The organism is Scandinavium sp. NPDC088450 (genome assembly GCF_044900545.1).
Taxonomy (GTDB): Bacteria; Pseudomonadota; Gammaproteobacteria; order Enterobacterales; family Enterobacteriaceae; genus Scandinavium.
In genome coordinates this window covers 57,672-158,917 of record NZ_JBJDNI010000003.1, presented here as the reverse complement: position 1 = coordinate 158,917, position 101,246 = coordinate 57,672, and the positions used below count along the sequence as shown (strand labels likewise).

Below are 101,246 nucleotides of genomic sequence, written 5' to 3'. Positions count from 1 at the left end.
ACACCCCTGGCGGGGTTCCCGAGCGGCCAAAGGGAGCAGACTGTAAATCTGCCGTCATCGACTTCGAAGGTTCGAATCCTTCCCCCGCCACCATCAAAAAGTATTTCGCTCAAGCATTTCATACCCCTGGCGGGGTTCCCGAGCGGCCAAAGGGAGCAGACTGTAAATCTGCCGTCATCGACTTCGAAGGTTCGAATCCTTCCCCCGCCACCATCTTCCAGATTCTCTGAAACATTCAAATCAGCACAATATTTCATACTTCCACTGGGGAAGGATGAGAAGCTTCGACCCGAAGGTTCGACTCGAACGCAGGTGAGAGAACGCGGCGACAGCAGCGGTAATCCTTCCCCCGCCACCATCACCTTATAAAGCACCTCAGCTCACCCCACCTCCAGAATCATTTATTATTCCGTCATGGGAAGGATTCTTCGCGCGCCTGTTTCCCCGGTGGCGCTTCGCTTACCAGGGCTACAAAAACCAAAGCCACAAAATCTGGCAAGTCGTTGTAGGCCAGGTGCCACCTGGCAATCTGCCACAGCACAATCAAACCCCAGGCAAACGTCGCCCAACAGGCGAACTCTTCACAATTGACGTATTGCATTGGGCCAGCTCAGCCAGCCCATCGAGCAACGTATCCAGTTGCCCTATGTCCGTCACCACCAGGCGGGCGATAAAACAGTCCTCGCCGGTGACTTTGTCACACTCAATACATTGCGCCATCGCCTGCAGATATTTTTCAACCTTCTGCAACAGCCCCGGTAACGGTTTTATTCTCACCAGCGCCTGCAACGTATAACCCAGTGCCGCCAGATTCACTTTTGCGCTGTAGCCCTGAATCACGCCCCGCTCTTCCAGCCGTTTTAAACGTTCTGCGGTGCTCGGGGATGTCAGCCCGACTTCTGCACTTAATACTTTTAGCGACACACGGGCATCTTTGGTCAGACAGGTGATGATTGCCTTATCGATAGCATCAATGAAGAGTTCCATGCTTTTGGCCTTATTAAAAAAGGATAAATCGTTACTTCTCCTTATAACACATCTGTAACATGCCCGATAAATTTCACAGAATATCCTCTCTGACTGAGGAGGTTCCTGTGCGTAACTTTACATCTGGTATCGGGCAAATGAGCCTGGCGATGCTTATTTCTGGCTCCATCGGGGCATTTGTTCTGCTCTCCGGCTTACCGGTGATTGATGTGGTGTTCTGGCGCTGCGTCATCGGGGCGCTGGCTTTGTTTGTTTTCATTCGTCTCAGCAAACAGCCTTTTAGCCCGCTGACACGCGTGACCTTATTACTGGCAATCGCAGGCGGCGTGGCGCTGGTCGTTAACTGGCTATTGCTGTTTGCCGCCTATGAACGCATCTCCATCGGCATGTCGACGGTGGTCTATAACACGCAACCGTTTATGCTGGTGCTGATGGGCATGGCGATGGGGGAACGTGTTTCACTAGTGAAATGGGGCTGGCTGGTTCTGGCATTTCTGGGCGTGGTCACGCTGCTGTCCAGTGAGCTCAACGGGCACAATGGCAGTTTGTTCACTGGCGTCGTCCTGGCTCTGGGAGCCGCCTTCTTCTATGCCCTTACCGCTATTATCACGCGAAAACTCCAGTCCATTGCGCCGCAACATATTGCGTTCATTCAGGTGATCACCGGTGCGGTCATGTTATTGCCCCTGGCTCACTTCACTGCCTTGTCCGGCCCTTTCCCGTGGGGAATTCTTCTGACATTAGGCATCGTGCATACCGGCATCATGTATCAGCTGCTTTATAGCGCGATTCAGAAGCTGCCCACGCCGATCATCGGGTCGCTGTCGTTCATTTACCCGCTAGTGGCGATCATTGTCGATAACGTGGTTTTCGGGCATACCCTCAATGCGTGGCAGATCTTTGGCGGTGCGCTGATTCTGCTGGCGGCGGCGGGAAATAATTTGGGCTGGGGCACAAAGAAAAAAGCCCCGCATCAGCAGGGCCTTGAACAGAAAGCGCGTTAATCAGCGACGAGCGCGAACAATCTGGTATTTGCGTGTCAGGTACTCGACCGGCACGCTCCAGATATGCACCAGGCGCGAGAACGGGAACAGCACAAACAGCGTCATCCCGAGCACCAGGTGCAGACGGAAGATAAACGCAACGCCGTCCAGGTGCGCAGAAGCACCGCCGTGGAAGGTCACCACAGACTGTGCCCAGCCGACCAGTTTCATCATTTCGCTGCCGTCCATATGTTGGGCAGAGAAAGGAATGGTCAGCAGACCCAGCAGACATTGCAGCACCAGCACTGACATCACCAGGATATCGGCTTTGGTGGTGGTCGCGCGAATGCGTGGGCTGGTCAGGCGGCGTTTCAGCAGCAGAATGCCGCCCACCAGGCACATCACCCCGGCAGCACCGCCGCCAAACATCGCCATTTTCTGTTTCACTTCCAGCGGCAGCCAGGATTCATACATCCAGTGCGGCGTGAGCATCCCGAAGGCATGACCGGCGATCACGCCAAGAATGCCGAGGTGGAACAGATTCGATGCCAGGTTCATACCTTTGCGATCCAGCATCTGGCTGGATCCAGCACGCCAGGAGTACTGACCGTAGTCGTAACGCAGCCAGCTCCCTACCAGGAAGACGGTTCCCGCGATATACGGATAGATATCAAAGAAGAACATATTCAGGAAATGCATTAGCGCTCTCCTCCAGTCGAGATATTCAGATACTGCGGCGCAACTGCGCCGGAAAAACGACGCTGATGGGCGGTGATGTCTGAATCCGCGCATCCCTGATCGGCGAAGAATTTAACCTGCTCTTCTTCCCAAACGGCGTCCAGTGCCTGCGGCGTGTCGTCGCGAGCTTCATCAGCAATTTTCTCAGCCACTTTCACACCGTCGATTTCAGTGCTGGCAAGCTTCAGCAGCACCTCAAACAACACGGCATAACGGCTTTCACGCTGCTGTAAACGGGCGCTAAGCAGCGCCAGAATCGGTGCAACATCCTGCAAGCCACCCAGCGCTTCTTCACGAGGCAACTGCGCCAGATATTCCAGATATAGCGGCAGGTGATCCGGCAACTCGCGGCTGTCCAGTTCCAGACCGTGCTGCGCGTACTGCGCCATCAGGTCAACCATCGCCTGGCCACGGTCACGGGATTCGCCATGAACGTGTTCGAACAGCAGCAGTGAGGTCGCACGGCCACGGTCAAACAGCTCGCTATACGCCGCCTGAACGTCCAACAAATCTTGCTGAGTCAGGTCACGCAGGAACACACAAAGCTTCTGCGCTTCCTCCATTTCCAGCACGTCAGAGTCTGCCAGCGCGTCATGCACTTCCTGCTGATGCTGCCATAAGGCAGCATCCGGGTACTCCAGCAGGCGGGAGATGATCATCAGTTCTTTCATGACTGACGCTCCGTTTTGCTGGTGACGTCGATGGCATCGATACGACGGCTGTTAAACAGGTTGAACGAGCTGTCAGAACCGTGGCAACCGTCGCCAAAGCTGAAGCCGCAACCGTTCTTCTCAGGGAAGGCGTCACGCGCCAGTTCGCGGTGGCTGCTTGGGACCACGAAACGGTCTTCGTAGTTAGCAATCGCCAGGTAGCGATACATTTCCTGCGCTTGCGCTTCCGTCAGACCGACTTCTTCCAGCGCACTGGTGTCGTTCACACCGTCAACGCTTTCAGCACGCTTGTAGTGACGCATCGCCAGCATACGTTTCAGCGCACGCAGTATTGGTGCGGTATCACCGGCAGTCAGCATGTTCGCCAGATATTGCACAGGAATACGCAGGCTATCGACATCCGGCAAAATACCGTTGCTGCCAATCTCGCCAGCGTCAGCCGCAGACTGAATCGGAGACAACGGCGGCACGTACCAGACCATCGGTAGCGTGCGGTATTCCGGGTGCAGTGGCAGCGCCAGCCTCCAGTCCATCGCCATTTTGTACACCGGCGACTGCTGAGCCGCGTCAATCACACTCTGTGGAATGCCATCTTTCAGCGCCTGCTCAATCACTTTCGGATCGTTCGGGTCGAGGAACACGTCCAGCTGACGCTGGTACAAGTCTTTCTCGCTCTCAGTGCTTGCCGCCTGCTCAATCATGTCCGCGTCATACAGCAGCACGCCGAGGTAGCGGATACGGCCCACGCAGGTTTCGGAACACACGGTCGGCTGACCGGCTTCGATACGCGGGTAGCAGAAGATGCACTTCTCGGACTTGCCGCTCTTCCAGTTGAAGTAGATTTTCTTGTACGGGCAACCGGTGATACACATGCGCCAGCCACGACATTTGTCCTGGTCGATCAGCACGATACCGTCTTCTTCACGCTTGTAGATGGCACCGCTTGGGCAAGTCGCCACACACGCCGGATTCAGGCAGTGCTCGCACAGACGCGGCATGTACATCATGAAGGTATTTTCGAATTGACCGTACATCGCCTTCTGCACGTTCTCGAAGTTCTGATCGCGCGAGAGTTTTGAGAACTCGCCGCCCAGATCATCTTCCCAGTTCGGGCCAGAGGTGATTTTGTCCATCCGCTGACCGGTGATCAGCGAGCGAGGACGAGCAATCGGCTGGTGCTTGCTTTCGCCAGCTCTGTGCAGCGTCTGATAGTCGAAATCAAAGGGCTCATAGTAATCTTCGATCCCCGGCAGATGCGGGTTAGCGAAGATTTTGCCCAGCAGCATGGCTTTGTTACCCATGCGAGGTACCAGCTTGCCGTTGATTTTACGTATCCAACCGCCCTTCCATTTTTCCTGGTTTTCCCAGTCGTTAGGGAAGCCGACGCCCGGCTTCGTTTCCACGTTGTTAAACCACGCGTACTCCATCCCTTCACGGCTGGTCCAGACGTTTTTACAGGTTACTGAGCAGGTATGACAGCCGATGCATTTATCGAGATTCAGCACCATGCCGACTTGTGAACGAATTTTCATTTTACGCTCTCCTGTACCTGGTCATTGCCTTCGCCGTCTAACCAGTCAATGTTCTTCATCTTACGTACCACCACGAACTCATCGCGGTTTGACCCCACGGTGCCGTAGTAGTTAAAGCTGTACGACAACTGCGCGTAACCGCCAATCATGTGGGTCGGTTTCGGGCTGATACGGGTGACCGAGTTGTGGATGCCGCCGCGCTGACCAGTTATCTCAGAACCCGGCAGGTTCACGATACGCTCCTGCGCGTGATACATCATGGTCATGCCCGCTGGCACACGCTGGCTCACTACGGCACGAGCCGTCAGGGAACCGTTGCTGTTGAAGGCTTCAATCCAGTCGTTGTCTTCAATGCCCAGCTCTTTAGCGTCGGTTTCACTCATCCACACAATCGGGCCACCGCGTGACAGCGTCAGCATCAGCAGGTTATCGCTGTATGTGGAGTGAATGCCCCACTTCTGGTGTGGCGTCAGGAAGTTCAGCGCCTTCTCAGGGTTGCCGTTGGACTTCTGGCCCATCACCGCTTTCACCGAACGGGTGTCGATTGGCGGACGGTAGACCAGCAGGCTTTCGCCGAAGTCACGCATCCACTGGTGGTCCTGATACAGCTGCTGGCGACCAGAAAGCGTACGCCATGGGATCAGCTCGTGAACGTTGGTGTAACCCGCGTTATAGGAAACGTGTTCATCTTCAAGGCCAGACCAGGTCGGGCTGGAGATAATTTTGCGCGGCTGAGCCTGAATGTCGCGGAAGCGAATTTTCTCGTCTTCTTTATTCAGTGCCAGATGCGTGTGGTCACGCCCGGTGATTTCACTCAACGCAGCCCACGCTTTCACGGCAACCTGACCGTTAGTTTCTGGTGCCAGCGTCAGGATCATTTCTGCCGCATCAATCGCGGTATTGATCATCGGCTGTCCTTTCGCCGGGCCTTCTGCTTTGGTGTAATTCAGCTTACGCAACAGGTCGACTTCGCTCTGGGTATTCCACGCGATGCCTTTCCCGCCGTTGCCGATTTTTTCCATCAGCGGGCCGACAGAAGTAAAGCGCTCGTAGGTCGCAGGGTAATCGCGCTCTACGGTCATAATGTGCGGCGCGGTTTTGCCTGGGATCAGGTCGCATTCGCCTTTCTTCCAGTCTTTCACGTCCAGCGGCTGAGCCATTTCGGCCGGGGAGTCATGCTGGATTGGCAGCGTGACCACGTCGGTTTCCACACCCAAATGCCCGACGCACACTTCGGAGAATTTCTTCGCGATGTCTTTGTAGATATCCCAGTCGCTCTTCGATTCCCATGCCGGGTCGACGGCGGCAGAAAGCGGATGAATAAACGGATGCATATCCGAGGTATTCATGTCGTCTTTCTCATACCAGGTCGCGGTTGGCAGCACGATATCGGAGAACAAGCAGGTGCTCGACAGACGGAAGTCCAGCGTCACCACCAGATCCAGCTTGCCGTCGAGGCCGTTATCACGCCATTCCACTTCTTCTGGCTTCAGACCGCCCTGCTCGCCCAGATCTTTACCCTGAATGCCGTGCTCAGTACCCAGCAGGTACTTCAGCATGTATTCGTGGCCTTTACCGGAGGAGCCCAACAGGTTGGAACGCCAGATAAACAGGTTACGCGGGTGGTTTTTACCGTTTTCAGGACGCTCAGCCGCAAAGTGCATAGAGCCATCTTTCAGGGATTTCACAGTGTAATCCACCGCAGACATCCCGGCTTTTTCTGCTTCAGCTGCAATGGTCAGCGGGTTAGTGCCCAACTGAGGTGCAGACGGCAACCAGCCCATGCGCTCTGCGCGGACGTTGAAGTCCAGCAGATGCCCGGTGTAGCGGGATTTATCCGCCATCGGGGACAGCAACTCTTGCGCGGTCAGCGTCTCGTAACGCCACTGGCTGGAGTGGTTATAGAAGTAAGAAGTACTGTTCATGTGACGCGGTGGACGGTTCCAGTCCAGCGCGAACGCCAGCGGAGTCCAGCCGGTTTGCGGACGCAGTTTTTCCTGGCCCACATAGTGCGCCCAACCGCCGCCGCTCTGACCGACACAGCCGCAGAAGATCAGCATATTAATCAGACCACGATAGTTCATATCGAGGTGATACCAGTGGTTCAGACCGGCACCGACGATGATCATTGAGCGACCGTGCGTTTTATCGGCGTTATCGGCAAACTCACGCGCGGTACGGATAATCTGCGAACGTGGCACGCCAGTAATCTGCTCTGCCCACGCCGGAGTGTACGCTTTCACGTCGTCGTAGCTGTTGGCGCAGTTGGCATCACCCAGACCGCGGTCCAGGCCGTAGTTGGCCATGGTCAGGTCATAAACGGTGGTCACGAGGCAGGTTGAACCGTCGGCCATCTGCAGGCGTTTCACCGGCAGTTTGTGCAGCAGGATGTTTTCCAGCTCCACTTTGTTGAAGTGCTCGGTGCCATCGCCGCCGAAGTACGGGAAGCCGACTTCCGCGATGTCGTCATGGCCGCCAAGCATCGAGAGGCGCAGCTGAACTTCTTCGCCACTCTGACCGTCGCGCTGTTCGAGGTTCCATTTACCTTTGTCACCCCAACGGAAACCGATAGAACCGTTCGGAACGGTCATCTCGCCGTTCTCATCGAAGGCAACGGTTTTCCATTCCGGGTTCTTTTCCTGACCCAGAGCATCGACCAGATCGGAGGCGCGCAGCATACGGCCTGCGGCATAGTATCCATCACGCTCTTCCAGCGTCACCAGCATCGGCATGTCGGTGTAACGACGCACGTAATCGGTGAAGTACTGGCTTGGCTTGTCGAGGTGGAACTCGCGCAGCATAACGTGGCCCATCGCCATCGCCATTGCGGCATCGGTGCCTTGCTTCGGTGCCAGCCACAGGTCACAGAGTTTGGCGATTTCCGCGTAATCTGGCGTGATAGCAACAGTCTTGGTGCCCTTATAACGGACTTCCGTAAAGAAGTGGGCATCCGGAGTACGGGTCTGTGGAACGTTAGAACCCCAGGCCAGAATGTAGGAAGAGTTATACCAGTCGGCAGATTCCGGCACGTCGGTCTGCTCACCCCAGGTCTGCGGAGACGCAGGCGGCAGGTCGCAATACCAGTCGTAGAAGCTCAGGCAGGTTCCGCCCAGCAGGGAGATATAACGCGCACCTGCGGCGTAGGAAACCATAGACATCGCCGGAATGGGCGAGAAGCCCGCCACACGGTCAGGCCCGTAGGTTTTGACGGTATAGACGTTAGACGCCGCAATCAGCTCATTCACTTCCTGCCAGGAGGAACGGACGAAGCCACCGCGACCACGCGCCTGCTTGAAGCTTTTGGCTTTGTCAGCATCTTCAATAATGGACGCCCAGGCATCAACCGGGTCCGGATGCTGCACTTTCGCTTCGCGCCACATCTTCATCAGACGTTTACGCATCAGCGGATATTTCAGGCGGTTGGCGCTGTAGAGATACCAGGAGTAGCTCGCCCCACGCGGGCAGCCACGCGGCTCATGGTTTGGCAGGTCTGGTCGAGTACGCGGATAGTCAGTTTGCTGGGTTTCCCAGGTCACCAGACCGTTTTTCACGTAGATTTTCCAGCTGCATGACCCGGTGCAGTTTACACCGTGGGTGGAACGCACCACTTTGTCATGCTGCCAGCGTTGGCGGTATCCGTCTTCCCAGTCCCGGTTGGTTTCCATAAGCTGACCGTGCCCATCGGCAAAGGTTTCGCCCTTCTGTTTGAAGTAGCGAAACCGGTCCAGAAATTTGCTCATCGGGTTTCTCCTGATATGGAGCCTGTCGGCTCTCTGATAAATCGACATTGCAACAATTGCAGCGAAAGTAACTGCCTGAAAGAAGATGGGAATTGATGGCGATCAAGGCGGGTTTTGTTAACAATTGGGGCGAAAAGAGCGAATACCACCAAAGTGTTAGTGAGTTTTATTTTCTATCACACTGTTTTTAAATAACTTTGCTCCAGTTCGACGCACAGCCAACCGGCCAGGTATCATCACTAGTTATTAAGTGGTATCAGCAGAGTAAGCGGTCAGGAAAAAGAATGGCGCAACAATTTGTTAGCATCTTCTACAGTTGAGGGAATGACCCTGAAAGCAGATGCCGGAGTGGATAATGGAGACCGATAAAAACAGCAGGCCGACCGAAGGTTATGAGCAGGAATGGTCTGCCATAGCGAGCCGACACGGCATGACAAGCTTACCCGACACGGTGAAAACTTACGGATTGGCGCTTTCCGGTGGAGGGATACGCAGCGCGACATTTTCTCTTGGGGTGGTACGGGCGCTGGCGAAAAACGGGAAATTTGTTCGCTATGATTATCTCTCAACCGTGTCTGGAGGCGGCTACCTTGGCGGGATGCTGGGAAGGCTGCATGATGGAAATCAGGATGCGCTCGCAGTCCAGGCTGGGCTAGCGGCGGATGACTCCATTTTGCTCTCCTGGCTGCGAAAAAACGGACGTTACCTTACCCCTGCGGGTGGAAGAGACATAGCATTGGGGCTGACACAAATTCTCCGTTCCTTTTTCGCCGCGCTGACGCTCGTCACCCTGCTAAGCCTGATGTTCGCCTGTCTCGCGTTGTACTTCACGGTGGGTGAAATCACTCAGGTCTACACCCCGCCGCTCAATGCAAAATGGGTCATCGCCGCACCCTTGATGTTTGCAGGATGGCTGGCGGCACAATACTGGTTTTGCGAACGTTGGTGGACAACGGCTGCCATTTTTATCCTCGGGTGCGCGTTGATTTCGGGTTTTCTGTACAAAGTGTCAGTGCTGCCACTTTGTTGGCTTGCGCCCTTGTTGGTTGCCTGCTGGATAAGCACCGGGTCGTCCCTGCTACGTAAGATGGCAAACCCTGCGCAAGTGCGGTTGCAGCTGACTCAGGCAACCTGTCGTGCTCTTCTCATCGCTCTGACTTTGTTTGCGCTGTATATCATCAACGTGCTTGGTAACACACTGTATGACGAGTATTCCACGGGCAGTCAGGGATCGATGCGCTATTTTCTTCCTCCTGCGCTGATTGGCATTTTGCGTGTGCTTTGGGAATTCAAACCGATAAAGCAACTCATCAGCCAGTTTATGGCTAAAAAGAAAAAGGTTTCGCTGAGCCTGACTCACGCGGGCAATCTACTGGGGTTTGTCCTCATGGCATTTGCTTTGGTCACCGTATTCGCTGCGCTGGTCAGTTTGCTTCACTCTGTTCCAGCCCCCTACGACAGCTGGAACCGATACACGCCAGCCCTCATCGCCTTCGCATCGGCCCTGATTTTTTTACTGCTTTGCAGAAGCAAAATGATCATTGCTTTTCTCAACCTCAGTTCACTGCATAACCTTTACCGGGCGCGGATTGAGCGGGCATGGCTGTCCGTTGCGAACTATCAGGGACAGCCCGGAGGCAAAGGAAACTGGCGTTTCAGCCGTTCCCCTTTGTCCTCCCGTCAGGAAAAGTCCATGGACCGGACAAAGCAAGTAACCGAGCCCGTGGACGGTGATGACGCCGAAATGGATAAGTATTTTCCGCAGCGCGATGGTGGGCCTTTGCATCTCATCACCTGCTGCATTAACCAGACTGTCGACGATCGTAGCGGAATTTATAATGCCGACCGGAAAGGTGTGGCGCTGACAATAGGCCCCTTTGGCGCAGAAACGGGCATGCGTCCTCCCGAAGCAGACCCCGAACTGACAAACACTTCACTTTCTCGCTGGTTAGCCATTTCAGGCGCTGCCGCTGCGACGGGCATGGGTTCACAAACCCAACCTGGGCTGGCCTTTCTGCTCTTTCTGATCGGTGGGCGTTTAGGATACTGGACCCCTAAACTGGGCGGTACCCGGCAGAAAAAACCGGAGAAAAAGCGCTCGTATTTATGCTATCTCTTCGCAGAAATGTATGCCCGTTTCCCCGGTCTGACCGATGATTTTTGGTACCTTTCCGATGGAGGGCACTTTGAGAACACCGCTGTGTATCCACTACTGAAGAGACGAGTCGATCATATTGTGGTGACCGACTGTGGGGCCGACCCTGATTTTCTGTTTGCCGATCTCGAAAATCTGGTACGCAAAGCCAAAATAGACATGGCTATCGACATTACTTTCTTGTCAGCCACCCACCCCGCTTTCACGTCGATAACGACCTTAAAGACGAAACGCCACAGTCCACCGCTCCTTAGGGCGACGATTTCTTATCCGCAGACGGCGACGCTTTCTGCCAAAACAGGTGAACTGATTATCATCAAGCCACATCTTCTCGATGAGATGAGTCTGGCAACAGCCAGCTATGCGGAGCGAAACCCAGACTTTCCGCAACAAACCACCGGCGATCAGTTTTTCGATGAAGAGCAGTGGGAAGCCTATCACCAATTAGGACTAGAGGCCGGGAAAGCTATCCCCTGGTGAGGAATAAAAAAAAGGCGCGATTCACTCGCGCCTGATAATCAAGAAGTCACACTTATTTTTTAGTTTTACGTCCGTAAACCACCCAGGTGATCAACACGCAGGCGATATAGAACACGAGGAACACTTTCATCGCGCCCGCCGGGGAACCGGTCATTTCCAGCGAGATACCAAAAGATTTTGGAATAAAGAAGCCACCAACAGCACCGATAGCAGAGATGAAGCCCAGCGCAGCAGCGGTATCTGTTGCCGCTTCGCGCAGCGCATGTTCTTCGCTGCCGCCTTCGGCTTTCACGCGATCCATCGTCAGTTTGCGGAAGATGACCGAAATCATCTGGAAAGTCGAAGCACTCCCCAGCCCGGCCGTCACAAACAGGCCCATGAAGACGGTAAAGAAGGCCACGAAGTTTCCGCCCTGCCCGTTGGTTGGCAGCGTCAGGAACAGCAGTGCAGAGAAGATAGCCATCGCGATGAAGTTAATCAGCGTAACGCGCGTCCCGCCCAGACGGTCAGAAATACCGCCGCCAACTGAACGTGCCAGCGCGCCAATAAACGGTCCGAAGAAGGCGAAATGCAGAATGTTGATATCCGGGAACTGGGTTTTGGACAGCATCGCGAACCCGGCAGAGAACCCGATGAACGAGCCGAAAGTCGCCAGATACAGCACCGCCATGATCCACAGGTGACCGCGTTTCAGGACAGGAAGTTGCTCTTTCAGTGAGGCTTTAGACGCAGCAATATCGTTCATGCCGAACCAGGCTGCCAGCGTGAAGACAATCAGGAACGGTACCCAAATCCACGCGGCGTTTTCCAGGAACAGAGATGAACCGTCCGCCTGTTCAACACCTTTACCACCAAAGATGGCGAAGATGGACACGCCGATAGCCAGCGGAGCAATCAACTGCATCACGCTCACGCCCATGTTACCCAGGCCACCATTCAGACCGAGTGCGCCACCCTGCTTCGCTTTCGGGAAGAAGAAGCTGATGTTGGCCATACTGGAAGCAAAGTTCGCCCCTGCAAAACCACACATCAGCGCAATAATCATAAACACGCTAAATGGGGTGGTTGGGTCCTGCACGGCAAAACCGAGCCACACGCATGGGATAATCATGATGCCGGTGCTGAAAGCCGTCCAGCGACGACCGCCGAAGATAGGCACCATAAAGGAGTAAGGCACACGTAACAACGCACCAGACAGACCCGGCAGCGCAGTCAGCATGAAGAGCTGATCGGTGGTGAAGTTAAAACCCACTTTATTGAGGTTTACCGCTACGGCGCTGAATAACATCCAGACGCAGAACGCGAGCAGAAGACAAGGGACGGAAATCCATAGGTTGCGGCTGGCAACCCGATGCCCACGTGTTTGCCAGAAGGCAGCGTCTTCAGGGCGCCAGTCGGTGATGACGGCGCCTTTATCCTTTTCCGAAGCGGAAGTTTGACTCATAGAAACCTCTAATAATGGAGTTTTGATGCCGCCACATTAGGGTTTACGCGCTGAAGTAAGTTGATATAAATCAAAGGAAAATGGAACATAATCGTGCTCAAAAATCAGCCATCACTCTAAATGAGTAGATCTCATCGCTTAAAAAAGTGTGGTTTATCACGAGCGTTGCAGGGTTATTCACCATGCACTCCCTTTTCCCGACCCCTTCGGCAATTAAGAGGTAATCCTTTAGGGGTATGGGTATACTCCAGGTGATATCCGAGAATAAGCAGCACTCCCGGATTGCATCCCTGGTCAGGAGCCATGTAGTCGATGTTTAAACGTCTTTTTACCCCGCTTACGCTGGTCAATCAACTGGCGCTTATCGTTTTGCTGTCCACCGCTATCGGTGTGACCGGCATGGCTATTTCTGCGCGTCTGGTTCATGGCGTGCAAGGCAGCGCGCATGCAATCAACAAAGCCGGTTCATTACGTATGCAGAGTTATCGCCTGCTGGCGGCTATTCCACTGCATGGCAGCGATCAACAGCTGCTCGATGAGATGAACCAAACCGTGTCGAGCCCAGAACTGATTGAAGCCGCACGCCGCGACGGCCAGCAACAGCAACTGCGCGGCTTACAGCAATACTGGCAATCGGAACTCGCCCCGAGCATGAAAGCGGCCCGCAGCCAGGATGTTGTCGCCGGGGAAGTGGCGAGTTTTGTGAACCGCATTGACCAGCTGGTGACCGCCTTCGACCATACCACCGAGAAACGCATTCAGCATGTGGTGTGGGTACATCGTCTGATGGCGGTATTTATGGCGTTACTGCTGCTATTCACGATTGTCTGGTTGCGTGCTCGTTTGCTCCATCCGTGGGAACAGCTGCTGAGCATGGCGCGTGCCGTCAGCCGTCGGGATTTCACCCAGCGCGCAACCATCAGCGGACGCAACGAAATGGCGACGCTGGGCATGGCGCTGAATAACATGTCCAAAGAGCTGGCGGAAAGTTACTCCGTGCTGGAACAACGCGTGCAGGAAAAAACCGCCAATCTCGAACAGAAAAACGAAATTCTGGGCTTCCTCTGGCAGGCGAACCGTCGTCTGCACTCACAGGCTCCTCTTTGTGAGCGAATCTCTCCCGTGCTCAATGGGTTGCAAGAATTAACGCTGCTTCGCGACATCGAAGTGCGGGTTTACGATGTGGAAGACGAAGAGAACCATCAGGAGTTCAGCTGCCATTCTGAGCTGAATTGTGATGATAAAGGTTGCTTCCTGTGTCCACGCGATCTCCCTGCCCTGCCCGGCGGTGGAACCACGCTGAAATGGCGACTGGGGGATGCGCATAATCAATTTGGTATCCTGCTGGCAACGCTGCCTGCTGGCCGCCATCTGAGCCATGACCAGCAGCAACTGGTCGATACCCTGGTTGAGCAATTAACCGCCACGCTCGCGCTGGACAGACACCAGGAGCGCCAGCACCAGTTAATCGTGATGGAAGAACGCGCCACCATTGCACGTGAATTACATGACTCCATCGCCCAATCCCTTTCCTGCATGAAGATGCAGGTCAGCTGTCTGCAAATGCAGGGCAGCGACCTGTCGGCGGAAAGCCGCCAGTTGCTCAGCCAGATGCGCAACGAACTGAATACCTCATGGGCGCAGCTTCGCGAGCTGTTAACCACCTTCCGGTTGCAATTAACCGAGCCGGGTCTGCGTCCGGCGCTGGAAGCCAGCTGTGATGAATACAGCGCCCGTTTTGGTTTTGACGTGAAGCTGGATTACCAGCTTCCTCCGCGCTTTGTTCCTTCTCATCAGGCTATTCATGCGCTGCAAATCGCCCGTGAAGCCTTGAGCAATGCGCTTAAACACTCTGAAGCTACGGAAGTCACCGTGTCGGTGACGCAGAACGACAATCAGGTTCGACTCACCGTCGCCGACAACGGTCGCGGCGTGCCGGATCATGCCGAGCGAACTAACCACTATGGTTTAATCATTATGCGAGACCGGGCACAAAGCCTGCGCGGTGATTGCCAAGTCAGACGTCGCGATACCGGTGGAACAGAAGTTGTCGTTTCCTTTATTCCAGAAAAACCGCTTCCACAACCCCAAGGAGAAATCCATGAGTAATCAGGAACGGGCCACCATCCTGTTAATTGACGATCATCCGATGCTGCGCACTGGCGTAAAGCAGTTAATCAGCATGGCCCCTGATATTCAGGTCGTGGGCGAAGCCAGCAACGGCGAGCAAGGGATTGAGCTGGCAGAAGCCCTTGATCCGGATTTGATCTTACTCGACCTCAACATGCCGGGCATGAACGGCCTGGAAACGCTCGATAAACTGCGCGAAAAAGCGTTGTCTGGTCGGGTGGTCGTGTTCAGCGTGTCGAACCATGAAGAAGACGTGGTGACTGCACTGAAACGTGGCGCAGACGGTTATCTGCTGAAAGACATGGAGCCGGAAGAGTTATTGAAAGCGCTGCAGCAGGCCGCCGCAGGTGAAATGGTGTTGAGTGAAGCGCTAACGCCAGTGCTGGCTGCCAGCCTGCGTGCCAACCGCGCGACCTCCGACAGAGATATCAATCAGCTCACCCCGCGCGAGCGAGATATCCTGAAGCTGATTGCCCAGGGCCTGCCGAACAAAATGATCGCCCGCCGTCTCGACATCACTGAAAGCACCGTGAAAGTTCACGTGAAGCATATGCTGAAGAAAATGAAGCTGAAGTCTCGTGTGGAAGCGGCAGTGTGGGTTCACCAGGAACGCATTTTTTAAGGGTTCCAGAGCGCCTCTGACGTCGCCGCAGGGAAACTCACCAGCGGCTCCGTCAGCACCAGCGTGATTTCATTGGAAGAAACGCGCTGCCCTTTTTCATCCTCAGCCACCACCGAAAGATGCCAGCGGTTGCTTGCCCCTTCGCTGTAATCCCACGCAGGCATAATCACCGTCCAGCCGTCCGCGCTGTTGCGGTTCACCGGTGGCGTCAGGCTTAATGCTTGTGAATCACCCTGCCACGTCAATGATTTCACTTTAAAGCGGCTACGAACCTGCAATTTCAGCGCGACGGTTTCGCCGGGTTGTAAATCCCAGGGCGGTGTGGCGAGGAACACTGAGAGCGTTTTACGCTGGCGATATTCAACCACCGGAAGATTTGTCCGTTCCGGGCTGTCGTAACGGCTACCGCGCAACGAGGTAAACGCCGCCACTTCACCCGATTCGAGCTGTTTCTTTAAGGGCACACCAAAACGGTAATTGAGTTTCAGGCCGAGGTTATTTTGGCTCACGCCGCTTTCGCCCTGTTTATGAGCGGCGGTAAACGTAACTAACGGAACAGGGGTGTAATCAAGCCCAAGCGAAACAGCCATCGGGTTGTGGTAACCGGTGCCGGAATGGAACAGGTCGACACTTTCCCCATAATATTGTTCAAAGCTGACGCTGGTATTGATAAAGCGATAGAACGGCAGACGGGCCTTTGCCGTCAGGTCATAGCCGCGCGCCATGCGTATCTGTTGGGTGTCGCTGTCGTCATGCCAGTTGTTGAAAGGCTGATAATAGTTGGCCGATAAGCGTAAATATTCGCCCCAGGCCTCAGCGCCAAAACCCGCACGTTGAAGATGTTGGCCTAAAACGGAGTCATAGAATGCGTTGTATCCCAGCAGCCAGTCTCCCGTTATCCAGCGCTGACCCACGCCAATATTGCTCACCAGCCCTTCATCCTGCTGCGTGAACCCCACCTGGCTCCACGTCAGGTAACGGTCGTTATCATCAAGCGGGACAAACCAGCTGCCATGGCTACCGGTAAACTTCCCTTCGCCATTCACCAGCAAGTCTGCCGAAGCATTTCCCCACGGTGAAAGCCAATAATCGAGCTGCTGGTTCACTTCGGCATTCAGCTCATGGCTGAGTTTTTCGATGGCAAACAGCCGGGCCTGATCGCCCGTATCAAGACCGTTATCTTCCATGCTCGCTTCACCAAAGGCTTTGATCACTTCCGCGAGATGCTTTTCACTCTCGTGGTTGTCGGCTGCAATACCCAGGCTTGGAAGTTCTGCAGAAGTGTTATCAAAAGGATGTTCAGCTTGTTCGATAAAGGTTTGGCGGGCACCTGCGACACCTCCTGCCAGCGGCAAGAGTAATAACAGCAGAAGTTGAGGGCGGTAAGACAAACACATTTTTACTATTTTAACGGCTTTGGCTCTTCGTTTCAGCTTCGGGGCGAATTTCAGGAAGATCCTTAAAAATTGACTACATTTAAACCACCTTTCCTGTAAGAGTTGCGCTTATGAGCCCGCCGCTTCGTTTCGCTCTTTGCAGTGCCCTGCTGTTCAGTTCCGGCGTGGTTCACGCCAGCGATTTGTTTATTCTGCAATCCCCCGCGTTTGCCGACAACGCGCTGCTTGACCAGAAATTTGCCGGTAATGATCCGAAAAATGCCAACTGCACTGGCAAGAATAATTCGCCACCGCTGGTCTGGAGTAACATTCCGCCGCAAACCCAAAGCCTTGCACTTATCGTTCACGATCCCGAAGGCCAGAAGGGTCTTGGAGTGACGCATCTGGTGGCCTATAACATTCCACCGTCTGCCACTGGTTTTGCACCCGACGCGCTAAAATCGCCCAATGGCTTTACCGGGGGCAAAAACACGCCGGGCACAAACAGTTGGTATGGCCCCTGCCCGCCGCCCGGCAGCGGCGCTCATCATTACACCTTCACGTTAATTGCCACCGATTTGCCACCGACTCTGCCAGCCGGGCTGACACGCGAAGCATTGTTTGAGAAGCTCAAGGGGCATCAACTTGCTGCCGCAGGTTTAATTGGTCGCTTTGGACAGTAGCGAGAGAACGCAGTAACATCCTGTTGTCCAAGCTATTTCCAGGGAGTGACTATGCAAAAGATGGTGATTATCGCGAACGGCGCGGCCTACGGCAGCGAATCCTTATTTAACAGCCTTCGCCTGGCGATTGCTCTGTGTGAGCAAGGCCCGTTGGAGTTGAAACTGTTTCTGATGTCCGATGCGGTGACCGCCGGGCTGAAAGGCCAAAAGCCGGCTGAGGGCTACAATATCCAACAAATGCTGGAAATTCTTACCGCGCAAAACATTCCAATAAAACTGTGTAAAACCTGCGCCGATGGCAGAGGAATAAGCAGCCTCCCGCTGGCGGATGGCGTGGAGATTGGCACGTTGATTGAGCTCGCTCAGTGGACGCTCGCGGCGGATAAAGTATTAACGTTTTGAGTCAAAAAGCGCTGATAAACTCTTTTTTCTTATAGCCCCGCTTCCAGCATCAAGTTCCCCGTTGTGTTGCCGATATGCAAGCCAAACAACACAGCAGGAATATATTATGTTTCGTTCCATTCGCACGCGCATTATCGCTGCTACCGCCGGATGTCTGGTGGTAGCGCTGCTTCTTAACACCATCATCAACTATCAAATCACTCGCCGCGATAATCTTGAATCGCAACGCGAAATGTTAACCAGCACCCGAACGAGCCATGGCCTCGCGATAGCCGATTGGGTCAGCAGCAAAATGACCATGATTTCGTCGCTGGATAAAGCCGCACTCAGCGACGATCCCGTTCCCCAGTTCCTGCAAATGGCGAAAGCCGGTGGCTTCAGTAACGTGTACGTCGGCTATGCGACGAAAACAGCAAAGTTTTCCGACCCGACAGGCGTGCCTGCGGACTACGACCCAACCAGTCGCCCGTGGTACCAACAGGTTTTGCATGATGATGCGCCAGTGGTGACCGCGCCTTATGTTGATGCGGGAACAGGGAAACTGGTCGTCACCTTTGCCGTCCCGGTAAAAGACAACGGTACGCTGAAAGCCGTGATAGCCGGGGATGTCACCATGGACAGCGTGGTGGCTAACGTGCGTGAAATTCGCCCCACACCCAACAGCAGCGGTTTGCTGCTGAGCAATGATGGCAGCGTGATTGCCGCCAGCAATCCGGCATTAACCCTGAAACCGTTCAACGAAGCCATTACGGGCGTGAGCCTAAAATCGCTGGCTGCGGGTGAAACCGTTTCAGGCAATCTGGGCGCGAGCGATAAAATTTTCTCTGCCGTGCCTGTTCAGGGCACGCACTGGCTGTTGGTTGTCGCACTGGATAAAGGCGATGCCACCTCTGGCATGAATGCACTGCTGAAGGCTTCCGCCCTTACGCTTATCTTGCTGGTACTGATTGGCGGCGGCGTGGTGCACCTGTTGGTCGCGGCCATGCTCAAGCGCTTGCTGACCATTCGCGACGCCATGCTGGCGATAGGTAATGGAACTAACGATTTGTCGCAGCGCCTGCCAGAAGATGGTAAAGATGAAGTGGCGCAAATCGCTCATGCCTTCAACCTCTTCAGCGACAAGCTGGCGCAGGTGATGCTGCAATTACGCGATGCGACTTCTTCAGTACAAACTGCAGCACAGGAAATTGCAGCAGGCAACCGCGACCTTTCTGCCCGAACCGAACAAGCCGCTTCCAGCCTGCGTGAAACGGCGAGCGCCGTCGAGCAGATCACCGCGTCTGTGGCTCAGTCGACAGAGTCAGCAACAGCAGCAAGCGCGCAGGCAGAGAAAGCGACTAAAGTGGCCTCCAGAGGCGGCGATGTGGTCTCCAGCGCCATCGACACCATGCAGGCTATTGAAAGCGCGTCTGCCAAAATTGGCGACATCACCAGCGTCATTGATGGCATTGCCTTCCAGACCAATATTCTGGCACTCAATGCCTCTGTAGAAGCGGCCCGCGCGGGTGAACAAGGCCGCGGCTTCGCTGTGGTTGCCGGTGAAGTGCGTAACCTTGCCAGCCGCAGCGCACAGGCGGCCAAAGAGATTAAAACCTTAATCGATTCCACCACACAGAGCGTTGCCACGGGCTCCCACTATGTGAGACTTGCCGGTGAAACAATGCAGGATATTGTGACCAATATCGGCAGCGTTTCCGGGATCATGCGTGAGATCAGCATTGCCAGCAGCGAACAAATGCAAGGGATTCAGGAGATTAACCATGCGGTTATTCATCTTGACCGCATGGTGCAGCAAAACGCTGAACTGGTGGTGGAATCCGCCGCTGCGGCGGGTGCATTACAAAGCCAGGCGGGCGACCTTGCTACAACCGCGGGTCATTTCCGCATTTAATCTGCCCCTGGCGCAGGTTTGGCTGACAAACGCCATGCAAGCTGAATGGTTTCAGGAGTAATGTCATCTTTGTTGAATCGTTACGGCATTTTTTGATCAAAATCAGCATCAGCACGCCCCTGCTTTGGTGTTATGCCATGAGTGATTTGTGAACAACATCACACGCAGGAGTTCTCGGCAGGGAGTGCGTTGACTGATGGCGACGGGGTAAAAAATGGCGATGGTAAAAGCAAGTTTGACATTATTTGGTGGAGATACCGTGGTAGTACGGTGTTCTGAGCGCTGTCACATTCACCTGATGAGTGCTAAAAAGCAGGTAACGGATGTGCAGACCGATATCCTCAGCGTGCAAAACCGGGAAGATGCCTATCTGACCGTGCCGTACAGCGGGACATGGAATGTGCTCATCGACAGTCACAGCCAGTCTCTGGAGCACTCGATAAGCTACGTGCCCGCCTGAAACGTCAAAGCCCGGACACTCCGGGCTTTTTCATTTCTGTTACGCAATCCTCGGCAGGTTTTCCCCACCCAGCAAATGCCTCACATTATTCACCAGTTCATTCAGGCACTCATCCTGCATCCCCAGCTTCGTCAGTTCCTGTTCGAGCGAGAAAAGATACTGAGCGTTGGTGCCAAGCGGCCCACTGGCCGAGGCAATGAGCGGGGCGATGACCTGCACGCTGGTGTCAGATTCATACAGCGGATGTCTGGGGTCCATAATGAACACCAGTGCATTGACTGTACGACCATCATCGAGTTCGAGCTTACACCAGGTCGGCAGATAACAGCCGGTGATCATTTCTCGCTTCCAGAGCAGCGTCAGCTCCTCTTCCAGCGCACCATCACGCAGGCGATAGGCCACGCCTGTGGTGCGCCCGCCCTCTTTCAGGGCAAGCATTCGGCCTGGCTGACAGGCGCTACCACGCCCTGCGGTCAGGCGTAAACAGAAGGCACGGTGCCAGCCGACCAGTGTTCCCGTGCAGGATTCACTGTAATCCAGCGCCGGGTTCCACATCAGCGAACCGTAACCAAAAATCCATACCGGGCCATCATCCGGACGACAGGCTAACGTGGCGGCAAGCGACGCTGCACGTTGTTCTGGCGACCAGAGTAGCGATTCCTCGATTGCACCAAAGGCCGTTTTGCAATCGGCTTTCAGCAAGAAATCACGCGTTAACACTTTTAACCTCCGCCACTGCACACTTCCCTGCGACGACTTATTTCCCTGTAAAATTGCTGAAATAGTATCCAGCTTTCTCAGACAATATGCAAAGTACGGGCCGCTTGCAAGACAACAGAGCGTCAATAAAGCACAAATAGTTCCAGAAAGTGGCGGTATGCGGCCATGCTTTTATGAGAGCGCATCACGTACCATGCACAGTTAAATGAACTTACTATGAATTCAATATTCTGTTATTTAAACGGAAATTAAACATAACCCGGATTTATAACTGCCTTGCTTCATTTTTTCCTTATTGAGGTAAATTTCGGTAAAACAACGCTAAGATGATCCGCGAGTCTGTTATTTTATTGCCTTATGTTATCTATAATTATAAAACCTGCTGAAATGGAGATGGTTCATGACACATGCGCAAGAGGCGGTGAAGACCCGCCACAAGGAGACAACCCTCATTTTCCCGCTGGTCGCACTGGCGGTGCTGGCCTTTTTTGGTCACAACCAGTCCCTGCCAGTGGTTATTGGGATCAATATTCTGGCGTTAATCGGTATTTTGAGCAGCGCATTTAGCGTGGTTCGCCATGCAGACGTGCTGGCCCATCGCCTCGGCGAACCGTATGGCTCGTTGATTTTAAGCCTTTCAGTGGTCATTCTTGAAGTAAGCCTGATTTCTGCATTAATGGCGACCGGCGACGCCGCCCCAACCCTGATGCGAGACACACTTTATTCGATCATTATGATTGTGACGGGTGGCCTGGTCGGCTTCTCGCTGCTGTTGGGCGGCCAGAAGTTTGCTACGCAGTACATGAATTTATTCGGTCTGAAGCAGTACATGATTGCCCTCTTCCCGCTGGCAATTATTGTTCTGGTCTTCCCCATGGCCTTACCGGGCGCAAACTTCTCAACCGGGCAGGCATTGCTGGTCGCGCTGATTTCCGCGGCGATGTACGGCGTGTTCCTGTTGATTCAGACCAAAACGCACCAGAGCCTGTTCGTGTATGAACATGAAGATGAAGCCGACGACGACGACCCGCATCACGGCAAGCCGTCCGCCCATAGCAGCCTTTGGCATGCCGTCTGGCTGATCGTTCATCTGATTGCCGTTATCGCGGTCACCAAAATGAACGCCAACCCGCTTGAGACACTGCTCACCAGCATGAATGCGCCTGTCGCCTTCACCGGCTTCCTGGTTGCGCTGTTGATTCTGTCACCGGAAGGATTAGGGGCATTGAAAGCGGTGCTGAACAATCAGGTACAGCGCGCCATGAACCTGTTCTTCGGGTCGGTGCTCGCCACCATTTCACTGACGGTACCTGTTGTTACGTTGATTGCCTTCGCAACGGGCAATGACCTGCACTTCGCCCTTGGCGCACCAGAAATGATCGTAATGGTGGCGTCCCTGGTGCTGTGCCACATCTCGTTCTCCACAGGGCGCACCAATGTGCTGAACGGTGCCGCGCATCTGGCTCTGTTTGCGGCTTATCTGATGACGATATTTGCCTGATAATGCCGGGTGGCGCGATGCTTACCCGGCCTACGCGTAGGCCCGGCAAACGTAGTGCCGCCGGGCATTGCCCATAAAAAAACCCGCCGCAGCGGGTTTTTTACTTTCTAAAGAGAAGATTACTTGCTGGTATCCAGCTCATCGAAGTTCTTCACCAGTTCGTCAATCGCTTTGATCTGTTTCAGGAACGGTTCCAGTTTAGCCAGCGGCAGCGCGGATGGACCGTCGCATTTCGCGTGCTCTGGATCCGGGTGAGCTTCGATAAACAGACCGGCGATACCGGTTGCCATACCCGCACGTGCCAGCTCGGTTACCTGAGCACGACGACCGCTGGAAGCAGCACCAAACGGGTCGCGGCACTGCAGCGCGTGAGTCACGTCGAAAATAACCGGGGAGTTGCCGGAAACCGCTTTCATGACGCTAAAGCCCAGCATGTCGACCACGAGGTTGTCGTAGCCAAACTGCGTACCACGGTCACACAGAATCACTTTGTCGTTGCCGCCTTCGGCGAACTTATCAACGATATTTCCCATCTGGCCTGGGCTTACGAACTGCGGTTTTTTCACGTTAATGACCGCGCCGGTTTTTGCCATCGCTTCAACCAGGTCAGTCTGACGTGCCAGGAAAGCAGGCAGTTGGATAACATCAACCACTTCAGCAACAGGCTGTGCCTGAGAGGCTTCATGAACGTCAGTGATGATTTTCACGCCGAAGGCTTGTTTCAGCTCCTGGAAAATCTTCATCCCTTCTTCCAGACCTGGTCCACGGTAGGACTTGATGGAAGAACGGTTGGCTTTGTCAAAAGAGGCTTTGAACACGTACGGGATGCCCAGTTTCTGCGTCACGGTGACGTAGTGTTCACAAATGCGCATTGCAAGATCGCGGGACTCCAGCACGTTCATTCCGCCAAACAGCACGAACGGCAGGTCGTTTGCTACTTTGATATCGCCAATGCTAACCACTTTTTGTTTCATAAAATCGCCTTATCAGGAGGTAATCGATTAATGCAAAGTAATCTGTTTGTGCGCGATGTTGTTGATTTGCGCGCGAATAATTTCGCTGATCGGATCTTCCGGACACTGCTCGACAAAATAGCTCAGGTCGGTCAGCGCCACGTGCTCGCACTCAAGCTGGGCATAAATCAGGCCGCGATCGCGAATTTCATAAGGATCTTCCGGATTAAACTGCAGCAGCGCTTCGCTGACGCGCAGGGCGAGTTCCATCTGGCGCTCTTCCATCAACGCAGACTTCAGCGTGTCCAGCAGTTTGCGAATAACCTCTGAGTTGTCCGCTTCATCCAAATCTTCATTAAACAGTTCTGCCACCGGGCTGATGTTGCCCTTCAGCCACACTTCAAGCGTGTGCTCGTCCAGCGTGTCGCCGGTAAACGGGTTGATAAACCACATTTCCCCGGTTTCCACATCGGCACGCAGCAGTAACTGGGTCGGAAAAATAACGGGCATCATCGGTATCGACAGACGACGTGCTACCCACAGCATAATTGCGCCGAGTGACACCGCGCTGCCTTCACGATTTTTCAGCACTTTGTCGAGCCAAAGCGCATCGGACAAACGATAAATACCGTGAGAGGCGCCAAAGCCCCATTCGCCGTAGAACAGCTCGATTAAGCGTTCAACCTGACGAGTATCAGTCCAGGAAGGGCTGATTTCTTCCTGCGCCAGGCTGACCAACTGCTCCAGTTCGTCGATGACATACTGGGCCTGGAAATCGTCACGGATCAGTTCAGAAATGAGGATCATTCCGTCGCACAAAGGCGCGTTGTTAAATTCAAAATCCGCTAATGACCTCATTACCTACCCCAACTGCGGGCTGCCAACAGGCAGCCAGATAACTTCAAAATGATGCTAATAATAACGCTAAACGCGCTCTCAGTCAGCACTACGTCTTCCTAGCGTCAACCGTTCGTTGCCGCCATAGTCACGGCAAGTTTCCACTTGCTCGTAACCTGCATTCAAAAACAGCGCCCGCACGTCTTCACCCTGCTTCCAGCCATGTTCAAGCAGCATCCAGCCGCCAGCAACCAGATGCTGGCGCCCTTCACGGATAATCAACGCCAGGTCCGCGAGCCCTGCTTCAGCCGCCACCAGTGCGGTTTTTGGCTCGAAGCGCACGTCGCCTTGTGCAAGATGCGGGTCCTGTTCATCAATATAAGGCGGATTGCTGACAATCATGCTGAATGTCTGCCCTTCAAGCGCACTGAACCAGTTACTTTGAAGGAGAGTGACGTTGCGAAGCGCCAGATTTGTGGCATTTCGCGTGGCCAGTTCAACCGCTGCAGGAACAAAATCCACTGCTGTGACGGCACAATCAGACCGTTCACTGGCTAACGCCAACGCTATCGCGCCTGTCCCTGTGCCCAAATCAAGCACCGAACAAGAGTCGGCAGGCATTCGGGCTAACGCCTGTTCCACCAGACACTCGGTGTCCGGTCGCGGAATGAGCGTGGCAGGCGAGACAAACAGCGGTAACGACCAGAACTCTCGCATGCCGACTAAATGCGCCACCGGCTCACCGTTCACCCGGCGGGCCAGCAAGGCTTCCAGCGCGTCGCTCTGTTCCTGCGTTAATGCTGTTTCATCAAACGCGAGAATAAAAGTACGAGATTTCCCGGTGACGTGCCCAAGCAATATCTCCGCGTCACGGCGCGGACTTTCACTTTCAGCCAGCCGACTGATCGCCTGCGTTAACCACTGTTTAAAGGTCATCATTCCTGATCGGAGAGCGCCGCCAGCTGATCGGCCTGGTATTCCTGGACGATCGGTTCAATGAGCATGTCGAGTTTGCCTTCCATCACTTCGTCCAGACGATAAAGCGTCAGGTTGATGCGGTGGTCGGTCACACGCCCTTGCGGGAAGTTATAGGTGCGATTACGGTCGCTTCGGTCACCGCTTCCCAGCAGGTTACGGCGTTCAGAGGCTTCAGCCTGCTGGCGTTTTGCCACTTCGGCAGCACGAATACGCGCGCCCAGCACGGAGAGCGCTTTGGCTTTGTTCTTATGCTGGGAACGTTCGTCCTGACACTCAACGACAATACCAGTCGGCAAGTGAGTAATACGAATCGCGGAATCGGTGGTGTTAACGTGCTGACCACCCGCACCCGAGGAGCGGAAAGTATCAATACGCAGATCCGCAGGATTGATATCCGGCATTTCCGCTTCAGGCAGTTCAGGCATCACCGCAACGGTACAGGCGGAAGTATGAATACGCCCCTGAGATTCAGTGGCTGGCACGCGTTGTACGCGATGACCACCGGACTCGAATTTCAGCCGGCCATAAACGCCATCGCCGCTAATCTTGGCGATAACTTCTTTGAATCCACCATGTTCACCTTCGTTGGCACTCATGATTTCCACGCGCCAGCGGCGTGATTCAGCATAACGGCTGTACATGCGGAACAAATCACCGGCAAACAGCGCAGCTTCATCGCCACCGGTTCCCGCACGCACTTCCACAAACGCGTTGCGCTCGTCATCTGGATCTTTTGGCAGCAACAGCACCTGCAAGTCCTGCTCAAGCTGCTCGCCTTTGGTTTTGGCTTCCTGTAACTCTTCCTGCGCCATTTCGCGCATTTCAGGATCGTCGAGCATCATCTGTGCCGTTTCAATATCTTCCTGCACCTGCTGCCAGTCGGTAAAACATTTGGCGACGTCGCTAAGCTGTGCGTATTCCTTTGAAAGTGCACGAAAACGCTCCTGATCGGCAATCGTGCTGGCATCACCCAGCAGAGCCTGAACTTCTTCATGGCGCTCATGCAGCGCTTCCAGTTTGGCAACAATAGACGGCTTCATAGGCCTAAATTCACCCTGTAATGAGTATTTGAGAGAGCAGCGCTATTCCAGCCCGAGGCTGTCGCGCAGAATATTCAGGCGTTCGTCATCCCCGTCACGGGCAGCCTGTTGAAGTGATTTGGTTGGAGCGTGGATCAGGCGATTGGTCAGCTTACGCGCCAGATCCTGCATAATGGCTTCGGCGTCGCCGCCTTGTTGTAACGCAGCCAGCGCGCGGGCAGTGAGTTCTTCACGCACAACATCCGCCTGCGAACGGTATTCACGAATGGTCTCGCTGACGCTTTGCGCCCGCAGCCAGGCCATAAACTCGCTGGCTTCCTGTTCGACAATCGTTTCAGCCTGCTGAGCGGCCGCTTTGCGCTGCGCCAGGTTGTGCTGAATGATGTTTTGCAGGTCGTCCACGCTGTACAGATAGGCGTTAGCTAATTTGCCCACTTCCGGTTCGACATCACGCGGTACGGCGATATCCACCAGCAGCATCGGCTGATTACGGCGTGCTTTCAGGGCGCGTTCAACCATGCCTTTGCCGATAATCGGCAGCGGGCTGGCGGTGGAACTGATGATGATATCCGCCTCTTTCAGACGCTCGTCAACATCGCTTAGCGCGATGACCTCGGCACCCACTTCGTCCGCCAGCACTTGCGCGCGTTCGCGGGTACGGTTGGCAATCAGCATTTTTTTGACGCGATGTTCACGCAAATGACGGGCGACCAGTTCGATAGTCTCCCCTGCACCCACCAGCAAAACAGTGACGGACGAGAGCGACTCAAAGATTTGTCGGGCCAACGTACAGGCTGCAAACGCGACAGACACCGCACTGGCACCGATATCGGTTTCCGTGCGTACGCGTTTTGCCACAGAGAAGGATTTCTGGAACATACGTTCCAGCTCGCTGACATTGATATGGCCGCGGCTGGAATCTGCAAAGGCTTTTTTCACCTGCCCAAGGATTTGCGGCTCACCCAGAATCAGGGAGTCAAGGCCGCTGGCAACGCGCATCAAATGGCTGACCGCATCGTCGTCCTGATGCCAGTAAAGGCTTTTGCGCAGGTCTTCTTCGTTGAGCTGGTGATAATCGCACAGCCAGCGAATCAGGGATTCCTGCAAATTCTCTTGTTCTTCAACGCTGAGATAGAGCTCGGTACGGTTACACGTCGACAGCACCACACCGCCCTGCACCATCGGCTGGGAAAGCAGGCTTTCCAGCGCCTGGTCGAGCGTATCCGGCGAAAACGAAACACGTTCTCGCAGCGCGACCGGAGCAGTTTTATGGTTAATGCCTAGTGCCAGGAGCGTCATGAATGCAGGAGTAGTACCAGCGTTGATAAGGTTAGTCTGAGCGCATCATACAGGATGCGCAAGGTCAATAAAAGAGACGGCCCCCTTTCGGAGTAATCGGTAATATCATGATTTGGGACAACTTGAACGTAGACGCTGCCCGCGCGCGGCGCTAGCATTGAGGGTTATAACTGCAACGTCTATCAAGGATTTTTCGATGAGCTTAACCCGTGTAATGCGCCTGATGCCGCTGGCTGCGCTGGTCCTGACCGCCTGTACCCTCAACGCGCCAAAAGGCCCTGGCAAAAGCCCGGATTCCCCACAGTGGCAACAGCATCAGCAGGAAGTGCGTCAGCTCAACCAGTATCAAACTCGTGGCGCGTTTGCTTTCCTGTCTGATGATCAGAAAGTGTATGCCCGTTTCTTCTGGCAGCAGACCGGCAAAGATAACTATCGCCTGCTGCTGACCAACCCTCTGGGCAGTACCGAATTGTCGCTGACCGCACAGCCTGGCAGCGTGACGCTCATCGACAACAAAGGAAAATCCTACACCTCTACAGATGCCGAAGAGATGATTGGCAAACTGACCGGCATGCCGATTCCGTTGAACAGCCTGCGTCAGTGGATCCTGGGGCTTCCGGGCGATGCCACCGATTACAAACTGGATGACCAGGCGCGTCTGAGCGAACTGAACTACACCCAGGACGGCAAAACCTGGAAAGTGGTGTACAGCGGCTATGACAGTGACAGCAAGCCTGCCCTGCCTTCCAACATGGAACTGACCCAGGGCAGCGAGCGCATCAAACTCAAAATGGATAGCTGGATAGTCAAATGAGTACCCGTTGGCCTTCCCCGGCAAAGCTGAATCTTTTTCTCTACATCACCGGTCAGCGCGCCGATGGGTATCACACGTTGCAGACGCTGTTTCAGTTTCTTGATTACGGCGACACGATAACCATTGACGTCCGAAAGGACGGTGAGTTGCGCCTTCTGACACCTGTTGAAGGCGTGCCAGATGAAGAAAACCTGATCGTGCGTGCCGCCCGCTTGCTGATGAAAGCGGCGAGCGAGACTGGCCGCCTGGCCAACGGCGCTGGTGCGGATATCCGTATCGACAAGCGTTTGCCGATGGGCGGCGGTCTTGGCGGGGGGTCATCCAACGCGGCAACCGTGCTTGTGGCGCTGAATCATCAGTGGCGATGCGGCCTGTCCGTCGATGAACTGGCTGCCATTGGTCTGACGCTCGGCGCGGATGTGCCCGTTTTTGTTCGTGGACACGCCGCCTTTGCAGAAGGCGTGGGCGAAGTCCTGACGCCGGTCACTGTGCCTGAAAAATGGTACCTGGTGGCCCATCCTGGCGTGAGCATTCCGACGCCGGTGATTTTCAAAGATCCGGAATTGCCCAGAAATTCGCCGCACAGGTCAATTGAAACGTTACTAAACTGTGAATTCAGCAACGATTGCGAGGTTATCGCAAGAAAACGATTTCGTAAGGTTGATGCGGCGCTTTCCTGGCTGTTAGAATACGCCCCGTCGCGCCTGACTGGCACAGGGGCCTGTGTGTTTGCTGAATTTGACACCGAATCCGCTGCCCGCCAGGTGCTTGAGCAAGCCCCGGAATGGCTGCAGGGCTTTATCGCCCGCGGTGTAAACACCTCACCGTTAATGCAGGCCTTAGAAGGGGCAGACTGAGTTTCGGTGACAACGTCACCCCGTTCCAGACGTTGCATCGTGCTCTTTAATACACCGCCTGGATGAAATGCGCCTGGCCCGCACAGTTTTTGGCCCATTCATCCACCACTGGACGCATGCCTGAGGTTCTTCTCGTGCCTGATATGAAGCTTTTTGCTGGTAACGCTACCCCGGAACTAGCACAACGTATTGCCAACCGCCTGTACACTTCTCTTGGCGACGCCGCTGTAGGTCGTTTTAGCGACGGCGAAGTCAGCGTACAAATCAACGAAAACGTACGCGGTGGTGATATTTTCATCATCCAGTCCACTTGTGCCCCAACGAACGACAACCTGATGGAATTGGTTGTTATGGTCGATGCTCTGCGCCGTGCTTCCGCAGGCCGTATCACCGCCGTAATCCCTTACTTTGGCTATGCCCGTCAGGACCGCCGTGTGCGTTCTGCTCGTGTGCCAATCACTGCCAAAGTTGTCGCGGACTTCTTGTCCAGCGTCGGCGTTGACCGCGTACTGACCGTTGACCTGCATGCTGAACAGATTCAGGGCTTCTTCGATGTACCCGTAGACAACGTCTTCGGCAGCCCAATCCTGCTGGAAGATATGCTGCAACTGAAACTGGAAAACCCGATTGTGGTTTCTCCGGACATCGGTGGCGTAGTACGTGCACGTGCTATCGCTAAGCTTTTGAATGACACCGACATGGCTATTATTGACAAGCGTCGTCCACGCGCTAACGTTTCTCAGGTGATGCACATCATCGGTGACGTAGCAGGTCGTGACTGCGTGCTGGTTGATGACATGATCGACACCGGCGGCACTCTGTGCAAAGCCGCCGAAGCGCTGAAAGAGCGTGGTGCGAAACGCGTGTTTGCTTACGCGACTCACCCAATCTTCTCTGGCAATGCGGCAAGTAACCTGCGTAACTCCGTGATCGACGAAGTTATCGTCTGCGATACCATCCCACTGTCTGATGAAATTAAAGCGCTGCCAAACGTCCGTACCCTGACCCTGTCAGGCATGCTGGCGGAAGCGATTCGTCGTATCAGCAACGAAGAATCCATCTCTGCTATGTTCGAGCATTAATCGAGCACGGTATAAAAACCCGCTGCGGCGGGTTTTTTTATTTCTTATCACCCATTTGTATGACTAATGCCTCCTTCATTTGCTATTCCAAAAGCAAATGATGCGCTCATGGATGAAGACCCCTGTGAACAAAGCCACACTCGCAGATATCTTACCGTTTCGCGCCCTCATCGACGCCTGCTGGAAAGAAAAGTACACCGCTAGCCGTTTTACTCGCGACCTCATCGCCGGGATAACCGTCGGGATCATTGCCATTCCCCTGGCGATGGCTCTGGCTATTGGCAGCGGCGTTCCCCCGCAATACGGCCTTTATACTTCCGCGGTTGCCGGGATAGTTATTGCTCTCGCTGGCGGCTCGCGTTACAGCGTCTCCGGCCCTACGGCTGCGTTTGTGGTGATCCTCTATCCGGTTTCTCAGCAGTTCGGGCTTGCCGGGCTGCTGATGGCGACACTGCTTTCTGGTTTGTTCCTGGTGCTCTTCGGCCTTGCGCGTTTTGGCCGCCTTATCGAATACATTCCCGTCTCGGTCACGCTCGGTTTCACTTCCGGGATTGGGATAACCATTGCCACCATGCAGATTAAAGATTTCTTTGGCCTGCAACTGCCTCCTATGCCAGAACATTACTGGCAGAAAGTGGGCGCATTGGTCATGGCGCTGCCGACCATTAATCCGGGTGATGCAGCCATCGGCATCGTGACGCTCGGCATTCTTATCTTCTGGCCACGGCTGGGGATTCGCCTGCCAGGCCATTTACCGGCACTGCTGGCAGGTTGCGCGGTCATGGGCATGGTGAATTTACTGGGCGGGCATGTCGCGACTATCGGCTCGCAGTTTCACTATGTGCTCAGTGATGGCACGCAGGGCAATGGCATTCCACAATTGCTGCCACAACTGGTGTTGCCGTGGAATATGCCGGAGTCGAGTTTCGAACTGAGCTGGGCATCGTTGCAGGCTCTGCTTCCGGCGGCGTTCTCTATGGCAATGCTCGGTGCGATCGAATCCTTACTCTGCGCTGTGGTTCTGGATGGCATGACGGGCACCCGTCATAAAGCGAACAATGAGCTTATCGGTCAGGGCCTCGGCAACCTGATTGCCCCGTTCTTTGGCGGGATCACAGCAACGGCTGCCATCGCCCGTTCTGCCGCTAACGTACGCGCTGGCGCAACGTCGCCTGTCGCTGCGGTTATCCACGCAATACTGGTCATTATGGCGCTGCTGGTGCTTGCACCGTTGCTGTCATGGCTGCCGCTTTCCGCTATGGCAGCGTTGTTACTGATGGTGGCCTGGAACATGAGCGAGGCGCACAAAGTCGTGCATCTGCTGCGTCGTGCTCCGGTCGATGACATCATTGTGATGCTGATTTGTCTGTCACTCACCGTGCTGTTCGATATGGTTATCGCCATCAGCGTGGGTATCGTGCTGGCTTCACTGTTGTTCATGCGCCGCATCGCGCGAATGACACATCTTGCCCCAGTGAACGTTTCCGTTCCGGATGATGTTCTGGTGGTTCGGGTTATCGGCCCACTCTTTTTCGCTGCGGCGGAGAATGTGTTTCTCGACCTGGAAAGTAAAATCGCAGACAAACGCATCGTGGTGCTGAAGTGGGATGCTGTCCCGGTGCTGGATGCGGGCGGTCTCGAAGCCTTCCAGCGGTTCGTCAGTAAATTGCCTGAAGGCTGCGAATTGCGAGTGTCCAATCTGGAGTTTCAGCCGTTACGCACGCTGGCCCGCGCCGGGGTTAAACCCATCGCTGGCAGACTCGCCTTTTTCCCAAATCGCGATGCAGCGCTGGCTGATATTAGCGATAATGCCTGACTGAAAGACGGCTTTAGCCCACTAAAAGGATAACTATGCTCACGCAAGCCCCGCGACTGGACACTGAACGACTGATACTGCGTCATTTTACCGTGGATGATTTTGACGATTTAGCGGCCTTCTGGGCAAACCCGGGAGTGGTGAAGTTTATTGGCGGCCAACCGCAAAGCGCGGAAGTCAGCTGGAGCCGCCTGCTGCGCTATATCGGCCACTGGCAGGCGCTCGGCTACGGCTACTGGGCGGTAATTGAGAAACAGACCGGGCGTTATGTCGGGCAGTTTGGCCTGCAGGAGGCAAAACGCGATCTGACCCCTGCCCTCACCGCACCAGAAGCGGGTTGGGCGTTAACGCCGGAGGTGCATGGCAAAGGCTATGCGAAGGAAGCGTTGAACGCGATGCTGGCATGGGCGGACAGTGAGATGAAAGCGCCGCTGTGTTGCATTATCGACGAAGAGAACCAGCGCTCGGTGCATCTGGCGGAACAGGCTGGTTTTCAGTACGCGCATGAGGTGAGCTATCACAGCAAATCCGTCGGCATGTTTACGCGCCCGGCTCCCTGATGACTTTGCGCAGTTTGCAGGCCCGATAAGGCATTAGCCACCACCGGACATGACATTCAATGAAAACGGCTCCCAAGGGAGCCGTTCTGCTGAATCTTAGCTGTGGCGGTGGCTGTCCCGACGACAGCGTTTGTCATAGTGACGCACCCACCAGTATCGGTCGCTGACCTGTTCATGGCCGCTAACACGTGCGCCTGCAAGCCACAAAACAGCCCCGAGGAAGATACTCAACACGGCGCCGTGGGCGAAAAACTGTGGCAGGTTAAGTTGCGGAAGCTGGTTTAAAATAGAGTAACCGACGCCGACAACCATCACCACCAATCCTAAACCCATGAGCACGTTACCGAGTCGCGAAGCGTTTCTGCGTTTCATATGTCACCTCCGGAACTTTGGGTTGACAGGGAATACCCCTGGTCCTTGTGTGTAAAGTATAGACAACACCTTTGTCTTTAAGTGCGCATGCGATCACAATTATGAACATCTGAGCAACAAAACTTTACAAATAACAGCCTGAACTCTAAGTATTTTAATTATTCAGTTAGGCAACTATTCATTTTCCCTGTCGTCTGGCTTACGGCATTTTGTCAACCGCAGCGATTACAGTACACTACGCGCCAGATATCGACGCACTCAGGACTAAACACGTGACGATTAAACTGATTGTCGGCCTCGCCAACCCGGGGGCCGAATATGCCGCGACTCGCCATAACGCAGGCGCGTGGTATGTGGATTTATTGGCTGAACGCTTCCGCGCGCCGTTGCGCGAAGAGAGCAAATTCTTCGGCTACACCTCGCGTATCAACGTCGATGGCGAAGATGTCCGTCTGCTGGTACCCACCACGTTCATGAACCTCAGCGGGAAATCTGTGGCAGCAATGGCAACCTTCTTCCGCATCGCACCAGACGAAATTCTGGTGGCGCATGATGAACTGGATCTGCCGCCGGGCGTGGCGAAATTTAAACTCGGTGGCGGCCATGGCGGCCATAACGGGTTAAAAGACATTATCAGCAAGCTTGGCAATAACCCGAATTTTCACCGTTTACGCGTGGGAATTGGCCATCCGGGCGATAAAAACAAAGTTGTCGGCTTTGTTCTGGGTAAACCCCCGGCTTCTGAACAGAAGTTGATAGACGAAGCGGTTGACGAAGCGGCACGCTGCACGGAAGTGTGGCTGAAAGATGGCCTGACAAAAGCGACCAACCGCTTACACGCTTTTAAAGCACAATAACGCCCCGGCGGGCGGCAATTTTACCCTCCGCCGTGTATAATAGGCGAAGTTGTTTACTTTTCTGCAATCTGTTACTTGCAACAGGTTGATTATCAAAGATTAAGGTGATTTACATCATGGGATTTAAATGCGGTATCGTCGGTCTGCCTAACGTCGGCAAATCCACCCTGTTCAACGCGCTCACCAAAGCGGGCATCGAAGCAGCCAATTTCCCGTTCTGTACTATCGAGCCGAACACCGGTGTGGTGCCGATGCCCGATCCGCGTCTGGATCAGCTCGCTGAAATCGTGAAGCCACAGCGCATCCTGCCCACCACCATGGAATTCGTCGACATCGCCGGTCTGGTGAAAGGCGCATCCAAGGGTGAAGGCCTGGGTAACCAGTTCCTGACCAACATCCGTGAAACCGAAGCAATTGGCCACGTGGTTCGCTGCTTTGAAAACGACAACATCATTCACGTGAATAATAAAGTCGACCCGGCTGATGATATCGATGTTATCAACACCGAGCTGGCGCTGTCGGATCTCGACACCTGCGAACGTGCATTGCACCGTGTGCAGAAAAAAGCCAAAGGCGGCGACAAAGACGCGAAAGCTGAACAAGCTGCTCTGGAAAAATGCCTGCCACAGCTGGAAAACGCCGGTATGCTGCGCGCGCTGAAAAATCTGACTGAAGAAGATAAAGCGGCGATAAAATACCTGAGCTTCCTGACGCTGAAGCCAACCATGTACATCGCCAACGTGAACGAAGACGGTTTCGAAAACAACCCGTACCTCGATAAAGTGCGTGAAATTGCTGCCGCAGAAGGTTCTGTGGTGGTTGCCGTTTGTGCGGCGGTTGAATCCGATATCGCCGAACTGGATGACGCAGATCGTGATGAGTTCATGGCCGAACTGGGTCTGGAAGAACCCGGTCTTAACCGTGTAATTCGCGCAGGTTACGAGCTGCTGAACCTGCAAACTTACTTCACCGCTGGCGTGAAAGAAGTTCGCGCATGGACCATCCCTGTCGGTGCAACGGCTCCGCAGGCCGCAGGTAAAATCCACACCGACTTCGAAAAAGGCTTTATCCGCGCTCAGACTATCGCGTTCGAAGATTTCATCACCTACAAAGGTGAACAAGGTGCGAAAGAAGCCGGTAAGATGCGCGCCGAAGGCAAAGACTACATCGTCAAAGATGGCGACGTGATGAACTTCCTGTTCAACGTCTAAGCCCTCAGCTCTGCTGCATAAAATCCACGCTCCGGCGTGGATTTTTTTTATTACCAGTGGTTAATCAGGGACTGCCCAATCTCAGCAATCTGCTTATTTCTTTCGTCCATGGTGGCCTTCGTTTCGGTCAGGTAGATGACCACTATCCGGGACGGTTTTCCATCCGGTCCCAGTGCGGCAACGATCCCGCGTGAGCCTCGATCGCCCGCCCCGGTTTTATCGGCAATAAACCACCCCGTCGGGAGCACCCATCGCAGAAGCGGCCCGGCAACCTTATCGGCCTCCATCCAGTCCCTTAACTGCCGCTGCGAGCTGGCGGAGAGCGCGTTGCTCTGTAACAGCTTGCGCAGGGTTTGTGTCATCGCTTCCGGCGTCGTTGTGTCGCGTTCATCCCCTGGCAGGGCCTCGTTCAATTCTGGCTCCCAGCGGTCAAGACGGGTTACTTTGTCGTCTGTTTTACGCAAGAAAGCGGTGAGCCCCTTCGGCCCTTGAAGGCTGGATAACAACAGATTAGCCGCCGTGTTATCACTCATGGTGATGGCCGCCTGACAGAGTTCACCCACGGTCAGGCCGTCTTTTACATGCTGCTGAGTGATGGGTGAATATTCCACCAGATCACTCTGACGGTAAAATACACGACGGTCGAGCTGCTCCTGGCCGGCATCAACGCGGGATAACACCGCCCCACAAAGCAGCACTTTGAACGTGCTCATCATGGGAAAACGCTCCTGCGAGCGATAGCTTTCGAGGACCTTGCCGCTGGCGAGATCGACTTCTGCATACCCCACCCTGGCGTTGAGCTGCGTTTCGGCTTCTTTGACCTTATTAAGCGTGGACTCATGGGCGGTGGCAGAGAAGCTCCATACCGTGAGCAGAGCAACGAGTGTCAGACGAAATGATGGCATATCAAGGTTCTTCCTTAGAGTTGACGTCGCATAATACTGGGATTAGCCGCTGCGCAAGACCAGCGAAAAATAACGCGTAGCCACGCCCCTCACCCGCTAAAACTAAAGGTGGCGTCATAATGAACGTTCTGTTCAACATCTGCTCGTGATGGTTTCTAACCGTATTGCAAAATGTGGGTGGTTATGTTCCGATCTCAGGCCCACGCAGCTGCGTGGTTTTTTCTTTGTCTCCCGTAGAGATAACGCCAGAGGCTTTTATGAACACTGACATTCCACTGAAGTATTATGACATCGCCGACGAGTACTCGACGGAAGCAGCTAAACCCGTACAGGACGCGGAGCGTGATGCGCTGGCGCTGTATTTCCAGTTGTTAGTGACCCGCCTGATGAACAACGAAGAAATCAGCGAAGAAGCGCAGCAGGAGATGGCCGTTGAAGCAGGCATTGACGCACAGCGTATCGACGACATCGCCGAGTTCCTCAACCGCTGGGGTAATGAGTAATGCCTTCCGGGGCCATCATTGTATGGCCTCCTCATAAGTCATTCCCCTTCCCTTACACGTTGATCCTTTTTTGTTGTTAATCTGTTAACTGCTGAGGTGTAGACTTTCTCTGACCTTTTTTGCAGGAGCCCAGATGAACAACAAAAGACGCGCCGTGCCCGGCATCCGGCATTACGATGGCCCGGCGGGCGGCTGGGGTGCGCTGAAAGCGACGGCAATTGCCGTGCGCACCCAAATGGATACCTTCGACGCCCCCGCCACGTTGCTGCGCACCAACCAGCCGGACGGCTTCGACTGCCCGGGCTGTGCCTGGCCGGACAAAGAGCACAAATCCACCTTCCAGTTCTGCGAAAACGGCGCGAAGGCGGTGACCTGGGAAGCCACCAGCAAACGGGTGACGCCCGAATTTTTCGCCGAAAATACCGTAGCCTCGCTGCTGGCGAAAAGCGATTTTGAGCTCGAAGGCTATGGCCGTCTGACGCAACCGATGGTCTACGATCGCGCCAGCGACACCTTCCGCGCGGTGCCGTGGCAGCAGGCGTTTGAACGCATCGGCGAGATCCTGCGCGGGCTGCCGCCGGATGCGGTCGAGTTTTACACCTCCGGTCGCGCCTCGAACGAAGCAGCGTATCTGTTCCAGCTGTACGCCCGTGAGCTTGGTACCAACAATTTCCCCGACTGCTCCAATATGTGTCACGAAGCCACCAGCACCGGTCTGCCGCGCTCGATTGGTATCGGCAAAGGCACCGTCTCGCTCGATGATTTCGACAACACCGAGCTGGTGATTTCCATCGGCCATAATCCGGGCACTAACCACCCGAGAATGATGGGCACGCTGCACGAGCTGTCGCGCCGCGGAGTGCCGATTATCGTCTTCAACCCGTTGCGAGAGCGCGCGCTGGAACGGTTTGCCGATCCGCAAAGCGTGATTGAAATGGCGACCTACGGCTCGACCGACATCGCCTCCACCTATTTCCAGGTGCGGGCGGGCGGCGATGCGGCGGCCATCAAAGGCATCGCCAAACATCTGTTGGAGCAAGAAACCGAACGTGGCGACGTGCTGGACCATGAATTTATCGCCGCGCACACCCAAGGATTTGAGGCATTTGCCGCCGATATTGCGGCGACGTCGTGGGAGTCGATTGAGCGGGAATCGGGCCTGAGCCGCGTCGACCTGGCTAGCGTCGCCACGGCCTACGCCAAATCGAACGCCACGATTATCACCTACGGCATGGGCATCACCCAGCACAACAAAGGCACAGCAAACGTGCGCCTGATTGCTGACCTGCTGCTTCTGCGCGGCAATATCGGCAAATCCGGCGCAGGCATTTGCCCCCTGCGCGGTCACTCCAACGTACAGGGCAACCGCACCGTCGGCATCACCGAAAAACCGACGGCGGCCTTTTTATCGCGCCTGAAAGAGGTATTTGGCTTCACGCCACCTGAGAAACACGGGCACGATGCCGTGGCGGCAACCCAGGCGATGATCAACGGCGAAGCCAGAGCGCTGCTGTGTCTGGGCGGCAATTTTGCCGTCGCCATGCCCGATCATGAACAAGCGTTCGCGGCGATGCGTAAGCTCGATCTCAGCGTCCACGTCGGCACCAAGCTCAACCGCACGCATCTGCTGGTCGCTAAAGAAACCTATCTGTTCCCCTGCCTTGGGCGGACCGAGCTGGATATGCAGCAGACCGGCAAGCAGTCGATCACCGTCGAAGATTCTATGTCGATGGTTCACGCCTCCTCCGGCAAGCTGAAACCCGCCTCGCCGCAACTGCTCTCCGAACCAGCGATTGTAGCGGGCATGGCGCTGGCGACGCTGCCGCAGACCCGAGTTCACTGGGCCGAACTGGTCGCCGATTACGACCGCATTCGTGACCTGATTGAAAAAACGATCCCCGGTTTCAGCGATTACAACCAAAGGATCCGCGTCCCTGGCGGTTTTAGAATGCCGCTGCCGCCGACTGAACGCGTTTGGCCAACCGCCAGCGGGAAAGCGATGTTTTCGCTGTTCGACGGGGTGAATGAGAACGCGCCGGGGCTCGGGGACAACACGCTGCGAATGATCACCCTGCGCAGCCACGACCAGTACAACACTACCATTTACGCGCTCGACGACCGTTATCGCGGCGTGTTTGGCCGCCGAGATGTGCTGTTTATGAACGAAGGTGATATGGCGCGACTGGGGCTGGAGCATGGTGACCGGGTGGATATCACCACCGCATTGCCGGACTGCACTCAAAGCCTGAATGACATTACCGTGGTGGCCTATAACATCTCGGCCGGTTCGGTCGGGGCGTATTATCCGGAAGCCAACGTGCTGGTGCCGCTCAGCTATCGCGATGAGGACAGCGGCACGCCGTCGTATAAGTCGGTACCGGTGCGGATAACGCTGCGTTCGAAAGAGATCCGCGCGCTGTAATAGTGCCCGGCGGCTAAGCTTGCCGGGCACTCATCCGTTATTCCTTCACGCGAGCGCGCTTGCCGCGACTCTCTTCATTACTCTCATTCGCCGCCACCAGCGAGAAATTGAAACTGACCTCGGTGTGCGGCTCATTGATATCACGCTGCTGCGCCAGTTTGCTGTCGGTGATTTTCACCGGGTCGGCGATCAGCTCTTCGCGGGTCGCAAAGGCGAAATCGTCCCACAGGTATTCGTCACCGTTGAGGTTGATCTGGGTGGTCAGGTGTTTGAAGCCCGGCGCGGAAACGAAGAAATGCACGTGCGCCGGACGGTTCCCGTGACGGCCAAGGCCGGTCAGCAGCTTCTGCGTCGGGCCATCCGGCGGGCAGCCATAGCCGCACGGCACGATGCTGCGCACTGCATAGCGCCCTTCGGCATCGGTTTCGACGCGACGGCGCAGGTTGTATTCACTCTGTGAGGCGTCGAAGAACGAATAGCCACCGAGGGTGTTGGCGTGCCAGATATCCACCACCGCCCCGGCCACCGGTTTGCCGTGCAGATCGGTCACCTGCCCGTGCAGCCACATCGCTTCGGCCTTCTCGCTGCCGTCGTCCATGCGCGCAAAACCTTTGCTCAGCGGCGCATTCGCCACATACAGCGGGCCTTCAATGGTACGCGGCGTGCCGACGTCGTTCCCGGCGGCGGCCTCTTTTTCATCGGCACGCATATCCAGGTAATGCTCCAGGCCAAGACCTGCTGCCAGCAGCGCCGCCTCTTTGCGCTCGCCGAGCTCGTTGAGGTAGTTCACCGCCAGCCAGAACTCTTCGTCGGTGATGTCGAACTTTTTGATGGTCTGGCACAGGTCGCCGAGCAACTGATGCATGATGGCCTTAAAGCGATCGCTGCCCTGCGCGGAATTCAGGCCGCTGCTGATGGCGAGTAAGGTTTCCAGTTCGGTTTGTTTTGCTGGATTCACTGACATTGCGTAGTCCTCTTGTAGGGTGTTTTTTTATCGGAATTAAGCATCAATCGACGACGGGTGCTGGCACAGCGGCTGCACGGTGATCGTCATGTATGGGTAAAGCGGTAGCGCGGTGAGCAGCGTATGCAGTTCCTGGTTGTCGGCGACGTCAAAAATGCTGACGTTGGCGTACTGCCCTACCACGCGCCAGATATGCAGCCATTTGCCTTCACGCTGAAGCTGCTGCGAATAGGCTTTCTCTTTGGCTTTGATGTCATCGGCCTGTGCCTGCGGCAGCGACGGCGGAATGTTGACCTGCATTTCAACTTTAAAAAGCATGTGTTTGTCCTCTACGGTCTGGCGTAATGGCGAAGTTTGTCGGTGTCTATTTCAATGCCGAGCCCCGGCCCCTGCGGCAGCGTCACCTGCCCGGCGCTGAAGTCGAGCGGACGCACCACGATGTCGTCTTTGAGCAGCAACGGGCCGAACATCTCGGTACCCCATTGCAGGTTGAGCGTCGACCACGCGTGTAAGGAGGCGACGGTCCCGAGCGTGCCCTCCAGCATCGTGCCGCCGTACAGCGCCACGCCCGCAGCCTGAGCCACATGGGCCAGTTTCAGCGCCTGCGCCGGGCCGCCCGCTTTGGCAATTTTCAACGCGTACGCGCCGGTAAAGCCGCCGTTGGCCAGCGCGTAGCCGTCGTGACTGGTCGCCACTGCTTCATCGGCCAGAACAGGCACGGCGAAACGCTGGCTGAGGGTGATTAACCCCTGCCGGTCCCACTGCGCAACGGGCTGCTCCACGAGGTCAATTCCCCCCTCCTGAAGCAGGCTCATCCCTTTCATGGCGGTGGTCAGATCCCAGGCCTGATTCACATCCACCCGAATGCTGACGTCATCCCCCAGCGCGGCTTTAATCGCCAGCGCGTGACGAATGTCGGTCGTCAGATCGCGTGCGCCAATTTTCAGCTTGAAGGTGTTATGCCGCCCCTCTGCCAGCAGGCGTTTGCCCTCGTCGATGTCTTTGTCGGTATCGCCGCTGGCAAGCGTCCACAGCACCGGCAGCCGCTCGCACACCGCGCCGCCGAGCAGCGCGCTGACCGGAACGCCGAGCGCTTTGCCCTGCGCGTCCAGAAACGCGGTTTCGAGTGCCGATTTGGCGAAGGTATTGCCTTTCACACTGGCGTTCATTTTTGCCGCCAGCGCCGCCACGCCACTGAACGTCTGCCCACACAGCAGCGGCGAGAGGTAGGTTTCAATCGCCGATTTAATGGCTTCCGGGCTTTCCGGGCCGTAGCTCAGGCCGCCGATGGTGGTGGCCTCCCCCCAGCCCACACCCTGCGCGCAGGTCATGCGCACGATCGTCAGCGTCTGGCAACCCATCGTCGCCATCGACAACTTGTGCGGGCGAATGGTCGGGATATCCACCAGCCAGCAGGCGATGGACTCAACAGTGATACTCATGCTTCACTCCTTGTTAATTATCTGGCGGACGGCAGGCTCCACAGCGCCAGCCACGCCAGTAATGCATAGCCCATCAGCAGCAGGGAAACCGGCCACGAGGCGTCGAACTCCATCAGCAGCGCCACCGCCAGCATCGGCCCGAGCCCGCCGGAGAAAATCGAGCCGACTTCATGTCCCAGTGCCAGCCCGGAATAGCGCACCCGCACCGGGAACAGGTCACTCATGATGCAGGGCTGGGTGCCGATCATCGCCCCGTGACACACCGGTAACCCGAGCATCATCGCCAGCATCACCCAGCCGTAGCTGCCGGTGGAAAGCAGCCAGAAGAACGGAAACGCCATCACCAGCAGGCCAATCACCCCGATGTAATAGACCGGTTTCAGGCCGATGCGGTCCGACAGCGCGCCCCAGAACAGAATCGAAAAGAACTCCACCAGCATCGCCAGCGTTACCGCGCTGATGATTTCCCCGGTGCTGATGCCGATGTGTTTGGCATACACCACCGAGAAGGTGAAAAAGATGTACGACGCACCGTTCTCCGGCAGACGCAGGGCAATAGCCTGCAACAGCGCCTTCGGGTGCTCGCGCACGAGGATCAGCAGCGGGATTTTTTCGTGCTTCTCCTGCGGCTGCGCCTGCACAAAAGCTTTGCTTTCGCGAATGTTTTTGCGGATGTAGACCCCGACCAGGAAAATCACGATGCTGAGCAGGAAAGGCACGCGCCAGCCCCAGCTCATGAACGCGGCTTCCGGCAGCTGTTGCACCAGGTAAAAGGCGAAGGCCGAGAGCACAAACCCGCCGGAAACGCCCATCTGACTCCAGGCGGTATAAAACCCGCGCTTTTCCGCCGGGGCGTTTTCGCTCAGCATCAGCACCCCGCCGCCCCACTCGCCGCCCGAGGCCACGCCCTGTAAGAAACGCAGGATGATCAGCGTCAGCGGTGCCCACAGGCCAACCTGGGCATACACCGGCAGCAGACCAATCACGAAGGTGGTCGCGCCCATTAATGTCAGGGTCATGATCAGCGTCATTTTGCGGCTGTAACGGTCGCCGAGATGCCCGAAGACGATCCCGCCGAGCGGTCTGGCGAGAAAACCAACCGCGAAACCGGAGAACGCCAGCAGCGTGCCCTGTAACGGGTCGCCGCCCACCGGGAAAAACAGCGGGCCGAAGACCAGCGCCGCAGCGGTGCCATAGAGGAAAAAGTCGTACCATTCGAGCGCGTTACCCAGCACCGAAGCCATCACCAGCTTGCGCATCTGCTGCGCGTCGTGGGGTCTTGCGCCTGCGGTCACGCCGTGTTCAGTTGCCACATTGCTCATTTCGCGCTGCCTCTTATTAAATGGGCCTACGCCTCAACGTCATGCCCGACGGCATGGTAGCGACGGTTGAAATAGACCAGGCCGCGCGGCTGCTCGCTGATGCGGATCGCCTGCACCTGACAGTAAAAGACCGAGTGGCTGCCCACTTCATGACAATCAGCAATCAGGCAGTCGAAGCTCGCCACCGACGAGCTCAACACCGGCGAGCCGCTGGTCAGCACCTGCCAGCTGTCGTGGCAAAAACGCTGCTCCGAACGCAGGCTGGCATTGGCAAAAATACCCGAGAGTTCCTGGTGATCGCTCGACAGCACGTTGACGCACAGGCTGCCGTTGCGCTTGAAGTGTTCATGGGCGAACGAGTTGCGGTTCATGCACACCAGCAGCGTCGGCGGCTGGTCGGTGACGCTACACACCGCCGAGGCCGTGAAGCCAAATTTACCCGCCGGGCCATCGGTGGTGATCACCGACACCGCGCTGCCGAGCTGGGCCATCGCATTACGAAATTCAGTTTGCAGAGTCATGGGGTTCTCCTTACAAATCGATAACCAGGCGGCCGCACTTTGCCCGCGAGCAGCAGAGCAAAATCTGGTCGCCGTCGGCCTTTTCTTCATCGGTGAGATAGCTGTCACGGTGATCGGGCTCGCCTGCCAGCACGTCGGTCAGGCAACTGCCGCAGATCCCCTGTTTACAGGAGACGGTAACCTTCAACCCCGCCTGGGCCAGCGCCTCGACGATGGTCTGGTCTTCCAGCACCTTGACGGTAATACCGCTGGCGGCCGCCACCACTTCAAACGCCTCGCCCGTGGTCTGCACTTCGGCGCTGAAACACTCCTGGTGGATCTGCTGCGCCGAATAGCCGTGATGCAAGGCACGCTCGTTGACCGCTTCCATCAGCCGCGTCGGGCCGCAGACGTAAACGTGGGTGCCCGGCGGCACGTCGCTCAGCACAGCATCCAAATCGAGGCGCTGCTCATCGCTGAACCACAGCCGCACCTGTCCGCCATACGGGCCAGTTTCCAGCTGCGGCAGAAACGCCGCCTGCCCGCGCGCTCTGGCGCAGTAGTGCAGTGAGAACGAACGCCCGGCGGCGTGCAGTTCGGCCGCCATCGCCAGCATCGGCGTGATGCCAATCCCGCCGCCAATCAGCAGGCTGTGCGCGGCGGTGTCATCCAGCGCGAATAGATTGCGTGGCTCGCTGACGGTTATCGCATCGCCTTCGCGCAGCGCATGTACCGCCAGCGAACCGCCCTGCGACTGGCGGTCTTTCAGAATGCCAAGCTGATAATGCTGGCGGTCCTGTGGATCGCCGCACAACGAATACGGGCGCACCAGCTCGTCGCTCAAATGCAGGTCGATATGTGCCCCAGCGCGAAAGGCAGGCAGTTCAAGCCCCTCAGCGTGCGCCAGAGTCAGCAGCACCACCTCGCCCTGCAACTCCCGACGGATAACCTGAAGTGTCAGCATGATCTCGCTCCTCAGCGCATGAACAGCCCGCCGTTGATGTCCCAGGTCGCCCCGGTGACAAACGACGCCTGCTCTGAAGCCAGTAACGCCACGGTCTGGGCGACAAACTCCGCCTCGCCGAGCTTGCCAACCGGGATCATTTGCAACAGCCCGGCCATTTTCTCTTCCGGCACCAGGGCGTGAACCATCGGCGAATCCATCGGACCTGGCGCGATGGCATTGACCGTCACGCCGGATTTGCTGAGCTCACGAGCGAAGATTTTGGTCAGCGTGAGAATGCCGCCCTTCGACGCAGCGTAATGCGCACCCGACGCGGTGCCGCCGTTCTGCCCGGCCAGTGAAGCGAGGTTGATGATTCGCCCGTAGCCGCGGCTGGCGAAATAGCGCCCCATCGTCTGACAGCCCACGAAAGTGCCGCGCAGGTTGGTGGAGATAACCCTGTCGAATTCATCGACGGGAATGTCCATCACCGGGGTGGCCAGCGTCAGCGCGGCATTGTTAACCAGCACCTCAAGGCTGCCGAAGCGCTCCACGGTAAGCTCCAGCGCGCGGGCAAAATCATCCGGCTGACGGATGTCGAGCCCCAGCGCCAGCACCTTGTCGCTGTCCAGCACCTTTGCCGCCTGCTGCGCACGCGCAGCATCAACATCGGTTAATACCACCTGAAAACCCTGAGCCAGCAGGTGGGCGGCAATCACGTTGCCGAGGCCCGCCGCCGCGCCGGTGACTAATACGGTTTGCGTCATGTCACGCTCCTTACAGGATGTAGCCGATGCTGTGCAGCACATCGTCGCTGTTGACCAGGCGGATCACCTTCTGGCGAATCAGCCAGCCGTCGCCGTGACGCGCCAGTTGCCAGGTGATGTCCGCCGCATAGTGACGGCTGTGGCCTTTGCGGTGTTCCCACAGAGACTGCGCGCCGCGCACCACAATCTGCTCGTCGCTCGCTTCCAGCACGCGAAAACGCGACAGCGTGCGCAAAGTCCGGGCGCGCGGAGTGGTGGAAATTGACTCGCCGCTGTAGAGGCGCTTCACCCGTTTTTCACGCATGTGGTGATCGTCACAGGCATAGTTAAGGGTGTTTTTGAAATCAGTTTCATTCGGGTCAATCGGCACCACGTACAGGCCGTCGTGCTGCCACAGGTCCAGCCAGGCGTTAAATTCGCCCTGATCGAGCAGGTCCCCTTCAAGGTTCACCACCGCCATCGCGGTAAACAGGGCCGAGTCTGGGGTCATCATTGGTCGTTCTCCGTCATCAACTTTTTCCACTGCTGATACGCCGCGCGCATCCCGGTTTCGGCGCTGACGTCGCTGCGCAGTCCGTCATCGGATCGGTATTCGCCCGCCAGCCCGCGGTTGAGCATGATCCACAGGTCATCGCCCGCGGTGGCCCCGCGCTGCACACGCTCCCAGGCTTCCGAGTCATCCGGCGTGCCGAAGCCCATTGGCCCCTGGAAATGTTCGTGTAGACGCAGGCGCGCCTGGTTGGCGATTTCTGGGCCGCCGTCCATAGTGATCACGGCGTGATGAATTTCGGTTTCGTTCACCGAAACAGGCTGAAGCACGCGGAAGAATGCCATCGAACAGGCGATGTTCGGGAAGATGTTGAGGTTAAAGCCGGAACCGCCGACTGCACGCACGATGCGGCGTACCTGCTCTTCGTCGTGATCGGCCCGTAGCGCTGCGGCCAGTTCTTCAAAGCGTTCCGGGATTGGCGCATCGAGATTCGCATCCAGATCCACCAGTTCGGGGATCATCACCATCACGCTGTGGCCGTTGCCCAAATCTTCCACGTAGCCGCTGCCGTCCACGAAGTTGAGCATCTCTTCGGTTTGCTTATCGACCGAGCTCAGGAACGAGCGGTGAACCACCGGGAAGTGGTAGCCGTCGGTGGTGTTTTCGAGCTGAATTTTCCAGTTGCCCGGGAAGCGGAAGCGGTGCGCTGGCCCGGTTTTGATCGGATAGCCCGCGCCCTGCTTCATAAACAGATCCATCCACTTTTTGGCGACGCCGAGGAAATCTTCCAGCGGTTCGATGTCGTCGTTAAAGGTGGCGAAAATCATGCCCGCGTACTGTTCGGTGCGCAGGGACACCAGGCCCAGTTCGCCTTTTTCGAGCTGGTCGGCATAGCTTTCCGGGTGCGGCACGCCGCGCAGGCTGCCATCCAGCGCATAGCCCCAGCCGTGATACGGGCAGACGAAGCTGTTGGTTTTGCCGCTGCGATGCTCGCACACCGTCGCCGCGCGGTGGCGGCAGCGGTTGAGCAGCGTGTGGACGGTGCCTTTGCGGTCGCGCACCACAATCACTGGCTGGGTGCCGATTTCGGTGGTCTTGAAGCTACCGGTATCGGGAATTTCGCTGGCGTGCGCCACCCACACCCAGGTCTTGCTGAAGATGCGGTCCAGCTCCAGGCGGAACAATTCTTCCGAGGTGTACAGCGAGGTGTGCACCCGGTCATGTTTAACCAGCGCCGCAATCTCCTCGTGGCTGAGCTGTGGCTCTACCGTCGGGTCGATGTTTTTTACGTTGATGATGTGGTCACACTGCATGTCCATTCTCCTGCACGTCTTATTTTGTGTCCGGCACCGGTAAAGTGTCCGCCGCCTGCCAATGGTCAACCGGGCGGCTGAACAGATTGCGAGTGGTGAAATGGCGCATCACCGTTCTGCCCGCTTCCTCGCCGAAGGTCACCCGAATTTCTGCGGCATTAAGATGCGCGCCGCCTGCGGTAAACGCCGAGGTTTGCAGCATCAGCCAGCGCCCGGTGAGCACGCCATCGGGGCCGTGGCGCAGCGCTTCCGAACACAGGAAGTGCGCGTTCATTGCAAAATGCGCCGGGTGACGGACGTAGCTGGCCATCATTTTTTCGATGGCCACCCGCCCGGTGTGTCGCCCCAGCCGCGTGGCATAGGACTCACCAAGCCCTTCCCAGCAGGCGTCTTCGCTGAACAGCGCGCCGATGGCTTGCACCGTTTCTGGGCTTTCGAGGTCGTCACATAACCGCATGTAGTCGCTGATGCAAACCCGCGCCGCCTGGCACGCTTCGAGCTGCTGCAAGCGCAGCGCATCCTGGGCGTTCATCGTCAGCTCTGAATAATCAGTTCGCGGCCCACGCGGGCTTCGATTTTGCAGTACTTCCACAGCTTGCTGCCGCCGTCGCCGACCGGTGTGGTGCGGAACAGATTGCAGACCGCAGCGACGTTTTCCAGGCGCTCGGCATCCGCCAGCACGTAGGTGGTCCATGGCGCGGTGGTGGAAGGGCCGACCATCAGCTGGTCGTCGTCCATATTGCCGATGACGCGGATCCCCGGCGTCTCGTCGATGCCTTTCATCATCACCCCGAACGCCGCCCAGACCTGCTTGGCCTCCGCCTGGCTGGCGTCAAAAAAGTTCTGGTTCACGCCGATGCAAAACAGCACGCGTAAAGTTGTTGGCTGGCTCATCTGTTGCTCCTTCTTCACAATCACAAATAACCCGGCAGCGGTTTGCCGCCGAAAAAGACCGTACCGGCGTTGAGGTACGAGAGGTCGCCCATAAAGGCATGTTGGGTGATCACCAGGGTGTCGCGCACGTAGCGTTGCAGCGGGCTGGTCATCGTCACGCCGCTCATGCCGTTGAGGGCCAGCGCCTGACGCGCCACCTCTGCGGCCACGCGCGTCACATGGGTGGAGGAAAGCCGTAAGGCGTTAATCTGTTCGCAGCTGGCCTCATCGCCCGCCAGCAGGCGCTGCCACACCTCGTCAATCGCCTCGTAAAACCAGGCGCGAGCGGAGCGTAAATCCGCTTCGCAACGGGCAATCTGCATCTGCGCCTGTGGACGGTCGGCCAGACGCGGCGCGCCGGTCACCGACTGCTGGCGATGTGCGAGGGTATAAATTTCATTGAGCGCGGCACGCGCCACGCCGAGAGCGACGACGGACAACACCTGCGTCGCCAGCGACAGCACCGGATAGCGGTACAGCGGCCCTTCCAGATTCAGCGCGCCGCCGCGAACAAAGGTCCACTCGTGCGGCACAAAAGCGTCGTTGACCAGCAGATCATGACTGCCGGTTCCGGCAAGGCCGACGGTGTCCCATACCGGGTCAATCGACACACTTTCGCGCGGCAGCACTGCCATGCGCGGTAACGCCTGCTCGGCATCGGGCAAAATCCCCACGCCGAGCACCGACGCGCCCATGCTGCCGCTGGCAAAACTCCAGCGTCCGTTGACGCGGTAACCGCCATCGACCTGCTGCGCTTTCTGAGTCGGGAAAATCCCGCCGGCGAACACGATGTCCGGACCGTCACGATAAAGCTCTTTCAGCGTATCCGGCGGCAGCGCCCCGAGATAAAACGGGCTCATGCCGAAGCTTGCCACCCATCCGGCTGAGCCGTCGGCGGTAGAGATTTGCTCTATAAGCTCGCAAAACTGCGCCGGGGAGCATTCGTCGCCACCGTACAGTTTCGGCACCAGCGCGCGATACACGCCGACCTGCTTAAAGCGGGCAATCACGTCGTCAGAGATATGGCGCTGATGTTCAAAATCAGCGCTTCGGGTGGCAACGTCATTGAGCAGCGGAACCAACTCTTCGCGAACCTGTAAGGCGGACATAGCTTCCTCCGGATTATTGTTATCTGCGGCATTCACAGGACGAGCGAGGCCGCAATGAGTCACACTCACTGAAATCTTTAGAGAAAAAACGGGAAAATTAGCTTAGTGACGTCGTCGCGACAGCAACCACTCGGCGGCCTGCACCAGCAGCCCGTCGTGACCCTTCGCCGCCACCAACTGGAGCGACACCGGGCGGCCATCAATTACGCCAACCGGAATGGCCAGCGCCGGGTGACCGCTGAGATTGAACGGTCGCACCAGCCGCGTCAGATTGACCACGCTGAGCGGATCTTTGGCCTCTTCGAGCGTTGGCGGCAGCTCAGGCAACGTCGCCAGCGCCAGCAGCGGGGTTTGCGCCAGCAACGCGTCCACCTCAGCGCTAAACTGCGCGCGGGTTTGTTCGGCGGCATTCAGCGCCTGCTGGCTGACATCAGCCCCGGCGCGAATACGCGTTGCCACGTCCGCGGAGATTTTACCGCTTGCCAGCAGCGGGCCGAGGGCGAGCCAGTTTTCATGGCTGATGACGGCGAGCCCTGCCCGATGGGCATCAGCAAAATGCAGCAGTTCAGCGTCGACAGGCGTGACGTCGCGCTGGTGCAGGAAGCTCAGAATGCGTTCGTCGATTTCAGGTGTCGCGATGGCAAAGTAGCTCATCGGCGGAAGGTCAGTCAGCGCTTCGCCTACCGGGACCGCGAGGCGCTCCAGCACCTGGCGCAGCGTAGCTGCATCGCGGGTGAAAACCCCTACGCAATCCAGCGAGCTTTCAGCGGGCATCACGCCGTCACGGCTCAGCACGCCAAACCCCGGCTTCAGGCCCAGCACGCCGCAACAGGCCGCAGGCATTCGCACCGAGCCGCCGGTATCGGTGCCGATCGCAAAATCAACCTCGCCGGAGGCCACCACCGCCGCCGAGCCGCTCGATGAGCCGCCGGGGATCAGCCTGGGAAAGTTGACGTTGCGCGGCGTGCCGCCCCAGGGATTGATGCCCGTGACGCCAAACGCCAACTCGTGCAGCACGGTTTTGCCCCGCAGCACGCAGCGATTGTCCAGCAGCGCCGACACCACGCTGGCATGGCGAGCCGCGACGGGGACATCTTCCAGCGCCGGACACCCGGCCTGAGTGCGATACCTGGCGACGTCCAGCGTGTCTTTAACCGCAAACTGCAGGTCGCCCTCACCGAGGACGCACTGCCCAACAAAACCGTTGCTCACAGTAACTGGCTTCATGATTGACACCTTAACCAGAAAATTCGAATCAGATTCAGGCCGGTCGTCAATGCGACCTTTTGTCCTGACTAACGTTACGTCAATCATGGAAGATTTAGATGAATATTCAAGTAATATTTCACGTTAAATTCACAGAAAAGCAACAAGCGATTAACCTTTATTTATGCAAGGTCTTGTAGTTAGACTGATGAAAAATAAGGTAAAAGAGGGGAAGGCTGTGAACGAGCCGTCGACAGCGCGGACGACGGCTGGCTTAAAAAAGTTGAGGAATTACAGAGGATTGAGTGAAAATTATACGCAGGTCACAAATTCGCCATTCGGCGTTTTGACTACAGCTCGTTGAGGTTATCCAGCACCTTCGCCAGGGCCAGATTCATCTTCGCGACCTGGCTGGCGCTCATGCCCTTGAAGCCTTTGTCGAACACCTTGCTGGCCTGCGCCCAGGCCTCTTCGACCTTTTGCCGCCCGAGGTCGGTCAGCATCACTTCGGTGACACGGGCGTCGTTTTCACTGCTGGCGGTGGTGACCAGGCCCTCGTCGCGCAGGCGGCCCACGATCTTGGTGACCGTCGGCATTTTCGCCATCGCGTATTCGGCAATCTGCGAAATGCTGGCCTTGCCGTACTGGTGAGTGACCATCAGCACGCGAAAGCCGGAGACGTCGAGCTGCGCTTTTTTCAGCGTGATTTCCATGATTTGCGTGTAGCGCGCGTAGACGTTGACTATCCAGTAAAACGGAAACTCTTCGCGATGGAAGGCGGCGTCGTCAGAGGATTTTTGTAGAGTGCTCATGCGTTTCCTTACCCAAAAAAGTCGACATTTCCGCCGATTATACCTGTGAATCTGTGACGGCTATAGCAGCATTGCGCGGTGGATCGACAAGCCCCGGTGCAAGAGGCGATCGCTGTCGCATTATGATTCATAAATGCCACACACATAACAATTACGTATCATTTCTGAAACATTACATTGACGCTTCTGCTGGTTGTTTTCTATACGTTAGCCGTCCCATCAAAACATTCTAATAATCACTCTGTGGAGCTATTCATGAGCAATACGCCTGCACAATTGCCTCTGGACCCGCCGCTGGACCCGCGCCAGCAAGCCGTTATCAAAAAACTGTTCCGTCGCCTGATCGTCTTTTTGTTTATCCTGTTCGTGTTCTCCTATCTCGACCGCATCAACATTGGCTTTGCCGGGCTGACGATGGGCAAAGATTTGGGCCTGACCAGCACCATGTTTGGCCTCGCCACCACCCTGTTTTACGTGATGTACGTAGTCTGCGGCATTCCGAGCAACGTGATGCTGAGCATCGTCGGCGCGCGCCGCTGGATTGCGGTGCTGATGGTGGTCTGGGGCATCGCCTCCACTGCCACCATGTTCGCCACCGGGCCGAACAGTCTGTACGTGCTGCGCATGTTGGTCGGCATTGCCGAAGCCGGTTTCCTGCCGGGCCTGCTGCTGTATTTAACCTACTGGTTCCCGGCCCGCTACCGCGCCCGCGCCAACGCCCTGTTTATGATTGCGATGCCGGTAACGATGGCGCTCGGCTCGCTGGCTTCGGGGTACATTCTCAACATGGACGGCCTGCTGAACCTGAAAGGCTGGCAATGGCTGTTCCTGCTGGAAGGCTTCCCGTCGGTGCTGCTCGGGCTGGTGGTCTGGTTCTGGCTGGATGACAGTCCGTCGAAGGCCAAATGGCTGACTGCGGACGATAAAGCCTGCCTGAATGAGATGCTGGAAGCCGACAAACTGGCGCTGCAAAAAACGCAGCTCGCCGCAACAAGTTCGCTGCTGCCCCCGCGCAGCCTGGCCCGCGAGTTATTCACGCCGATTATTATTCTCTACACCCTCGCCTACTTCTGCCTGACCAATACCCTGAGCGCGCTGAGCGTCTGGACGCCGCTTATCCTGCGCAGCTTCAACGAAACCAGCAGCAACGTGACCATTGGCTTGCTCAGCGCCATTCCACAGGTTTGTACCATCGTGGCGATGGTGTGGTGGAGCAAACGCTCCGACCGGCTCAACGAGCGCAAATTCCACACCCTGCTGCCGTATCTGTTTGCCGCAGCAGGCTGGATGCTGACCGCCTCAAGCAGCAACCCGCTTTGGCAGTTCAGCGGCATCGTGATGGCCTCCGCCGGGGCGTTCGCGGCGATGGTGATTTTCTGGACCACACCGGACCGCTTTATCTCACTGCGGGCGCGTGCCGTAGGGATTGCGGTGATCAACGCCACCGGGATGACCGGGGCGGCGCTCGGCCCGCTGCTGATGGGGTTGATGAAAGACATCACCGGTAATTTCAACGCGGGGATCTTCATGGTGGCCGGGTTCCTGGTGCTCGGGGCGCTGATTATCGCGGCGATCCCGATGAAAAAAGGGGCGGCAAGCGAGGCAGAGCCGTCACTGTCGACTTGACTTATTCTGGATAAATTGTACTTTTCAGGACATGAAGAAAATCCTGATTATCGTCCCCGACGGCGGCATGCTGTTTGAGTCCGCCGGTATCGCCGACATTCTGATGCAGGCTAACCGTCTGCATCCGGAAGGTCCTCAGCGTCCTCGTTACCAGGTGGCGCTGGCCACCACCCAACCGCATCAGGTTATCCACGGCCAGTCAGGAATAAACCTGCTGGCCGATCACCGGCTGCACGAGCTCGATCCGCGCGAGCCACTCGACACCATTATTATTACTGGCAGAGGTCACAACGAGCAGGAAGCCATCGCGGTGGTCGACTGGCTGATTCTGGCGGCGCCACACGCCCGACGTGTCGCCTCCGTTTGTGGCGGTGCGCTGCTGCTGGCCCAGGCCGGGCTGCTGAACGGCCGTCACGCCACGACTCACTGGCGAATGCTGGATGAACTGAAAACGAATTACCCGGACGTGCAGGTCGAAGCCGGGCCGCTGTATGTGCAGGACGGACCCGTCTGGACCTCCGGCGGCGTGAGCCTCGGCTTTGATTTAACCCTGGCGCTGGTAGAAGAAGATTACGGTTTCAGCCTCGCCCGCGACATCGCCCAGGACATGGTGATGTACCTGCGTCGTCCCGGCGGCCAGCTGCAATTCAGCCGCTACAACCTGAAGCAGAGCACCGGATCGAGTGCCATTGACGGGCTGCTGACGTGGATCCAGGGCAATCTCACCGCCGATCTGTGCGTGGAAAGCCTTGCTGAAAAAGCGGCGATGAGCCCGCGTAATTTCACCCGCGTGTTTACCCGTGAAACCGGGGCTTCCCCGGCGCGTTATGTGGCGGAAGCCCGCCTTGCGGCCGCCAGACAGCGGCTCGAACAGACACGGGATAACCTCGATACCATCGCCCTTGAAACCGGGTTTGGCAGCAGCATTAATCTGCGACGTCTGTTTGAGAAGCAGCTGCATCTCACCCCTGGTGAATATCGCCAGCGCTTTCATTGTCGCAAAATGGCGTAATGTGATCCTTTTTTGTCGTTTACGCCAAACCTGCCCAGGCCTACAGTAACGCCATAGACAACAGAGAAGGAGTTGAACATGGTTAAGGTCGGTATTAACGGGTTTGGCAGAATCGGTCGCAACGTGCTGCGGGCTGCCTTTGGCAATGCCAACATCCAGATAGTCGCTATCAACGATCTCACTGACAGCAAAACGCTGGCTCATCTTTTGAAATACGACTCGCTGCTCGGCACTTTGCCCGCCACGGTCACCGCTGCTGAAGGCCAACTGACTGTCGACGGTCAGCCGATTAAAGTCTTCAGTGAGCGAGATCCGGCGAACATTCCATGGCGTGATGTTGGGGTAGACATTGTGATTGAAGCGACCGGTTTCTTCACCGATCGTGAAAAAGCGGCGGTGCATATCCACAGCGGCGGCGCGAAACGCGTCATTATCTCGGCACCAGGTAAAAACGATGATTTAACCGTGGTGATGGGCGTCAATCATCAGCTTTACGATCCGCAAAAACATTCGGTGGTCAGTAACGGCAGTTGCACCACCAACGGTCTGGCACCTGCGGCACAAGTCCTGCACCAGCATTTCGGCATTAAGCATGGGCTGATGAACACCACGCACGCCTACACCAACAGTCAGGCGCTGCATGACCAGCCGGAAAAAGATTTACGCGGAGCCAGAGCCGCAGCGCTCTCCATCGTGCCTTACTCCAGCGGTGCAGCAAAAGCGCTCGGCAAGGTTATCCCTGCACTGGAAGGTCGTCTGACAGGCTATTCACTGCGAGTCCCGGTGCCGGTGGTGTCGATTGTTGACCTGACCGTCACGCTGGAACGCGATGTCACTGCCGAAGAAGTGAATGAGGCCTTCCGTCAGTCGGCGGCATCCGGCCCGCTGAAAGGCATTCTGGGCTATAGCGACGAACCTTTAGTGTCCAGTGATTATCAGGGCGATCCGCGCTCTTCCATTATCGACGGCCTTTCTACGTTGGTGATTGGCGGTAACATGGTCAAAATTCTCGCCTGGTATGACAACGAATGGGGCTTCTCCAACCGCCTGGTCGATTTGGCGCTTTTGATGGCTCAACAAGAACATTAATTCACCGCATGAATGACTCCCGGCCTTTCCGGGAGTCGCTTTCCTCTCAGTATTCCCCTTTCCCCATCGCGACAGAAACCCCTGCCTTTGCATGCCTTTGCTTATAAATCAAACCGATGCAGCCAAAAATATCCGTGTAATCAGCATTGTATTGTTAAGCAGCCTATGTAAAATCATGCTATCCGTGCTAAACACTTGTTAACTTTGTAGTGGAATTGCAGGCCATGATGTTGTTCGCTTGATGACGAGTTCCCCGTGCGTGGTCTACGCCTTGAGTCATCCCTTCGTGCCAACAACGTCCCGCTATTGGGCATCACCCGCTTTGCAGGGAAAGTCAGAATGAAATTGCGAAATGTATTGCCTCTTTTGGTCGTCACTGTGCTGGTTGGCTGTAAAGCGCCTGCGCCGAAGATGACGGATGATACGCTGGTCACCAGCCAGGTAAATGGCGTGACGCTGACACACCGTTATATTGTGGCCGTACCGAAAGAATTTACCCCGATTAATGCCAGCTATCGCGCGCTGTATGCCGGTTCAGTCATGAATACGCCAGATTTTGGTGGCAAAGTATTGAGCGAGTTAGAAAACGGTAAGACCTATACTGTACTGGGCAGCGTTGAAAACGACTGGCTGGCGGTTGCAGAAGAAGATAAACAGGAACTGCTGGGTTACGTTCCCCCTCGCGCGCTGGTGAAAAGCGAGCTGTATGCGCAAACGCTGAAAAAGGACCGCCCGCGTGCGCGTCGGGCTAACAGCAAAAAAGCCACCTGTGTGAATGTCGATAGCAACAGTAAAGCCTGTCAGAACGCTAACAGCGGGACCTGGATCATTAACTGACGCTGTCGCAGGCTTCTGTTTTCTCTGTTTTTGAAACGCATAAAGGAAATCTATGAAACTCTGGCTTTCAGGTGTGGCGTTGCTGCTGGCATCTTCGACCGTATGGGCAGAGAACTACCGTTTTGTGCAGTCGCCTTCGCAAAAGCTGGATATCTGGATCGATAACATCAAAAGCACCTCGCCGCAGAGCTGGTGTGCCAAAGAGCTTCCGCTGCGCATCGTGGCCAACGGTGAGCAAAATCCCTCGATATTAAATGGCTTTATGCCACGTCTCGGGGCTTTGCTGGAAACCCAGTGTACGACACTGCAACGGGTTCAGTGGCGGATGGAAGATCCACAGGGCAATACCCTCGCGTTTGGCACCGCCGATCGTAAAAACGATTGGGATGTCAAAGCGACGCCAGTGGTCGAGGAAGAGATCCCTCAGACGCAAAATGACGGAAAATCGCCTCTGGCGAGCAGAACGCCGTGGCAGGAATTTACGTTGCAGGACGGCTGCCGTCTGCGGACGTTCTGGACAGCAAACTCTGGCGCTTCGGCCCTGTTCATCCCTGAAGGCCAGTGCGAAAAAGGCGGCTGGCTGAGTGGGCGCAGTGAGGTTATCCAAAGCGGAAGCGAAGGCGAGAAACGCCTGCCAATGACCTTTGTTCACGGCTTCCCGGTGAGTGGTTTGCGTGATGATGCCGACGCCGACAGCTTGCTTATCACCACCCTGAACAACGAGCGTATGGTGGTCAGTAACGAAGAAGCGCCACAGAGCTGGATGATCCTGCCTTACAAACCGGCAATCAATGCCTGGGCCGCCAGCGGGACTATCGCCGTCAAAGTTCCTCGTGAAATGGCCATGGACGAAGCCAGTCTGCAAACGCAGTTAAATCAGGTGCGCAAGGCCTGGGCGAAATGGCTGCCACCGAACACGCCACTCACCCTTCAACTGGTGGATTCGTTGCAAACGCAGTTACGCGACCCGGCCGTTGGCGCATGGCGTACGCAGAATTGATCCTGACATTTGTCACTTATTGAGCAAAGAGCCGTAGCATGACAGATAACGATTACACCCAGCGACCGCCCGACGCTCTGCCGCCAGGTTATCGCTTTGACGAGTTTGAGATTCAGGACGTTCTTGATGCCAGCAGCGATAACATTGTCTATCGGGCACTCGACCACCATCTTGAGCGCCAGGTTGCGATTCGCGAGTTTTTACCGCGTACTCTGACCGTGCGCAGCGAGACCCAACGTCTGTTACCTCGCACTAAACAGGATCAGTCGGCCTTCAGTGCCGGGCTGGAGGGTTTCATTCATGAAGCTCGCCAGTTAGCCCGTCTGAATCACCCGAACGTGGTGCAAATCCTGCGTTTCTGGACCTACAACGAGACGGCATATGCGGCGACGCCAGTGTACAGCGGCATGACGCTCAGCGCGTTTACGCAGCAGCATCCGGATAAAATCAACGAAGCGTGGCTACGTCGCTTACTGCCGATGCTTTGCGGCGCACTGGCCGCCCTGCACGATAAAGGGTTTATTCACTGCCGCTTGTCGCTGAACAGCATTCAGATTCAGGACAATGGCTTGCCGTTATTGCTTGAATTTGGCGCATTACGCCAGGGGCCCGCCGACAATGGCGAAAGCAACAAAACGCTGTTGCATCCGGGCTTTACCCCTCTGGAGCAGTATTCTGATGATGTCGACAATCCGCCGGGGCCGTGGACCGATATCTATTCGCTGGGCGCGATCCTTTACACCCTGATAAGTGGCTCTCGCCCGCCTGCCAGCGTCACGCGCAGCATTCAGGACAACTGTGTGCCCCTGGCCGAAAGCCACGCGGGTTCCTGGTCGCCAGAGCTGTTACAGGCGATTGATCGGGCGTTGGCATTGCGCCCGGAAGACAGACCTCAAACGCTGGCAGAATTTGCAGCATTAGCGGGTATTTCACTTAATGATCCGGGCAATCCACAGCCTGCGATTCAAACGGGCTCAATGCTGGTGCCTGTTGAAACCAAACCCGAAGAACCCGCCCCTGCACCGATATGGACTCAGTACCGCACGCCGCTGCAAATCGCGGCAGGAGTTGTGGTTGGCCTGATTGTTGGCGGCCTTATTTTTGGTCGTAGTGATTCAGTGAACGCCGTGCAGGATGCGGTGAAAGCTGAAACAAAAACCAAAGCCACCAGCGCACCGCTCGCCACGGCGGGGCATGCGAAGGTCTATCTTCGTGTCGAGCAAGGTGAACAGCTGGAAGTGAATGGCAAAACGCAAAAATTGCCTACCCCGGTGAATGGCTACGCCTCTGTTCAGTTGTCACCAGGTCAGTATGAGATAACCCTGCGCAACGGCAGTCAGTCGCGCAAGGCCAGCATTACCGTCGATAAACCCGGCACCTGGTTGTTAGATCCGCAACCGTAAAACAGATTGCCCGGTGGCGGCGTTGCCTTACCGGGCCTACGGGATCGTGTAGGTCTGGTAAGGCAACGCCGCCACCAGGCAAGGCTTTCAGGGGACAACGGTCTGTGAAGGCAGCACCCGCCGATCCAAACGATGCAGCGCGATATATAGCAGCGCGGTACCAAACCAGCCGATAATCCACGACACATCATTCCCGGCAAACAGCCAGGTCAACGAGCCATGAAACAGCGGGTTCTCGATGAACGGCAGTTGAATCAACACCCCCACCACGTACACGCCGATCCCGAACAGATTCCAGTAACCGTAGCGCCCTTTGGCATCAAACAGCGCCGGAATATCGACCGCCTGGCGTGAAATCAGGTAGTAATCGCACAGGCTGATGGCGCTCCATGGCACGAAGAAGGCCAGCAGGAACAGCAGGAAGTGGGTGAAGTTTTTCAGGAACGCCGGTTCGCTCAGCAGCGCAATCACGCACGAAATCGCCACCATCAGCACCACGAAAATCACCCGGCTGCGCTGGCTCAGCGTGACCTGCTGGCGGAAGCCCGAGACGATGGTGGTGAGCGACATAAAGCTGCCGTAGGCGTTCAGGGTGGTAAAGGTGATTTTGCCAAAGCAGATGGCGAAATAGATGACCATCGCCATGACTTCGCTTTTGCTCAGGCCGACGATGTAGCTCACCTCATGACCCGGAAACGCGCTACCCGCGATGGCGGCGGCGACCACACCGAGGGTCATTGACGCCTGGGTGCCGAGCACCGTGCCGCTGAACACCGCCAGGAAGGTTTTCTTGCCGGAGACATTGCGCGGCAGATAACGCGAATAATCGGACACATATGGGCAGAAGGCGATTTGCCACGACGATGACAGGGAAATCGCCAGCAGGAAGTTCGGCCACGTGAAGTGATTGTTCTGCGCCAGAGTACTGAAATCGGTGGCCAGCAGCAGGGAGACAAACAGCCAGGCGAACGCCAGCACGCCGACGATGCTCGCCACTTTGCCGAGCTTATGAATGACCTTGTAGCCCAGCACCGCGATGACGATGATTATCGCGCTGAAGATGACCATCCCCGCCTCATTGCTCACCGACAGCAGTTTCGCCATCGCCTGCCCCGCCAGCACTGTCCCGCTGGCCGAGAACCCGACATACATCACGCACACCAGCGCCAACGGAATCACCGCGCCGAAGACGCCGAACTGCGCACGGCTGATGATCATCTGCGGCAGGCCGAGGCGCGGGCCCTGTAACGCGTGCAGCGACATCACCGCCGCGCCGAGAACCTGCCCCACCAGCAGGCCAATCAGCGACCAGACCACGTCGCCGCCGAGCACCACCGCCAGCGCGCCGGTGACGATGGCGGTTATTTGTAAATTGCCGCCAAACCACAGCGTGAACTGACTGAAAATGTGGCCGTGACGTTCGTTATCCGGGATGTAATCAATCGAGCGCGTCTCGCTGATGCGCCCTCTGCTGCTGCCGGTCTGCTCGTCGGTGGAAGAAAATGAAGACATAGATGCCTCGCTAAAATCCCGGTTGATGGTGTTTTAAGGTATTCACAGCTTTAGTGATTTCCGGTGCCAGCCAGCGGTCGTCCTCCCACGGGGCGACCGTTTCCCGCAGCAGCGCCAATGCGTTACGCGTGGCCGGGGCCAGTTTTTGCTCACCATGGAAATGCAGCGCCTGCGCCGCCAGCAGATATTCAATGCCCAAAATGTGGTAAAGGTTGCCGAGCAGACGTTGCAGCTTGAGCGCGCTGCCAGTGCCGAGGCTCAGGTGATCTTCCTGTAAGGCTGAGGTGACGAAGTTATCCAGTACCGCAGGCTGCGCCAGCTGTTTGTTCTCGCCGCACAGCGAGGCCGCCACATACTGGGCAATCATCATCCCGGAATTGACGCCGGGCTTCGCCACCAGAAACGCGGGCAGACCGCTCACCAGCGGGTTCACCAGCCGGTCGAGACGCCGTTCGGACATGCTGCCGAGCTCCGCCATCGCAATCGCTAACAGGTCACAGGCCATCGCCACCGATTCACCGTGCGGGTTCGCCTGAGACACCACCCGCCAGTTTTCCGGCGTGCCGAGCACCAGCGGGTTATCGGTGCAGGCGTTAAGTTCGGTTTCCACCTGGGTTCTGGCGTGATCAAACTGATCGCGACACGCGCCGTGAACTTGTGGCATCGAGCGCAGACTCAGCGCATCCTGAGTGCGAACACCGACGCTTTCGGCCAGCAGTGGGCTGTCGGCCAGAAGCTGACGCAATCTTGCGCCACTGTGCTGAATGCCGGGGCTCGCCTTCAGCGCCAGAATCTCCGCATCGAAAGCGACAAGTTGCCCGCGCAACGCCTCAAAGCTCATCGCCCCGGTGACGTCGGCCCAGTCGAGCAGGCGCTGTGCATCGTCCAGCGCCAGACAAGCCATGCCGGTCATGCACGGCGTGCCGTTGACCAGGCTCAGGCCCTCTTTTGCGCCGGGCGCTATCGGCTGTAATCCGGCTTCCGCCAGCGCCTGCTGTGCCGGAACAATGTTCCCCTGCCAGCCCACCTCGCCCACGCCCATCAGCGCCAGGCCAATGTGCGCCATGTGCGAGAGATACCCCACCGAGCCCTGAGAAGGCACCTGCGGGGTAATGTTCAGATTCAAAAACGCCAGAAGTTGTTCGACGATGGCCGGGGAAATCCCCGATTTACCGTGGCTGTAGTTGGCGATGGCGGCGCACATAATGGCGCGGGTCTGTGCCTCATCAAGCAACGGCCCCACACCGCAGGCGTGGCTCAGCAGCGTATTACGCGACAACTGTCCGAGCTGTTCCTCCGGCAGACTGATGTTGCACAGCGCCCCCAACCCGGTATTCACGCCGTAGGCCACATGGCCGCTGACGACGATCAGATTGACGATTTCACGCCCCTGAGCGATGCGCGACCAGGCGTGATCGCTTAAGGTCAGTTGCGCTTTTCCACGAGCCACACGCGCCACATCCTGCCAGCGTAACGGCTGGTCGCCCCACTCTACTGTGCCGTTCACAGAGTGGTCTCCTTCTGGTAGTGGCTGGAGATAAACTGGCGAAAACGCGGCGAGCACTGTTCACCGAACAGCTCATCCGGCGAGCCCTCGCAGTCGATATTGCCCTGATGCATGAACACCACGCGGTTTGAGACGTGACGAGCAAAGCCGAGCTCGTGGGTGACCACCAGCATCGTGCGCCCCTCTTCCGCCAGGCTGCGCATCACCTTCAACACTTCGCCCACCAGTTCCGGGTCAAGCGCCGAGGTCGGTTCATCAAACAGCATCACTTCGGGGTCCATCGCCAGCGCACGGGCAATCGCCACTCGCTGCTGCTGGCCGCCGGAAAGCTGTGCCGGGTAGTAATCTTTGCGGTTCAGCAGGCCGACGCGATCAAGCAGTTGCTCCGCCTGTTCGATGCATTCCCGCTTATTGCGCTTCAGCACGTAGTGCGGCCCTTCGATGACGTTTTGCAGCACCGTCATGTGCGACCACAGGTTAAAGCTCTGGAACACCATCCCGAGCCGCGAGCGAAGGTGCTCAATCTGTTTTGGGTTTGCCGCCAGTCGATGACCGCGCGCGTGCTGTTTCATTTCGATGGTTTCCCCACCGACACTGACCACGCCTGCATCCGGCGTTTCCAGCAGGTTAATGCAGCGCAGCAGCGTGCTTTTCCCCGAGCCGCTGGCCCCGAGAATCGAAATCACATCGCCCTTGCGGGCCTCAATAGAAATCCCTTTCAGCACCTCGTGTGGGCCGAAGGATTTGTGAATGCCGCTGACCGACAGGGTGACGGGACGCAGTTCGTGCATATTATTCTCCTTTGGTCGCAGGCTTCAGCGCGAGGGTTTGCGCGCTCTGACGGGTATGCGGCGTCAGCCGACGCTCAAGGCAGGCGTACAGCTGGACGATGATAAAGTTGAGGATCAGGTAAATCACGGCGGCGCACAGAAACACCTCCATGGTGCGATAGGTGCGCTGAATGATTTGCTGCGCCACGCCGGTCACATCCCAGACGGTCACGAGGCTCGCCAGCGCGGTTGATTTCACCAGCAGAATGGCTTCGGTCGAGTAAGCCGGGAGCGCATAGCGCAGCATCACCGGGGCGATAATTCGCCGCAGCAGTAAAAAGCGGGACATCCCGCAGGCGCGTCCGGCCTCAATTTGCCCGGCCGGAATAGCCAGCAGCCCGCCGCGCAGAATTTCAGCGGTATAGGCCGCGGTGCAAAGTGACAGCGCCAGCACCGCACAGATAAACGGCTCGCGCAGCAGCGGCCACATAAAGCTGTGGCGGATCACACCAAACTGGCCGAGGCCGTAATAGACCAGGAACAGCTGGATCATCAGCGGCGAGCCGCGAAACACAAGAATGTAGCCACGCGCAAAGCTGCTCAGCACCCGCCACGAACTCATGCGCATCGCCAGTATACCGAGCGCCAGCACGCCGCCGAGCAGGAACGAGCAGGCAAACAGCCCGAGCGTCACCGGCAGCGCGGCGGAAAGCTTCAGGAACGTGTCGCCGAGAAACGCAAAGTCGATAACCATGTTCGCTCCTTAAGCCGTGGCGGTAGAACGGCGCTGCCAGGCGCGGTTGAGACGGGTTTCCGCGCGAATAAAAGCGCGGTTCGACAGCAGCGTCAGCAGCAGATAGCAGCCACCGCCGATGAGATAAAACAGGAAGTAGTCACGGGTCGATCCAGCAGCAATCTGGCTCGCGCGCATCAGTTCAACGATGCCGGTCACCGACACCAGCGCCGAATCCTTCAGGCTCATCTGCCAGACGTTCGACAGCCCCGGCAGTGCGTAGCGGAAAATTTGTGGCAGCATCACCCGCTGGAGAATGCGCCAGCGCGGCATGCCAATAGCCAGCGCCGCTTCCACTTCCCCGGCAGACAGCGCCAGCCGCGCGGCGCGGTACACTTCCGCCTGATAGGAGGCCGAAATCAGGCCAATCGCCAGTGCGCCAATCAGAAACGGCGGCATTTCGATAAAGCCGTCGGCACCAAACATCTGCCCGATAAGCGACACCAGCCCGGAGCCGCCGAAATAAAACAGGTAGATGATCAGCAGTTCAGGAATACCGCGAAACACCACCGAATACGCTGCGCCCAGCCCGCGAACCGGAGCGCGTGAGGAGAGTTTGGCAGAGGCAATAACGCCCCCGACCACCGCGCCAACCAGCAACGCCGCCACGGAAAGCAGCAGCGTGGTCAGCGTCGCACTGAGGATCAGGCGGCCCCAGCCGTCCTCACCCAGACCGAGAAAATTGAGCATGATGCACCTCGCTTATGGCGTGACGTCGGCTTTGAACCACTTCTCACTGAGCTTTTTCACTGTGCCGTCAGCCAGCGCCGCCTTGATGGCGGTGTCCAGTTTAGCCTTCAGGTCGGCATCAGCCGGACGCACGCCCATCGCCTCGCCCTCTCCCCAGATAGGGCCAGCCAGCTGCGGGCCGCTGAAGGTCAGATTGCTGTTTTCCGGACGAGCCAGGGTCGAGTTGGCGAAGGTGATGTCGTCGAACACCGCGTCGATGCGTTCGGACTGTAAATCGAGGATCGCATCGGCGGAGTTGTTGTATTCCCGGATGTCGGCGACGTCTTTGAAGTATTTATCGATGAACGGCGTGTACACCGTGCCGGAGGCAATACCAATGGTTTTGCCCTTCAGCGCGGCCTTCAGTGGCGCGATAGCCGCCTGAATCTCTTTCTCGTCGTCATGCAGTTTGATGGATGGTGCAGGCGGCAGCAGATTACCTTTGACAGTGATGAACGAGGCAGGCGTCGCCGCGTATGGCACGGTGAAGCTCACCACCTTTTTGCGCTCCGGGGTGATCACAATGGCGTCCATGATCACGTCATATTTCCCGGCGTTCAGCCCGGCAATCATCCCGTCCCAGTTCTGGACCACCAGCTTGCAGTTGACGCTCATCCGCTGACAAAGATTCTCCATCAACTCCGGCTCAAAGCCGCTCAGCTTGCCGCCCGGCAGCGTCAGGTTCCACGGCTCATACCCGCCTTCGGTGGCGATGGTTATTGAGCTCCACTCTTTGGCCTGGGCACCGGTGGCGCTCAGCAGTAGCCCTGAAAGCAGAGTGGTCAGACAGATCCCGCGAAATGTGGTGCGCTGCTTCATGATGGTTCTCCTGATTTCATTAGCGTATTTCGTGCTTAAGCCGTGGCGTGAAACAAATGACAGAACATGTATATACAACCGTTGACTTTCCATCACACTCGTCGAATGATGGATTTGTGAGCCATGTTGTAAATAATTTGTAATCAAAATGATTCTCAAATGTGGCATTAAAGCAACTTAACGCGCGAAAAACCAGGGAGTTAGCGCCATGAAAAGCCCCTTTCTTTTTGAGTCGCTGCCTGTCACCCGCTGGAAAAACGGCGGCGGCGAAACCCGGGAAATCGTCAAAATCGATGCGGACGACGCGCCTTTCCTGTGGCGAGCGAGCCTTGCGACGCTCAGCGCCGACGGCCCTTTTTCACTGTTCGAGGGAGTGGACAGAGTGATAACGCTGATTGAGGGCGAGCCCCTGTGGCTGCGCGGCGACGGCATCAACCATCACCTTGAACGCTGGCAGCCGTGGGCATTCGCCGGGGAGTTGCCGCTTTCGTCGCACGGCATTCACGGTGAAGGGATGGATTTCAACATCATGACCCTGCGTGGACGCGCTTCGGCGCAGGTCCGGGTGGTGACCTCCTCACAAACGCCGGGCGAAAACGGCGTGGCTTTTGTGCTGCGGGGCAACTGGCAGATGGCAGACCAGATCCATCAGACAAACGGCGGTCTCAGTTGGCAAGACGAGCCGCCGGGCCTGCTGGAACCACATTCCGGAGACGCTATGTTGCTGCTGGCAGAGATCAGCCTTTTCTAACCCGCTGTTTGCAATGAGTTTAATGATAACAACTGTGATCGAGCCTGCATTATGCGAATGGTTGTATAGACAGGTTTGTACATCATCGCTTTTATTGTTGTTACATCTTCATAACAAACAACCGACTCAGGAAGCCAACTATGACCACGCCTAAGACCACTGCCCTCACCCGTACGGTTCGTGCCCCTCGCGGGGATAAGCTGCACTGCGCCAACTGGCTGATTGAGGCCGCCTACCGCATGATCCAGAACAACCTTGACCCGGATGTGGCCGAACGCCCGGAAGATCTGGTGGTGTACGGCGGTATCGGCAAAGCGGCACGCAACCGCGAGTGTTTCGAGCAAATTCTGCGCTCGCTGGAAGCCTTACAGCCGGAAGAGACGCTGATTATTCAGTCGGGCAAACCGGTGGCGGTGTTCCGCACCCACGCCGATGCGCCGCGCGTGCTGCTGGCGAACTCCAACCTGGTGCCGCACTGGGCCACCTGGGATCACTTCCACGAGCTCGATAAAGCCGGGCTGATGATGTACGGCCAGATGACCGCAGGTTCGTGGATTTACATCGGCGCACAGGGCATCGTGCAGGGCACCTATGAAACCTTCGCTGAAGCGGGCCGCCAGCATTACAACGGCGATCTGAGCGGCAAATGGATCCTCACCGCAGGCCTCGGTGGCATGGGCGGCGCACAGCCTCTGGCGGGCGTGCTGGCGGGGGCTTCGGTGCTGGCGATAGAGTGTCAGGAATCGCGCATCGATTTCCGTATTCGCACCCGTTATGTCGATTACAAAGCGACAAATCTGGACCAGGCGCTGGCACTGATTGCCGACGCCAATGCGAAGAAAAAAGCCATTTCCGTGGGCCTGCTCGGTAACGCCGCAGAAATCCTGCCGGAGCTGGTGAAACGCGCTAAAGCGGGGGGTATGCGCCCGGATATCGTTACCGATCAGACTTCCGCCCACGACCCCATCAACGGCTATTTACCGGCAGGCTGGAGCGTGACCCGCTGGCTGGACGAGCGTGAAACGCAGCCAAAAGCGGTGGAGAAAGCGGCGCGTGCTTCGATGGCGGTTCACGTTCAGGCGATGCTGGATTTCCATCATATGGGCATTCCGACGGTCGATTATGGCAATAATATTCGTCAGGTGGCGCTGGATGAGGGCGTGAAAAACGCCTTTGATTTCCCGGGCTTCGTTCCGGCCTATATCCGCCCGCTGTTCTGCGAGGGCAAAGGCCCGTTCCGCTGGGTGGCGCTGTCGGGCGATGAAGAGGATATCCGCAAAACCGACGCCAAATTAAAAGAGTTGTTCCCGGACAACGCCCACCTGCACCGTTGGCTGGATATGGCGCAGGAGCGCATCGCCTTCCAGGGCTTACCGGCGCGTATCTGCTGGCTGGGGCTGGGCGAGCGTCATCTGGCAGGCCTGGCGTTTAACGAAATGGTGCGCAACGGCGAGCTGAAAGCGCCGATTGTGATTGGCCGCGACCACCTGGACTGCGGCTCGGTCGCCTCGCCAAACCGTGAAACAGAATCGATGAAGGATGGCTCTGATGCGGTGTCCGACTGGCCACTGCTGAACGCCCTGCTCAATACCGCAGGCGGCGCAACGTGGGTCAGCCTGCATCACGGCGGTGGCGTCGGAATGGGCTTCTCGCAGCACTCCGGCGTGGTGATTGTCTGCGACGGTACGCCGGAAGCGGATAAACGCCTGGCGCGCGTGCTGTGGAACGACCCGGCCACCGGCGTCATGCGTCACGCCGATGCGGGTTATGAGCAGGCGATTGAATGTGCGAAAAAGCACGAGCTGAACCTGCCGATGATCCGTTAAACCTGTTGCCGGGTGGCGCTAGCGCTTACCCGGCCTACCTGGCTCCGATGATCCGTTAACGACCGCTTTAAACAACAACGCCACCCATTGGGTGGCGTTGCTTTATCAGGCAAAAATTATTTCAACAACCGTACCTTCACCGATTTGCCTTTGATTTTGCCCTGCTGGAGCTGTTTCCAGGCGTGACGGGCCACGCTCTGTTTCACTGCCACAAAGGCATGAATCGGGTGAATATCGATTTTGCCGATATCCGCGCCATCGAGCCCCATATCCCCGGTCAGCGCACCCAGAATATCGCCTGGACGCATTTTGGCTTTTTTGCCGCCGTCGATGGCCAGCGTCGCCATTTTCGCTTCCAGCGGCGCAACGTTGATGCCCGTTGGCGGCTGCTGCCATTCCACTTTCATGTTGAGCATTTCTTCCAGCACCGCAGCGCGCTGGCCTTCTTCCGGTGCGCAGAAGCTGATCGCCAGACCACTTTCACCTGCACGCGCGGTACGCCCGATACGGTGCACATGCACTTCCGGGTCCCACGCCAGCTCGAAGTTAATCACCATTTCCAGCGCTTTGATGTCCAGACCGCGAGCCGCCACATCTGTCGCCACCAGCACGCGGCTGCTGCCGTTCGCAAAGCGCACCAGCGTCTGATCGCGATCGCGCTGTTCCATGTCGCCGTGTAGCGCTAAAACGCTCTGATTGCTTTCGGTCAACGCATCGCATACCGCCTGACAGTCTTTTTTGGTGTTACAGAACACCACACAGGAGGCTGGCTGATGTTTGCTCAGCAGCTTTTGCAGCAGGCTGATTTTGCCGTGACGAGACACTTCGTAGAACTGCTGTTCCACGGCAGGAAGCTCATCCACTGTATCGATCTCAACCGTGACAGGGTCACGTTGTATACGAGTACTGATCGCCGCAATCGCTTTTGGCCAGGTGGCCGAGAACAGCAGCGTCTGACTCTTCGCTGGCGCATGGCTGATCACTTCATCGATAGCGTCGGCAAAGCCCATGTCCAGCATACGGTCCGCTTCATCGAGCACCAGCGTTTGCAGCGCATCCAGTTTCACCGTCTCTTTTTTCAGGTGATCGAGCAAACGCCCTGGGGTCGCCACAATAATATGCGGGGCGTGGATCAGGGAATCACGCTGCACGCTAAATGGCAGGCCGCCACACAGCGTCAGCACTTTGATGTTCGGCATATAGCGCGCCAGACGACGCAGCTCTTTCGCCACCTGATCGGCCAGCTCGCGCGTCGGACAAAGAATCAAAGACTGGGTAATAAACTGGCTGGCATCAATATGTTGCAGCAAACCCAGGCCAAATGCCGCTGTTTTCCCGCTGCCGGTTTTCGCCTGGGCGCGAACATCTTTCCCCGCAAGAATGGCCGGTAACGCCGCCGCCTGCACCGGGGTCATGGTCAGATAGCCCAGTTCAGTCAGATTGGTCAAAAGTTCCGCAGGAAGTGCGTTTAAGTCAGCAAAAGAGGTCACGTCGGTATTCCGGTATTAAAGAAGGGGAAACAGCGCAAGGCTGATATTCAGGGGAGAGATAATACCATGGAAATTATCGCCCCGTGCGGGGCGACGTGATGTTAACTTTCAGAGGTCACAAATTTACCCTGCCGGACGCTCTGCATCCCCACTAATTTGTACACCGCAAAGGCCGTGAGCAAACAGCAGGTCGCCAGGAATATCGCCACGTAGGTCGGTTTGCCCCCGGCGATTTCAACCAGGAATGCGCTAATAAGCGGCGTCGGGCCTGCCACCAGCATGCCGTTCATTTCGCGGGCGACGCTGATCCCTGAATAGCGATACTCCGTAGGGAAGATGCGAGCCAGCAGCAACCCCTGTGGCCCAGCCATTGCGCCGTAGCTGATGGTAAAGGCGATCGACATCCCCAGCGTGATAATCAGCAAATCACCGCTATTGATGAACATAAACAGCGGGAAGGCATACACCACCGTAAACAGCGCCGCCGCCATGTAGATTTTCGCCGGGTTATACCGGTCAGCGAGCCAGCCCATGATCGGCGCACTGATAACCGCACACCAGGCCGAAATAAACAACGCGCTTAGCGCCGTGGTTTTCGGCAGATGAAGCGTGTTGGTCATGTAGCTGATGCTGAACGCACTCAGGATATAGACGTTGGCGTTATGCCCGGACATCATCAAAAAACCCCAGAACAGCTCGCGGGGATAGCGTGTCAGGACCACTTTCAACGGCAGTTTATGCGCTTTCTTCTCTTTTTCGGCCTGCTTCATGGCCTGCACATATTCCGGCGTTTCATCAAGATGGCGACGAATGTAGATGGCAATAAAGAACAACACCGCTGAGGAAAGGAACGGCACACGCCAGCCCCAGCTGGTCATCACGTCAGCCGGCATCATTGAGACGCCCCAAAAGGCGAGGCTCGCAAAGATAATGCCGATGACCGTGGCCGACTGCAGCAGCGCAGTGTAGAAACCACGAAGCCGTTCAGGCGCATATTCATACAGCAGCGTGAGCGCACCGGCATATTCCGCGCCCGCACCAAAACCCTGTGCCATTCGCATGATCACCAGAAGAATGGGGGCCATCAGGCCAATGTCGTGGTAACCCGGTAACAGCCCGATGGCGACTGTCCCTATCCCCATCAACGTGATGGAAAAAATCAGTGCGGGTTTGCGTCCGTAGCGATCGCCAATGTGCGAGATAACCAACCCACCCAGTGGACGAACAAAAAAACCGACGGCGAACGTGGCGAAGGCAGCCAGCACCCCGGCGAACGCCGACAAGTCGGGGAAGAAGATTTTATTGATGATCAACCCCGCAGCGGCACCGTACAGTGCGTAATCAAACCATTCGATGATGGTGCCCACCACCGAGGCTGTCACCGCCCTTCTTAATCCTGGTGTTGCTGTCTGCTGCATACGCTTCTCCTGTCCGGAAGAGGTTGTTGTGGGGTACGAAGTTTCTATCATGTTTTGTTTTTGTTATTGAAATGTATTCCCACATAAGCAAGCATTCAAAAATAAATTCTGAATTTATATATGAAGATCACATTCACGCCGCTCTCACCACAACAAAGGGCGAACTGCATCGCAAAAAGGACAAAAAATAAGCGGCTGAATAGCCGCTCAGGGGAGTGTTTTTGAAAAAACCGTCTGTCTTACCCTTCCGCACCGCCGCTGCGAATGCGCTCAGCCGTTTTAAACAACAGCGCTAATACCGCCTCCTGAGAAGGCGAATTCATGTGTTCCAGATGCTTAACCCACGGGCAAGCTAAGGCGGCAATAGCCTGCCCGCCGCTGTTCAGCAGAGGGACGGCGATGTTGTAAACGCCTTCAACCTGCTGGCTTGGCATAATTTCGTAACCCTGCTCGCGAATGCGGGTCAGTGTTTTTTCCAGATGCGTGTCGATGGCGGCGTCCGCAGATTCACTCTGCGCCAACATATACTGCTGATCCTGCTCTGATGCGAATGCCAGCAGTACGTGCCCGGAACTGGAATCACGGAGGGCGAAACGTGCGCCGACGCGAATACCAAAGCCCCAATAGCCTGGGGCATCAACCTGTGCAATGGCCGTCAGACCACCGCGCTCATACAGCGCAATATGGCAGCCTTGCTGGGCCGCTTCAGCAAACGTGCGCAGATGCGGCGTCGACTGCACCACCAGCCGCCGCATAGGCGAATGACGATGCGCCAGCTCAAATAACTTCAACGAGAGCTGGTACTGATCCACGCTGGTGCGAACCACATAACCTCGCTTCACCAGCCTGTCGAGCATGCGGTAAATCTCATTGGGTTTGCGTTCCAGCGCCGCCGCGATTTCCGCCTGCGACAGCCCTTCTTCCAGTCCGGCCAGCTTTTCGAGAATATCCAGCCCCTTGTCCAGCGCAGGTGCGCGGTAGCGGTCTTCGGTCAATTCAGTTTCAGGCTTGTTTTGCGCCATACCTTCCTCATGCCGGTGCGTCAGTAACACGTTGTTTTTCGTCGTGACATCTTAGCACTTCTGCCGCCACTGCCACCTGCTTCGCAAAAGAGGAAATGTGACGTGCATATATAAATCAAACATTCATATTTGAATCGAAGAGAAATCCGTTTACAGTCAATTAACAACTTGCACGGTCCCTCACCCGGAGAAAACATGAAGCCTTCGAAAACAATATTGATTACCGCTGCCGCTCAGGGCATTGGTTACGCCACCGCGCTTCGTATGGCGAATGCCGGAGTTCAGGTCATCGCGACAGATATCAACGCCGATAAACTGGCTGCTTTTGCCGACGTGGAAAACATCAGAACCGCGCGTCTGGATGTGATGAACCCAGCTGAAATCCGCGATTTTGTTGCGAAAGAAGCCCCTATCGACATGCTGTTCAACTGCGCCGGGATCGTTCACAGCGGTGACATCCTTGACGTTAGCGACGAGCAACTCCATCAAGCCTGGGAGCTCAATGTCATGTCGCAGGTTCACCTGATTCAGGCGGTTCTGCCTGGGATGCTGAGCCGGAAAGACGGCTGCATTATCAATATGTCGTCAGTCGCCTCGAGCGTGAAAAGCGTGGCCAATCGCTGCGCCTATAGCGTCAGTAAAGCCGCGGTGATTGGTCTGACGAAATCTGTGGCTGCGGATTACATCACTCAGGGCATTCGGTGCAACGCGATTTGCCCCGGCACCGTCGAAACACCGTCCTTGCAACAGCGCTTGCGTGATACGGGTGATTACGAAACGGCACGTGCCGACTTCATTCGTCGCCAGCCCATGGGCCGTATCGGTCAGGCCGAGGAGATAGCCGATCTGGTGCTCTATCTCAGCCAGGCCACGTTCACGACTGGACACATTCACACTATCGACGGCGGCTGGTCTGCCTGATTCAGAAGGAAAATAAGATGCGCTTACTTCGTTATGGGCAACCCGGTCAGGAACGCCCGGGTTTACTGGATAAACAAGGCATTATTCGTGACCTGTCGGCGTGGATTGACGATATCAGCGCTGACACGCTGTCCGCCGAAATGCTGTCCCGCCTGGCTTCGCTTGCCGAAGAAGAGTTGCCTGTGGTGGAGGGTTCTCCACGCCTTGGCCCTTGCGTGGGCGGCAGCCGCAAATTTATCTGCGTTGGCCTTAACTATTCGGATCATGCCGCAGAAACCAACGCCGTTGTGCCGCCAGAGCCGATTCTGTTTATGAAATCCCCGCACGCCATCGTCGGCCCGAATGACAACGTTGAGATCCCACGCGGCTCGGAAAAAACAGACTGGGAAGTGGAGCTCGGGGTGATCATCGGCAAGAAGGCCAAATACGTCAGCGAAGATGAGGCTATGGCGCATGTAGCAGGTTATTGCGTGATCAACGATCTCTCTGAACGCGCCTTCCAGATTGAGCGTCAGGGACAGTGGGTGAAAGGAAAAAGCTGCGACACCTTTGGCCCAATTGGCCCATGGCTGGTGACGCAGGATGAGATAGCCGATCCGCAGAATCTCGCCATGTGGCTTGAAGTCGACGGACACCGTTACCAGCAAGGATCAACCTCAACGATGATCTATGACGTGCGCTATCTGGTCTCCTACATTTCGCAATTTATGACGCTCTATCCCGGCGACATTATCTCCACCGGCACCCCGCCGGGTGTAGGCATGGGGCAAAAACCGCCGGTTTATTTGCGCCCCGGACAAACCCTTCGCCTGGGCATTGAAGGACTGGGCGAACAACAACAGCTCACCTGCCCCTGGTCATCACAGTAAGGAATTTTGTTATGGCAACGATTACTAACGTTGAAGTGTTTATGGTCATGCTGGAACCGAAAGTCCGGCGCGAAGATGCCATTCAGGCTTTTGTGTGTCAGGAGACGCCGTTTGTTCGCATTACTGATTCAGAGGGCGCGCAAGGTCTGGGTTACAGCTATACCATCGGTACTGGCGGCCCTGCGGTGCTTTCGCTATTAGAGAAGACCCTTGCGCCTGCGCTTATTGGTAAAGAAGCCGATCAGATTGAATCACTCTGGCGTGAGCTGCTGTTCCTGACGCACGCCACCGCAGTCGGTGCCATCACCTCGCTGGCACTGGCGACTATCGATACTGCACTCTGGGATTTGCGCTGCAAACGCAGCAATCAGCCCTTGTGGATTGCGGCAGGCGGCGCACAGTCGCGCATTCCGATGTATAACACCGAAGGCGGGTGGCTCAATCTTTCCACCACCGAACTGGTCGACAATGCTCTGGAATGTCAGGAGAAAGGCTTTGGCGCGACCAAACTAAAAGTCGGTTTAGCGATTAAAGAAGATATGGCTCGTCTGCGTGCGGTGCGTGAGGCAACCGGCGATAACTTCGAAATTTTCACCGATGCCAACCAGGCTTTCCGGGTCGATGAAGCGATTCGCCGCGCCCATCACTATCAGGAACTGGATATCGGCTGGCTGGAAGAACCGCTCCCGGCAGATGACCTGCAAGGACATATCCGCTTAAGCCAGCAGACCAGCGTGCCGATTGCCGTGGGTGAAAGTATCTACAGCCCGCTGCATTTCCGTGATTATTTGCAGCATAACGCCTGTTCAGTGGTGCAGGTGGATGTCGCACGTATCGGGGGGATCACGCCCTGGCTGAAAGTGGCGCATCTGGCGGAGTGCTTTAACATCGCCGTTTGCCCTCACTTCCTGATGGAACTTCACGTTTCGTTATGTGCGGCAGTACCGAATGCCCGCTGGCTGGAATACATTCCACAGTTGGATGCCCTCACTCACCAGCCAATGCAGGTCGACGGCGGTTATGCTTTGCCTTCGTCCGAGCCTGGATTGGGTATCGACTGGGATCTCAAGGCGCTGGAACGCCACACTTTGCCGGGAAGTTATCAGCGCATCACTCGCTAAACCCCGCCTGCGCGACTCTCTCCACAGAGTCGCGCCCGACACCATCACACTTTAACAAACAAATTTTTGTTTTTAACGAGCGCAGCGATGGGCTGGGAGAAGCGGCCCGCTGGAGCATGAATTATCTCCAGCAGCCGGCAATGAAAATCGCGCTGAGCGGCGGGTAAAAATTACCCTTCGACTAACTGATGGGCCATACGGTTATGTTGTTCAATAATGACGGGAACATCAGCCGTTGTGACCCTGCCTTCTTCAACGACGATTCGACCGTTGATAATGTTGTAAGCCACTTTGCCCGGATTACAGAACACCAGTGCCGACACCGGATCGTGCTGCGCGCCTGCCAGACCAATCCCTTCAAGACTGAACACGGCGATATCCGCCATCATGCCCGGTGCCAGCGCGCCAATGTCATCACGGTTGAGATTCTTCGCACCGCCCAGAGTAGCAATTTCCAGCGCTTCACGAGCCGTCAGCGCTTCAGGGCCGAAACCGACTCGCTGTAACAGCAGCGCCTGACGAACCTCACCCATCATGTCAGAACTGTCGTTTGAGGCAGAACCATCCACACCCAACCCCACGTGCATTCCGGCATCCAGCATATGACGAACCGGGGCAATGCCAGAACCCAGGCGCATGTTTGAACATGGGCAATGCGCGACCCCCGTCCCGGTGCGGGCGAACAACTTCATGCCGTAGTCATCGAGCTTGACGCAGTGTGCATGCCAGACATCGTGGCCTACCCAGTCCAGATCTTCTACGTACTGAGCCGGGGTCTTGTTGAAGGTTTTTTTGCTGTACTCAATGTCGCTCACGTTTTCCGCAAGATGCGTATGGAGCGATACGCCATGTGCACGCGCCAGCTTCGCAGAATCACGCATCAGTCCTTCGCTGACGGAGAACGGCGAGCAAGGCGCAACCACAATGCGGATCATCGCCCCACGCTCTGCGTCGTGGAACTGTTCAATCACACGCTGGGTGTCTTTGAGGATAAATTTCTCATCCTCAACAATCGAATCCGGTGGTAAGCCGCCCTGTTTTTTGCCTACGCTCATGCTGCCTCGACAGGCATGAAAACGCATGCCCATCTCTTGCGCGGCTTCAATACTGTGGTCGAGCTTGATACCGTTGGGATAGACGTACTGATGGTCACTGGAGGTGGTGCAGCCTGAGAGCATCAGCTCCGCCATGGCTGTTTTGGTCGCCACTTTCATCATTTCCGGCGTCAGCTTTTCCCAGATGGGATATAACGCGGTCAGCCAGGTAAAGAGTTCACCGTCCTGTGCGGCAGGCACAACGCGGGTCAGGCTTTGATACATATGATGGTGAGTGTTAATCAGGCCAGGAATAATAATATGCCCTTTCAGATCGATAACCCGGTCAGCCGTTTTCGGGACTTCATTTTCTGTGCCGACAGCAATAATGGTATTGTCTTTAATAAAGACGCAGCCCTTTTTAATTTCGCGCTTATCTTTATCCATGGTCACGACCATATCAGCATTTTTGAGTAGCAGCGTTTTCCCCTGTCTCGGTGGCATGCTGCTGTGGGCATCTCCTGTGAATGACGAGACCAGCTTTTCTTTTGCGGCGGCTGGAAGCGTCGTCAGCAAGGGGGCCAACAGCGGTGCTTTGACCAACAGACGACGTAAATGATCGGGTTCTTGATCCTTCATTACAACTCCATATTCAAATGATATATATATGATGTTTTTTTGCAGTTATAGTATTCCGCAAAATTACCTTTTCGCACGCAGAATATTTGGAATATGAAATTGTAGATTTTAAAAACATTAGCTCTCACTGAGGAGTTAATTGCAGAAGGTTTTATTTTTACTGAAAGGAGACTGCATCCCGTTTATTGGTCATCCCATATTGGGATGCAGTCTGATGTGTGCGGAAAATTTATTTGTGTTTAAACAACGGAACAGTTTCACCCGTGATATAGCGGCAGCGCAGCCAGGAAGAAAGCGCATCCATGGTCATCACTACCGCAACCAGAATCAGGGTGATGAACATCACCACATCCCAGTTCCACAGGCGCATGTTTTCGGCATAGATAAGCCCTATCCCGCCTGCACCGACAAAGCCCAGCACGGCAGCGGAACGGGTGTTGGATTCAATTTGATACAGACTCAGGGCCAGGAACGTCGGGAAGGACTGGGTGAAAATACCGAAGCGGTGTTTTTGCAGGCCGTTTGCCCCCACAGCGGTTAATCCTCTGCCTGGTGAACGATCAACGGCTTCATGGCCTTCCGCATACAAGCGCCCTAATAACCCGGTGTCCTGCATGATAATAGCCAGTACCCCCGCCAGTGGCCCCAGCCCGACAGCGCGAACGAAGATAAGCCCCCAGATGGCCATATCAATGCCGCGCAGCATGTCGAACAGTCGACGCATCAGCATGGCGATGACTCGGGTCACCGGGCCACGCATGATGTTTCGCGCCGACAGAAATGACAGCAGCAGAGCTATCACCGTGGCGGTAATGGTGCCGGAAAACACAATCGCCAGGGTGATACCAATCTGGCTGAAGTAATAGCCAAAAGGCCAGTTCAGGAAATCATGCCAGACGAACATGCGGAAAAAGTAACGGCCAAGTTGCTGCATCCCGGTGGTTAGCTGTTCATAGCTGATGCCGAACTGAATGAAAAACCAGATGTAATACAGCCCGACAACCAGCGCCAGCAACGCCAGATGGCGCAAATAACGCCGTTGAGCTTTAAACAGCGCCGGGTGCGCTTCCTGATAATGTGCGGTGTCGGTCACCGCCTGCCAGCTCTTCATTTCGCGCCCTCCAGCACTCGTTGACGCAGCCGTCCCGAGAGCGTATCCAGCAGTGATACCACAATGACAATCAGCAGCAAGGTCATGCTGACCTGGTCATAGCGGTCCAGTTTGATGTTGGTCATCAGCTCCTGGCCGATGCCGCCTGCGCCGACAAGCCCAAGAATGGTCGATGAGCGGAAATTAATTTCGAGGCGCATAAAACCGTACGAGAGAAATATCGGTTTCACCTGCGGCCACAATGCAAAACGCATCCGTTGCACGGGTGTTGCCCCGCAGGCAATCAGGCCGCGCACCGGTTTGTCCTGTGCACTTTCGATGGCTTCATAAAACAGCTTGGTCAGGCTGCCAATGGTGTGCAGCGTCAGCGCCAGAAAACCGGGGATAGCGCCAATGCCAAAAGCCATCACAAAGATAACGGCCCACGCCAGTTCCGGCATGGTGCGCAGAAAGGCGACTAAGGCACGAATGCCGAAGCGTAATCCCGCGGGTGACCAGGCGTTCCGTGCAGCCAGAAAAGCGAGGATCGTAGCGATGGCTACCGCCACCAGCGTGGAGGCCAGCGCCAGTTGCAGTGTTTCCCAGATAAGCGGCAGCTGAATGGGCAAGCGGTAACCCCAGTACGCCAGCGAACCTTTGGTGTGGGCATCGGCAAACAGCAGGCTGCCGTGCAGCGTCGGCACGGTTTCCAGCATGTAATCGAAGAAGTTCGGCAGGGAGTGCCAGATGGTGATGAGATTAAATTCAGCCGCGTGTCCGGCGGCAAAATAGAGCACCAGCAGCAGCGCGGACCAGGTCACCGTATCACGCGTCTGGCGCATTTTGACCTGCTGGTAATAGCGTTCAAATTCAGTATTCAGCATGTTCACTCACGAGAGAGTCGCTCTCCCGGCAACACACCGGGAGAGAAAAGTGTGGCGGATTAACGGGCGTTAACCAGCTCGCGCTTCATGTCGATGATCTGCTGGAAGTCGGCAACTGTCGCCGGGCCGATATGCTGCGTGCCGCCCATTGCCTTGATAAAGCAGGCGTGATCTTCCTTATCCAGTTTCTTCACCGCTTCAACCACTTTGGCTTTGAAATCCGCAGGCAGGCTGTTGCTGACCAGAATCGGGCCATTCGGGATTAACGGCGATTGCCAGATAATGCGGATATTTTTCATCAGGTCCGGATGATCCATACGAATCAGACGGTTGAAAGCACCTGCGGTGTAACCATCGTTGTAATCACCCACCATGGAAGCCCAGGTGACTGCGCCCGCGAACTGGCCGTTCAGCACGCCGAGAATGTCTTGCTCGTGGCCGCCAGAGAAAGTCACGCTGGAGAAGAAGTTGTTGTATTTGTTATCAGGCGTGCCGCCGAATTTCTGTTTGAAAGCCTGGTTTGGGATCAGGAAGCCCGAGGTGGAATCCGGGTCGGCCATGCCGAAGGATTGCCCTTTCAGGTCATCAATGGTTTTGTACGGGCTGTCGGCTTTGACAATCACCACTGAGTGATAACCGCGCGACTGGTCTTTGTCATCGACAGCGATGCCCACGATATCGACCGCTTTCGGGTTATTGATGTACACGGACGCGTAAGAAGATGGCGACATGCTCAGCACCACATCCACTTTGCCGCCGAGCAGACCCTGGATCACGCCAGAGTAGTCAGAAGAGTTGCGCAGTTTGGTATCAACATTCAGTTCTTTATCGAGGAAGGTTTTAACACACTGGTTATCGCCGATTTGCTGGGTGGCGTTTTGCCCGCCCAGAATCCCCAGATTCAGCTCTTTGGGTTGCTCAGCCGTTGCCTGCCAGGCCACCAGCAGCCCTGCCATCAATGCGGAAAATCGTAATGCGCTCGTCATGTGCTTAGTCATTATCTTTGCCCGTGTTGTCTTATGTTGAGAAACGTTGGTAAAAAGAATCAATGGAGCTGGCTGACTTCGTCGCCATACAGCTGGTGCAGAACATCCGGAGTCAGCCGCTCCGGTCTGTCATCAAACACAATTTTGCCCTGCGCGATGCCAATCACGCGGGTGCAGTACGTTTTGACCAGTTCAATGGAGTGCAGGTTAACCATCACGCTGATGCCCTGCTCGCTCACTTCCCGCAGCACGCTCATGATGCGCTGGGTGTTTTTCGGATCCAGCGAGGCCACCGGTTCATCGGCCAACAGAATGGAAGGGTTCTGGATAAGCGCCCGGCAAATGGCGACGCGCTGCATCTGCCCGCCAGAGAGATTCTCTGCGCGCTGTAAGGCGTGTGGCAGCATGTTCATCCATTCGAGCAGCGCGATGGCGCGAGCGCGGTCGTCATCGGAGAACACTTTGAATAAAGATTTCAGTGTCGAGGTCTGACTCAAACGGCCTAACAGCACGTTGGTCAGCACGTCCAGACGCGGCACCAGGCAGAAGTCCTGGAAAATCATCCCGCATTCCGTGCGCCACTGATTTAATGCTCGACCGCGAAGGCCAGAGACATCATGCGGCATGCCCACTTCCGGGTAGCTCAGCATTTCGCCGGAAGTGGCGCTGTGGGTGCCGTTAAGCACGTGCAGTAGCGTAGATTTTCCCGCACCGGAGCGCCCGACAATCCCGACCATTTCGCCTGCATGTAAGTCAAAATTGATGTCACTCAGCACCGGCTGGCTGGCGTTGTACGATTTGTACAAATTTTTCACGCTCAGCACTTTACGCTGCTGGACGCCAGTAATTTGCGGCAAGGTCGGATAATCGTTCAGGGAAAAGAGTGCGCGTGCGTTGTTCATATCGGTTCCACGTAGCCTGAATTCGTCGTGGGTTATTAACAACGCTGCGCGTGACGCTTTAATGACAGAAAAACGATAAACAGATGAAGATGACAGGCAAAGCGAGGGCGAGAACGTGCGGGTGATTCGCCATGCGCCAGATAGCGTTTCGCACTATCTGGCGCACTGGCAGTCACGCTGGGATCAAGGCCAGCCGTTTACTCCTGCACAGAAACAGGACGGCTGACATCAGGCTCAGCCTTGGCAAACTTCCCGTGGTTGAGGTCGCCGACAATGCTGTTCATTCGGGCTTCATTCAGGCCATAGAAACGAATGGCGATGGCGGTCAGCACATAGAACACTGACGGAATGATGGAGAACAGCAGCACGATACCGCCGATGGCTTCAGCCGATTGCACGGTGCTGCTGGACGCATAGCCATAGAACGCCAGCACCCAACCCAGAATGGCCCCGCCGACCGCTACGCCTAACTTGATCACAAAGATGTTGGCGGCGACGTTCATGCCGGTAATACGGCGCTGCGTTTTCCATTCACCGTAGTTGTTGGCATCGGTGATCATCGACCACTGGATGGCGGCATTACCGCCCTGCACCAGTTGAATCAGCATGTGAGCAAACAGCGGGATTGCCCAGTACTGGATAGGCAGCAGGAAACACACCGCGCCGAGGGCGGCGTTAATCATGTTGATCCAGAACGACAGTTTGACCTTGCAAAAACGCGTGCCGAACGGTTTTGCCAGCACCGACCCGAACATTGAAGCAAACATCCCGCCGAGCATAAACCAGCTGATAATATCCGAGCCTTTATTCAGCACGCTGTTGACGTAATACACCACCGCGCCACCGCGGATAACCACGGCCACCAGCATCGTAAAATTGTAGATGGACAATATGCGCCACTGATCGTTACGGAACAGAATTTTAATATCCCGCGCGATATTGAGGTTTTCTTCTTTAATCGGCTGCACGCGTTCTTTGGTGGTAAAGAAACAGACGATAAACATCAGGCAACCAATCGCACCGAATATTGCCATTGCCACCTGAACACCCGCAGCACGATCGCCCGGGAACAAGAAATCCGCCAGCGGTAAAATAAAGGCTGTGCCTAATGCACCGCCAATTGGCGTAATGGCAAAACGCCAGGATTGCAATGACAAACTTTCCTGTGGGTCCGTGGTCAATGCCGCACCCAATGAACAGTAAGGAATATTAATCGCGGTATACATCAGTGTCATAAATATATATGCCGCGACGGCATACACCACTTTGCCACTGTCTGAAAAACTCGGAATGGAATAGACCAGCACGCAACTGACAGCAAACGGAATGCAAATGGCAAGTAACCAGGGACGGAAGCGCCCCCAGCGGGTTGCGGTGGCATCGGCAATCGCCCCCATAATGGGGTCAGTAATAGCGTCTAATATGCGAACCAGTAAAAACATGGTGCCCATCACCGCCGGAGGCAAGCCATAAATGTCGGTATAATACCAGGCAAGAATAGCGACTGAGGAATCAAATACAATATGACTTGCGGCATCACCCAGGCTATAGCCGACTTTTTCTCTGACAGATAGTTTTTCTCCAGCCACGATATTTTCCCCTTTAAGGATAGTGAACTGCAACCGGTTCCAGTTTGAGGCGTTATTCTTCGCACAGGCGTGGAAAACAGATCCATTATGATTTTTTGCTAATTTCTTATGTTTTTTGCTTTATGTGATCTGTAAGGGTTTGATGCGCACTCTGGCTCTATTTTTTGTATTCCCGGTCACAGGCCATTGTCCCGGTAATTTGTCTGGAAAAGCGTAAAACGTTAACCCCGACACGCGCATCAATGGATATTCGTCTATTGTTGAAGCTGCGGAATTAGCGCTTCTTACAAGGAGAATAACCAATGAGAAAACCCGTTTTGCGCCGCACCTCTCCCCTTTACGCTGCTTTGCAACTTGCGCTTGGCGGCATGCTTCTCTCACTGACAATGGCCTCCGCACAGGCTGATGATGCGCCTTCTGCGCCGCCACAGTCTCCGGACGTGCTCCTCGGGCCCCTCTTTAATGATGTGCAGAGCGCCAAACTTTTCCCGGATCAGAAAACCTTTGCTGATGCGATCCCCAAAGGCGACCCGCTGATGATCCTGGCGGATTACCGCATGCAGCGGAACCAGCGCAGTTTTGATCTTCGCCATTTTGTTGATGTGAATTTCACGCTGCCAGAAGAGAAAGATAAGTACGTGCCACCTGAAGGCGAGAGCCTGCGGGCACATATCGATGGCCTGTGGCCGGTGTTGACGCGCACCACGGATACCGCCGCCAAATGGGATTCCCTGCTGCCATTGCCTAAGCCGTATGTGGTGCCTGGCGGGCGTTTTCGCGAAGTCTATTATTGGGACAGCTACTTCACCATGCTGGGGCTTGCCGAGAGCGGACACTGGGACAAAATCGAAGATATGGTGGATAACTTCGCCTATGAAATCGATACCTGGGGCCACATTCCCAATGGCAACCGTAGCTATTACCTGAGCCGTTCGCAGCCCCCGTTCTTCTCTTTGATGGTCGAACTGCTCGCCACCCACGATGGCGATGCCGCGCTGAAAAAATACCTTCCGCAAATGGAGAAAGAGCACGCTTACTGGATGGATGGGCAGGATAATCTCCAGGCCGGGCAAGCCGACAAACGCGTGGTGAAACTCGCCGATGGCACGGTGTTAAACCGCTATTGGGATGACAAAGACACGCCGCGACCAGAATCCTGGCTGGATGACGTCAATACCGCCAAAAGTAACCCGAATCGCCCGGCGACAGAGATTTACCGCGACCTGCGTTCCGCCGCCGCTTCCGGTTGGGATTTCAGTTCGCGCTGGATGGATGATCCGCAGAAACTCAGCACCATCCGCACCACCAGCATTGTGCCGGTCGACCTCAATGCTCTGATGTACAAGATGGAAAAAATCATCGCTCGCGCCAGTAAAGCAGCAGGCGATGACGGGAAGTCCTCAAGCTATGACGCAATGGCAAGCACACGCCAGAAAGCAATGGAACATTATTTGTGGAACGATAAAGAAGGCTGGTATGCCGATTACGACCTGAAATCCCACAAAGTGCGCAATCAACTGACAGCCGCTGCCTTGTTCCCGCTTTATGTGAATGCGGCTTCCAATGATCGGGCCTCAAAAATGGCGGCGGCTACGGAATCTCGCCTGCTGAAAGCGGGCGGTATTGCGACCACAACGGTCAACAGTGGTCAGCAGTGGGATTCACCTAACGGCTGGGCTCCGCTGCAATGGGTCGCCACTGAAGGGCTGCAAAATTACGGTAAGGACAGCATCGCGATGGAAGTCAGCTGGCGATTCCTGACGAACGTGCAGCACACCTACGATCGTGAGAAAAAACTGGTCGAGAAATATGACATTACGTCTACCGGCACGGGCGGAGGTGGCGGCGAATATCCGTTACAGGATGGCTTTGGCTGGAGTAACGGCGTGACGCTGAAAATGCTGGATTTGATCTGCCCGAAAGAGAAGCCTTGCGACGATGTGCCGAAAAACCGGCCTGCGCCTGCGCCAGCCGCTGTGAAAACTCAGTAACCTTGCTCACTGCCCGGCGGCGCTTCGCTTGCCGGACCTACAAACCGTAGGCCCGCGCAAACGAGTGCCGCCGGGCGATCGCCCCCTGCTACTAATATTGGTAGCCGCCTCCTTCTACACTCTTCTTCGCTTGCTTCAGTTAACGCAAACAATAATAATTCGCATTCTTTTTAACGAAAAATGACATTTTCGCACGCTTTGACACGGTGGCGCACAGGAGTGCCAGGCCGCGTTTTTCAGGATTATGCGATGAATAACACTTTGCTTCTTAAACGCTCGTCAGTGCTGTGCGCCCTGGCGCTGGCATTTCCCTGCTCTTCTCTGGCGGAAGAAACCGTGGTGGTCACTGCGGAACCGGCACAATCCGCGACAGCACCCACGCAAGGCTATACCGCCAAAACCTCTACCGGCGCGACCAAAACCGATCAGCCGTTGATCACCACTGCGCAATCTGTTTCGGTGGTCACTCGCCAGCAGATGGAAGATCAGGGTGCCACTAACGTCAGCCAGGCCCTGAGCTATACACCAGGTGTTTACAGCACCTTTGGCGGCGCGGCGACAAGGTTTGACGCGATTTCTCTGCGTGGCTTCCACGGCGGCGACGTCGATAATATTTTCCTCGACGGTATGCGCCTGATGAGCGACGGCGGCAGCCACAACGTGCTGCAAATCGACCCATGGTTTATCGACAGAATCGATGTGATTAAAGGCCCGTCTTCTGCGCTTTATGGTCAGAGCGTGCCAGGCGGTCTGGTCAATCTCACCTCGAAACGCCCTCAGTTTAAATCTGAGGGGCATATTCAGGCGTTTGGCGGCACGCAAAACACCAAAGGCGCGGCTTTTGATTACACTGATGCGATTAACGACCAGTGGGCTTATCGCATTATCGGCATCACCCGTAATACCGATACGCAATTCGACAATACCCGCGAAGAACGGTACGCCATTTCCCCTTCCCTGCTCTGGCAGCCAGACTCAGACACCAGCCTGTTGCTTCGCGCTTATCTGCAAAAAGATCCCTCCGGCGGCTATCACGGTTCTTTGCCGCTCGACGGCACCCGCTATGAGCACAACGGACGCAAGCTCAGCAATCACACCAACGAAGGTGACGCGGGCGATGGCTATCAGCGTCGCGAGCAGATTTACAGCTATGAGTTCGATCACCAGTTCAACGACATCTGGTCTGTTCACTCCAGCGGCAGCTATACCCATTCGGATGTGAACCTGAATCAGGTTTATCAGGTGGGCTGGATTGATGGCAGCGATAATCTGGCGCGCGGCTATAGCGGCTCGAAAGGTTCTCTTGATGGCTGGTCGACGGATAACCGTATTAAGGCTGATTTTGCGACTGGCGAAGTGGCTCACACTGTGGTGCTGGGCGGCGAATACCATCGCTTCCGTAACGATTTATGGACCGGCGCAGGCGGCACTTCTCCGCTCAATCCATGGACTTATTACACCCCGCAAACCGGGCATACCGTGACCTACAGCGATGACAACAACCGTCGCTATTATCAGGCAGGTGTGTATTTGCAGGACGAAATGGTCTGGAATCGCTGGCATGCGGATTTGTCTGCGCGCTATGACCGCATTGTTTCGCAGCAGGTGAGCGACACCTTTGGCACATCCACACGTCGTTCAGACGATCACATCAGCACTCGCGGCTCCTTGTTGTATGCCTTCGAAAATGGTCTGTCGCCTTACCTGAGCTACAGCCAGGCGATCACTCCCGCCATGCTGGTCGGTCCGGACGGCAATCTGCTGAAGCCCACTACGGCGGAACAATATGAAGCAGGGCTTAAATTCCAGCCGCCTGGCACCAGCGATATGTACAGCTTCGCGCTGTATGATTTGACCCAAAAAGACGTGGCGACCCGAGATACCAATATCGGCACAGCCACTTTCTTACCAGCCGGAAAAGTCCATTCACAAGGCATTGAACTGGAAGCACGTAATCAAATTACCCCGCGTCTGAGCACCATTGCCGGTTACAGCTGGAACCGCCTGCGTTTTGCTGACACCAAAGATGGCACCGACGACAATACGCCGCAGCTGACACCCGATCAGATGGCTTCGCTGTGGGCGCATTATCAGTTTGATTTCGGCATCAGCGCTGGCGCCGGTGTGCGTTATATCGGTAAGCAGTGGGCAGATGATGCCAACACCGAACGCCTGCCGTCAGTCACCCTGGTTGACGCCATGGTGCGTGCGGATTTAGGGGCCTGGACTTCAGCCCTGAAAGGCGCGTGGTTGCAGGTGAATGCCAACAACCTGACAGATCGTGAGTATCTTTCAGGCTGTTATGGCACCAACAACTGCTACTGGGGCGCGGAACGCTCGGTCATTGCGACTGTTGGGTATGATTTTTAATCGCAATACTGACACTTGCCGGGCGGCACTTCGTTTGCGCCGGCCTACGAATTATCCCGCTTTGTAAGCCTGACAAGCACAGCGGTGCCGGGCAATGAAGCATAAAAAAGGGCAGCCCGCAGGCTGCCCTTTTCAACAAAAATAGTAACTTAGTTTCGGCGCAACAATCTGAACACGGCCAGCACCACAATCGCACCGACCACGGCGACCAGGAAGCTGTGCATGTTGAAGCCAGTGACGCTCCCGCCCATCCCAAACATGGTTGCCAGCCAGCCACCGACTACCGCACCCACAATCCCTAAAATACAGGTAAGGATGAAGCCGCCGCCGTCACGACCCGGCATAATCAGTTTCGCAATCACACCGGCAATCAGTCCAAACACAACCCAGGCAATGATACCCATTTTAACCATCCTCCAAATAAACAATAGCCATAGAAAAAACGTGCGTATTGTGCGCTCCGGTTCCCTTAAGTATAGGTAAACATTCCTAAAACGCGGGTGCACTCTTCAAATATTTATCGCAGATTTTTTTGTTCTGTTTGTATTAAGTTCTCAAACGCGCTGCCGATAGTTTACCAATGGTCTGTCATCCAGGAGCTATCAGGCGTGAGTCATTACAATGAGCAATTCCTTAAGCAAAGTCCGCTGGCAGTGTTGAACGTATTGCGCGATCTCCATCGCGATCGTATTCCGTTGCGCGTGTCGTGGGGCACAAACCAGTTTATCAGCCGCATTCTCGATATCTCCCCACAGGCGCTGATCATTGACTACGGCAGCCAGGAATATGAAAACCGTGCCGTGGTTCGTGCCGAAAACATCACCCTGTCCGCTGAAACTCAGGGGGCAAAAGTCGAATTCACGGTGCCGAAGGTCAACAGCGGGCAGTTCCTTGATCTTCCCGCATTCACCATGCCGGTGCCGCCTTCGCTGTGGTTTGTTCAGCGCCGGGAGTTTTTCCGTATTGCCGCCCCGCTTCACCCGGTTTATTACTGCAAAGCGAAGCTGCCAGATAAAAGCGAAATTCGTTTCCGACTGTGTGATTTGTCACTCGGCGGCATGGGGGCGTTAATGGATGAAGCGCCACCTGCGTTGCTGAAAGATGGTCTGATGATCCCACAGCTGGAACTGGATATGGGCGAGTGGGGAAAATTTCATTTTGATGCTCAACTGATTTCGCTGAGCGAACGGAAGGTGGTGGACAGCAAAAATGAGACTATCAGCACGCCGCGCCTGAGTTTCCGCTTTCTTAACGTCAACCCCGCTATCGAGCGCACGCTCCAGCGCATTATCTTTTCGCTGGAGCGTGAAGCGCGAGAACGCGCCAATAAAGTCCGTTAATCAATCGCGTCCATGGCCTTTTGCACTTTCCAGATATAGCGAGGGGCCTGCGGCGACGGATGGTTCCTCACGATGTGCTCGAAGAACTCTTCTTTATCCATGCCGTTAATCTCTGAGATAGCCTTCTTGCGGTCGGAAGAGAAGGTTCTCAGCAACGCGCCTGCGCCGTTCACGTAAGAAGTTACCAACGCGTACTGCATCACTTCCGGGTCTTTGATGCCTGCCAGCACGCCGTGCTCAAGAATGCTGAAGTATGCCGATCCCATCGAAATATTGCGCTCAGGGTTCTTTAAATCGCTGACAGAAGGATCACCGCTCCAGCCCATGTAGCGATAAACTTCGCGCCCGGCCGTAGAAGGTTTGAGCTGCATCAGGCCAACCGCACCGGATTTACTGATGACATTCGGATTACCGCCAGATTCCACGGCGATAATGGCGGTGATGAATTTCGGATCAAGCCCCCAGGCCGCGCCAGCTTTTTGACTGATGGGCATCCATTGCATCGCCCGCTGGACAGGTACCGTCGGGTTGTAAGGGGGTTGAGTGTAATCGTATTTCGGTTTCGAGCTACAGCCTGCAAGCAAAACAGCCAAAATGGCAAACCATCTTAATTTCACGCATCTATCCTTCTGATGGAAATGTGCCGCGCATAATGACAACGCGTTATTCAGGCGGCATGATAACCGTTTCATTCTCTGCAAGGAATTGCCATGAATCTGTTTCATCTGATCGCGCCATCGGGCTATTGCATTAACCAGAAGGCCGCGGCTCTGGGTATTCAGCGTCTTGAAGCGCAAGGTCACCAGGTGCTGAATCAGCAGGTTGTCACCCGTCGCCAGCAGCGTTTTGCTGGCACCGAGACCGAGCGAGCAGAGGATATTAACGCCCTGGCAACCCTTACCGGAAACAACACGATAGTGATGCCCGTGCGCGGCGGTTACGGGGTAAGTCGCTTACTCGATAAGATTGACTGGCCTGCGCTTGCCGCTCGCCAGCAGCAGGACCCGTTACTGATTTGCGGCCACAGCGATTTCACCGCCATTCAGATGGCATTGCTTTGCGAAGGGGTGATTACATTCAGCGGACCAATGATTGCGGGGAATTTCGGTGCACAAACGCTTAACGATTTCACCGTCGATCACTTCTGGCGTGCCTTGCGGAATCCTGAGTTCACCATCGAATGGGCAGGACACGGGCCAGAATGCGTAACGGAAGGCACCGTCTGGGGCGGCAACCTGGCGTTGTTGGTGTCACTTATCGGCACGCCGTGGCTGCCCACTATCGAAAACGGCATTTTGGTGGTGGAAGACATCAACGAACATCCGTTCCGCGTTGAGCGCATGCTGCTGCAACTTTTCCATGCCGGTATTCTTTCGCGCCAGAACGCCATTGTGCTGGGCAGCTTTAGCGGTGCGGAGCCGAATGAGTATGACGATGGCTACGACATTCCCGTGATGGTCGATTATCTTCAGTCACGGCTGGCTATTCCGGTGCTCAGCGGGCTGGATTTTGGCCATGAGCAACGCACCGTGACGCTGCCGTTGGGTGCAAAAGGCCGTTTAGTGCATAACGGCGACACCACCACACTCTCCCTGAGCGGGCATCCGGTTATCGCTGAATAAAAAAACTATTCATATCTCTGATAAATCCATCGTTTCACGTACGAATATGGTAACGTTTTAGCTCTTCGAACCGCGCGAAATCTGGGAGTACGTGAACGTTGGATGCTGGAGCAATAATCAGTCTGTTTATTTTGGGTTCGGTGCTGGTCACCCTTAGCATTTTATTGAGCTCATTCTCCTCCCGACTCGGCATCCCGATTCTGGTCATTTTCCTCGCCATAGGCATGCTCGCCGGCATCGACGGCATTGGCGGCATTCCGTTTGATAACTACCCTTTCGCCTACATGATCAGTAACCTCGCGCTGGCGGTTATCCTGCTGGATGGCGGGATGCGCACCCAGGCGAGTTCGTTTCGCGTAGCGCTTGGACCCGCACTTTCGCTCGCGACCGTTGGCGTGCTGATAACCTCCGGGTTGACCGGCATGATGGCGGCCTGGCTGTTCAAGCTGAATTTGATTGAGGGGCTTTTGATTGGCGCGATTGTCGGCTCGACTGACGCCGCGGCGGTGTTTTCACTGCTGGGTGGCAAAGGGCTTAACGAACGTGTTGGCTCAACGCTTGAAATTGAATCTGGCAGTAACGATCCGATGGCGGTGTTCCTGACCATCACCCTGATTGAGATGATCCAACAGCATCAGGCCGGGCTGAACTGGATGTTTGCCGTGCATATCATTCAGCAGTTTGGTTTGGGCATCCTGATTGGCCTCGGCGGCGGCTACCTGCTGTTGCAGATGATCAACCGCATTTCACTGCCTGCGGGGCTTTATCCTCTGCTGGCGCTGAGTGGCGGGATCATGATTTTCGGTGTCACCACAACGCTTGATGGCAGCGGAATTTTGGCCGTTTACCTGTGCGGTTTTCTGCTGGGTAACCGCCCAATTCGCAACCGTTATGCGATTCTGCAAAACTTCGATGGTCTGGCGTGGCTGGCGCAAATCGGCATGTTCCTTGTGCTCGGCCTGCTGGTAACGCCTTCTGACCTGCTGCCGATAGCCATTCCAGCCTTGTTACTTTCCGCAGGTATGATTTTCTTTGCTCGCCCGCTTTCGGTGTTCATCGGCCTGCTGCCTTTCCGTGGTTTTAATCTGCGCGAACGGGTGTTCATCAGTTGGGTTGGATTACGTGGTGCTGTGCCAATCATTCTTGCCGTTTTCCCGATGATGGCCGGGCTTGAAAATGCGCGCCTGTTCTTTAACGTCGCCTTCTTCGTGGTGCTGATTTCCTTGCTGTTACAGGGCACGTCGCTGTCCTGGGCGGCGAAAAAAGCCAAAGTTGTCGTCCCGCCAGTCGGTTGGCCTGTCTCGCGCGTGGGGCTGGATATTCACCCGGAAAACCCGTGGGAACAATTCGTCTACCAACTAAGCGCCGACAAATGGTGCGTGGGCGCTGCCCTGCGTGACCTGCATATGCCGCGTGATACGCGTATCGCCGCGCTGTTCCGCGATAACGTGCTGCTGCACCCAACGGGCAGCACACGGTTACAGGAAGGCGATGTGCTGTGCGTCATCGGCCGTGAGCGAGATTTACCACTGCTCGGTAAACTGTTCAGCCAGTCGCCGCCGGTGGCCCTGGACCAGCGCTTCTTTGGTGACTTTATTCTGGAAGCCAGTGCCAAATTCGCCGATGTGGCGCTGATTTACGGTCTCGACGGCGGGGAAGAATTCCGCGATAACCAACAGTCGCTGGGCGAAATCGTGCAGCACATGCTCGGCGCCGCCCCGGTTGTCGGCGACCAGGTTGAATTTGCCGGGATGGTGTGGACGGTGGCCGAGAAAGAAGACAATGAAGTGCTGAAGGTGGGTGTCCGTGTCGCCGAAGAGGAAGCTGTCTAGCTCTTGTGAGTTGCCGGGTGGCGGCTTGTCCTCTGCGGCCTGATGCCCTCTCCCCGGCCCTCTCCCACGGGGCGAGGGTGCAAACACTAAAGGCCTTTTCCCAGGAAAAGGCCTTGCTGTTTACCTCGTAATCACGGGCACGCGCGGTGCCAAAGCACACATCAATTCATAACCCACCGTGCCACAGTGGCTTGCCACATCATCGATTTTAATTTCTTTGCCCCACAGCTCGACTGGCGTGCCAATACCGGCCTGCGGGCATGGCGTTAAATCGACTGCCAGCATATCCATCGAGACGCGCCCTACTGTGCCTGTACGAACACCGTCCACCAGCACCGGCGTGCCGTCGGGCGCAATACGCGGATAGCCATCAGCATAACCGCAAGCCACTATTCCGATGCGCTGTTCCTGCGTTGCGGTGTAACAGCGACCATAGCCGACAGTGTCACCCGGTTTCAGGTTTTGCACGCCAATGATTTCACTGCTGAGCGTCATCACCGGTTTCAGTCCACTGTTGGCGATATCCTGCCATTTCCCGGACGGGGACGCGCCATAAAGCACAATACCTGGGCGAACCCAGTCGAAATGCGCTTCAGGATGCCAGAGCGTGGCGGCGGAGTTAGACAACGAGCGTGGGCAGTCAAGCCCTTCTGCCGCTTGTTCAATCTGCGCCATTGCTTCAGTGATGCCTTCCGGATTTTCTGCATCAGCGAAATGCGACATCAGCGTCATGTCGCTGACGTTGCTCATCCCACGCAGCTGCTTCCAGACGGTATGGATTTTATCGGGCGTGAAACCAAGGCGGTTCATGCCGCTGTTCACCTTCACGTAAACATCCAGCGGAGCCTGCAGGCGCGCATTTTGCAGTGCTTTAAGCTGCCAGTTGCTGTGCACCGTGGTGGTGAGTCGGTACTGGTCATAAAGCGGTAAATCTTCAGCGTGGAAAAAGCCTTCCAGCATCAGGATCGGGCCTTTCCAGCCGCGCTCTCGCAACAGAACGGCCTCTTCCAGGTTGAGCATCGCGAAACCATCAGTATCGTTCAATGCCCCCCAGATACGCTCCAGACCGTGACCATAGGCGTTGGCCTTAACCACTGACCAGACGCGAGAATCCGGTGCCGCACGGCGAACAACGGAGAGGTTCTGCCGTAGCGCCTGTAAATCAAGGCTGGCAAGAACAGGACGAGACATAACTGCTCCTTAGTTGTGCGCGCCGTGCAAATGCTGTGGGCGCGACGGCGTAAAGCCTGACTGGTAGCGGGCGGCGCTCAAATCATCGTAAGGAATGGCCGGTGTGCGACCCGAGATAAGGTCACTCAACAGCTGGCCGGAACCACAAGCCATGGTCCAGCCGAGCGTACCATGCCCGGTGTTGGTCCAGAGATTTTTAAAGGGAGTGCGACCCACAACCGGCGTGCCATCTGGTGTCATCGGACGCAGACCTGTCCAGAATGTCGCCTGCTCAACGTGACCGCCGCGCGGGAACAGATCGCGTACTACCATCTCCAGCGTTTCACGACGTGGCTGTAACAACTCGGTGTTAAAGCCGACAATTTCAGCCATCCCACCCACGCGGATACGATTGTCGAAACGAGTGATCGCAATCTTGTAAGTTTCATCAAGGATAGTTGAAACCGGCGCACCATTGTCTTCTTTCACCGGAATGGTGAGTGAGTAGCCTTTCAACGGGTAGACAGGAATATCGAGAATGCCTTTGAGCATCGCGGTGGAATATGAGCCGAACGCCATCACATAAGCATCCGCTTTAATAATTTCATCGCCGCATTTCACGCCGTAAATCTGGTCGCCCTCAGACAGAAGACGGTCCACTGGCGTATTAAAGCGAAACACCACTCCTGCCTCTTCCGCCATTTTCGCCAGACGCTGCGTGAATAACTGACAGTCGCCAGTTTCATCATTTGGCAGACGCAGGCCGCCGGTGAGTTTGTGGGCAACCTCTGCCAGCGCGGGTTCAACTTCCGCCAGACGGCTGGCTTCGAGCAGCTGATAAGGGACGCCTGCATCCTGTAACACGGCGATGTCGCGGGTGGCGTTCTCATACTGTTGTTCAGTACGGAACAGCTGCAAGGTGCCGCCCTGACGACCTTCGTATTCAATGCCCGTGGTGTCGCGCAAGGCTTTCAGGCAGTCGCGGCTGTATTCCGCGAGCCGCACCATGCGGCCTTTATTTTCCATATAGTGGCGAGTGTCGCAGTTGCGCAGCATCTGCCACATCCATTTCAACTGGAACTGGGTGCCATCCAGGCTGATGGCCAGCGGCGCGTGGCGCTGGAACATCCATTTAATGGCTTTCAGTGGCACACCTGGTGCTGCCCAGGGAGCAGCGTAGCCCGGTGAGATCTGCCCGGCGTTAGCCGCGCTGGTTTCCAGCGCGGGCCCCGGTTCCCTGTCGATGACCGTGACCTCATGCCCGTCCTGGCGCAAATACCAGGCGCTGGCCACGCCCACAACTCCACTTCCCAGGATGACGATTCGCATAGCGACTCCAGATACGTAAAAGAACAATCTTCTGATTACAAATTGATAACCCAGTTGAAAATATTATTCAACATACGCTTTATTTATGGTGACTTATCTCACACCCAGCCGCGCTATAAAGGTATGCAAGGATTTGCGATCTTTTGCTCTCGCCCTGAATTCGTCAGCACAAAATTCTGCAAATCATGAAAAACATCGCCGTTGACGCAGGGAAATCGCGAAGAAAATATTTTGCCGATCGCGCATTACGTTTTGAGTGTTCTATTCTTGATATGAGGCTCTCCAGACAGAGAGGGCCATCAACAACGAGGGCGCGCTAATGGCTACGATTGATTCCATGAATAAGGACACCACACGTCTGAGCGATGGACCCGACTGGACCTTCGAACTGCTGGACACCTATCTGGCGGAAATCGATCGGGTGGCAAAACTGTACCGTCTTGACACCTATCCTCACCAAATCGAAGTCATTACCTCCGAACAGATGATGGATGCTTACTCCAGCGTCGGGATGCCTATCAACTATACCCACTGGTCGTTCGGCAAAAAATTCATCGAAACGGAGCGGCTCTACAAACACGGGCAGCAAGGGCTGGCGTATGAAATCGTCATTAACTCCAACCCGTGTATCGCCTATTTGATGGAAGAGAACACCATGACCATGCAGGCGCTGGTGATGGCGCACGCCTGCTACGGGCATAACTCTTTCTTCAAGAATAACTACCTGTTCCGCAGCTGGACCGATGCCAGCTCGATTGTCGATTACCTGATTTTCGCCCGCAAATACATTACCGAGTGCGAAGAACGCTATGGCGTGGATGAGGTCGAGAAGTTGCTCGACTCATGTCATGCGCTGATGAACTACGGCGTTGACCGCTACAAACGCCCGCAGAAAATCTCCTTGCAGGAGGAGAAAGCCCGGCAAAAAAGCCGTGAAGAATATCTGCAAAGTCAGGTGAATACCCTGTGGCGTACTCTGCCGAAGAAAGAGGAAGAGAAAATTGTCGCCGAAGCGCGGCGCTACCCTTCCGAACCGCAGGAAAACATTCTCTACTTTATGGAGAAAAACGCGCCGCTGCTGGAGTCCTGGCAGCGTGAGATCCTGCGTATCGTGCGCAAAGTCAGCCAGTATTTTTATCCGCAGAAGCAGACTCAGGTGATGAACGAAGGCTGGGCGACATTCTGGCACTACACCATTTTGAATCACCTGTATGACGAAGGAAAAGTGACTGAGCGCTTTATGCTGGAGTTCCTGCACAGCCATACCAACGTGGTGTTCCAGCCGCCGTACAACAGCCCCTGGTACAGCGGCATCAACCCGTATGCGCTGGGCTTTGCCATGTTCCAGGACATCAAACGCATTTGTCAGTCGCCCACCGAAGAAGACAGGTACTGGTTCCCGGACATTGCGGGCTCTGACTGGCTCGAGACACTGCATTTCGCGATGCGGGATTTTAAAGATGAAAGCTTTATCAGCCAGTTCCTGTCACCGAAAGTGATGCGAGATTTCCGGCTGTTTACCGTGCTCGATGACGATCATAACAACTTCCTGGAGATCTCAGCGATCCACAACGAGGAAGGCTACCGTGAAATTCGTAATCGTCTCTCTTCCCAGTACAACCTGAGTAACCTGGAGCCGAACATTCAGGTCTGGAATGTGGATTTACGCGGAGATCGTTCGCTGACGCTGCGTTATGTGCCGCACAACCGCGCGCCGCTGGATATGGGGCGTCGGGAAGTGTTGAAGCATGTGCATCGCCTGTGGGGATTTGACGTGTTGCTTGAGCAGCAAAACGCCGATGGCAGCGTGGAATTGCTGGAGCGTTGCCCGCCGAGACAGAATCTGCTTTAGGCATAAAAAAACCGGGGAAACCCGGTTTTTTTCTCTCTGAAATTTGTCGGCCAGATCAGCGGCTGTGCATCGCCAAATCGCCAGGCAGCGTTTTCTGCATTTTGTGCCAGATAAGACCAGACTCATGACCATAGCGACGCACGGTTTCGTACACCTGATCGTGCAGACCTTCCTCGCACACTTTCGCCAGCTGATGGTAGAAGCCCAGCGCCAGGCTGCGTGCTTCAGGGCTGGCAAAATAGTGACGACCGATGCGGGTATACAGGCCTTTCATGCCGTTGAGGATCAGACCGTAAATCGGGTTACCGGACGCAAACGCCAGGCCGCGGAAAATGCTGTAATCGAGTTCAGCGAACGCATCCGCATGATCTTCCACTTCACGCGCCGTCGCCAGCACGGCCAGAGCATCTTCAGGATGCTGGCGGAAAGCGGTACGAATAAAGATGGTGGCGATGTTGGTGCGCACCGACAGCAAGTTATCAATCAGCTGTGGGACGCGATCGTGATCCAGACGCGCCAGCGTTTCGAGAATGTTTAAGCCCGACGTTTCCCAGAAATTATTGACCTTCGTCGGTTTGCCATGCTGTATGGTCAACCAGCCGTCGCGGGCCAGTCGCTGCAACACTTCGCGTAACGTTGTGCGTGTTACACCGATCAGTTCAGAAAGTTCGCGTTCTGCTGGCAGGATAGTTCCAGGGGCAAAGCGGTTATTCCAGATACTTTCAATGATGTACTCTTCCGCGAAACCCGCCGGGCTCTGCGCCTTAATGACCATAGTGAGATTTCCATTACACAGCGTTGCAAATATGGCACTCATCATACCAGAGCCAATGAGGTGCAGATAGCGCAGTGCTGCAATTAAACGGGATCGCCGTTTCATTTTCTCAAAATTGAGACACCCGCTGCGCTTGATCCCCGCGCGCGCAGGCACGATACTTCCTCTTCTCTTTCAGGAAACTGAATTCTTTTGACGGGATCGGAACTCTGTCGTGGAAATATCAACTTCTCGTGCGCTGTGGCGCAATTTTCTGGGTCAGTCACCTGACTGGTACAAGCTCACGCTTCTCATCTTCCTGGCAATCAACCCGATTGTCTTCTTTATTGACCCGTTCGTCGCTGGATGGCTGCTGGTGGCGGAGTTTATCTTTACCCTCGCGATGGCCCTGAAATGCTATCCCTTGCTGCCTGGCGGTTTGCTGGCGATTGAAGCCGTGGCGATTGGCATGACCAGCGCGGAACATGTGCGCGAGGAGATTGCCGGAAACCTGGAAGTGCTGTTGCTGCTGGTGTTTATGGTCGCGGGCATCTATTTCATGAAGCAGCTTCTGCTGTTCATTTTCACGCGCCTGCTGTTAACCATTCGCAGCAAACAAATCCTTTCGCTCGCTTTTTGTCTTGCCGCCGCGTTTTTGTCCGCTTTCCTTGATGCTTTGACCGTTGTGGCGGTGATTATCAGCGTCGCCGTGGGCTTTTATGGCATTTACCACCGTGTCGCTTCCTCTCGCCCTAACGATAATGACATGCTCGATGACAGCCATATTGAGATCCACAATCGCGAGGTTCTCGAGCAATTCCGAGGTTTCTTGCGCAGCCTGATGATGCACGCTGGTGTCGGGACCGCACTGGGCGGCGTGATGACCATGGTGGGCGAACCTCAGAATCTGATCATTGCCAAAACGGCGGGTTGGCATTTTGGTGAGTTCTTCTTGCGCATGCTGCCTGTTACCTTGCCCGTCTTCGTCTGCGGCTTGCTGACCTGCCTGTTGGTCGAGAAATTCAAATGGTTTGGGTACGGCGAGCAGTTACCGGAGAGCGTCCGTGAAGTTCTGAAGGATTATGATACCCGCAGCCGTGAACAGCGTACGCGCCAGGAAACAGTGAAGCTGGTTGTTCAGGGCATTATTGGTGTCTGGTTGGTGGTGGCGCTTGCGTTGCATCTTGCCGAAGTCGGCTTAATTGGTCTGACGGTGATCATTCTGGCGACGTCTCTGACCGGTGTGACGGATGAACATGCCATTGGTAAAGCCTTTACCGAAGCGTTGCCTTTTACCGCCCTGCTTACCGTGTTTTTCGCGGTGGTGGCGGTCATTATCGATCAGCACCTGTTTGCCCCGATTATCGAGTTCGTGCTGCAAGCTTCTCCGCACGCTCAGCTGTCGCTGTTCTATCTGTTCAACGGGTTACTCTCCTCCATTTCCGATAACGTGTTTGTGGGGACGGTTTACATCAATGAAGCCAAAACTGCGCTTGAACATGGCGCGATTACCCTGCCACAGTTCGAGATGCTGGCGGTCGCCATTAATACCGGCACCAACCTGCCTTCGGTTGCCACCCCGAACGGCCAGGCCGCCTTCCTGTTCCTGCTGACGTCAGCGCTGGCGCCACTCATTCGCCTTTCCTATGGAAGAATGGTGTGGATGGCTCTGCCTTATACCGTCGTTCTGACGCTAGTCGGGTTACTGTGTGTAGAGCTCACACTCATCCCTTACACCGAATGGCTGACGGCCACAGGCCTTATCAGCAGCACCCCATTGCCGCTACATTAAGCCTGCTCTGATTGACGCCCGGGCATTTTCCCGGGCGTTTCACACCCTTTTACGCAATAATTTCGGTCGGCATAGTGGCGCGGTAAATGTTTTCGTTTACACTGCGGTGTCTTAGCACGTTCCAGGGAAATGATTATGTTGCGATTTTTAAACCAGTGCTCGCGCGGTCGCGGAGCATGGTTGTTATTAGCGTTGACCGCTTTTGCGTTGGAGATGGTGGCGCTGTGGTTCCAGCACGTGATGCTGCTGAAACCTTGCGTCCTTTGCATCTACGAGCGTTGCGCGCTGTTCGGTGTGATGGGGGCAGGCATTGTGGGTGCCATCGCACCAAAATCGCCGTTACGTTTTGCCGCCATTGCTATCTGGATTTACAGCGCGATTCGCGGGCTTCAGCTGGCATGGGAACACACCATGATCCAGCTTCACCCTTCTCCGTTCCAGACCTGCGACTTTGCGGCCCGCTTCCCGACGTGGCTGCCTTTGGATAAATGGCTGCCTCAGGTCTTCGTGGCCAGCGGTGACTGCTCCGTGCGTCAGTGGGAATTTCTGAGTCTTGAAATGCCACAGTGGCTGGTTGGTATCTTCGCGGCATTCCTGATTGTCGCGCTGCTGGTGCTGATTGCCCAGCCTTTCAAACCGAAGAAACGTGACCTGTTTGGTCGCTAATAACCAGCAAAAAGGCAACCCCGGTTGCCTTTTTTAATGTTTGCTCCTCCATCAAAGCGCGCCTCCGGGCGCGTTTTTTTATGCCTTCATCAAGCCAATACCGTCACAAACTGTGGGTAAATCATGGAGATAATGAAACCAAATGTGACAAAACAGGTTGTCAAGTTATCAATAATGAATATCATAACGATAACTATTATCAATATCTAAACACACCTTGTCATACTTTTGGGGATCCATAACGATGAAGCGCTCCTGCCTTTGGGTGTTAAACCCGTGCTTGCTTGCCATGCTTTCCGCCTCGGCCATGGCGGAAGATAACAAAGAAGATACGCTGGTCGTCTCTGCCAGCCGTGCCAACCACACCGTCGCCGAGATGGCACAAACCACCTGGGTGATTGAACAGGCTGAAATTGAACAGCAGGTTCAGGGCGGTAAAGAGCTGAAAGATGTGCTGGCTCAGCTGATCCCAGGCATGGACGTCAGCAGCCAGGGGCGCACCAACTACGGCATGAATCTACGCGGACGTTCAATGATGGTGATGGTTGATGGCGTGCGCCTGAACTCCTCACGCAGCGACAGTCGCCAGCTTGATTCTATCGATCCGTTTAACATCGCGCATATTGAAGTCATTTCCGGTGCCACTTCGCTCTACGGCGGCGGTAGCACCGGCGGCCTGATCAACATCGTGACGAAAAAAGGCCAGCCTGACAGAGAAGTAGAATTCCAGACTGGCGCTAAAAGCGGGTTCAATAGCCATAACGATCATGATGAAAACGTGGCGGCGGCAATCAGCGGTGGCAATGACAATGCCTCCGGCCGTTTGTCAGTGTCGTACCAGCGTTACGGCGGCTGGTATGACGGCAACGGTGATGAAGTCATCATCGACAATACCCAAACCGGCTTACAGTATTCCGACCGCCTGGACGTGATGGGCACCGGGACAATCAACATTGATGACCACCAGCAGCTTCAGCTCACGACGCAATATTTCAAAAGTCAGTCAGACGGCAAACATGGCCTGTTCCTTGGCGACAACTTTTCTGCGGTCACCCGTGATGCTCAGGCTTACAATAAAGACAACCTCGATTCTGACCGTCTGCCGGGAACCGAACGCCATCTGATCAACCTCCAGTATTCCAATACCGACGTGTGGGGCCAGGAGCTGGTGGCGCAGATTTATTACCGCGACGAGAGCCTGACTTATTACCCCTTCCCTACCCTGAGCAAAGGCAAAGTCACCAGCATTGGCGCTTCGCAGCAGAAGACAGATTTTTACGGCGGCAAGCTCACGCTCAACAGCAAGCCGGTGGATGATCTGATGCTGACGTGGGGCGTCGATGTCGATCATGAAACCTTCAATGCCAACCAACAATTCTTCGATTTATCCACAGCAGCAGCCAGCGGCGGCATGACGCTGGACAATGCTTATAACGTCGGCCGTTATCCGGGGTATAGCATCACCAATCTTGGGCCCTTCCTGCAGGCGAGCTATGACATTGATGCCATCACCCTTTCCGGCGGCGTGCGTTACCAGTACACCGAAAACAAAGTTGATGATTTTGTCGGCTACGCGCAACAGCAAGCCATCGCCACGGGTAAAGCGACCTCGGCTGATGCCGTGCCGGGTGGGAAAACCGACTACAACAACTTCCTGTTCAACGCCGGTATCCTTGGGCATCTCACTGAGCGCCAGCAGCTTTGGTTTAACTTCTCACAAGGTTTCGAAATTCCTGATCTCGCAAAATATTACGGGTCGGGCAACTACAGCCTGGTGAATGGCCATTATCAGTTGAACAACAGTGTCAACGTGAATGACTCCACCCTTGATGGGATTAAGGTCAATGCGTATGAGCTTGGCTGGCGTCTGACGGGCGATAACCTGCGCACGCAAATCGCGGCTTACTATTCGCTGTCGGATAAGACCATCAACATCAATAAAACAGATATGACCATCACGCTTGAGGACGACAAACGTCGTATCTACGGCGTGGAAGGCCAGGTCGATTACTTCTTTACAGCAAGCGACTGGAGCCTCGGGTCGAACTTCAATGCCATCAAGTCTGAGACCCGTGAAAACGGCAAATGGCAGAAGCTGACGGTCGACAGCGCCAGCCCGTCTAAAGTTAGCGCGTGGGTGAACTGGGCGCCGGGTGACTGGGGTTTACGTCTGCAAAGCACGCAAACATTCGACGTCTCTGATGCAGACGGCAAAAAAATCGATGGCTATAACACGGTGGATTTCCTCGGCAGCTACACCCTGCCGGTGGGCAAAGTCAGCTTTAGCGTCGAAAACTTGCTGGATGAAGACTACACCACAGTCTGGGGTCAGCGTGCTCCGGGGCTTTACAGCCCAACTTATGGCGCACCGGGTTTATATACCTATAAAGGCCGCGGACGCACCTTTGGTCTGAATTACTCCGTCCTGTTCTGATTGTTTCCCCTAAACAAAAATGCCACCGGCGAGTGCGGGTGGCATTTTTTTAGATTCTGCGAATTAGCCCCGGCCGGGGTGATTCATGATGTGATCTTCCCAGTCCACCACATCAGACTCTTTCACTGCAATATTACGCACAGAAATACGTTCGCCATGCATTGCCGCTTTTGACCCCGTCAGCAAAGGGTGCCAGGCTGGGAGCGGTTTTCCTACCGCCAGCAGGCGATACGCGCAGGTTTGCGGCAGCCATTCAAACGTCGGCAAGTTATCACGCGTCAGCTTGATGCAGTCCGGCTCATACTCAAAGCGACGCTCATAGTTCCGACACTGGCAGGTTTTGATGTTCAACTGGCGGCAGGCGACGTTGGTGAAATAGATTTCATCACTGTCTTCATCCATCAGCTTGTGCAGGCAGCACTGGCCGCAGCCGTCACACAAAGATTCCCACTCTGCGTCGGTCATTTGCTCCAGCGTTTTGCTTTGCCAGAAAGGGATGTTGCTCATAGGAATGTCCGCCATTGAAAACCAGGGTGCACCTTATAACCAGTCTGGCATGCGGATGCAAGTTTTGCCGCCCCTGATGGGCGGCAAGGGAGCATTACAGCACTCGGGTGGTTAGCGAGTTGCCGTTGAACGTCACTTCAAGCTCATCACCGCTGTTCAGCGGCCCCACCCCTTCCGGGGTCCCGGTGAGGATCACATCGCCACTTTTCAGGGTGAAGAAGCGGCTCATGTAGGCAATCAGCGGCACAATCTTGTGGATCATGTCAGCCGTGCTGCCCTGCTGGCGAACTTCGCCGTTAATTTTCAGCCCGAGCGGGGTATTTTGCGGATCGCCTTTAAACTCACTCGCAGGAATAAAGCCCGAAATCGGACAGGAGTAATCAAAGCCTTTCGCTTTTTCCCACGGCTGACCCGCTTTCTTCATCTTGCCCTGAATATCACGCAAGGTGAGATCCAACGCGACACCAAAACCTGCGATGGCCTTCATCACGTGCTCTTCTGTTGCCTGGCGTAACGTTCCGCCAATCAGAATCGCCAGTTCGACTTCGTGATGCACAGAGCCCAGACCTTCCGGCAGCACTAACGGCTGACGAATATCACACAGCGCCGTTTCAGGTTTAATAAACAGCACCGGCTCTTCCGGCGTGGCACTGCCCATTTCCTGAATATGCTTCGCGTAATTGCTGCCCACACAAACCACTTTACTGACCGGGTAATCCAGTAGCGCGCCCTGCCAGTTATGATGTTGATACATGCCTGCTCCTGTCGTTGCGTTATTGTTTTCCGCTAGCCTGGAGATGAATCTTGAGTAAATTTTCCGGCGGTGGCGGAAGTTGCAGATAATAACCCTGTTCTTTCAGGGCTGTTTTGACCTTTTCCAGACTGGCATTGACCAATTTTTTACGCCCGTCCAGGGGCAAAACCATCGCTAACTGCGGTTGACCAAATCCCGCCATTAATTCTTCCGGCACACGGGAAAAATCGTCTTTTTTTTCTACATATAAGTAGGTTTGGTCTCGTTTAGGACTTCTGTAGATCACACAAAACATGACTTTTACTCTGAATTAGACTGTGGTTACTTGCCTCTCTATATTTGTGACTATAACATGCCCTGTAGTCTTCGGAA

The 101,246-nt window shown here is 55.7% G+C and carries 90 protein-coding genes, 2 tRNA genes and 1 other RNA gene; 41 read left to right on the top strand and 52 right to left on the bottom strand.

Annotated features, from left to right (window positions below):
* Positions 1-8: 8 nt before the first annotated feature.
* The 3 genes from ACI2I2_RS04750 (at position 9) to ACI2I2_RS04740 (ending at position 358) form a co-directional block, all read left to right on the top strand.
* Positions 9-93 (top strand) — tRNA-Tyr (locus ACI2I2_RS04750).
* 35 nt (positions 94-128) lie between these two features.
* Positions 129-213: transfer RNA gene (locus ACI2I2_RS04745), tRNA-Tyr, on the top strand.
* Positions 214-253: 40 nt separating this feature from the next.
* Positions 254-358, top strand: a non-coding RNA gene (locus ACI2I2_RS04740) — RtT sRNA.
* 185 nt (positions 359-543) lie between these two features.
* On the opposite strand, the gene ACI2I2_RS04735 is transcribed toward ACI2I2_RS04740, so the two are convergent.
* Positions 544-987, bottom strand: coding sequence for an Lrp/AsnC family transcriptional regulator (locus ACI2I2_RS04735; protein WP_404656849.1), 444 nt, complete (start codon positions 985-987; stop codon positions 544-546).
* A gap of 137 nt (positions 988-1,124) precedes the next feature.
* Between ACI2I2_RS04735 and ACI2I2_RS04730 the strand changes: the two genes are divergently transcribed.
* Positions 1,125-1,991, top strand: coding sequence for a DMT family transporter (locus ACI2I2_RS04730; protein WP_404656929.1), 867 nt, complete (start codon positions 1,125-1,127; stop codon positions 1,989-1,991).
* On the opposite strand, the gene narI is transcribed toward ACI2I2_RS04730, so the two are convergent.
* From narI to ACI2I2_RS04710, 4 genes are read right to left on the bottom strand one after another with little or no spacing between them, the layout of a single operon-like run.
* Positions 1,992-2,669, bottom strand: a complete 678-nt coding sequence (narI, locus tag ACI2I2_RS04725) for a respiratory nitrate reductase subunit gamma (RefSeq protein ID WP_404656848.1) — start codon at positions 2,667-2,669, stop codon at positions 1,992-1,994.
* A complete protein-coding gene (gene narJ, locus ACI2I2_RS04720; protein ID WP_404656847.1) occupies positions 2,669-3,379 on the bottom strand; it encodes a nitrate reductase molybdenum cofactor assembly chaperone in 711 nt (236 codons plus the stop codon). The genes narI and narJ overlap by 1 nt, the downstream gene beginning before the upstream one ends.
* Positions 3,376-4,911, bottom strand: a complete 1,536-nt coding sequence (narH, locus tag ACI2I2_RS04715; protein WP_404656846.1) for a nitrate reductase subunit beta — start codon at positions 4,909-4,911, stop codon at positions 3,376-3,378. Before narH ends, narJ begins: the two co-directional genes overlap by 4 nt.
* Positions 4,908-8,651 (bottom strand): nitrate reductase subunit alpha, encoded by a 3,744-nt coding sequence (locus ACI2I2_RS04710; protein WP_404656845.1) that lies wholly within the window; start codon positions 8,649-8,651, stop codon positions 4,908-4,910. Before ACI2I2_RS04710 ends, narH begins: the two co-directional genes overlap by 4 nt.
* Positions 8,652-9,006: 355 nt before the next feature.
* Here ACI2I2_RS04710 and ACI2I2_RS04705 point away from each other — a divergent pair, with 355 nt between their 5' ends.
* Positions 9,007-11,286, top strand: coding sequence for a patatin-like phospholipase family protein (locus ACI2I2_RS04705; protein ID WP_404656844.1), 2,280 nt, complete (start codon positions 9,007-9,009; stop codon positions 11,284-11,286).
* A gap of 52 nt (positions 11,287-11,338) precedes the next feature.
* Here ACI2I2_RS04705 and ACI2I2_RS04700 read toward each other — a convergent pair whose 3' ends face one another.
* Complete coding sequence (locus ACI2I2_RS04700; protein WP_404656843.1) at positions 11,339-12,730, bottom strand: NarK family nitrate/nitrite MFS transporter; 1,392 nt, start codon at positions 12,728-12,730, stop codon at positions 11,339-11,341.
* A gap of 312 nt (positions 12,731-13,042) precedes the next feature.
* Here ACI2I2_RS04700 and narX point away from each other — a divergent pair, with 312 nt between their 5' ends.
* Positions 13,043-14,839 (top strand): nitrate/nitrite two-component system sensor histidine kinase NarX, encoded by a 1,797-nt coding sequence (narX, locus tag ACI2I2_RS04695; RefSeq protein ID WP_404656842.1) that lies wholly within the window; start codon positions 13,043-13,045, stop codon positions 14,837-14,839.
* On the top strand, positions 14,832-15,482 hold the full coding sequence (narL, locus tag ACI2I2_RS04690; RefSeq protein ID WP_404656841.1) for a two-component system response regulator NarL: 651 nt from the start codon (positions 14,832-14,834) through the stop codon (positions 15,480-15,482). The genes narX and narL overlap by 8 nt, the downstream gene beginning before the upstream one ends.
* Here the strand turns inward: narL and ACI2I2_RS04685 are convergent.
* Positions 15,479-16,879: a YchO/YchP family invasin gene (locus tag ACI2I2_RS04685; protein ID WP_404656840.1), complete on the bottom strand. Its 1,401-nt coding sequence runs from the start codon at positions 16,877-16,879 to the stop codon at positions 15,479-15,481. The genes narL and ACI2I2_RS04685 overlap by 4 nt on opposite strands.
* Before the next feature lie 110 nt (positions 16,880-16,989).
* Between ACI2I2_RS04685 and ACI2I2_RS04680 the strand changes: the two genes are divergently transcribed.
* From ACI2I2_RS04680 to ACI2I2_RS04665, 4 genes are all read left to right on the top strand, one after another.
* Positions 16,990-17,541, top strand: coding sequence for a YbhB/YbcL family Raf kinase inhibitor-like protein (locus ACI2I2_RS04680; RefSeq protein WP_404656839.1), 552 nt, complete (start codon positions 16,990-16,992; stop codon positions 17,539-17,541).
* 51 nt (positions 17,542-17,592) lie between these two features.
* Positions 17,593-17,943, top strand: a complete 351-nt coding sequence (locus ACI2I2_RS04675) for a DsrE/DsrF/TusD sulfur relay family protein (protein WP_404656838.1) — start codon at positions 17,593-17,595, stop codon at positions 17,941-17,943.
* Positions 17,944-18,049: 106 nt separating this feature from the next.
* Positions 18,050-19,834 (top strand): methyl-accepting chemotaxis protein, encoded by a 1,785-nt coding sequence (locus tag ACI2I2_RS04670; RefSeq protein ID WP_404656837.1) that lies wholly within the window; start codon positions 18,050-18,052, stop codon positions 19,832-19,834.
* A gap of 214 nt (positions 19,835-20,048) precedes the next feature.
* Positions 20,049-20,294, top strand: a complete 246-nt coding sequence (locus tag ACI2I2_RS04665; RefSeq protein WP_330982711.1) for a DUF1883 domain-containing protein — start codon at positions 20,049-20,051, stop codon at positions 20,292-20,294.
* 39 nt (positions 20,295-20,333) lie between these two features.
* Here ACI2I2_RS04665 and ACI2I2_RS04660 read toward each other — a convergent pair whose 3' ends face one another.
* Entirely contained in the window at positions 20,334-21,014 is a 681-nt protein-coding gene (locus ACI2I2_RS04660; RefSeq protein WP_404656836.1) for a gamma-glutamylcyclotransferase, read from the bottom strand.
* A gap of 400 nt (positions 21,015-21,414) precedes the next feature.
* On the opposite strand from ACI2I2_RS04660, the gene chaA reads away from it, so the two are divergent.
* Entirely contained in the window at positions 21,415-22,515 is a 1,101-nt protein-coding gene (gene chaA / locus ACI2I2_RS04655) for a sodium-potassium/proton antiporter ChaA (protein ID WP_404656835.1), read from the top strand.
* A 119-nt stretch (positions 22,516-22,634) separates the two neighbouring features.
* On the opposite strand, the gene kdsA is transcribed toward chaA, so the two are convergent.
* The 5 genes from kdsA to hemA all read right to left on the bottom strand — a co-directional run bounded on the left by kdsA (position 22,635) and on the right by hemA (position 27,622).
* On the bottom strand, positions 22,635-23,489 hold the full coding sequence (kdsA, locus tag ACI2I2_RS04650; protein WP_404656834.1) for a 3-deoxy-8-phosphooctulonate synthase: 855 nt from the start codon (positions 23,487-23,489) through the stop codon (positions 22,635-22,637).
* 27 nt (positions 23,490-23,516) lie between these two features.
* Positions 23,517-24,326 carry an invasion regulator SirB1 gene (sirB1, locus tag ACI2I2_RS04645; protein WP_404656833.1) on the bottom strand — a complete coding sequence of 270 codons (810 nt, stop codon included), beginning with the start codon at positions 24,324-24,326 and terminating at the stop codon, positions 23,517-23,519.
* 78 nt (positions 24,327-24,404) lie between these two features.
* A complete protein-coding gene (gene prmC / locus ACI2I2_RS04640) occupies positions 24,405-25,241 on the bottom strand; it encodes a peptide chain release factor N(5)-glutamine methyltransferase (RefSeq protein WP_404656928.1) in 837 nt (278 codons plus the stop codon).
* Positions 25,241-26,323: a peptide chain release factor 1 gene (gene prfA / locus ACI2I2_RS04635; RefSeq protein WP_404656832.1), complete on the bottom strand. Its 1,083-nt coding sequence runs from the start codon at positions 26,321-26,323 to the stop codon at positions 25,241-25,243. The genes prmC and prfA overlap by 1 nt, the downstream gene beginning before the upstream one ends.
* A gap of 42 nt (positions 26,324-26,365) precedes the next feature.
* On the bottom strand, positions 26,366-27,622 hold the full coding sequence (gene hemA / locus ACI2I2_RS04630; RefSeq protein ID WP_404656831.1) for a glutamyl-tRNA reductase: 1,257 nt from the start codon (positions 27,620-27,622) through the stop codon (positions 26,366-26,368).
* 196 nt (positions 27,623-27,818) lie between these two features.
* On the opposite strand from hemA, the gene lolB reads away from it, so the two are divergent.
* The 5 genes from lolB to ACI2I2_RS04605 all read left to right on the top strand — a co-directional run bounded on the left by lolB (position 27,819) and on the right by ACI2I2_RS04605 (position 32,751).
* On the top strand, positions 27,819-28,436 hold the full coding sequence (gene lolB / locus ACI2I2_RS04625; protein ID WP_404656830.1) for a lipoprotein insertase outer membrane protein LolB: 618 nt from the start codon (positions 27,819-27,821) through the stop codon (positions 28,434-28,436).
* Complete coding sequence (gene ispE / locus ACI2I2_RS04620; RefSeq protein WP_404656829.1) at positions 28,433-29,293, top strand: 4-(cytidine 5'-diphospho)-2-C-methyl-D-erythritol kinase; 861 nt, start codon at positions 28,433-28,435, stop codon at positions 29,291-29,293. Before lolB ends, ispE begins: the two co-directional genes overlap by 4 nt.
* A 134-nt stretch (positions 29,294-29,427) precedes the next feature.
* Entirely contained in the window at positions 29,428-30,375 is a 948-nt protein-coding gene (gene prs, locus ACI2I2_RS04615) for a ribose-phosphate diphosphokinase (protein WP_097164424.1), read from the top strand.
* A 124-nt stretch (positions 30,376-30,499) separates the two neighbouring features.
* Positions 30,500-32,191, top strand: a complete 1,692-nt coding sequence (gene dauA, locus ACI2I2_RS04610; RefSeq protein ID WP_404656828.1) for a C4-dicarboxylic acid transporter DauA — start codon at positions 30,500-30,502, stop codon at positions 32,189-32,191.
* A gap of 35 nt (positions 32,192-32,226) precedes the next feature.
* The gene (locus ACI2I2_RS04605) at positions 32,227-32,751 is read left to right on the top strand and encodes a GNAT family N-acetyltransferase (protein ID WP_404656827.1); all 525 of its coding nucleotides are present in this window, start codon (positions 32,227-32,229) and stop codon (positions 32,749-32,751) included.
* A 96-nt stretch (positions 32,752-32,847) separates the two neighbouring features.
* Here ACI2I2_RS04605 and ychH read toward each other — a convergent pair whose 3' ends face one another.
* On the bottom strand, positions 32,848-33,123 hold the full coding sequence (ychH, locus tag ACI2I2_RS04600; protein WP_154161476.1) for a stress-induced protein YchH: 276 nt from the start codon (positions 33,121-33,123) through the stop codon (positions 32,848-32,850).
* A 272-nt stretch (positions 33,124-33,395) separates the two neighbouring features.
* On the opposite strand from ychH, the gene pth reads away from it, so the two are divergent.
* Complete coding sequence (gene pth / locus ACI2I2_RS04595; RefSeq protein WP_404656826.1) at positions 33,396-33,980, top strand: aminoacyl-tRNA hydrolase; 585 nt, start codon at positions 33,396-33,398, stop codon at positions 33,978-33,980.
* A 116-nt stretch (positions 33,981-34,096) separates the two neighbouring features.
* Positions 34,097-35,191 (top strand): redox-regulated ATPase YchF, encoded by a 1,095-nt coding sequence (gene ychF / locus ACI2I2_RS04590; protein WP_404656825.1) that lies wholly within the window; start codon positions 34,097-34,099, stop codon positions 35,189-35,191.
* A gap of 50 nt (positions 35,192-35,241) precedes the next feature.
* On the opposite strand, the gene bla is transcribed toward ychF, so the two are convergent.
* Positions 35,242-36,096, bottom strand: coding sequence for a class A beta-lactamase (gene bla, locus ACI2I2_RS04585; RefSeq protein WP_404656824.1), 855 nt, complete (start codon positions 36,094-36,096; stop codon positions 35,242-35,244).
* Positions 36,097-36,353: 257 nt separating this feature from the next.
* On the opposite strand from bla, the gene ACI2I2_RS04580 reads away from it, so the two are divergent.
* Positions 36,354-36,599 carry a YmjA family protein gene (locus ACI2I2_RS04580; RefSeq protein WP_404656823.1) on the top strand — a complete coding sequence of 82 codons (246 nt, stop codon included), beginning with the start codon at positions 36,354-36,356 and terminating at the stop codon, positions 36,597-36,599.
* A 133-nt stretch (positions 36,600-36,732) separates the two neighbouring features.
* Complete coding sequence (locus tag ACI2I2_RS04575) at positions 36,733-39,021, top strand: FdhF/YdeP family oxidoreductase (RefSeq protein ID WP_404656822.1); 2,289 nt, start codon at positions 36,733-36,735, stop codon at positions 39,019-39,021.
* 37 nt (positions 39,022-39,058) lie between these two features.
* On the opposite strand, the gene catA is transcribed toward ACI2I2_RS04575, so the two are convergent.
* The 14 genes from catA to ACI2I2_RS04505 all read right to left on the bottom strand — a co-directional run bounded on the left by catA (position 39,059) and on the right by ACI2I2_RS04505 (position 50,822).
* Positions 39,059-39,985, bottom strand: a complete 927-nt coding sequence (gene catA, locus ACI2I2_RS04570; protein ID WP_404656821.1) for a catechol 1,2-dioxygenase — start codon at positions 39,983-39,985, stop codon at positions 39,059-39,061.
* A gap of 36 nt (positions 39,986-40,021) precedes the next feature.
* Positions 40,022-40,303, bottom strand: coding sequence for a muconolactone Delta-isomerase (gene catC / locus ACI2I2_RS04565; RefSeq protein ID WP_404656820.1), 282 nt, complete (start codon positions 40,301-40,303; stop codon positions 40,022-40,024).
* 11 nt (positions 40,304-40,314) lie between these two features.
* Positions 40,315-41,427, bottom strand: a complete 1,113-nt coding sequence (locus ACI2I2_RS04560) for a muconate cycloisomerase family protein (protein ID WP_404656819.1) — start codon at positions 41,425-41,427, stop codon at positions 40,315-40,317.
* Positions 41,428-41,444: 17 nt separating this feature from the next.
* Complete coding sequence (locus tag ACI2I2_RS04555) at positions 41,445-42,686, bottom strand: MFS transporter (protein ID WP_404656927.1); 1,242 nt, start codon at positions 42,684-42,686, stop codon at positions 41,445-41,447.
* A gap of 89 nt (positions 42,687-42,775) precedes the next feature.
* A complete protein-coding gene (locus ACI2I2_RS04550) occupies positions 42,776-43,270 on the bottom strand; it encodes a flavin reductase (protein WP_404656818.1) in 495 nt (164 codons plus the stop codon).
* Positions 43,271-43,280: 10 nt separating this feature from the next.
* Complete coding sequence (locus tag ACI2I2_RS04545; RefSeq protein ID WP_404656817.1) at positions 43,281-44,213, bottom strand: PDR/VanB family oxidoreductase; 933 nt, start codon at positions 44,211-44,213, stop codon at positions 43,281-43,283.
* An 11-nt stretch (positions 44,214-44,224) separates the two neighbouring features.
* Complete coding sequence (locus tag ACI2I2_RS04540; RefSeq protein ID WP_404656816.1) at positions 44,225-44,959, bottom strand: SDR family NAD(P)-dependent oxidoreductase; 735 nt, start codon at positions 44,957-44,959, stop codon at positions 44,225-44,227.
* Between the two features lie 10 nt (positions 44,960-44,969).
* Positions 44,970-45,449, bottom strand: a complete 480-nt coding sequence (locus ACI2I2_RS04535) for an aromatic-ring-hydroxylating dioxygenase subunit beta (RefSeq protein WP_404656926.1) — start codon at positions 45,447-45,449, stop codon at positions 44,970-44,972.
* A complete protein-coding gene (locus ACI2I2_RS04530) occupies positions 45,449-46,762 on the bottom strand; it encodes a Rieske 2Fe-2S domain-containing protein (RefSeq protein ID WP_404656815.1) in 1,314 nt (437 codons plus the stop codon). The genes ACI2I2_RS04535 and ACI2I2_RS04530 overlap by 1 nt, the downstream gene beginning before the upstream one ends.
* Positions 46,763-46,781: 19 nt before the next feature.
* A complete protein-coding gene (locus ACI2I2_RS04525; protein ID WP_404656814.1) occupies positions 46,782-47,294 on the bottom strand; it encodes a nuclear transport factor 2 family protein in 513 nt (170 codons plus the stop codon).
* Positions 47,295-47,296: 2 nt separating this feature from the next.
* Positions 47,297-47,656, bottom strand: a complete 360-nt coding sequence (locus ACI2I2_RS04520) for an IacB protein (RefSeq protein ID WP_404656813.1) — start codon at positions 47,654-47,656, stop codon at positions 47,297-47,299.
* A gap of 20 nt (positions 47,657-47,676) precedes the next feature.
* Positions 47,677-48,804, bottom strand: a complete 1,128-nt coding sequence (locus ACI2I2_RS04515; protein ID WP_404656812.1) for an acyl-CoA dehydrogenase family protein — start codon at positions 48,802-48,804, stop codon at positions 47,677-47,679.
* Positions 48,805-48,906: 102 nt separating this feature from the next.
* Positions 48,907-50,031, bottom strand: a complete 1,125-nt coding sequence (locus tag ACI2I2_RS04510; RefSeq protein WP_404656811.1) for an amidase — start codon at positions 50,029-50,031, stop codon at positions 48,907-48,909.
* 329 nt (positions 50,032-50,360) lie between these two features.
* Positions 50,361-50,822 (bottom strand): MarR family winged helix-turn-helix transcriptional regulator, encoded by a 462-nt coding sequence (locus ACI2I2_RS04505; RefSeq protein WP_404656810.1) that lies wholly within the window; start codon positions 50,820-50,822, stop codon positions 50,361-50,363.
* A 255-nt stretch (positions 50,823-51,077) separates the two neighbouring features.
* On the opposite strand from ACI2I2_RS04505, the gene hpaX reads away from it, so the two are divergent.
* The 6 genes from hpaX to ACI2I2_RS04475 all read left to right on the top strand — a co-directional run bounded on the left by hpaX (position 51,078) and on the right by ACI2I2_RS04475 (position 57,789).
* The gene (gene hpaX, locus ACI2I2_RS04500; RefSeq protein ID WP_404656809.1) at positions 51,078-52,448 is read left to right on the top strand and encodes a 4-hydroxyphenylacetate permease; all 1,371 of its coding nucleotides are present in this window, start codon (positions 51,078-51,080) and stop codon (positions 52,446-52,448) included.
* Positions 52,449-52,479: 31 nt separating this feature from the next.
* A complete protein-coding gene (locus tag ACI2I2_RS04495; RefSeq protein WP_404656808.1) occupies positions 52,480-53,460 on the top strand; it encodes a GlxA family transcriptional regulator in 981 nt (326 codons plus the stop codon).
* Between the two features lie 78 nt (positions 53,461-53,538).
* The gene (gene gap / locus ACI2I2_RS04490; protein ID WP_404656807.1) at positions 53,539-54,549 is read left to right on the top strand and encodes a type I glyceraldehyde-3-phosphate dehydrogenase; all 1,011 of its coding nucleotides are present in this window, start codon (positions 53,539-53,541) and stop codon (positions 54,547-54,549) included.
* 339 nt (positions 54,550-54,888) lie between these two features.
* A complete protein-coding gene (locus ACI2I2_RS04485; protein WP_404656925.1) occupies positions 54,889-55,386 on the top strand; it encodes an SH3 domain-containing protein in 498 nt (165 codons plus the stop codon).
* A 52-nt stretch (positions 55,387-55,438) separates the two neighbouring features.
* Positions 55,439-56,386, top strand: coding sequence for a hypothetical protein (locus ACI2I2_RS04480; protein ID WP_404656806.1), 948 nt, complete (start codon positions 55,439-55,441; stop codon positions 56,384-56,386).
* 38 nt (positions 56,387-56,424) lie between these two features.
* Positions 56,425-57,789, top strand: coding sequence for a serine/threonine protein kinase (locus ACI2I2_RS04475; RefSeq protein ID WP_404656805.1), 1,365 nt, complete (start codon positions 56,425-56,427; stop codon positions 57,787-57,789).
* 87 nt (positions 57,790-57,876) lie between these two features.
* Here ACI2I2_RS04475 and ACI2I2_RS04470 read toward each other — a convergent pair whose 3' ends face one another.
* The 6 genes from ACI2I2_RS04470 to ACI2I2_RS04445 form a co-directional block, all read right to left on the bottom strand.
* Positions 57,877-59,250 (bottom strand): purine-cytosine permease family protein, encoded by a 1,374-nt coding sequence (locus tag ACI2I2_RS04470; protein ID WP_404656924.1) that lies wholly within the window; start codon positions 59,248-59,250, stop codon positions 57,877-57,879.
* A gap of 61 nt (positions 59,251-59,311) precedes the next feature.
* Positions 59,312-60,808, bottom strand: a complete 1,497-nt coding sequence (gene hutH / locus ACI2I2_RS04465) for a histidine ammonia-lyase (RefSeq protein WP_404656804.1) — start codon at positions 60,806-60,808, stop codon at positions 59,312-59,314.
* On the bottom strand, positions 60,805-61,599 hold the full coding sequence (locus ACI2I2_RS04460) for an ABC transporter ATP-binding protein (RefSeq protein ID WP_404656803.1): 795 nt from the start codon (positions 61,597-61,599) through the stop codon (positions 60,805-60,807). The genes hutH and ACI2I2_RS04460 overlap by 4 nt, the downstream gene beginning before the upstream one ends.
* 1 nt (position 61,600) lies before the next feature.
* Complete coding sequence (locus ACI2I2_RS04455) at positions 61,601-62,332, bottom strand: ABC transporter permease (protein WP_404656802.1); 732 nt, start codon at positions 62,330-62,332, stop codon at positions 61,601-61,603.
* A gap of 9 nt (positions 62,333-62,341) precedes the next feature.
* Positions 62,342-63,061, bottom strand: coding sequence for an ABC transporter permease (locus ACI2I2_RS04450; RefSeq protein WP_404656801.1), 720 nt, complete (start codon positions 63,059-63,061; stop codon positions 62,342-62,344).
* 12 nt (positions 63,062-63,073) lie between these two features.
* Complete coding sequence (locus ACI2I2_RS04445; RefSeq protein ID WP_404656800.1) at positions 63,074-63,919, bottom strand: transporter substrate-binding domain-containing protein; 846 nt, start codon at positions 63,917-63,919, stop codon at positions 63,074-63,076.
* Positions 63,920-64,127: 208 nt separating this feature from the next.
* On the opposite strand from ACI2I2_RS04445, the gene ACI2I2_RS04440 reads away from it, so the two are divergent.
* Positions 64,128-64,670, top strand: coding sequence for a HutD family protein (locus tag ACI2I2_RS04440; RefSeq protein WP_404656799.1), 543 nt, complete (start codon positions 64,128-64,130; stop codon positions 64,668-64,670).
* A gap of 140 nt (positions 64,671-64,810) precedes the next feature.
* Positions 64,811-66,496, top strand: coding sequence for a urocanate hydratase (hutU, locus tag ACI2I2_RS04435; RefSeq protein ID WP_404656798.1), 1,686 nt, complete (start codon positions 64,811-64,813; stop codon positions 66,494-66,496).
* A gap of 116 nt (positions 66,497-66,612) precedes the next feature.
* On the opposite strand, the gene dbpA is transcribed toward hutU, so the two are convergent.
* The 3 genes from dbpA to ACI2I2_RS04420 form a co-directional block, all read right to left on the bottom strand.
* Complete coding sequence (gene dbpA, locus ACI2I2_RS04430; protein ID WP_404656797.1) at positions 66,613-67,986, bottom strand: ATP-dependent RNA helicase DbpA; 1,374 nt, start codon at positions 67,984-67,986, stop codon at positions 66,613-66,615.
* A gap of 101 nt (positions 67,987-68,087) precedes the next feature.
* Entirely contained in the window at positions 68,088-69,404 is a 1,317-nt protein-coding gene (locus ACI2I2_RS04425) for an MFS transporter (protein WP_404656796.1), read from the bottom strand.
* A 239-nt stretch (positions 69,405-69,643) separates the two neighbouring features.
* Entirely contained in the window at positions 69,644-70,426 is a 783-nt protein-coding gene (locus ACI2I2_RS04420; protein WP_404656795.1) for an IclR family transcriptional regulator, read from the bottom strand.
* 195 nt (positions 70,427-70,621) lie between these two features.
* Here ACI2I2_RS04420 and ACI2I2_RS04415 point away from each other — a divergent pair, with 195 nt between their 5' ends.
* Genes ACI2I2_RS04415 through ACI2I2_RS04405 form a run of 3 tightly spaced genes read left to right on the top strand, consistent with a single transcriptional unit; the run spans position 70,622 to position 73,337 of the window.
* A complete protein-coding gene (locus ACI2I2_RS04415) occupies positions 70,622-71,347 on the top strand; it encodes an SDR family oxidoreductase (RefSeq protein ID WP_404656794.1) in 726 nt (241 codons plus the stop codon).
* A 17-nt stretch (positions 71,348-71,364) separates the two neighbouring features.
* Positions 71,365-72,216: a fumarylacetoacetate hydrolase family protein gene (locus tag ACI2I2_RS04410; RefSeq protein WP_404656792.1), complete on the top strand. Its 852-nt coding sequence runs from the start codon at positions 71,365-71,367 to the stop codon at positions 72,214-72,216.
* A gap of 11 nt (positions 72,217-72,227) precedes the next feature.
* Positions 72,228-73,337 (top strand): mandelate racemase/muconate lactonizing enzyme family protein, encoded by a 1,110-nt coding sequence (locus ACI2I2_RS04405; protein ID WP_404656791.1) that lies wholly within the window; start codon positions 72,228-72,230, stop codon positions 73,335-73,337.
* A 170-nt stretch (positions 73,338-73,507) separates the two neighbouring features.
* Here ACI2I2_RS04405 and ACI2I2_RS04400 read toward each other — a convergent pair whose 3' ends face one another.
* The 6 genes from ACI2I2_RS04400 to ACI2I2_RS04375 all read right to left on the bottom strand — a co-directional run bounded on the left by ACI2I2_RS04400 (position 73,508) and on the right by ACI2I2_RS04375 (position 80,464).
* Positions 73,508-74,875: an 8-oxoguanine deaminase gene (locus tag ACI2I2_RS04400; protein ID WP_404656923.1), complete on the bottom strand. Its 1,368-nt coding sequence runs from the start codon at positions 74,873-74,875 to the stop codon at positions 73,508-73,510.
* 364 nt (positions 74,876-75,239) lie between these two features.
* On the bottom strand, positions 75,240-76,121 hold the full coding sequence (gene phnE / locus ACI2I2_RS04395; protein WP_404656790.1) for a phosphonate ABC transporter, permease protein PhnE: 882 nt from the start codon (positions 76,119-76,121) through the stop codon (positions 75,240-75,242).
* Positions 76,118-76,984: a phosphonate ABC transporter, permease protein PhnE gene (gene phnE, locus ACI2I2_RS04390; RefSeq protein ID WP_404656789.1), complete on the bottom strand. Its 867-nt coding sequence runs from the start codon at positions 76,982-76,984 to the stop codon at positions 76,118-76,120. The genes phnE (ACI2I2_RS04395) and phnE (ACI2I2_RS04390) overlap by 4 nt, the downstream gene beginning before the upstream one ends.
* 59 nt (positions 76,985-77,043) lie before the next feature.
* Positions 77,044-77,982: a phosphonate ABC transporter substrate-binding protein gene (gene phnD / locus ACI2I2_RS04385; protein ID WP_404656788.1), complete on the bottom strand. Its 939-nt coding sequence runs from the start codon at positions 77,980-77,982 to the stop codon at positions 77,044-77,046.
* A gap of 47 nt (positions 77,983-78,029) precedes the next feature.
* Positions 78,030-78,872 carry a phosphonate ABC transporter ATP-binding protein gene (phnC, locus tag ACI2I2_RS04380; RefSeq protein WP_404656787.1) on the bottom strand — a complete coding sequence of 281 codons (843 nt, stop codon included), beginning with the start codon at positions 78,870-78,872 and terminating at the stop codon, positions 78,030-78,032.
* A gap of 197 nt (positions 78,873-79,069) precedes the next feature.
* Positions 79,070-80,464, bottom strand: coding sequence for a glycoside-pentoside-hexuronide (GPH):cation symporter (locus ACI2I2_RS04375; RefSeq protein WP_404656922.1), 1,395 nt, complete (start codon positions 80,462-80,464; stop codon positions 79,070-79,072).
* 299 nt (positions 80,465-80,763) lie between these two features.
* Here ACI2I2_RS04375 and ACI2I2_RS04370 point away from each other — a divergent pair, with 299 nt between their 5' ends.
* Both ACI2I2_RS04370 and ACI2I2_RS04365 read left to right on the top strand, forming a co-directional pair.
* Complete coding sequence (locus ACI2I2_RS04370; RefSeq protein WP_404656786.1) at positions 80,764-82,452, top strand: alpha,alpha-trehalase; 1,689 nt, start codon at positions 80,764-80,766, stop codon at positions 82,450-82,452.
* Positions 82,453-82,701: 249 nt separating this feature from the next.
* Positions 82,702-84,822, top strand: a complete 2,121-nt coding sequence (locus ACI2I2_RS04365; protein WP_404656785.1) for a TonB-dependent siderophore receptor — start codon at positions 82,702-82,704, stop codon at positions 84,820-84,822.
* Between the two features lie 149 nt (positions 84,823-84,971).
* Here the strand turns inward: ACI2I2_RS04365 and ACI2I2_RS04360 are convergent, their stop codons facing one another.
* A complete protein-coding gene (locus ACI2I2_RS04360; protein ID WP_404656784.1) occupies positions 84,972-85,226 on the bottom strand; it encodes a GlsB/YeaQ/YmgE family stress response membrane protein in 255 nt (84 codons plus the stop codon).
* A 204-nt stretch (positions 85,227-85,430) separates the two neighbouring features.
* On the opposite strand from ACI2I2_RS04360, the gene ACI2I2_RS04355 reads away from it, so the two are divergent.
* Positions 85,431-86,162 carry a flagellar brake protein gene (locus ACI2I2_RS04355; protein ID WP_404656783.1) on the top strand — a complete coding sequence of 244 codons (732 nt, stop codon included), beginning with the start codon at positions 85,431-85,433 and terminating at the stop codon, positions 86,160-86,162.
* Here the strand turns inward: ACI2I2_RS04355 and emtA are convergent.
* A complete protein-coding gene (gene emtA, locus ACI2I2_RS04350; protein ID WP_404656782.1) occupies positions 86,159-86,779 on the bottom strand; it encodes a membrane-bound lytic murein transglycosylase EmtA in 621 nt (206 codons plus the stop codon). The genes ACI2I2_RS04355 and emtA overlap by 4 nt on opposite strands.
* A 93-nt stretch (positions 86,780-86,872) precedes the next feature.
* Here emtA and ldcA point away from each other — a divergent pair, with 93 nt between their 5' ends.
* Together ldcA and ACI2I2_RS04340 are read left to right on the top strand one after the other, a co-directional pair.
* On the top strand, positions 86,873-87,784 hold the full coding sequence (gene ldcA / locus ACI2I2_RS04345; RefSeq protein WP_404656781.1) for a muramoyltetrapeptide carboxypeptidase: 912 nt from the start codon (positions 86,873-86,875) through the stop codon (positions 87,782-87,784).
* Between the two features lie 98 nt (positions 87,785-87,882).
* The gene (locus tag ACI2I2_RS04340; RefSeq protein WP_404656780.1) at positions 87,883-89,616 is read left to right on the top strand and encodes a potassium/proton antiporter; all 1,734 of its coding nucleotides are present in this window, start codon (positions 87,883-87,885) and stop codon (positions 89,614-89,616) included.
* A gap of 120 nt (positions 89,617-89,736) precedes the next feature.
* Here the strand turns inward: ACI2I2_RS04340 and dadX are convergent, their stop codons facing one another.
* A complete protein-coding gene (gene dadX, locus ACI2I2_RS04335; RefSeq protein ID WP_404656779.1) occupies positions 89,737-90,807 on the bottom strand; it encodes a catabolic alanine racemase DadX in 1,071 nt (356 codons plus the stop codon).
* Positions 90,808-90,816: 9 nt separating this feature from the next.
* A complete protein-coding gene (locus ACI2I2_RS04330; protein WP_404656778.1) occupies positions 90,817-92,115 on the bottom strand; it encodes a D-amino acid dehydrogenase in 1,299 nt (432 codons plus the stop codon).
* A gap of 319 nt (positions 92,116-92,434) precedes the next feature.
* On the opposite strand from ACI2I2_RS04330, the gene ACI2I2_RS04325 reads away from it, so the two are divergent.
* Positions 92,435-93,967: a SpoVR family protein gene (locus ACI2I2_RS04325; protein ID WP_404656777.1), complete on the top strand. Its 1,533-nt coding sequence runs from the start codon at positions 92,435-92,437 to the stop codon at positions 93,965-93,967.
* 55 nt (positions 93,968-94,022) lie between these two features.
* On the opposite strand, the gene fadR is transcribed toward ACI2I2_RS04325, so the two are convergent.
* Positions 94,023-94,742: a fatty acid metabolism transcriptional regulator FadR gene (gene fadR / locus ACI2I2_RS04320; protein WP_404656776.1), complete on the bottom strand. Its 720-nt coding sequence runs from the start codon at positions 94,740-94,742 to the stop codon at positions 94,023-94,025.
* Positions 94,743-94,956: 214 nt separating this feature from the next.
* Between fadR and nhaB the strand changes: the two genes are divergently transcribed.
* The 3 genes from nhaB to ACI2I2_RS04305 all read left to right on the top strand — a co-directional run bounded on the left by nhaB (position 94,957) and on the right by ACI2I2_RS04305 (position 99,613).
* Positions 94,957-96,513 carry a Na(+)/H(+) antiporter NhaB gene (gene nhaB / locus ACI2I2_RS04315; protein WP_404656775.1) on the top strand — a complete coding sequence of 519 codons (1,557 nt, stop codon included), beginning with the start codon at positions 94,957-94,959 and terminating at the stop codon, positions 96,511-96,513.
* A gap of 135 nt (positions 96,514-96,648) precedes the next feature.
* Positions 96,649-97,179 carry a disulfide bond formation protein DsbB gene (gene dsbB / locus ACI2I2_RS04310; RefSeq protein ID WP_404656774.1) on the top strand — a complete coding sequence of 177 codons (531 nt, stop codon included), beginning with the start codon at positions 96,649-96,651 and terminating at the stop codon, positions 97,177-97,179.
* 244 nt (positions 97,180-97,423) lie between these two features.
* Positions 97,424-99,613: a TonB-dependent siderophore receptor gene (locus tag ACI2I2_RS04305; protein ID WP_404656773.1), complete on the top strand. Its 2,190-nt coding sequence runs from the start codon at positions 97,424-97,426 to the stop codon at positions 99,611-99,613.
* A 63-nt stretch (positions 99,614-99,676) separates the two neighbouring features.
* On the opposite strand, the gene ACI2I2_RS04300 is transcribed toward ACI2I2_RS04305, so the two are convergent.
* The 3 genes from ACI2I2_RS04300 to ACI2I2_RS04290 all read right to left on the bottom strand — a co-directional run bounded on the left by ACI2I2_RS04300 (position 99,677) and on the right by ACI2I2_RS04290 (position 101,169).
* Positions 99,677-100,120, bottom strand: coding sequence for a cysteine cluster protein YcgN (locus ACI2I2_RS04300; RefSeq protein WP_404656772.1), 444 nt, complete (start codon positions 100,118-100,120; stop codon positions 99,677-99,679).
* A gap of 94 nt (positions 100,121-100,214) precedes the next feature.
* Positions 100,215-100,874, bottom strand: a complete 660-nt coding sequence (locus ACI2I2_RS04295; RefSeq protein ID WP_404656771.1) for a fumarylacetoacetate hydrolase family protein — start codon at positions 100,872-100,874, stop codon at positions 100,215-100,217.
* A 19-nt stretch (positions 100,875-100,893) separates the two neighbouring features.
* Positions 100,894-101,169: a YcgL domain-containing protein gene (locus ACI2I2_RS04290; RefSeq protein ID WP_404656770.1), complete on the bottom strand. Its 276-nt coding sequence runs from the start codon at positions 101,167-101,169 to the stop codon at positions 100,894-100,896.
* Positions 101,170-101,246: the final 77 nt, after the last annotated feature.

Bases quoted from the DNA above. Each gene is read 5' to 3' on its own strand.
- narJ (WP_404656847.1), bottom strand. From the start codon at position 3,379: ATGAAAGAACTGATGATCATCTCCCGCCTGCTGGAGTACCCGGATGCT.
- kdsA (WP_404656834.1), bottom strand. From the start codon at position 23,489: ATGAAACAAAAAGTGGTTAGCATTGGCGATATCAAAGTAGCAAACGAC.
- sirB1 (WP_404656833.1), bottom strand. From the start codon at position 24,326: ATGAGGTCATTAGCGGATTTTGAATTTAACAACGCGCCTTTGTGCGAC.
- bla (WP_404656824.1), bottom strand. From the start codon at position 36,096: ATGCCATCATTTCGTCTGACACTCGTTGCTCTGCTCACGGTATGGAGC.
- hpaX (WP_404656809.1), top strand. From the start codon at position 51,078: ATGAGCAATACGCCTGCACAATTGCCTCTGGACCCGCCGCTGGACCCG.
- ACI2I2_RS04535 (WP_404656926.1), bottom strand. From the start codon at position 45,449: ATGACCCCAGACTCGGCCCTGTTTACCGCGATGGCGGTGGTGAACCTT.
- ychH (WP_154161476.1), bottom strand. From the start codon at position 33,123: ATGAAACGCAGAAACGCTTCGCGACTCGGTAACGTGCTCATGGGTTTA.
- ACI2I2_RS04505 (WP_404656810.1), bottom strand. From the start codon at position 50,822: ATGAGCACTCTACAAAAATCCTCTGACGACGCCGCCTTCCATCGCGAA.
- ACI2I2_RS04605 (WP_404656827.1), top strand. From the start codon at position 32,227: ATGCTCACGCAAGCCCCGCGACTGGACACTGAACGACTGATACTGCGT.
- ACI2I2_RS04515 (WP_404656812.1), bottom strand. From the start codon at position 48,804: ATGTCCGCCTTACAGGTTCGCGAAGAGTTGGTTCCGCTGCTCAATGAC.
- fadR (WP_404656776.1), bottom strand. From the start codon at position 94,742: ATGGTCATTAAGGCGCAGAGCCCGGCGGGTTTCGCGGAAGAGTACATC.
- ACI2I2_RS04510 (WP_404656811.1), bottom strand. From the start codon at position 50,031: ATGAAGCCAGTTACTGTGAGCAACGGTTTTGTTGGGCAGTGCGTCCTC.
- ACI2I2_RS04330 (WP_404656778.1), bottom strand. From the start codon at position 92,115: ATGCGAATCGTCATCCTGGGAAGTGGAGTTGTGGGCGTGGCCAGCGCC.
- ACI2I2_RS04520 (WP_404656813.1), bottom strand. From the start codon at position 47,656: ATGAGCCAGCCAACAACTTTACGCGTGCTGTTTTGCATCGGCGTGAAC.
- ACI2I2_RS04450 (WP_404656801.1), bottom strand. From the start codon at position 63,061: ATGCTCAATTTTCTCGGTCTGGGTGAGGACGGCTGGGGCCGCCTGATC.
- hemA (WP_404656831.1), bottom strand. From the start codon at position 27,622: ATGACGCTCCTGGCACTAGGCATTAACCATAAAACTGCTCCGGTCGCG.
- hutU (WP_404656798.1), top strand. From the start codon at position 64,811: ATGACCACGCCTAAGACCACTGCCCTCACCCGTACGGTTCGTGCCCCT.
- ACI2I2_RS04730 (WP_404656929.1), top strand. From the start codon at position 1,125: ATGAGCCTGGCGATGCTTATTTCTGGCTCCATCGGGGCATTTGTTCTG.
- ispE (WP_404656829.1), top strand. From the start codon at position 28,433: ATGAGTACCCGTTGGCCTTCCCCGGCAAAGCTGAATCTTTTTCTCTAC.
- ACI2I2_RS04400 (WP_404656923.1), bottom strand. From the start codon at position 74,875: ATGCCACCGAGACAGGGGAAAACGCTGCTACTCAAAAATGCTGATATG.
- ACI2I2_RS04540 (WP_404656816.1), bottom strand. From the start codon at position 44,959: ATGACGCAAACCGTATTAGTCACCGGCGCGGCGGCGGGCCTCGGCAAC.
- ACI2I2_RS04475 (WP_404656805.1), top strand. From the start codon at position 56,425: ATGACAGATAACGATTACACCCAGCGACCGCCCGACGCTCTGCCGCCA.
- ACI2I2_RS04300 (WP_404656772.1), bottom strand. From the start codon at position 100,120: ATGAGCAACATCCCTTTCTGGCAAAGCAAAACGCTGGAGCAAATGACC.
- ACI2I2_RS04530 (WP_404656815.1), bottom strand. From the start codon at position 46,762: ATGCAGTGTGACCACATCATCAACGTAAAAAACATCGACCCGACGGTA.
- ACI2I2_RS04560 (WP_404656819.1), bottom strand. From the start codon at position 41,427: ATGAGTATCACTGTTGAGTCCATCGCCTGCTGGCTGGTGGATATCCCG.
- prfA (WP_404656832.1), bottom strand. From the start codon at position 26,323: ATGAAGCCGTCTATTGTTGCCAAACTGGAAGCGCTGCATGAGCGCCAT.
- ldcA (WP_404656781.1), top strand. From the start codon at position 86,873: ATGAATCTGTTTCATCTGATCGCGCCATCGGGCTATTGCATTAACCAG.
- catA (WP_404656821.1), bottom strand. From the start codon at position 39,985: ATGTCAGTGAATCCAGCAAAACAAACCGAACTGGAAACCTTACTCGCC.
- ACI2I2_RS04665 (WP_330982711.1), top strand. From the start codon at position 20,049: ATGGCGATGGTAAAAGCAAGTTTGACATTATTTGGTGGAGATACCGTG.
- phnD (WP_404656788.1), bottom strand. From the start codon at position 77,982: ATGACTAAGCACATGACGAGCGCATTACGATTTTCCGCATTGATGGCA.
- phnC (WP_404656787.1), bottom strand. From the start codon at position 78,872: ATGAACAACGCACGCGCACTCTTTTCCCTGAACGATTATCCGACCTTG.
- ACI2I2_RS04440 (WP_404656799.1), top strand. From the start codon at position 64,128: ATGAAAAGCCCCTTTCTTTTTGAGTCGCTGCCTGTCACCCGCTGGAAA.
- ACI2I2_RS04425 (WP_404656796.1), bottom strand. From the start codon at position 69,404: ATGCAGCAGACAGCAACACCAGGATTAAGAAGGGCGGTGACAGCCTCG.
- prmC (WP_404656928.1), bottom strand. From the start codon at position 25,241: ATGACCTTTAAACAGTGGTTAACGCAGGCGATCAGTCGGCTGGCTGAA.
- ACI2I2_RS04455 (WP_404656802.1), bottom strand. From the start codon at position 62,332: ATGGTTATCGACTTTGCGTTTCTCGGCGACACGTTCCTGAAGCTTTCC.
- ACI2I2_RS04295 (WP_404656771.1), bottom strand. From the start codon at position 100,874: ATGTATCAACATCATAACTGGCAGGGCGCGCTACTGGATTACCCGGTC.
- narH (WP_404656846.1), bottom strand. From the start codon at position 4,911: ATGAAAATTCGTTCACAAGTCGGCATGGTGCTGAATCTCGATAAATGC.
- ACI2I2_RS04445 (WP_404656800.1), bottom strand. From the start codon at position 63,919: ATGAAGCAGCGCACCACATTTCGCGGGATCTGTCTGACCACTCTGCTT.
- ACI2I2_RS04410 (WP_404656792.1), top strand. From the start codon at position 71,365: ATGCGCTTACTTCGTTATGGGCAACCCGGTCAGGAACGCCCGGGTTTA.
- phnE (WP_404656789.1), bottom strand. From the start codon at position 76,984: ATGCTGAATACTGAATTTGAACGCTATTACCAGCAGGTCAAAATGCGC.
- ychF (WP_404656825.1), top strand. From the start codon at position 34,097: ATGGGATTTAAATGCGGTATCGTCGGTCTGCCTAACGTCGGCAAATCC.
- ACI2I2_RS04580 (WP_404656823.1), top strand. From the start codon at position 36,354: ATGAACACTGACATTCCACTGAAGTATTATGACATCGCCGACGAGTAC.
- chaA (WP_404656835.1), top strand. From the start codon at position 21,415: ATGACACATGCGCAAGAGGCGGTGAAGACCCGCCACAAGGAGACAACC.
- ACI2I2_RS04670 (WP_404656837.1), top strand. From the start codon at position 18,050: ATGTTTCGTTCCATTCGCACGCGCATTATCGCTGCTACCGCCGGATGT.
- ACI2I2_RS04555 (WP_404656927.1), bottom strand. From the start codon at position 42,686: ATGCGCAAGCTGGTGATGGCTTCGGTGCTGGGTAACGCGCTCGAATGG.
- dadX (WP_404656779.1), bottom strand. From the start codon at position 90,807: ATGTCTCGTCCTGTTCTTGCCAGCCTTGATTTACAGGCGCTACGGCAG.
- ACI2I2_RS04735 (WP_404656849.1), bottom strand. From the start codon at position 987: ATGGAACTCTTCATTGATGCTATCGATAAGGCAATCATCACCTGTCTG.
- ACI2I2_RS04495 (WP_404656808.1), top strand. From the start codon at position 52,480: ATGAAGAAAATCCTGATTATCGTCCCCGACGGCGGCATGCTGTTTGAG.
- ACI2I2_RS04415 (WP_404656794.1), top strand. From the start codon at position 70,622: ATGAAGCCTTCGAAAACAATATTGATTACCGCTGCCGCTCAGGGCATT.
- narI (WP_404656848.1), bottom strand. From the start codon at position 2,669: ATGCATTTCCTGAATATGTTCTTCTTTGATATCTATCCGTATATCGCG.
- catC (WP_404656820.1), bottom strand. From the start codon at position 40,303: ATGCTTTTTAAAGTTGAAATGCAGGTCAACATTCCGCCGTCGCTGCCG.
- ACI2I2_RS04550 (WP_404656818.1), bottom strand. From the start codon at position 43,270: ATGACTCTGCAAACTGAATTTCGTAATGCGATGGCCCAGCTCGGCAGC.
- ACI2I2_RS04290 (WP_404656770.1), bottom strand. From the start codon at position 101,169: ATGTTTTGTGTGATCTACAGAAGTCCTAAACGAGACCAAACCTACTTA.
- gap (WP_404656807.1), top strand. From the start codon at position 53,539: ATGGTTAAGGTCGGTATTAACGGGTTTGGCAGAATCGGTCGCAACGTG.
- narX (WP_404656842.1), top strand. From the start codon at position 13,043: ATGTTTAAACGTCTTTTTACCCCGCTTACGCTGGTCAATCAACTGGCG.
- phnE (WP_404656790.1), bottom strand. From the start codon at position 76,121: ATGAAGAGCTGGCAGGCGGTGACCGACACCGCACATTATCAGGAAGCG.
- ACI2I2_RS04485 (WP_404656925.1), top strand. From the start codon at position 54,889: ATGAAATTGCGAAATGTATTGCCTCTTTTGGTCGTCACTGTGCTGGTT.
- ACI2I2_RS04305 (WP_404656773.1), top strand. From the start codon at position 97,424: ATGAAGCGCTCCTGCCTTTGGGTGTTAAACCCGTGCTTGCTTGCCATG.
- ACI2I2_RS04525 (WP_404656814.1), bottom strand. From the start codon at position 47,294: ATGAACGCCCAGGATGCGCTGCGCTTGCAGCAGCTCGAAGCGTGCCAG.
- ACI2I2_RS04370 (WP_404656786.1), top strand. From the start codon at position 80,764: ATGAGAAAACCCGTTTTGCGCCGCACCTCTCCCCTTTACGCTGCTTTG.
- ACI2I2_RS04545 (WP_404656817.1), bottom strand. From the start codon at position 44,213: ATGCTGACACTTCAGGTTATCCGTCGGGAGTTGCAGGGCGAGGTGGTG.
- ACI2I2_RS04325 (WP_404656777.1), top strand. From the start codon at position 92,435: ATGGCTACGATTGATTCCATGAATAAGGACACCACACGTCTGAGCGAT.
- ACI2I2_RS04575 (WP_404656822.1), top strand. From the start codon at position 36,733: ATGAACAACAAAAGACGCGCCGTGCCCGGCATCCGGCATTACGATGGC.
- ACI2I2_RS04680 (WP_404656839.1), top strand. From the start codon at position 16,990: ATGAGCCCGCCGCTTCGTTTCGCTCTTTGCAGTGCCCTGCTGTTCAGT.
- ACI2I2_RS04405 (WP_404656791.1), top strand. From the start codon at position 72,228: ATGGCAACGATTACTAACGTTGAAGTGTTTATGGTCATGCTGGAACCG.
- ACI2I2_RS04685 (WP_404656840.1), bottom strand. From the start codon at position 16,879: ATGTGTTTGTCTTACCGCCCTCAACTTCTGCTGTTATTACTCTTGCCG.
- ACI2I2_RS04480 (WP_404656806.1), top strand. From the start codon at position 55,439: ATGAAACTCTGGCTTTCAGGTGTGGCGTTGCTGCTGGCATCTTCGACC.
- ACI2I2_RS04460 (WP_404656803.1), bottom strand. From the start codon at position 61,599: ATGCACGAACTGCGTCCCGTCACCCTGTCGGTCAGCGGCATTCACAAA.
- ACI2I2_RS04360 (WP_404656784.1), bottom strand. From the start codon at position 85,226: ATGGGTATCATTGCCTGGGTTGTGTTTGGACTGATTGCCGGTGTGATT.
- ACI2I2_RS04710 (WP_404656845.1), bottom strand. From the start codon at position 8,651: ATGAGCAAATTTCTGGACCGGTTTCGCTACTTCAAACAGAAGGGCGAA.
- dsbB (WP_404656774.1), top strand. From the start codon at position 96,649: ATGTTGCGATTTTTAAACCAGTGCTCGCGCGGTCGCGGAGCATGGTTG.
- ACI2I2_RS04420 (WP_404656795.1), bottom strand. From the start codon at position 70,426: ATGGCGCAAAACAAGCCTGAAACTGAATTGACCGAAGACCGCTACCGC.
- ACI2I2_RS04675 (WP_404656838.1), top strand. From the start codon at position 17,593: ATGCAAAAGATGGTGATTATCGCGAACGGCGCGGCCTACGGCAGCGAA.
- ACI2I2_RS04705 (WP_404656844.1), top strand. From the start codon at position 9,007: ATGGAGACCGATAAAAACAGCAGGCCGACCGAAGGTTATGAGCAGGAA.
- ACI2I2_RS04365 (WP_404656785.1), top strand. From the start codon at position 82,702: ATGAATAACACTTTGCTTCTTAAACGCTCGTCAGTGCTGTGCGCCCTG.
- narL (WP_404656841.1), top strand. From the start codon at position 14,832: ATGAGTAATCAGGAACGGGCCACCATCCTGTTAATTGACGATCATCCG.
- lolB (WP_404656830.1), top strand. From the start codon at position 27,819: ATGAGCTTAACCCGTGTAATGCGCCTGATGCCGCTGGCTGCGCTGGTC.
- ACI2I2_RS04700 (WP_404656843.1), bottom strand. From the start codon at position 12,730: ATGAGTCAAACTTCCGCTTCGGAAAAGGATAAAGGCGCCGTCATCACC.